This is a genomic window from Okeania sp. SIO1H4 (assembly GCF_010672695.1).
Classification (GTDB): Bacteria; Cyanobacteriota; Cyanobacteriia; order Cyanobacteriales; family Microcoleaceae; genus Okeania; species Okeania hirsuta.
In genome coordinates, this window is record NZ_JAAHGB010000006.1 from 609844 (window position 1) to 725186 (window position 115343).

The following is a 115343-nucleotide window of genomic DNA, read 5'->3' on the forward strand; positions in this document are numbered from 1 at the left end:
AGACATTATCAAACTGATAAGAACTAAACTTAACAATAACCACCAAATAGTATTTCTTTGAAGCCAAAATTTGACAGTTCCAAACCAACTAATATGATTAAAATTAGTAGGAGGTACAAGGGGTTCAGATTGGTTATGATAAAGAGTACAATTTTTAGCATAAGGACGTTGAGGAAAATTACAGGTATCATCAAAATGGTAGATACAGCTATTACACAAATATTCTTCTGTTTGACTGTGATAAATAGGAATTCCTGGATGACCAAAAGCTTTAAGAGAAAATCGACAATGCGGACAAACGATCGCCTGACTATCAATTGGTTGATGACAACGAGGACAATTTGACATTTTGATTATGCTAGATATATAAATTCAACAACTTTTTTCATCTACAGTTTAAATTTGTAGCTTAATTCTAAGTTTGTTGCTCCTTGATACCTAAAATATAGAAATAGGAAAAAAATATGAATAATACTGAAAATCTACTTAAACAACTTTTAATGATCGGCATTGGTACAACTTCCCTAGTGGCCGAAAAAATACAGGAAGTCACTAACCAATGGGTTAAAGATGGTACTATCAACCCAGACCAAGCTAAAACTTTTGTTGATGATATAATGCAGCAACTTAAGTCAGAGCAGGGAAACTGGGAAACTCAGATGCAGCGACAAATGCGGAATGTCATGCAGGATATAGGTGTTCCTCGTCAATCTGAATTGGACGAACTCCGGGGTCGTTTGGACCGTTTGGAGCGTCAGATCCGAGATTTAGAAAATCGCAATTGGCGATAGATTAAGTCAGAAGTCAGAAGTTAGATGCTTGCTGTGATTAAATTTGAGAGACGTGAGAATGTCCTAACTTCCCTGACGACTGCTATGTTATTTAACAATATCCGGAATCTTAGTTAAAGTTAAACTTTCATATTAATTTTTGGTTTTTGACTTAATTATATGGAAGATTGATTTTAGTATCAAATATTATAGTTATTAATTTTTCAGTAGTTACGTTCTGTTTTGTCTGTTTGATTTTTTTTCAAAAATACAAATCAGAGAAAATGGGAGGTTGTTTAGAGTGTTTATAAAGTCAGTTGCAAGATTGGAAAAATTACAACTGACCCTAGTGTAGCTGCAAAATATAGTAGTTATAATTTAAACTTCAACTGAGAGTTTTTGACTTTTAACTTAAATTAGGAGGATTAATTTTGCGAGGAATTATTATTAGTCTGGCAGTAGTAATATTCTGTGGTTTAGTTTTGATTGTTGCTCAAATCACGGGTTCGGAAAAAGGGGCAGTTGCTTCTCAAAATACACCAAGTACTATAAATTCTACTGAAGTTCAAGAACAAGTTGCAGAAAATATTATGACTGAAAATAACCAAGAAACTATTACTACTGAATCTGGTCTTAAGTATGTGGTCTTGAAAGAAGGAGATGGCGCTACTCCTCAAGCAGGTCAGACAGTTGTGGTTCACTATACTGGAACTTTACAGGATGGTTCTAAGTTTGATAGTTCTCGCGATCGCAATCAACCTTTCCAATTTCAAGTTGGGGTAGGTCGAGTTATTAAAGGTTGGGATGAAGGGGTAGCTAGTATGAAAGTTGGTGAACGTCGTAAGTTTACTATTCCACCAGAATTAGGGTATGGCGCTAGTGGTGCTGGTGGGGTTATACCTCCTAATGCTACTCTGATTTTTGATGTGGAATTATTGAGAATTGCGAATTAATTAGGAAGTAAGCTATCAGCTATCAGCTATCAGCAATTATAATTATTAAAAGGGGATAGAGACTTGTTCTCTGTTCCCTTTTATATATTCTTTAATTCCTAAAAATTATATGTCAAATCTCACAGTTAAAGATTTAGAAATATTGCAAGGTACTCTTAATCAAGCAGGTTTAGATTATCAATTAGAATTAGATGAAGGAAAGATATTAGTTATTAGTCCGTCGGATATTATTTCTAGTGAAGTTGGCGTTCAGTTAATTAGGTTATTACGCAATTGGGTTTACCCACGTCGTCTCGGACGTTTGTTTGATTCTAGTGGTGCTTTTATTCTTCCAGACACTAATTTAAAAGTTCCTGATGTTTCTTTTGTTCGTGCCCAACGTTTGAAAAAAAGTGTTCGTTATTTTGGGGAGTTGGTGCCAGATTTAGTGGTATAAATTAAGTCTCAAAGTGATAGGATTAAACCGTTAAAAAAGAAAATAAAGAAGTATTTAGAATTAGGAGCGGAAGTAGGAATATTGATAGATCCTGACAAAGAAATAGTTATTGTTTATCGTCCTAATGGTGAAGAAACTGAGTTAAAAAATGGAGATATTTTGACTATTCCTGAATTATTTGGTGAGTGGGAATTATCTATTGTTGAACTTTGGCCGCCTGTGTTTGATGAAGATGAATAAAGCATTCAGCTATCAGCAATTAGCTCTCAGCTTTTTTTATGAATTAAGCATTCAGCTATTAGCAATTAGCTCTCAGCTTTTTTTTACGAATTAAGTCAGAGTTTATTTAAAAAGACTTATATACTAATCCTAAATGGTTTGCGAGAAAAACTGTAGGGGTTTGGTCTCCCAACCCAAGCATGGAGACTAAACCTCTACGATAAAATATGAGAACTTATTTAGAATTGCTATATTAACTGAATAGCTACTTATTTATGCTAGAAATAATATCAAATTTATCAATAATAATTTCTTCTTTCAAGACAATACTTAGTAATTATAATCTAACTGATAAGACAGTTTTGACTCAGGAGGCAAACTAAAAGCTAATAGTTGAAGACTAATACTTATATTAAATCCAGATAATTATTACACCTAAGTCATTGCGACTTACACTCTGTGGAAGGAAGCAATCTCAGGGGTTTGAGAGATTGCTTCCTATCGTCGCAATGATGACTGTTCAACTGGATTTTATATTAGGAATTTTGCTACAAATTTTCTGTAATGATAATCGTTAAATCTATTGTCAAAATAATTGGGTATAAAATCTTGTATTTTAATCAGTTATCAGTTAAATATTTTTTCTAGTTTTATCAAAATAACAAAGTAAGAATTTAACTTCTGAATTCTGACTTAATAACTTCTGACTTGAACTTGATATGCCTAAATCTAATTTCTCTTACACTCAACTTTTTCGACACAAATTTAACCGACTGGTTTCCATTAATTTGTTTCTACTAACTTTAACTATTGTATTGTGTTGGAGTTGGATATTACCTAGTTATACTCAGACACCTACACCTAATCTTAAAAGTCGGGAAGTTATTATTCAAGAAATTAAAGATTATGCCGAACGTCATGTTGAAAATGATAAGGCGATGGATAGTAGGTTAATGATTGATTTATATGAGAAAAATTCTGTGGGTTTAACTACTCCAGAAATTACTAAAATTTATGAGGAAGAATATACAAGACTCAAAGAGGCAAAAGATAGTAATCTCTGGGAAAAAATCAAGGATGATTTCTTTTATGGTTTGCCTTGGTTTGCTGCAATAGGATTTTTTATTCTGTTTATTTTTAAGAAAGCTATACAAAATTGGGAAGCTCATCCAATTAATACTTTTGGCAATTGGTTAGGCAATCAAATTAGTGGTATTAGACGTTTGTTAAATTTATCTTTGAAACGTTATAAGAAACACCTCATTAAGTTGTTTTTGTTTATAATTTTACTTTTAGTTTTGATACCACCCTTTTCTGTGACGATTAACAGTGTAAACCTTGAAGCTATAACTCTAATTCAAGAAATTAAAGATTATGCCGAACGTCATGTTGAAAATGATAAGGCAATGGATAGTAGGTTAATAATTGATTTATATGATGAAAATCCTGTGGGTTTAACTAAACCAGAAATTACTAAAATTTACGAAGAAGAATACTCTAGACTAAAAAAGAAAAAAGACAGTGACATCTGGGAAAAAATAAACGATGATTTATTTTATGGCTTGGGATGGTTAGCTGCATTAGCACTTTTTATTCTGTTGATTTTTAAGGAAGTTATACAAGGTTGGGTAACTCGTTTCATTAATACTGTTGGCAACTGATTATATAATCAAATTGCTGGTTTTGAATGGTTTTGGAATTACTCTCTAAAACGCTATAAAAATGGTTTGATTAATAAACATCAAGAACTAAAAGTTTCTTTTCTTCCTAACCATCCTTTAAATCTGCAAAAAATTTATTTATCTTTGCAATTTTTGGAAAAAGCTAATAATGAACCAATTAATTTTTCTGAGATTAAAAAATATAATCGTTTGGCTATTAAGGGGCAACCTGGAGCTGGAAAAACACTTTTATTAAAATATCTTGTTCTTTCTTGGGCAAGGGAAAAATTAAAAACTTCCTCTAATGAATATGTGCCGATTTTATTAGAGTTATATCCCTTGAATGAAATAGAAATTTCTGCCCTCAACATAGAATTATTAAAACAGAAATTAGTAGAAGCTTTAGATAGGGATGATTTTCCTAAAGCTAATTCTTTTGTCGAGCGAAATCTGGAAAAAGGAAAATTATTTCTGTTATTTGATGGATTAGATGAAGTCAAAAGTTTGATTCGCCCTCAAGTTGTACAAGCTATTAATGACTTATTAGATAAATATGATAAATGTCGAGTAATTATTACTTGTCGGGCAGCAGTTTATCGGAATAATTTTGCTGAGTCCGTCGAGAAAACTTTAGATATTAAAGAATTTAGCGACAGACAAATGCGACTCTTTTTAGAAGCATGGAAATCTGAAATGCCTCCAGATAAATCTATCGATCAACTCATACAAACTTTGAGAGATAGACCCCTAATTATGGAGTTAGCTAGAAATCCTTTAATGCTGACTATTGTTGCTCATCTTTATACTCAACCTGCTTTTGTTTTGCCTCAGTCTCGGTCAGATTTTTATCAAGAATCTACTCATATTTTATTGAATCAATGGCAGAATAATTTTAATCAATATAAAGAGAGTGCTCATAAACGGAGAGTTTTACAACATCTGGCTTTATTTGCTCAAGATAATGCTAGTAAACAACAAAAGAATGACTTGAGTTTAGATTATGAAATTGTCGTAGAACAAATTCAAAAAGTTTTACCCGATTTGAATCTCAATCCTGAAACAGATACTCAACCAATATTAAAAGAAATTGTCGAACGTAGTGGATTATTATTGGAAATTGAAAGGGGAGATAAATATCAGTTTGCTCATTTAACTTTGCAAGAATATTTTGCGGCAACAGCTTTGAGAGATAGAGAAAATGAGTTAATAGAAAGGTTTAAAAATGACCCGGAACGTTGGCGAGAAACAGTTAAACTTTGGTGTGGTTTTGCCGGGAATAGTACAAATTTAATAGAGGTTATTTATCAGGAAGATTCTCTGACAGCTTTTGAATGTTTAGCAGATGCTCAAGAAGTTTCTCCTACTTTGGCAGAGAAAATTATTGAAGAGTTTAAGGAAAAATTGGCAGAAGCAAATTCTGATGAAAATTTAGCTAGAGCTTTTGGAGCAGTTGCTTCTGATGTTCGTGAAAGAGGTAGGGGAAAAGTTGTTTTTGAGTTTCTAGAAAATGCTTTGAATAATTCTGAATCTCTGGAAGTTCGTAGAGCGTCTGTTAAGGCATTATCTAAAACAAATTTGCCACAAGCGGCGAATATTTTGTTTAGGTATTATGAGGATATTGATTTAGTGGATGCTCGTTTAGCACTTATTAATATGGGAGATATTGCAGTTTCTTTATTGAAGGATTTAGCGGAGCAAGGTTCGGAAACGGCAATGAGAGATTTAGTCAAAATTGGTACTCCATATTCGAGAGAAATTTTAAATGGTTTACTTTATCATTCTGATGAAAATATTCAGAGGTTAGCTGCTTTAAATCTTGCAGAATTTACGAGTCTAAATAATTAGGTTTTCTAGGAGCAAGAAATATGGCAAAAGTTGATAAGGAATTTAACTTAAGAGATTGGGAATGGATAGCAGTTCATTTTCCACCATCGGAAAGAGAAGCTATGGCAAAAGTAGCTTGGTTCATTTGTTGTAAATGTACTCCTGAAGAAATTTCTCAGCGCAAGATCGATCCAAGAATAGTCATTCCTTTGTGTGCGATAGTATTGCTTGATAAAAAATGTTTTCTACAGTTAAAAAAGTTTGGTAAAAAAGAAAAAATACAGGGTGTTCTTAGAAAAAAAATATTAACAATATCGATGAAACTATCAAGACAATTAAAACTACTGCAACAGGAATATGTTAATGAGATAAAACCAGCTTTTATTGGAATTAATCTTGGTGAAAAATGGCAATCTCTATTTGAAACTTTGGATGTAGATTTACAATTTGCTTTACTACATAATCTCATTAAATACCGTCGTCCAACTCGTGATGACTGGCGTAATATTTTTCTAAATGTAGAATCTGACGATTTAAAAATAGGTTTTTTATCATTCAGACAATTTGCTATGCTCTTGATAATAAATTTTTTGATACTATCAACTTTAAGGGTAGTTGAAATCCCTACTTTTTTAAGATTTTTGCTTTTATTAGTTAGCATAGTTATAAGTATGTCTATAGTTATTAATCTTATTTATCAAATAAACATAGAACATAAAGCCACTAATCCCCTAAAGCATATTTTTAAATCTGATATTTCTCGGAATGACTGGCGTAATATTTTTCTAGATGTAGAATCTGACGATTTAAAAATAGGTTTTTTATCATTCAGACAATTTGCTATGCTCTTGATAATAAATTTTTTGATACTATCAACTTTAAGGGTAGTTGAAATCCCTACTTTTTTAAGATATTTGCTTTTATTAGTTAGCATAGTTATAAGTATGGCTATAGTTATTAATCTTATTTATCAAAGAAACATAGAACATAGAACATAGAACATAAAGCCACTAATCCCCTGAAACATATTTTTAAATCTGATATTTCTCTAAACTAGCAAACTTAGATAGATTTAGTAACTGAAGATTAGTAACTAAAAAATTATTATCAACCTGAAAAAGGAATAAATATTAAACTTAAAAAACTGAAATTACCCTGATGAAAATACTGCTTGATTTAACTGACTTTCTCAAAATATAGAATTAGCGATCGCTCTTTAAATCTCACCCTTTATTTATTCTTAAACTCTAACTTTCTTTGATATATAGAAATAGCGATCGCTCTCTAATATTTCATCATTAAAATATCAACAATTTAACTCGATAACTGATAACTGATAAGCCCTCGAAACTATACTATCTTTAGTTGAATAAAAAGTCATGTGTATAGGCGAACAACTCCTTATAGCTTTTATCATATCACAAAAATTCTGAGGATGGAACCGAAAATCCTTTGGCGCGCCGATTTTTTTCAGGAGCTTCAGAGAATGAATATGTTGGTAATTTTCCACTCAGGAGCTATGTATAGAAAGATTTGATAAGAGAAAAACAACCATTTATAGAAGCTTCACAAGATGAAATTATTTCTGGTATTGCTCCTGGGACAAAAATGGATTGAGCGATCGCTCTGTCATATTTCATCCTTTAAAGATTAATAATTTAGGTAGAAAGCTGATAACTGAAGAGGCGATCGCCATCAAAACTATACTATCTTTTGTTGAATAAAAAGTCATGCGTATAGGCGAACGACCGCTTATAGTATTTATAATATCACAAAAATTGTGGGGATGGAACCGAAAATCCTTTGACGCGACGATTTCTTTAGGAGCTTCATAGAATGAAAATATTGGTGGTTTTTCATCCTAGGAGAGATGGATGGAAAGATTTGATGAGGGAAAAACAATTATTTACAGGAGCTTCACAAAATGAAATTGTTCGTGATTTTCCACCCTAGGAGAGATGGGTGGAAAAGTTTGATGATGGGAGAAAATGTATTGAGCGATCGCTTTCTCATACTTGATCTTTTTTCCTATCGTAAAAAAGCTGACTGTTCATAGCTGAGTACCGAAAGATTACTATTAGAGCTTCATAGAATGAAAATGTTTGTGATTTTCCACACTAGGAGAGATAGATGGAAATATTTGATGAGGGAAAAACAATTATTTACGGAAGCTTCACAAGATGAAATTATTTCTGATATTGCTCCTGTGGGAAAATTCCTGAATATTTGATTGTCTCTGGGCATGGAAATATGTTGAATAAAAAGTCATGCTCGTAGGCGAACAACCCCTTATAGCTTTTATAATATCAGAATTTTTGTGAGGCAGCAACCAAAAATCCTTTGACGCGGCGATTTTTTTGTGAGCTTCAGAGAATGAAAATGTTTATACCTTTCCACGCTAGGAGGTATAGATAAAAAAGAGCGATCGCTTTCTAAGATTCATACTTTTTATTTGACGCGACGTTTCTTTTTTGAGCTTCAGAGAATGAAAATATTGGTGGTTTTTCACGCTAGGAGATATGGATGAAAAGATTTGATGGGGGAAAAACAATCATTTATTGGAGCTTCACAAGATGAAATTATTTCTGGTATTGCTCTTGGGAAAATTCCTAAATATTTGATCGTCTCTGAGCAAGAAAATTTAGTTGAATAAAAAATCATGCGTATAGGCGAACGACTCCTTATAGTTATTATGGTATCACAAAAATTGTGGGGAAGCAACGGAAAATCCTTCGACGCGACGATTTTTTAGAAGCTTAAGAGAATGATAATATTTCTGGTTTTCCACCCTAGTAGAGATGAATGGAAAGATTTAATCACAGAGAAACAACCTTTCTTAGAGCTTCACAAAATGAAAATATTTTTGGTATTGCTCCTGAAAAAACTCCTGAGACTGTTAACTGGTGACTGGAGAAGCGATCGCTCCATAACATTCATCTTGAAAATATCAGCAATTTGAGTTGAAGGCGGATAACTGATAACTAAGTTCCCTGTTCCCTGTTGCCTGTTCCCTGTTCCCTATTCCCTCTTTAGAATATTTATCTGTTCCCTGTTGCCTGTTCCCTGTTCCCTCTTATTGCCAAATTTCTAAACTTAGTAAACTGGGGGTCAAACAATAATTTAATCGTACCAGTCGGTCCATTCCGATGCTTAGTAATAATCACCTCAGCAATACCTTGGTCGGGAGTATCTGGGGAATAATACTCATCCCGATAAAGCATAATTACTAAATCGGCATCTTGTTCAATAGAGTTATGAACAACAATCTCATTTGCCACAAAATTATGGAGACCAGGCACAGTTAAGTCAAAAACTTCTGCCTCACCATCTGGTCTTATTTCCACAATTTCATCCCATTTAACATCAATTTGAGTAGGTTTTTCCCACTCCCGACACTTAACTACAGACCCTAAATTTCCACCATATTTTGGCCCAAAATCTACTTGATACAAAACTTGCCCACAATACAATATTGAATATTTAAGCATTTTTGGGTTCAAAATAGCAAGAGAATCCCCAATATTTAGAGTATTTAACTGTTTCCAACCCCCCATAGAAAAGAAAGGATGATTAGCCGTAGCCCTAATCAATTTTCCCGAAGAAGTTTGTAAAGAAAATATAGGTTTAACCCCAGTAGAAAAAACCCTACTAACAATAGCAGACTCAAATTTCCCAGTATTTTCATTCAACGCCAAAACAGAAAAATTAGACTTACCAACCAGACGAGAAATAGGAATTTTTTTACCATCAGCTAAACAAATTAAAGTATCCCCAGTCAAACAACCAGACTCTCTCAAATCAGACATCATCGGTCTTTTATTAGTTCGAGACTCCACACTTCTACTAAGTTGAGACAAAGCAATAATCGGCACCGAAAGTTCTCGTGCCAAACCCTTCAAACTCCGAGTAATTTTTGCTAATTCCTGGACTCGATTATCACTACTACTACTTTCCATTAACTGTAAATAATCTAATAAAATTAATCCTAACGCTCCACCTTGTTCGCTCTGTAATTGTCTGACTTTTGAACGAATTTCATTAACAGTAATATTAGCAGTATCATCAATAAAAATTGGCATTTCAGCAAGAGTACCAATAGCGGAAGTTAAAGGTTCCCATTCACTCTGACTAATTCGCCCGGAGCGCAATCTATTACTTTCAATTCTTGCCTCACTTGCTAATAGTCTTAATACCAATTGTTCCTTAGACATTTCTAGACTAAAAATTGCTACTGGTAATTTGAGATTAGCTGCAATACTATGACCAATATTTACAGCAAAGCTAGTATTGTGGAGGCAAATATCATTAGCTACAAAATTATGAGTTTCTGGTATGGTCAGATCGTATACTTGTTTTTCTCCGACTGGTTCTATTGAAACAATTTCATCCCAGTAAATATCGTCATTTTCTAATTGTTCGACTAATAAATTTCGGTCTTTGAGTAAATTTAATCTGCTGGAGGGGAAATCTAGATTTATAGATGGAAAATTTCTCATATCTGCCCCTAAATTTTTCCCACGGAAAGTCTCAGTAGTAGTGAAACTATCGAATTTTTGCTCGGTCTTTTCTTTTTCATTTCTACCTTCTACTGATAGACATCTATATTTGGCAAACTTTTCCATCACAACAAGAACTTTATCCCTGAAATTCTCTGTATTTTCTAATTCCTCATCCCAGAAATTCTCCTGTCTGAGTAAATTTAATCTGCTGGAGGAGAAATCTAGATTTATAGGTGGAAAATTTCTCATATCTGCCCCTAAATTTTTACTACAGAAAGTCTCAGTAGTAATTAAATTATCGAATTTTTCCTCGGTCTTGACTTTTAGATTTTTGCTCTGTGCCGAAAGAACAATAGATGCAGCAAATTTTTCCATCACATCAACAATTTCATTCCAGAAAATCTGAGTATTTTCTAGTTGCTCAACCCAGAAATTCTCTTGTCTGACTAAATTTAATCTGCTGGAGAGAAAATCTATGTTTATAGATGGAACATTTCTCATATCTGCCCCTAAATTTTTCCTACAGAAAGTCTCAGTAGTCGTTAAATTATCGAAATTTTCCTCGGTCTTGACTTTTCCATTTCTACCCTCTACCAAGAGACATCTATATTTGGCAAACTTTTCCATCACAACAAGAACTTTATCCCTGAAAAGCTCTGTATTTTTTAGTTGTTCAACCCAGAAATTTTTCTGTTTGACTAAATTTAATCTGTAGGAGGGGAAATCTAGATTTATAGATGGAAAATTTTTCATATCTGCCCCTAAATTTTTCCCAAAGAAAGTCTCAGTAGTAGTGAAATTATCGAAATTTTCCTCGGTCTTGACTTTTCCATTTCTACCCTTTGCTGATAGACATCTATATTTGGCAAACTTTTCTATCACAGCCAAAGTTTCATTCCAGAAAATCTGAGTATTTTCTAATTCCTCAACCCAGAAATTCTCTTGTTTGACTAAATTTAATCTGCTGGAGTGGAAATCTATATTTATAGATGGAAAATTTTTCTCATAGAAAGTATCAGTAGTAGTTAAATTATCGTAATTTTCCTCGGTCTTCCCTTTTCCATTTCTACCTTCTACTGATAGATATCTGGATTCAGCAAACTTTTCCATCACATCAACAATTTCATTCCACAAAATTTGAGTATTTTCTAATTCCTCAATCCAGGAATTCTCCTGTCTGACTAAATTTAATCTGCTAGAGGATAAATCTAGATTTATAGATGGAAAATTTTTCATACCTGCCCCTAAATTTTTCTCACTGTCGGAATTTTCCTCGGTCTTCCCTTTTCCATTTCTACCCTTTGCTGATAGACATCTATATTTGGCAAATTTTTCCATCATAGAAATAATTTCATTCCAGAAAATCTGAGTATTTTCTAATTCCTCAATCCAGGAATTCTCCTGTCTGACTAAATTTAATCTGCTATAGGATAAATCTAGATTTATAGATGGAAAATTTCTCATATCTGTCCCTAAATTTTTCCCACAGAAAGTATCAGTAGTAGTTAAATTATCGAAATTTTGCTCGGTCTTTCCTTTTCGATTTTTGCTCTGTGCCAAGAGACATCTAGATTCGGCAAACTTTTCCATCACAATCAGAACTTTATCCCAGAAAATATGAGTATTTTTTAGTTGCTCAATCCAGAAATTTTCTTGTCTGACTAAATTTAATCTGCTGGAGGATAAATCTAGATTTATAGATGGAAAATTTCTCATATCTGTCCCTAAATTTTTCTCACAGAAAGTATCAGTAGTAGTGAAATTATCGAATTTTTCCTCGGTCTTTACTTTTCGATTTTTGCTCTTTACCGAAAGAATGATAGATGCAGCAAATTTTTCCATCACAACAAGAACTTTATCCCAGAAAATCTGAGCATTTTTTAGTTGCTCAATCCAGAAATTTTCTTGTATGACTAAATTTAATCTGCTGGAGGATAAATCTAGATTTATAGATGGAAAATTTCTCATATCTGTCCCTAAATTTTTCTCACAGAAAGTATCAGTAGTAGTGAAATTATCGAATTTTTCCTCGGTCTTTACTTTTCCATTTCTACCCTCTGCTGATAGACATCTAGATTCGGTCAATTTTTCCATCACAACAAGAACTTTATCCCAGAAAATCTGAGCATTTTTTAGTTGCTCAACCCAGAAATTCTCTTGTTTGACTAAATTTAATCTGTAGGAGGGGAAATCTATATTTATAGATGGAAAATTTTTCATATCTGCCCCTAAATTTTTCTCACAGAAAGTATCAGTAGTAGTGAAATTATCGAATTTTTCCTCGGTCTTTACTTTTCGATTTTTGCTCTTTACCGAAAGAATGATAGATGCAGCAAATTTTTCCATCACAACAAGAACTTTATCCCAGAAAATCTGAGCATTTTTTAGTTGCTCAACCCAGAAATTCTCCTGTCTGACTAAATTTAATCTGTAGGAGGGAAAATCCAGATTTATAGATGGAAAATTTCTCATCTCTGCCCCTAAATTTTTACCGCAGAAAGTATCAGTAGTAGTGAAATTATCGAATTTTTCCTCTGTCTTGACTTTTGCATTTCTACCCTCTGCTGATAGATATCTAGATTCGGTCAACTTTTCCATCACAACAAGAACTTTATCCCAGAAAAACTCTGTATTTTCTAATTTCTCAATCCAGAAATTATCCTGTATGACTAAGTTTAATCTGCTAGAGGATAAATCTAAATTTATAGATGGAAAATTACCAATATCTACCACCAATTTTTTGACTGATACTTTATCTGTAATAGTTAAATGCCACAAATTTTTATTCGTCTTTCCTTTCCTACTTTTATCCTCTTCAACCTTTTCAATAGCACCAATAATTCCAAATCTGAGTAAAAGATGTTGTACTTGCCTAACAAACTTTTCATTCACCACAGAATAACCTAAACATACTGCCCCAGTTTCACATATTTTTACCCATCCATCCAGGGAAAATAAATATCTAATAAATAAGGCTAATTGTGATTTTTCTAATTTAAAGACAATAGGAGAAAGACAAAAATTATCAGAATCAATTAGAGAAGCAAACTGATTTTCTGGAATACTTTCATCACCAAAAACATCTAACCGACGCGGTACAGCTATTTTTTCTCCTACCTGTAATTTTGCCAAAGGTTTCCAACCATCAACTGTTAGAAAAGGATGAGTAATTGTCGTCTCTACAAATCTTCCTGATTTTGTCGTTACTCTAAATACAGGTTTAATTCCATCATCAATAAAAGCAGAAGGTTTAGTAATCTGAAACTTCCAATTTTTGCCTAAAGTTAATAACTCCGTTTCTTGCCTTTGATAAACTTCTGCCAAAGTAATTAAACTGCCATCTTTTTGCAAAACTAAAGTATCATAAGCAGCACATTTTCCCATTGAGGGACGACCAGCTACAATAATTAAATCCGAACGTTGAAAACCTCCAGTCATTGCATCCAGATCGTAAAAACCACAAGCAAGACCAGGTAAAGCAACTCCCTCATTTCTATCTTCAATATCCTGAAAAGTATTAATTAAAGTCTCAGAAATAGGAACTAAATCTTGTTGTGGTTTATCCTGAGTCAGAGCAAATATTTTTTGTTCAGCTTGGTCAAGAATAGTTTTTAATTCAGTAGCTGTTTGAAACCCTAAATCAAAAATTTCATTTCCTGCTTGAATTAATTTTCTGCGGATATATTTATCAATAACTAAAACAGCATATTGGTCAATATTAACCGCCGAAACAGTTCGTTCTAATAGTTGAACTATTTTTACTTGCCCGCCAATTTTTTCTAATTGATTATTGTCAGTAAGCCAACTGGTAACAGTCATTAAATCTGTAGGTTTGCCCTGATTATAAAGTTGCCACATTGCTTTATAAAGAATTTGATGAGCTTCAATGGCAAAAAACTCTGGGCGTAATAACTCTGTCACTCGATTAATAGCTTCTGGGTCGAGGAGAATACCACCTAAAATAGCTTCTTCCGCTTCAATATTTTGGGGAGGTAGGCGATCGCTAGACATCTGTGATTTACCTACAATTATTTAAAATTTATTTGAAAAGGGAATAGGTAGTAGGGAGTAGGGAGTAGAGTTTAAATTACTCTGGTAGAAAAATCCATACTCAATCCAATTGCTGAATATTAAAGTCGAGGAGAATGCCACCTAAAATAGCTTCTTCCGCTTCAATATTTTGGGGAGGTAGGCGATTGTTAGACATCTGTGATTTACCTACAATTATTTAAAATTTATTTGAAAAGGGAATAGGGAGTAGAGTTTAAATTACTCTGTTAGAAAAATCCATACTCAATCCAATTGCTGAATATTACAGTTGGACTAAAGTCAAAAGTCAAAGATTGTCTATCAAAGGATACTTACGCATTTTCGAGTCATAAAATCTAGATTTAGTGTGGCACTAGAGCATTTATTTACATAAACCCTAATTTCTTTTTAACTTTTGACTTTTGACTTTTGACTTTAATTAACTACCCACTACTTGAATCTCTACTTCAGCAGTTACCTCTGGATGAAGTTTAATTTGAGCTTTGTAGAATCCAACCTTGCTAATTTCTGGCAAAGTAACGCCACGTCTATCAATTTCTTGACCAGTATTTTCCTTAATTACATCCACCAATTCTCTATCAGTAACAGTACCAAAAATCGCATCATTTTCACCAACTTGTTTAGCAATTTTAAAGCGACCAACTGTTTCCAAAGCCGTCTTTTGAGCTTCTGCTGCTTGCTTCAATTCTATTTGTCTTTGTCGCTCTTGTTCTCTACGACGTTCTACCTGTTTAAGAATACCTGGAGTAGTACGAAAAGCAATTTTCTGAGGAATCAAATAGTTACGAGCATAACCAGGAGCTACTTCTACCACATCTCCTGATATTCCCAAATTTTTCACATCTTGATTCAGGACTACCTGTAATTTTTTGGCCATGATTTTAATTTTTAAATTTTCACTGCAAACTTTAATTATATCCTAAATTTAAAGAATCATAGAGATGATTAGTAAAGTAGATTTACAAAATTAACTGATTAATTTAAGCTAGGGTAATAGCTCAAACCGACTAAATATCTAGATAAGTACAGTTTAAATTTCATTTAAAATTATGTTCTCTAGACTGTAAATCTCCTACTCTATTATACAAGGAAAAAATTATCATCAAATAAATATTCAATAAATGTAAAATTTGCCAATCTAATAAAAATGAAACTTAAACAAAAATTCTTCAAAATTATTTTAGGAATAATCTTGACCAACTTATTAATAGTCTTTACTTCCTGTCAAACATCGCCAAATAATAAAAGTTTAACTATTCGGAGTGCTCATAGTAATTGGATAGAAGAATCATTTCAAACCGAAGTTGTAAATATAGGTTTAGAAAAATTAGGCTACAAGGTCGAAAAACCAAAAGAAATTGATTATCCGGCACTTTATATTTCTATAGGTAATGGAGACTTAGACTATAGCGTTGTTTATTACCAACCAGGACACAAAAAATACTTTGAAAATGCTGGTGGTGAAGAAAAATTAGAGGGAGTGGGAATTTTAACTCCTAATGGAATTCAAGGATATCAAATAGATAAAAAAACCGCCGATAAATATAAAATTACTAACCTTCAACAATTAAAAGACCCAGAAATTTCTCAAGTTTTTGACTCAGATAAAGATGGTAAGGCAAATTTAGTTGGTTGTAATCCTGGTTGGGGTTGTGAGTTAGCCATAGACCATCACCTTAAAGCTTATGGACTAGAAGATACTGTAGAACATAATCGAGGCCAATATACAATTTTATTAGCAGATGCTATTACTCGTTATCAAAAAGGTGAACCTATTCTTTATTATGCCTATAATCCTCACTGGATATCTGCAGTCTTAAAACCAGGAAAAGATGTAGTTTGGTTAGAAGTTCCTTTCACATCTTTACCAGAATCTATGGGAAATCTGGGTGAAAAAGATACATCAGTAGATGGTAAAAATCTTGGCCTTCCTAAAGGCGATCAGGGTATTGTTGCTAATAAAAAATTCCTAGAAGCTAACTCAGTTGCCAAAAAATGGTTTGAATTAGTCAAAATTCCAGTTGCAGATATGAATACTGAAAGTTTACGTATTAAAGAGGGAGAAGACCAACCAGAAGATATTCAGCGTCATGCTCAAGAGTGGGTAAAAAATCATCAACAAGAATATGATAATTGGTTGGAGGTAGCAAGAAAATAAGCAAGTTAAGTAGGAAAAATCTTCATAAGCTTTCTGTATCACGGGGTGACAAGCACCTCAAAGCTATTGTGGGATAAGGGTTTAAAGGATATAAGCAAGGGTGAAAAATTGACTGGTTTTGTGAGAATGATAATTATTATTAGTGAGAGTGTGGGTGAACTTCGCTCACCCATACCACCACACTGCGTTGATTTATTGTTCAAGTAAATTACTCTCAAAACATTTATGTAAGTCAATTAAAAAATTTTTAATAATCAGATGAATAGTCAGACGTTTCGGGTAAATAATTAAATATGATTTAACATTGACAGAGCTTTTAATCCCCTTTGGTCATCAGACTTTTTCTGAGAATTAAAATTCATCATATCTGTGACAATTTCAACTAAATATTCCCCAGCTATGACCCACAAATCACCATACATACCTACCCAAGAATTGCTATGTATTCTATCTTTTCGCCCTGGTTCTTTTAGTCTAAAAATATATCTTTGACCTCCTGACTTTTTGAGACAATTACCATGGTAACATTAAGCATTATAAGCAATTGCAACTAGTAAAATGAGATTGGTAATACGTTGTGTATTAGCTCTACTTCCTTCTAGATTATATCCCCCTGTTTTACAATCTTTAAACATAGCTTCAATACCCATTATCGACCGATAAAATTTGAGAACTTAATCTAAACTTTCAAGATTTGTCAACAAGTACCAAGGCTCCTTTTCCATCTTGTTTTTATATTTTCGTTTCCAATAAGCAACTAAATTAAAAGATCCCAATCCTTTGTTCTGAGTAATATTGATGTTACTTAAAAATATTTTGGTTCCTGGAGATACAGGTAAATTACTCAATGGATGGTATTTTTGACGGGGTTTTCTATAGTTAGTATCTTGTTTTTGTCCGAAGATGAAATGAATTTTTTGAGTTATAGCTCTAATTTTTAGCCAGTAAGATAATTCGACACCGTGAATTTCACTGTCTCCAATAACCACCAATTTATATTTTTTTAATAAACTTAAAACTGGTCTGATAAGTGCTTTTTGGTCGAGGAAATTAGTAGAGCCTTTTTAATTCAAAATTTGCCATTTGAATCAAAATATATTGCCTTTTGCCTATTCTCAAATTTCTATAAATCTTTAGTGCTGAGAGTAGTAAAATACTATTGATGAAAAAATTTTCCATCAAACCACAATGAAACAAAAATATCTCAAAACTATTCTAGGAACAATTCTCACCAGCTTATTAGTAATTTTTACTTCCTGCCAACAAGTTCCTGATTCTGAAACAGTTACTATTCGGAGTGCTAATAGTAGCTGGATACAAGAATTATTTCAAACCGAAGTAGTGAATATAGGTTTAGAAAAACTCGGCTATAAAATTGAAAGACCAAAACAAATTGAATATCCAGCAATTTATATTTCTCTTGCCAATGGAGATTTAGAATATAGCACTGTTTACTATGAACCACAACACAATGAATTCTTTGAAAATGCTGGTGGTGAAGAAAAGTTAGAGAAAGTTGGAAAATTAACTCCTGATGGAATACAAAGATATGAAATAGACAAAAAAACAGCCGATAAATATAACATTACTAACCTTCAACAATTAAAAAATCCAGAAATAGCCAAACTTTTTGATTCCGATGGAGATGGCAAAGCAAATTTAGTTGGTTGTAATCCTGGTTGGTCTTGTGAATTAATTATCAATCATCATCTTAAAGCTTATGAATTAGAAAATACTGTAGAACATAATCAAGGACAATATGAAATTCTCTTGGCAGATGCAATGACTCGTTATCAGGAAGGAAAACCAATTCTTTATTATGCTTACGAACCTCATTGGATATCGACAGTTTTAAAACCAAATGAAAATGTAGTTTCACTAGAAGTACCTTTCACTTCCTTACCGTCATCTATGGAAAATTTAAGCGAAAAAGATACATCTCTAGATGGAAAAAATCTTGGCTTTCCCCTGCTTCAACAGCGTATAGTAGCGAATCAAAAATTTTTAGAAGTCAACCCAGTTGCCAAAAGATGGTTTGAGTTAGTTGAAATTCCAATTGTGGATATGAATGTTGAAAGTTTACGTATCAAAGAGGGAGAGGACAAACCAGAAGATATTTTGCGCCATGGTCAAGAATGGATAAAAAATAATCAACAAAAATATGATAATTGGCTAGAAACAGCAAAGCAAGCAGCTAATTAAAGTATGGATAAATAATTTTTAATAGCCAATCAGGGGATATTTCATCACTACAAAATCTTAACTAAAAGGATTTTTCAGCGGTTTTCATTAATCTAGAATACAACGATTTATACAATTTTCACCTGCTTGGTGCATATCTATAATTTTTACTGTAGTCTATCTTTGTGAAAACCGCTATAAAAGTAAAAAAAAAGAGTGATTATAAACTAATATTGTTAATCTAGCTCTAGAAAAACTCGGCTATAAAGTAGAAAAGCCAAAGGAAATTGATTACCCAGCACTTTATATTTCTATGGGTAATGGAGACTTAGAATATAGTGTTATTTATTACTTACCAGGACACGAAAAATTCTTTTAAAATGCTGGTGGTGAAGAAAAATTAGAAGGAGTTGGAATTTTAACTCCTAACGGAAGAAGTGGATATCAAATTTATAAAAAAACAGCAATCTATAGGAAATTTGACTGAAAAAGATACATCTCTAGATGGAAAAAATCTAGGTTTTCCCTTACTGCAACAGCATATTGTGGCTAATAAAAAATTCCTAGAAGACAACCCAGTTGCTCAACGATGGTTTGAATTAGTACAAATTCCAGTAGCAGATATGAATGTTGAAAGTTTACTTATTAAAGAGGGTGAAGACAAACCAGAAGATATTCTCCGTCATGCTCAGGAGTGGATAAAAAATAATCAGCAAAAATATGATATTTGGTTAGAAAAAGCGAGAAAAGCTGCTAATTCAGCATAAAAAAATTGCTGATTTTTTAATAATAAAATTGGTTTTAAATTTTATAAAAAAGCTGATACTACTTTTCACATTTTTAGGTTTCAGCTAATTCATAAATAAGTATAAATCAGAGCAAAAAATCAGGAATTAAATTAATTTTAAAATCCTGAAAAAAGTAGGAAGCATATTAACAAGCTTATTAATAGTTTTCACTTCCTGTCAAAAAACTCCTCCTGGAATAGTTACTATTCGTAGTGCCAATAGTACCTGGATACAAGAATTATTTCAAACTGAAGTAGTGAATATAGGCTTAGAAAAACTCGGCTATAAAGTTGAAAAAAACAAAATAGACTTGTCGCTTTATAACTTCAAAAACCCCCAAAAACCTTGTTATATAAGGATTGTAGCTATTGGTGGCTAAAAAGGCCTTGAAATTATTGCTCTGTCTAGGTTGGAGCGATTTTTTCCCTCTATTTAGCGACAACTCTAATAAATTGATTATCCGTCAATCTATATTTCTCTTGCCAATGGAGATTTAGAATATAGCACTGTTTACTATCAACCACAACACAATGAATTCTTTAAAAATGCTGGTGGAAAAGAAAAATTAGAAGGAGTTGGAAATTTAACTCCCAATGACATCCAAGGATATCAAATTGATAAAAAAACAGCCGATAAATATAATATTACTAACATTGAACAATTACAAAATCCAGAAATAGCCAAACTTTTTGATTCTGATGGAGATGGTAAAGCAAATTTAGTAGGTTGTAATCCTGGTTGGTCTTGTGAATTAGTGATCGAGCATCATCTTCAAGCTTATGAATTAGAGGATACTGTAGAAAATAATCAAGGACAATATGAAATTCTCTTAGGAGATGCAATGACTCATTATAAGCAAGGAAAACCAATTATTTATTATGCTTACGAACCTCATTGGATATCTACAAAATTAAAACAAAATAAAGATGTAGTTTGGTTAGAAGTTCCTTTCACCTCCTTACCAAAATCTATGGGAAATTTGAGTGAAAAAGATACATCTCTAGATGGAAAAAATTTGGGCTTTCAGATAATGTAACAGCGTATAGTAGCTAATTAATAAAAAATTCTTAAAAAATAATCCAGTTGCTAAACGATGGTTTGAATTAGTAGAAATTCTAGTTGCCGATATGAGTGAGGAAAGTTTACTTATTAAAGAGGGTGAAGACAAACCAGAAGATATTCCGCTTCATGCTCAAGAATGGGTACAAAATAATCAATAAAAATATGATAATTGGTTAGCAAAAGCAAGACAAGAGACTGATTCATTAGACATCTCCAATAATAAAAAATAAAATTAATTACCCTACAGAAATTATTGATTATTTCTGCCTATTCCCTACTCCCTCTTTTTTGAAGATATCTATTGTAAATAGAATTTAAGCAAAACACTATCCGTAATATAATTAATATAATGGTATATAGTAGTCAAAAACTATAACGTTTTATATATGTAGCGTTAAAGTCGCAAAAATCCCTAAATGAATGATTAACTAAACTAGAATAGAGTCTTCCTCCTTTGCTGTGAATCAAAATTTAGAAAAAAACGCTAGATGTAGTAATCAAAAACTATAACGTTTTATATATGTAGCGTTAAAGTCGCAAAAATTCCTAAATTGATGATTAACTAAACTTAAGTTAAGTCTTCCTCTTCTCCTGTGAATCAGGATTGAGAAAAAAACACTAGATATAGTAATCAAAAACTATAACGTTTTATATATGTAGCGTTAAAGTCGCAAAAATCCCTAAATGGATGATTAACTAAACTAGAATAGAGTCTTCCTCCTTTGCTGTGAATCAAAATTTAGAACAAAACGCTAGATGTAGTAATCAAAAACTATAACATTTTATATATGTAGCGTTAAAGTCGCAAAAATTCCTAAATTGATGATTAACTAAACTAGAATAGAGTCTTCCTCTTTTCCTGTGCAAATATAAAAAAAACCAAGAATAAACAGCCAATGTCTAGGCCAGAATCTAATCCTTCCCCAGAACAACCAGAAAAAATCCATTTACCTCGCACCAGCGAGTCAGAAACCCTCAAAAAAATTCGCCATACCACATCCCATGTCATGGCCATGGCAGTACAAAAGCTGTTTCCCAAGGCACAAGTAACAATTGGTCCTTGGATCGAAAATGGCTTTTACTATGACTTTGATACCCCAGAACCATTTACAGAAGCAGATTTAAAAGCCATCAAAAAAGAGATGGTCAAAATCATTAAACGGGATTTACCCGTAATTAGAGAAGAAGTCAGTCGCGAAGAAGCCAAACGTCGAATTGAACAAATTAAAGAACCATATAAATTAGAAATCCTCCAAGACTTAGAAGACCCAATTACCATTTATCATCTTGGCGAACAATGGTGGGATTTATGTGCTGGCCCTCACATTGAAAGTACAAAGCAACTTAATCCCAAAGCAATTGATTTAGAAACTGTTGCTGGTGCTTATTGGCGCGGAGATGAAACCAAAGCCCAATTACAACGTATCTATGGTACTGCTTGGGAAACTCCAGAACAACTGGCCGAATATAAAAGACGTAAAGAAGAAGCTCTCAAAAGAAACCATCGTAAACTAGGTAAAGAATTAGGACTATTTATTTTTTCCGACCTTGTTGGACCGGGATTACCTCTTTGGACTCCGAAGGGTACAATGTTAAAGAATTCACTGAAAGACTTTCTCCAACAAGAACAACTCAAACGGGGTTATTTACCTGTAGATACTCCCCATATTGCCAGAGTAGATTTATTCAAAACTTCCGGACATTGGCAAAAGTATAAAGAGGATATGTTCCCGATGATGGCTGAGGATGAGGAATCAGAAGCTCAGGAACAGGGTTTTGTTTTAAAACCAATGAACTGTCCATTCCATATCCAAATTTATAAACAGGACTTACGTTCTTATCGGGAGTTACCAATACGACTTGCCGAGTTTGGCACTGTTTACCGCCATGAAAAGTCTGGGGAATTAGGTGGTTTAACCCGAGTCCGAGGTTTCACTCAAGATGATTCTCATTTGTTTGTGACACCCGAACAACTTGAAGCCGAGTTTCTTAGTGTGGTAGACTTAACTCTATTTGTGTTTAAAAATCTACAACTAAATAATTTTAAGGCTAGATTAAGTTTCCGTGACCCTGACTCAGATAAGTACATTGGTTCTGATGAGGCTTGGGAAAAAGCTGAAGGTGCAATCCGTGGAGCTGTGGAAAAAATGGGTATGGATCATTTTGAGGGTATTGGTGAAGCGGCATTCTATGGTCCAAAGTTAGATTTTATTTTCCAGGATGCTTTGGAGCGAGAATGGCAGTTAGGCACTGTACAGGTAGATTACAATTTGCCCGAAAGGTTTGATTTGGAATATGTGGCAGAAGATGGGACTAGAAAACGCCCAGTTATGATCCATCGCGCACCTTTTGGTTCCTTGGAAAGGTTAATTGGAATTTTAATTGAGGAATATGCTGGAGATTTTCCTTTGTGGTTAGCTCCTACCCAAACTAAACTTTTGCCTGTTAATTCTGAATTTTTGCCCTTTGCTCAAGAGGTTACTGCTCAGATGCGTAAAGTAGGTATTCGTGCTGAGGTGGATATTAGTAATGAACGTTTGGGTAAGTTGATTAGAAATGCTGAGAAGGCCAAAATTCCTGTAATGGCTGTAGTTGGAGCTAAGGAAGTCGAGTTAAATAGTTTGAGTATTAGGACTCGTGCTGCTGGGGAATTAGGTTCTATAACTGTGCCAGAGGTAATTGAGAAGATGACTGGGGCGATCGCTAACTATGAAAATTTCTAGACTTTGATCTCAACCTTGGTTGAAGACTCATGCTCTCCTGGCAAGGTAGCGTCACATGGGAAAACCGAACATTGATTGGTTTTTCCAAAGCCTGTGATATAGCACTTAAATTAAGGTTGCTGGGCTAGGAGAGTGTCGGATTGGTGACGTACTGTGGAGCAGCCGTAAGACCAAAAAGAGGTTCGGCCTCGGAGACAGGTGCTATGTTTCGCTTCGCGACATGTTTGCGGAGCATTCCGATAGGAAAAAGCGCAGCTCCTCTGTCAAGAGGCAGCAGAAAGTCCCTATCAGTGATGGAGTGGGAATTTCACGTTGTCGCGTAAGCGCAACATCGGGAGGATTTCAAGTATTGTTGAACCTTACATGACACAACTATCATCAATTCCAATTAGGTTACTACATAAAAAAACTGGAAGTAATTAAAAATCAAAAATATACTTCGACTAATCTCCACATAAGTATTTACACCTGCTTTCTGATAAATTGAGAGGGGGTTTATTTATTTGACTTGTTATTTGATAAGCTCTTGATAGTATTTAAAAGTTTTGAATTGAATAATTCCTGAAAGGCCATAAATCAATAATGATTAGTCCCAAATTATACCATTAAATTATGCCAAATTGCATTTGATAGGTCTATCTATAGAAAGTAAAACTTTTCTTTGAAGACGATTAAGAAGTCTATATCAAGTTATACTTTGCAGGGATCATAAACATAGATGATTGACCAATATGTTATTAGCTATAAGTAATTATACTGGTAGCTGATAGCTCAAAGTGATAGTATTCTCTTTCAAAAGTTAAATCAGATTGTTATATTATTGATAGGTATATTACCTTCCTTATATTTAGAGCCAAGGTCGGCGATAATCTGACATATTTTGTTTGCGAAAGGCGCTAGAACATGAAAGCATCTAATTTAAAGGAACTATATGAGACCAAAAGGTTTCAAAATAATAAAATTAGAGATAAAAATGATTAATATCTTAAAGGTTCTTCTAAGAGGGGATGTGTTTTTCGCTTTTTTCTGCTGGGAAAGCGCAAAAATGCAAAGCACCAGATGTCGCTGTCCAATGGCTCACGTACAGCTAGGAACAGTGACTTAATAATATGAACTTTATGAATACTGCTAAGAAAAAAGTAGAATCTCTATTAAGTAAATTGCCAGATAATTGCTCCCTTGAAGATGTTCAATATCATTTATATGTAATTGAAAAAGTTCTTCATGGTTTAGAAGTAGCTGATAAAGAAAGAAAAATTACACAAGAAGAAGCTGAAGGGCTTTTGAGTAAATGGGTTATAAAGTAGTTTGGTCTTCTAAAGCTATAGATGATGTGGACGCGATTGCTTCCTACATAGCACGTGACTCTGTTTCTTATACTGCAGCAGTAGTCCATAGGATAATTAATGTCACCAAAAATTTGATTCATAATCCTTTACAAGGAGAAGTAGTCAAAGAGTTTGGGGATGAAAGTTACCGACAAGATTATGCTTACAGTTATCGAGTCCTTTATCAAGTTAAAGGTAATATAGTAATTGTTGCTGCGGTTATTCATGGAAAAAGGTTATTAGATTTATAGCTGATAGCGGTCGTGCCCAATCAAATATTAGTTCAGAACCGAGTTTCATTAGAAGCTCGGTTTCCTATCTTGGAGGTACAAAATTCTGGGGCAGTAGGGAGTGAGGGAGTGGGGGAGTAGCACGATTTTTTGTATTTTATATAACTACAGCAGTTTTCTAGTCTTGGAGGTACAAAATTCTGGGGCAATAGGGAGTAGAGGTTCAATGACCCTGAATGATCGACTTTTATCAATTATGTAAACACTCTACAAAATCTAACGAATTGAAAACTCCTTAATTTAGTACTTTAATCAATCTATACTTCTCTTGATTTATCCTTACCGATAAAGGGTATAATATCCGACAGTCTACACGCTGTTGACAATTGCTTGGGGTTATAAGACAGGTAGTAGGTAGGTCGTTGACTACCCCCATGGAATTTTTCCAACAAGGTCAGTCCTAAATCCCTTCTTCCTGATTCCTTCTTCCTTCTTGAAGAGTCTTTAACTGTTACCAATCTTCCCATTTGACTCTACTTTCTGTATCCCAATCATTAATAGTATTATCCTGCTTTATCATCCCCGGAGGTCGATAATTTATTTCATCTTCCTCATCAGATTCTTTTTCCATTTCAACTTCTTCATTCTGGGAATAAATATTAGTCAAAGGTTCTACAACTTTAGCCAACGCATCTTGAATAAACAACTTAACAAATTCATCTTTTCTTGTTAATTGAAATTGTGTTTGTACTACCTCTGTAATGCCACCATCTCCCCAATCTTGATTATGACTAAAATATTCAATAAAACTCTTCCCAGCAATTCTAGTTAAATAAGCTGCACTTACTCCTTGAATTGCCTTCCCAATTAAAAAAGTTGCTATAGTTAATTGTAAAGCTGTAGAAATTAATTTAATCGCCCCTTCAACAATACCTAAACTAGCAAGTGTTTTAGCCAAAGACATTGCTAACTCTTGCCCTCTTTCAAAATTCAATTCACAACCATAAACTTTGCCAATTTCTATTACCATTTGAGCATTAACTGCTGCTGTGGCCAAAACATCTACTACAGGCAAAGGCGTAACAGCAATAACTCCTGCTCCTATCCACTGAAACCTTTCTACAACCTTCTCTGCTTGTCGTCGTCTTTGAGCATCAATTAAACATCTTGCTTCTTCCCCTAACCGTTGAGATTTGAGCAAAATATTATCAGCAATTAAATCTTCTCCCTCAGCCCGCAAAATAGCAGCCATACGTCCGATTAAAGCCATAATATCAGGTTCTGGCTGATATATTTCTCCCGTCTCAAGCTTAACAGAATGAGGATGAGCACCGATCGCCACAATATCCATTTTGCTAAACCCTACTAACCTTTCCCTGAGCTTAACAATAATTGCTTCTCGGTCCTCTTCAGTGTAGAGGTCTATTTTATTAAAGACCACAAGCGATCGCTTACCAATGTCCGCCAAAGCGTTAAAAGCAGCATATTCGGACTTCTGTAAATCATTATCAACCACAAATAATAGTAAATTAGCCTCTGTCGCCAAAACCCTTGCCAGTTGACCCCTTTCCGTACCTGCTACTCCCGCTTCTAAAATTCCTGGAGTATCAGTAATCAAAATTTCTTTTTCCAATCCTGGCATTTTTAAATGATAGGTTTCTCCTACTTTGGTTGACCCCATAGGTGCTTCTACCCTACCCACCATCTGACCCATTAGAGCATTAACAACAGAAGTCTTACCAGCAGAACCTGTACCAAAAACAACTACTTTTACATCACCTCGTGCTAGACTAGCTTCTATTTCTTGTGAACGTTCTAATAACGCTTGTCGAGCCACCTCATCTTGAATCAGTATAGCCTGTTGTCTCACAGCCTTGAGAGATTCAGAAGCTACCTCAGATTTCACAACCGGAATCTTAACTTTAGCTTTTGAACCTCGTCGCCGTTGATTTTTTTGAATGGTATATAGTCTCAAATAATATATGAAAGCAAAAATGACTATTCCAATGAGGAAAATTAATAGTAATAGTAATAGGTTGGCCACAAATGGGGGGGCGGACCATGAAACTTGACTATATAGCCATGATAAAGAACCAATCAGCCAAATTATGAGCAATAAAATTAGGCTTAGACCTAGAATCAATATTAACAGGCGGGAAGTTGGCATTTCTACTTACTTGAAATCAGAGGTTTGAGGTCAAATCAGTTATGAGTTATGAGTTATGAGTTATCAATACCTCCTGAAATAGGGAAACTTTGAATATGCAGAATTTTCCTTTTTATCCCCTTTAATATCAAATCCAGTTGAACACTTATTATATATTTGGGGGGAGTAGGGCAGTAGGGCAGTAGAGGAGTAGGAGAAGATTGAAGGCTTGAAGTATAGTTATAAACATATACTATATAAATAACCGGATTCTATATAATAGGCTATCCATTACCGAATAATTAGGGATAGTTTCACACTGGAGACTTGAGACCTGATTTTTTTGGTCATATAGCAGGCAATAGCTAGTAGTGGGAAAAAAAGTGGACTTTATTCGATTCATAATCAGTCTATGTTCTAAGCAATATGGTTGTTATATCTAATACCATTTTCAAAAAATAATGTTACAAATAATCAGGGCAATCAAAAGACTTTACAGGAAATGTCCCTTTGACTAAAAAGATAACTTACGAACTAATAAATGGTATTGAAGTTATTCATTCTGACTCCTGACTCCTAAGAAATAACCTAGCTATTTGTAGCAAAGATTTATAAAGTTGGTATAAAACATCTTTGCTTTACAAGGTAATGGTCGGGAGTTTTTTTGACTTTAGAAATTAAATTAATCAAGAAAAAAGAACATCAGCTTTAAAAATCCCTATTATTTATTGGTATCCAAAATGTTTGAGTTGAAACACTATCTAAAATCTAAGACTTGAAAGCTAAGACATAAAGCAATGATAGATATTTAATTAAATGATAGATAACTTCAATGAGAAATTTAAATATTAAAATTTTGTATGTATGAAGCTATTTAAAAAACCATCAGAAGAAACACAATCAACTCCAAAAACTGCTTCTGACAATACTAATGAAATAGGTTTAGGAACATTTGGTGGTGTCTATACTCCCTCAATTTTGACAATTTTGGGTGTAATTATGTACCTCCGTTTTGGGTGGGTAGTAGGTAATGTTGGTTTATTGGGGACTTTGCTTATTGTCACTTTGTCCACAGCAATTACCTTTCTAACTTCTTTGTCAGTCAGCGCGATCGCTACAGACAGAATAGTCAAAGGAGGAGGTGCCTACTATATGATTAGTCGGTCTTTAGGTATTGAAACAGGCGGTGCAGTGGGAATACCACTATACTTTGCCCAAGCTCTATCAGTAGCTCTTTATACTATTGGTTTTGCAGAAAGCCTAGTAGATGCCTTTGGTGGTCTTAACCAACTATATGTAGCTCTAGCTACAACTATAGCAGTGGCAGTCTTAGCCATAACTTCGGCAGAGATTGCTATTAAGGCCCAGTATTTTATTATGGTCGCGATAATTCTATCTCTACTTTCATTTGCATTCGGACATCCACTAGAAACAACAAACATAGAAATTTTGGGAGCTTCAGAGAGAGTATCAGAATCATTTTGGACAGTTTTTGCGGTCTTCTTTCCAGCCGTAACAGGTATTATGGCAGGGGTGAGTATGTCTGGAGACTTGCGAGAACCTAGCCGTTCAATTCCTGTAGGTACTTTGGCAGCTGTTGGTACAGGGTATTTAGTATATATGGTACTACCAATTATCCTGGCTATGCGGGCGGATGCTACTACTTTAATTGAACAACCTCTGGTGATGAAAGAAATGGCTCTTTGGGGGCCAGCAATTTTGTTAGGGGTTTGGGGGGCAACTCTTTCCAGCGCCATTGGTAGTATTCTGGGAGCACCAAGGGTTTTACAAGCTTTAGCAAGAGATGGAGTTTTACCTAGTTGGTTGTCTTTTCTCGGTAATGGCCATGGGCAAAATGATGAACCCAGGATTGGTACAGCGGTAACTTTATTTGTTGCTACTGCCACGGTTTGTATTGGTGACCTGAATATTATTGCCCCGGTGCTGACAATGTTTTTTTTGACAACCTATATGGTTTTAAATGTTTCAGCAGGTATAGAAGGCTTTTTGCAAAGCCCCTCTTTCCGTCCTACATTTAAAGTCCATTGGTCATTATCAATGTTGGGAGCATTTGGTTGTCTGGCAGTGATGTTTTTGATTAATGCTGTGGCTACAGTTATTGCTGCTTTGATTGTGCTGGCAATATTTATCTGGCTACAGCGACGGGAGTTAGAGACAACTTGGGGAGATGCCAGACGCGGAATATGGATGGCGTTGGTGCGTGAAGGAATTCTTCAAATAGGTGAAGAAGATACTAAAAATTGGCGGCCACATATTTTAGTCTTGTCTGGGATACCAAAAAAACGTTGGTTGTTGATTCAATTTGCAGATGACCTAACTCATAATCGAGGTATGATTACGGTCTGTAGTGTTTTGCCTAGTGCGTCTCGCGATGTCTCGCAGCAAAGTGATATGCAAGATACAATTCGTGAGTATTTGGACAAGCGAGGGGTACAAGCTCTGGTGCGAGTAGTCACTGCTACAGATTTTTTTGATGGTGCTAAACTCTTGGTGGAAACTTATGGCATTGGGCCACTTACGCCAAATACTGTTGTACTTGGAGATAGTCAGGAACCTTCAAGGCGCGATCGCTACTGTCAGTTGATTAGTCATATTCATAAGGCTAAGAAAAATGTAGTGATTTTTCAAGAAGACAGCGATCGTGGTTTTGGTCAACATCGTCGAATTGATGTGTGGTGGGGTGGTTTACAAAATAATGGTGGCTTAATGTTACTTCTAGCATATTTGCTGCGCACAGATATGGATTGGCGGAATGCGGAAATTTATTTGAAATTGGTAGTACCGGAGCAAGCAGCTATTCAACCGACTCAGGCAAATGTTGATCGTGTGATTCGAGATTTACGAATTAGCGCCAAATCTCAAATTTTGGTTTCTAATGGTCGTCCTTTCTATGATATTTTGCATGAGTCTTCTCAAAATGCTGACTTGATTTTTCTGGGAATTCGGACTCCTGGGGAGAATTTTACTAAGTATTATGAGGATTTACAGTCCAAAACGTCTAATCTTCCTAGTACAGTATTTGTTCTAGCAGCACCAGGTTTTTCTTATGGCGAAGTTCTCAGCGATCGCTAGTTCTCATTAGATAATATTTTAGGCATAGAAGTCAATAAATCAGGAGCGGTAATGTAGATAAATTAATATATCCCGCTCCAAAAGTGTAAAAATTGGAGCAGGATTCTGATCTTTTCTGATCTTTAAAGTTATATTCTAGAAAAGTTTGTGGTCATTTTTTAATAATTAATCAGGGGGTAATAATGACTTAATCTGACTGACAAATTCTTGATGATCCACTACTGGTTTAGAAATATAACTATCCGCACCACTTTGCTTCAAAAAAGATTCTCGATCACCTGCCATAGCATGAGCTGTCACTAATATGATTGGTATTTTATCCGTTTTAGGGTCAGCTTTAAGAATTTGAGTAATTTTAATCCCATCAACAGATTTACCCTGGTAAACACTACGAGCTAGAGAAACATCCATCAAAATCAAGTCTGCTTCTCCTGAGTTAGCCATTTTTACTACTTCTTCCACATCTTCTGTGTGCTTAACAGCTAAACCACCTCTTTTGGTCAAAATCTTGGAAAAAACTCTAGCATTAACTTGATCGTCTTCTACAATCAAAACAGTTTTCATATAGGCCTCCCACTAAATACTCGTAAATGTAAAAACCCCATTATAAAGTTTAGACTAAATTTTTTTATAGATAGGGAAAGCCAACTTAGTTTAACTAGTTTCAGTTTAATCAATTAAAAATTCCATAATCACTTACTAAACTAACTAAATAGCTATTGTTTTAAATTTTTCTAATGGTTATCTATGAGTTTTTGGACGTCTACCTAACCAGGAAGAAGCTTAATAGTCCAATCTTATTTGTATAAAGATTAAGAGCTTATTTTCTTCTGACTGCTATGATGATCACGAAAGTAATCTAGAAATACTACTTTTAGCAGCTCCAATGCAGGAATCTAAAACATCAATAATCATACATACTTATCGAGGTAAGATTTCAATTCCTTCAGCATAATAGAGGTTAACATACTTTACCCTCATGTAGTTGTACGACTACCTAAAGTGACATAGCAGATATTTTCGATCTGCATAGCTTTCAAAGTATTAGTTGGCTAAGTAGGTAATATTTTAAGCTTTAACCTAAGTTTGTGCTCAATCAAATATAAATAATTATTCCTATCATCAACTATGGTCAAAAGATTTGAGGTGTGTTAGCTACGATCTCCAAAAAATCTTGTGTACATTAAAAAAAATAGAGAAAAAAGTTACTACTGTCAGGATCTGTAAAAATATTAAATTTACTTTGCCTTAATTAGAACAAAACATTCTTCAATACACTCCAATTAGTAAACTGATGCGCATATTAAATTGGGTAACACTTGTTACTTTTGAGAAAATTTAGGTATTTCATGCTGAAAATCTTAAATTGTCATAATATTTGGACTTAGCCTCTCAATTGTGCTTTGTCATTTTTTATAAATAGTAATCTAAATAGCAACTCATGGCCAAACAATTAAATCTACTCTCCGGACAAGTCGTTACTGCAGCGCTGCACATCGAAATGCAGCAATCATATCTTGAATACGCCATGAGTGTGATTATTGGTAGAGCTTTGCCAGATGTCAGAGATGGACAAAAGCCAGTGCATCGTCGAATTCTATATGCTATGCATGAACTTGGTCTCGCCCCAGACAGACCATTTCGTAAATGTGCCAGGGTAGTCGGAGATGTTCTGGGAAAATATCATCCTCACGGCGACCAAGCTGTTTATGATGCCATGGTACGGATGATTCAAGACTTTTCCAGTCGTTATCCATTAATAGATGGACATGGTAACTTTGGCTCTATCGATAATGACCCTGCTGCTGCTATGCGCTATACAGAAAGTCGTTTGGCATCTATTAGTAATGAAGGTTTACTTACCCAAATTGGTGAAGCTATAGTTGACTATACCAACAACTTTGATGGTTCTCAGCAAGAACCTACTGTATTACCGGCACAATTACCTTTTTTATTACTTAATGGCTCTTCTGGTATTGCAGTGGGAATGGCGACTAATGTTCCGCCACATAATTTGGGAGAAGTAGTAGATGGCCTTATTGCTTTAATTGATAATCCTAATCTTTCTGATGAAAAGTTATTTCGATTGATTCCTGGGCCTGATTTTCCTACTGGTGGGGAAATTGTTAGTACTGACGGAATTATTGATGCTTATACTAAAGGTAGAGGTAGTATTCCTATCAGGGGAGTGGCCACTATTGAGGAAGTTCCTACAGCTCGTGGGCGTCGCACAAAAAGGGCTATTGTGGTGACAGAGTTGCCTTACCAGGTTAATAAGGCGGGTTGGATTGAAAAAACTGCAGATTTGGTTAATGCGGGTAAAATAGAGGGTATTTCTGATTTGCGAGATGAAAGCGATCGCTCTGGTATTAGGGTTGTAATTGAGCTAAAACGTGAAGCTGATCCTAGTGTTGTACTTCACCACCTCTATCAGCATACTGATTTACTTTCAAAGTTTGGTGCTATTATGTTGGCTTTGGTTGATGCGCAACCACGACAGTTATCTCTACGAGATTTTTTACAGGAGTTTATTAGTTTTAGGGAACAAACTTTAACTCGTCGCTACAGCAATGATTTGGAAATAGCTCAAGGTAGGTGTCATATAGTTGAGGGTTTGCTCAAAGCTTTAACAGATTTGGATACTACGATTGATATTCTCAGAAATGCTCCTGATGGTAGTAGTGCTAAGGTTAGTTTTCAAGAAAGTTTGGGTTTAAGCGAAAATCAAGCTGATGCTATTCTGGCAATGCCAATGCGCAGACTGACTGGTTTGGAAAGACAAAAATTGGAGGAGGAATATGAGCAACTTAGGGGGAAAATACAAGAGTTACAGGGTTTATTGAGCGATCGCCGTTTACTTCTAAGATCGCTGAAAAAAGAATTACGGACTCTAAAACGCAAGTATGGCGATCCTAGACGTACTAGAATTATTGTTCAAGCGGAATCAAATGCTTCTGTTTCTCAACAGAAAAGTAATGTAGAAATTGGTAGTCAAGAAACAAATAAGGAAGCTAAAGGTAGAGGTAGAAAATCAAAAGGTACAGCTGTTGAATCACAATTTTTGACTTTGGAAGCTGCTCCACCACCGACTGAAGAGGTTGTTATAGAATTTACTCACCGAGGATATGTAAGACGATTACTTGCTAAAGAATTTGAGAAGCATCAAATTGATAAAAAATCTAATATTATTATTGAAAATAATGATGATTTTACTATTAATATTATTGAGGCAACTACAGACCAAACTTTAGTGGTATTGACTCGTAGTGGTAAAGCTTATCCTCTGAAAGTAAATGATATTCCTTCTGGTTCTAATCGTTCGACAACACGACATGAATATAAGGGTGTACCTTTAGTAACATTATTATCACCGTCAGCAACTAAAGAAATGACGGATGCTCGTCAGGAGTTTATTATTGCTCAATTTGTTTTACAGGAAGCTGAAGAAAATAAGGATTTAATCATGTTGACTCAAAATGGTAAAATTAAGCGTTTACCTTTGTCTGATTTAAGTGATATTACAAATCGCGGTATAACAGTAATTAAACTAAAGGAAGAGGATGAATTACGTTATGCTAATTTAGCTCAGGTAGGGGAACAAGTAGTTTTGGCAACTTCTGGGGGGAGATTATTAAGATTAGAAATAGATGAGGAACAGTTACCTTTAATGGGACGTACTGCACAGGGGTCTCAAGCAACAAGATTAAGAAAGCAAGAGGAGTTGGTAGGTTGTGTGACTTTGGATGGAGAAAGCAATTTATTTTTAGTTTCTGAACAGGGTTATGGAAAGCGTATTGCTATTGGTTCGTTGCGAGTTGCTAATCGTGGTGGTATTGGTCAGAATGCTTTTCAGTTTACGAGACAAACTGATGTTTTGGCAGGAATTGTTGTTAGTAGGTCGGATGTAGTAGCTCAGATGTTAACAACTGAAGGAAAAGTATGTGGAATGATGGTGGATTCTGTTAAAGTTTATGGACAGGATGATAGGGGGAATCGGTTGGTGAAGTTGGGGGCAAAGGAGAGGATTATTAAGGTGGTTGGTTATTGATAGCAGAAGTAAGAAGGAAGAGGTTCAACAATGAATAATGAATAATGAATAATGAATAATGAATAATTACCTCTCCTTGAAAAGAAGAGGATTGACTAAAAGAATAATTTTTTCTTTTTTATCCTTTAAAGGAGAGGCTTTAAACCTTAATTATTCGGTAAATTTTAACATGAGGTTAGATATTTCCCTAGCTTTTACACAAATGATACTAACGGACATGATATTATTAGGTCTTAATTTACATTTTCAGTCCAAGGAAAATCTCCTGGACGTGTCTTTTAACTGTCCTTATTATTAATAATATTCTTTTTCCAAATTACTATTATAGAGAATCGGAAAAATTATAAATCTCTTTGATAAACTTTATAAACCAGGTTTGTTATAACTATATTTAGGGTTTGTGATCAAAAGTCTTTTAGTAGGGGTAGGAGACAGGAGACAGGAGACAGGAGGAATGGGAATTATAGAGGAGGTAGGAAGAAGAGTTGTCCGCAGATTGTTCTGCTTTTTTTGCCCTCAATACTAACTTTTTGAAGTTTTTATGCCAAAAACAAGCTCACTTTTTTCGCTCCAAAAAGGCTAAAACTAATACCATTCAATGCTTTGAAATTTAATCAGCAAGCCCTAGTTACTATTATTTAGAAGCAAAAGCTTCCCAACTAGATATCTGAACTTTAAACCCTACATCATGAAAACGACGAATAGTTGTCTCTTCATCTTCAACCCAAAATTGCCGACCAAACTGTACTAAATGTTGTTGTTTTCCATCAGATATTAATGCTCCTATTGCTACCTTTGCTTTTTCCAGATCACCAGAAGATTGTTCTTCAAGAATGGCTTTAATTTGTTCAAATAAAGAATCATTTTCAGGAATAATATTTACTGGTATTTGTAAGATAATTATTTGTCTTTGTTTCGCAGAACCATTTTCAGTTATTAATAATTCAGGGTCTTTTTTCGGAGGATTTTTTTGACTTTCTAATTGCTCTATTGGTTTTTCTACTTCTACAATAGGTTGGTTAATTTCTATCTCTTCATTTCTCGATTCATTTTGATAATTATCTAATTCTGTCACTGGTTTTTCATGTTGTTCTACTGCATCTGCCATTACCTTTTCTAATTTGTCTGCACCATCTACTAATAACTGATTTTCATCATCCTTCTTATCAACTTTTCCAGTCAAGACTAAAAGAGAACTTTCTATTAGTAAATTTTTAATTTCTTCATATATTTTCGGAAAAACTACTGCATCTACCTGCCCAGTCATATCTTCTACTTGCAGAAATGCCATGCGATCGCCTTTTTTTGTAATATGAGGTTTAATTCCAGCTAACATTACCAATAATTTTATAACTGACTTAGATTTTTTTTCCTTCATTTCAGCAATAGAAATAGCATCCGAAATTTTATTTTGCTCCTGTGCATATTTGAGAGGATGGTCGGATACATAAAATCCTATAATTTCTTTTTCATACTGCAATTTTTCTTTAGCTGGAAAATCTGAAACAGTGGAAGATTTAGGAGCAGAATCAAAAGCAGGCATTGTTTTTTCTGCCACATCAAATAAACTTAATTGCCCTATATCCCGGTCTTTATTTCTATCTTGCGCCCATTTCATTACACCTTCTAAATCTTTGATTAATTGGTGACGGTTTGATTGAATTTTATCGAAAGCTCCACATTTAATTAAAGATTCTAAAGTACGACTATTCAGAGCATTAAGATTAACTCTGTCACATAGATCGGCTAAAGACTTAAATTCTTCCCCTTCTTTTCTTGCTTCTAAAATTGCTTCTATTGCTCCTTCACCTACATTTTTTACTGCGGATAATCCAAATAAAATTTTATCTTTTGTTTCTCCTGTCGCTACTTTTGGCAAGGGAGTAAAATCTACTTCTGACTTATTAATATTCGGCGGTTCGACTTCGATATTAAATTTATGACAATTAGCAATATATTTTTGTACTTTATCTTGATCGCCACTATTAGCAGTTAGTAAAGCTGCCATATATTCGACTGGATAATTAGCTTTTAAATAAGCAGTTTGATAAGCTACATAAGCATAAGCTGTGGAATGAGATTTGTTAAAACAGTTAGAGGCAACTAACCCATTTGCTAAGACAAAATTATGGTCTTTAGCTACTCCAATATCATAAACATTTTCTGTTTTTGCCAGCTTGCGAGAAACAATTTTAACCACGACGATAACTCCTTAAAATCTGTTCTATTTTTGCTTTTTTGTAATCCCAGAGAAAATCTAGAATTTCTTGGCATTTCAGGGGGTAATGAAATGCCTAAATAATCTGTTGCTTCAATTGAGGTTTTAACTGACGATAGGAAATTCCCATTCTGCTAGACTCCTTAAACATTTCAAATCTAAATTACGCTCAAAAATTTCATCAATAGGCAGCATTTGACCATCTTCAGTCATAAACTTATGTTCTGGTGTTGCCCGAATTACTGTTCCATCTTCCAGACTATATTCATAAACTTCCTGCATACCTCGATTATGCCATTGAGCGATTGGTTGTGTATAAATATATCCATTTTTATCTACCGTATAGACAGTACATTCAATCTGTTCTTCTACAATTTTACCAATAGGAATAGCGCCATATTCTACAGTCATAATTTCTGTCTCATAAGCCAAACAATATTCAGCGAATTTAATCATTTGTTCAAACAAATCTTCTGCCACTGCAGAATGAACACCTCTTTGAGTCGCACCATCAATAAATATTTCTCGATGCTTTTCCATTTCTGAAACTTTCTTTTTACCCATGCAATTGTGAACTATAAAATCATTGGCAATAAAGTTATGAGTTTCGGAAATTGTCAAATCAAAAACTTCTTCTTTGCCAATATATTCTATAGAAGTAATCTCATCCCAAAAAACCTCAGAATTAGCAATGGATTTTAATTTTTCATCTGCAAAAGCTGTCGCAAATCTATTAACTTTATGACGGGATAAATTCCTAGTTGGAGTATTTTGAAAATTTAAACCTGACGACATAGTGCCACGACATACTCCGACAGCTTTATCTATTTCTGTCCAAGTCATTCCACTAGCTTTTTTAGCTTCTGCAATTAGGGTAATAATTTCTGGAGGTAGACAATGTTTAGATTGATTTTTTTCTCTTAGGGAGTAGGGAGTAGAGAGTAGGGAGTAGGAATTAGTAATTCTGGTTCCAGAAAATAGGAAAGAAGAAAAAGAACCACACCTTATAAGTCTGAGAAATTCTATATCTTGAATAACTAAATAACAACTTTCACAAAGTTGCTTTTTGTAACTACTTAAATATGGTTCTATCAATTCACAAAACTTGAGCATATCCTCACGTCCTGTAATTTGAACTCGATAAGAAAGATAAGGTTTACCTTGATATTTTATCTTCTTAATATTGAACAGAGAAACTATACCTAAACGTAGAAGTAAATGTTGGATTTGTCTGACTAAAACTTCTGAGGTAGAGTTATATTCTGTATACCCAATTGTTTTGTTTGTACGGATGTTGTATGCAACGTCCGTACCATCTGTTGACCATAAAATTCCTAAGAAAAGTTGTAACTGACTCTTAGACAAAGAAAATACCCAATCAGGAATTTCTTTATCCCGTGAATTAGCAAATTTGAGATGATTATCTACCCAATTATTAAAAGCTGAAAGAAAACCTATACGAACATAACTAACTGATTTTTTGCCTTGATGTAGTTGTTGATCGATAGGTGCTAAAGAACCAAATAATTCTTCTGCACAACAATTAAAATCAGCAATTAATTCCGGATCACTATTACAGAAATAACCACAAGACGGACTCTTAGTAGATAGATACCCGTCACGTATTAAATAAGCAGTAAATTTAATTTGAGCATCAGATATTTGACTGCCATGATTAATCGGAATTTTCTTTGGTAAACCTAAGCGATCGCCTACAGAAAAATCTTTTAAAGGTTTCCATCCTAAAACTGTATAAAAAAGGTGGTCGTTTGTAGCCTTAATTTTCCGGTTTGTACGAGTGGTAATTTCCCAAACATCTCGCACACCATTAGGATGAATTTCTGTTATTGGTTTTTGCACAATTTGTTGAGTTTTGGTGTCTAAAGAAAATACTTTTCGACTTAACCAATACTCAGGTTTAGCAGCTATTTCTTTGAGAGTAACTAAGTTGCCTGTTGCTGCATCTATTACTTTTGTTGAACCACTCAAACAACGACGTAATAAATCTGCTTCTCCCAAAGAATATCCTGCTAAATCTTGAGCCATTTTCATAATTTGTTCTTGGTAACAATTATGAACAACTACTCCTTCAGCTAGAAAATAAGGAGAAGCTTGGTCTTCCATTTCCAAATCAAAACATTCTGCTTTTCCTGCTTCTTCCACCGAGACAACATAAACAAGTCTGATATCCTGTAAATGATTTTTTTCGTATATCTTTATATCAGAGTTTTTCCGATTTTTTGGCTGAGGTTTATCTAAAAAATTTAAGGTAGGTTTTTCCTGAGCCAACTTCTGATTTTTCCGACTGAAAGTATCTGTCTGAGAAATAGAATTTTCTGAAAGAGTTGTCAAAGGAAAATAGGAAATCTGTAGATAGTTTTCTCTCAAATTTTCCCTAATTTCTAGTTTCTGTCTATCTAAGAAATTTGTCTGTCTAAATAAAGTAGCTTTTTCCTGAGCCAACTTCTGATTTTTCCGACTCAAAGTATCTGTCTGAGAAATAGAATCTTCTGAAAGAGTTGTCAAAGGAAAATAGGAAATCTGTAGATGTCTTTCTCCAGATTTTTCCCCATTTCCCCACTTCCCTCTATCTAAGAAATTTGTCTGTCTAAATAAAGTAGCTTTTTCCCGGGAAAACTTCTGATTTTTGCGACTGAAAGTATCTATCTGAGAAATAGAATCTTCTGAAGTAGTTGTCAAAGGAAAATAGAAAATCTGTAGATGGTTTTTTCTAAAATTTTCCTGATTTTCTTGCTGAGGCTTATCTAAGAAATTTGTCTGTTTAAATAAAGTAGCTTTTTCCCGGGAAGAATCCAGATTTTTACGACTCGAAGTATCTATCTGAGAAATAGAATCTTCTGAAGGAGTTGTCAAAGAGAAAGGGAAAATCTCTAGATAGTTTTCTCGGAAATTTTCCTCATTTCCCCAATTTTTTCTATCTAAGAAATTTGTCTGTCTAAATAAAGTACCTTTTTCGAGGAAAGACTCTAGATTTTTCCGACTCGAAGCATCTGTCTGATAAATGGAATTTTCTGAAGAAGTTGTCAAAGTAAAATAGGAAATCTGTAGATAGCTTTCTCTCAAATTTTCCCAATTTTTCAGCTTCCCTCTGTCTAATAAATTAGTCGGTTTAAATAAAGTATCTTTTTCCAGGTTCCTTATATCTGATAAATTTGTCTGTTTAAAGAAAATACCTTTTTCCAGAGAAAACTCCTGATTTTTCCGACTCGAAGTATTGGTGTGAGAAATATAATTTTCTGAAGGAGTTGCCAAAGGGAAATAGGAAATCTGTAGATAGTTTTCTCTCAAATTTTCCTCATTTTCTTCCTTGAGTCTATCTAAGAAATTTGTCTCTTTAAATAAAGTACATTTTTCCAGAGAAAACTCCTGATTTTTCCGACTCGAAGTATTGGTGTGAGAAATATAATTTTCTGAAGGAGTTGCCAAAGGGAAATAGGAAATCTGTAGATAGTTTTCTCTCAAATTTTCCTCATTTTCTGCCTTGAGTCTATCTAAGAAATTTGTCTCTTTAAATAAAGTACATTTTTCCAGAGAAAACTCCTGATTTTTCCGACTCGAAGTATTGGTGTGAGAAATATAATTTTCCGAAGAAGTTGTCAAAGATAAAGAGGAAATTTGTAGATGGCTTTCTCTAGATTTTTCCCCATTTTCTGGCTGAGGTATATTTGAACAATAAGCTTCATTTTTACCTAGTCTTTTGTTATTACTAGAAACCTGCCATTTTTCATAAACAGCAGAACCATAAATATTACCGTTTTTAACTCCTGATTCTAATTCCCAGGCAAACTTATCTCCTTCCGGCGTTAAAAAGCGATGGTTTTTTCCCGCATAAATTACCGTTCCGCTAGACAAAGTAATTTTCAATATTTCCCTAACACCACTCCGCCACTGTTTAGCAACTTTTGCCTGCCAAACTTTCCTACCATCCGAAGTTAAAATTATCTCCCCACTCTTAATATTTTCGATCGCCTCTCTCGAACCATCTGGTTGATCGATTAAAGTTCCCTTTGGCAGACACAAAACTCCATAAGTTTCTTGCAAAATTGGTTCTAACTTTGGATGTTGGTATTCAATTTTCTCCCGCCCATGTTTCCGGTCAATAAATTTAGGAATTAAACCCGCATCTAAAGGTCCGGGGCGATACAAAGCCAATATAGAAGAAATATCTTCAATAGAAGTAGGCTTCAATTTTTTCACCACATCCACCATGCCAGAAGATTCCAACTGAAATACTCCTTCCAAGTCTCCAGACTTTATCAATTCGTAGGTCTTTTTCACATCCTCTGGCATTTTCTTAATATTGCCTCTCGCCAAAATTTCCATTGCCTTTCTTTCATTAGCTGGTAACTCATCTGGAACTAAAGGAAGATGATGATTTTGCTCAATCAAATCGGCAGTATTCTGAATAATAGTTAAATTTTTCAATCCCAAAAAATCCATTTTCAACAAACCAAGGGATTCTATATCTTCCATGTGATACTGAGTAATCACAGCTCCATCATTATTCCTTTGTAAAGGCACAATTTCATCTAGGCGTTCCTTAGAAATTACTACCCCTGCTGCGTGTACTCCAAAAGTCTTATTAGTACCCTCAATTCTGATTGCCATATCTATCCATTGACGAACAGAAATTTTACTAACTTTTCCGGCTTGATTATCTTCTATTTGAATTTCATTATTTTCATAAGCTTCCTTAAATTCAGGAGAAGAAGTCTCATCAGAAATCATCACTTTTAACTTAGCTGGTTTACCCCGTGCAACAGGAATTAACTTTGCCATTTTATTCGCTTCCCCAAACGAAACTCCCAACACTCTCCCCACATCTTTTAATACTGCCTTAGATGTCATCCGGTTAAAAGTAATAATTTGGGCAACTCTCTCTTCTCCATACCGTTCAGTCACATAATCAATCATTGCATCTCGGTTTTCAATACAAAAATCTGTATCAATATCTGGCATTGATTTCCGTTCGGGATTCAAAAATCTTTCAAATAATAAGCCATGATGTACCGGATCTATATTAGTAATCCGCAGAGAATAAGCAACTAATGAACCAGCAGCACTTCCCCTACCAGGTCCGACAGGAATATTTTCATCTCTGGCATATTTTATGTAATCCCAAACCACCAAAAAATATGTAGAGAAACCTTTATCCTGAAGAACTTTCAATTCAGTTTCCATCCGCTCTTTATATACTGCGGAAATTTCACTTCTTTGTTTAAGTTTCAGCCTTTCCAATAATCCTTCCCAAGCAAGTTCTTCCAGATAAGTATCGGCATTATGTTCTGGCGGAATGGGATAATCAGGAATTCTTGGTTCTCCTAAAATTCCTTGATATTTTTCAACTTTATCTGCCACTTCTAATGTATTGGCGATCGCTTCTTCTATAATTTCATTTTCTAGGTGGTCTTTAAATAGTTGCTTCATCTCTTCAGCAGACTTTAAATATTCGGTACCGCTATACCGCATCCGTTTTACTTCAGAGATTAATTTTTGAGTATTAATACACAACAAAGCATCGTGTGCTTCTACGTCTCGACAAGAAATAAAATGAGAATCGTTTGTGGCTACTATTTTTATCTTTAATTTATTGGCAATTTTGACAATTCCAGTATTTACTACTCTATCTTCTGGGAAACCATGGTCTTGTATTTCTAAATAGTAATCTTCTCCAAATAAATCTTTGTACCACTTAGCTACTGTCTTCGCTTCATCTAATTTTCCCTGCATAATATTTTGCGGTACTTCTCCTGCCAAACACCCGCTAGTTACTATCAGACCTTCGTGATATTTTTCTAGTAATTCTTTATTAATACAAGGTCGAGCAAATATGCCTTTTCCTTGAAAACCATGTAGATGAGAAAGAGTTGTTAGTTTGACTAAATTTTTATAGCCTTGAGTATTTTTTGCTAATACGACTTGGTGAAATTTTTTGCCTCTTTGTTGTTTCTCAATTTCTCCATTTATCACATACATTTCATTGCCAATTATGGGTTTAATTCCTTTATTTCTACACAGTTTAATTAATTGAATCGCCCCATACATTACTCCATGGTCTGTCAGAGCAATGGCTGGCATTCCTAGTTCTACTGCTCTATCTATTAATTGTGGTAATTGGGATGCCCCGTCTAATAGGCTATAATCGCTATGAATATGTAGGCCAACAAATGACATTTTTTTTAGATTTTAGAATAAATATTTTAGATAGCTTTATTTTATAAGGAAGAAGTCAGAAGGAAGAAAGAAGAAGGTTGATATTTAATTTTTGCTGGTATTGGTTTGACTGAAAGTCTTTACCTGTAAAGTTTTTAGGGTTTAATGAAAGGTAGATATAAATTAAGCTTATAAATTATTGCTAAGTATATTTGGAATTTAAACTGAATTTGGCAAAAAAAGTTCAAATGAGCTATTTAGGAGGAAAAATGGGGGGAATTTGGGTGCGATCGCGTTCTCGTATGCCATTTGTTATAAGTATTGATATGTAAGAGATGTAGGGTGGTTGCTTGTCAAGAAATTTTCGTGTATTTTGGAGATAAGTTATTTGCTCTGCATAGGTGCTTATTAAAATGAAATAGGCTTTTAGTTAGTGGGAGTGCGATCGCGCTCCCGTCAATATTATGTAAGTCAAACTACAATTAATTAGGGTTTGCTGAATAAAGTCTTTTTGCTGGGGTAGGAGACAGGAGACAGGAGAAATGGGAATGAGCGAGGAGGTAGGAGTAAGAATTGTCTCTCAATTTTTCTGCCATAATCATCCCAAAATACTAGCATGCATGATCTTTTTCCACCGAAAAGCTGCTACTTTTTTCAACTATAAAACGCTAAAACCAATATCAGTCAATACTTTTAGAATTAATCAGCAAGCCCTAATTATGTTTATATCAAATCACTATTATGGCGACTAAAAACGTCGATCTAACTTTGAAATGGCTACTTCAATCTGAATCGCGAGAGAAATTTATTCCTAGTTTAGGTAGAGAGCCATGGATAACTGTTTATTTTGATAAAGTTACTGAAAACGAGAATCTTGGTATATTTTCAGCCTTGATTCCAAATGCTGATGTTGAAACTTCTCTAAGCAAGATTTCTTGGGATTTCCATCTTGAAGATGGGCATCTATGTTTCAATAAAAATCTTAACTATTTGCGGTTTGGAAACTTAGATGATGTAGAACCGTTTATAATTCATCGGGATTTTCATGGCATTCGTGACTCATATAACGAAATGATTGAAGAGTTTCGACACTTTCATCGTTTGTACCACGATTTTGAAAAAAATCAACTTATCAAATTTGATGATAGAGGAGATGAAACTGTAGTAGCAAAACTTGAAATGGATAAAGTTGAAGTTCGTCTCAAAGAAGTGCGTCAATTTCTTGCTGTAAAAGAGATGTACTTAGCAATTTATTTTGACTTTAAACGATATTCTGAATTAATACTTGATGAATTTCCACAGGAATTAGAGCATAAAAATAAACAGGATTTAACTTACTATAGACTTTGCGCAAGTTCGGCAGAAAATTTTCATATAGCCAACTACAAATCCTTCTCATACTTGTGTGGAAAAAAACTGATTCCTCCATTTCCACTCAATCGCTGTGGAATGTGGCCATTCAATGATAAGGACAAGGAAAACTACATTGATTTCATTATTGGAGTGGATGAAAATGGAGATTCAGTCAAATATTCTTGTAATCCAGATGAGCTTGCAAACTACTTTGGTGCTAATCCAGATGCTCCTAACTATCTCACACCTGTTTTCTTTCGGCGCGAAGTTCTTACAAAATATTATGCTCATCCAGAACAATACTCGGTTGAGGATGGATTTCTAAGATGTCAAGGATTATGGGGATTGAAACTTGATAATAATCATCCTGAATACATAACTGTCTTCCTTGGAGACTTAGCATCTTTGCCATCAGATGAACAAATATATTGGCGTAGTTACAATATTCTACCTGAAGGAAAGATTAGTAAAGTTAATTTTGATCGTAGCTTTCAACTAACACCTGCTCCTCCAGAACAAATTGACCTTATGTTTAAGGATCGTTTTGTTAGGTTTTCTAAGAATTGGAAAGAATCTATGGGATGGAGTCTTTTTCGGGAATTAGCTGAATCAGACCAGTATCTTTTTGAAACTTTGCGCATTCCCCTGACAAATAGTCAGGCAGAATTTGATTCACAGGTTCTTGCTCTGACAAAGATTTTGATTGATTCTCTAAATGAGAGGGAAATTGTTAAGGCAACACCAGTAGGTAATACCGAAATAAAGGGAATATCTAAATTCCAGCAGTTCCTCAAAGCTCATCAATATCCAAACTATGAGCAGCAGATAAAATTCTTGAGAAATTTGCAAGAACTTCGTTCAGCTAGCGTGACTCATCGTAAGGGCGACAATTACAAAAAGATTGCCAAAGCTTTCGGATTGAAAGACAGTAACCGTTCTCATGTGCTGAAGAACATTCTTGTTGAAGTTAGAGACTTTCTTGTATCACTTGAGAGACACTTTTGTGAATAAAGCAACAAGTAGGGAAAGACCATGATATTCCTCCCAAAAAGATGGTAAGGTAACAGACTTCATAACTTATCATAGTCAATTGTTTGCCCTTTTCCTTCAGCAATTTACTGTTTCGCCTGTCTCGCTGCTACTACTAACTTGCTTTGGGTTTTTTCAAAAGATTTATCCTACTTTAATACCAATTTGAAAATCTGCAATATATTCTCGTAAATGCTCAAAAATTCTTTCCTGCTGCTCATCAGAAAGAGACTCTAAAATTTTTACAACAGTTGCTATATTTTCTCTTGACATTGTTTTTATAAGTAGTAGGATTTAATGCAAATAAATAATCACATCATCAGTAAATTATAATTTATGCAATATTGTTTGAAGTGCAGTATTTTTATCATAAAGTCAAATTAATTGGCGTTTCCTTGATTACTATATTTTAATCTCTACTCAGCAAAGGAGAAGTCTAATGAGTTTGTCTGTCATTGATGAGGTAGTCGAACAATTAAAAGTTATGCCACAGTACAAAGTTATGCCACAGTACTTAGTATTGCAAGTGCTTGAATTGGCTCGGAAATTGCTAAAAACTCAAGTTAGAGGTATTTCAGGAACACAATTATTACCTTTTGCTGGCTCAATTTCTCCTGAAGACCTTCAAACTATGGACGAAGCAATTAAACAAGGTTGTGAACAAAATGAGTGGTAAATACCTTCTAGATACAAACATTATTACTGCGCTCTTTGCCAACGAAGCAGGACAGTAATTTCATTTGCCCAGAGGTCAAGTCCGGCTACGTCCTGAGCAAATAGGACTCCTTTTGTTATGTTCGGTTTGCAATTGTGCTAATTGTTGTTGGTAAGTGGTGAAATCTTGGATTTGAGTGGTGGAAAAGGCGAGGTGGATTATTTGTTCGCCCAAGTCGCGGAGTTTGTGGAAGTCTTCGGTAAGATGGGGGTAGCGATCGCTATGGATTTAATCAGATATTCTTCGGCTTCAGAATAGCAACTTAAATCTTTATAAATTAATCCCAAATTGTTGGAAATATTTGCTACTAATATATTTTATTTGTAAGCAGAAGAGATTAACACCTTTGGAAAAAGAATGTGTTTGAATAATCAGGGCAGTTAAAAGACATATACAGGCAATGTCCCTTAGACTAAAAAGATAAATTATGACCTAACAAATAGTATCAAAGCTATTCATTCTGACCCCTGACTCCTGACTTCTAAGAAATAACCTAGTTATTTGTAGCAAATATTTATCAAATTGGTATTAACTCTAAAATGGGAGTAGTTTATATAGGCGATCGCGCCGTCGGGAAAACTCACTTAGCATTAGAATTGGCCAATCCCCAAGGAAATTATGTCCAGGTTTCTTTGGTCAATCAAAATTATCAAAATCTCCAGGCAAATTTACTTAATTTAGATGGCACTTCTAAACCTACTCAAAGTATTGAAAAGCGTTCTTTGGATGTGAAAGTTAGACTTTCTACTGGTATAAGCAAAATTTCTGTAGATTGGATAGATTCTCCTGGGGAATTATTTCGTAGGTCATGGCAATCTGAGCATATTAATGAATGGCAAGATTTTAAAGAAACAATGGGTAAAAGTGAAGGAATTTTTTTAATTGTTCCTCCCTATAGAGAAATTTTACAGCCTCATATTAACCAGGAAAATTATATTACTCAGCAACAATGGTGTAATAGATTTAATCGTTGGACAGACTTTTTTATTTATGATTGTCCTCAAGCTCGACGTATTGTAATATGCATGAATAAAGCTGATTTAATTGATTGTAATCTTGAGCAAGAAATTTCTAAATTGGCTTATTTACCTCATGGTTATACTATGAATTGGCTGCAACGGCATAATTATGTAGTTAATAGTTATTTTTTACCACTAAAACAACAGTTAGAACAAATAAATAGCAGTCGTTATGGTTTATCTGTTCGGTGTTTTATTACCAGTATTTATCACCGTAGTTTATTAGAATTACCTTGGATTTATTTAGCTAGTTATTTAGTTTAAAAGAAGCAATAAGGAAGAAGGAAGAGGGAAGAGGGAAGAAGGCAACAAGGGTAGTTGTGAATTATAATGGTATAGCTAGTGGGAGCATCTTACTCCCGTTCTAAAAATAAGGAAGAAGGAAAAAGCAAGAAGGTAAGAGTGAAAGTTTTGTCATTGAGTTAGATATTTCCTTTTGTCAAACAAGCAAGTTAAATTAATCAATAGTAAAGTAAGTATTTCCTGCGGAATGCTGCGCAAACAGCCATCAGCTATTAGCTATTGATGAGAGGAGGAATTCAACAATTAATAATTAATAGAGTTGTCGCTAAATAAAGGGAAAAAATCACTCTAACCTAGACAGAGCAATAATTCTAAGCATTTTTGCCTTTCAATAGCTACAATTCTTACAGAACAAGGTTTTTGGTTTTTTTTAAGTTATAAAGCGACAAGTCTAATAATTAATAATTAACAATTACCTCTCTTTGGAAAGAAGAGGATTGACTAATCATGAAAAATTTTTCTTGTTTCTCCTTTAAAGGAGAGGCTTTAGACCACAATTTATCGGTAAAAGCAATTGAAAAATTGAGAGAGAATTAAAAGTTATATCAAGTTGCACTGATTAACCACAATATAAAAAGATGGCATACTCCTCAAGAGTCATCTTAAGATGACTTAAACTATTAGCCAAGGATTGAAATCCTTGGCGAGGTTAGCGAGCCATGTTATCCGCCAAGAAATAAATTTCTAGGATCAAAGCAGAAGTCATCTAAAGATGACTAAAGATAGCTAATTTATTATGGCTAATTAATGAGACTTGATATTACTGCCAAGGTACGCTCCTTCAACCTTAGAAGGAATTATTCATTATTTGCTGTTTGCGTAGCATCCCGTAGGGAAGTGCTGACTACTGAGAGCTGTTTGCGCAGCATTCCGCAGGAAATGCTTACATAGTAAACACAGATTTAATCAAAAAAATGGGGAATATTTGTATTATTGGACCTACGGGTGCGGGAAAGACTACTTATCTAGCAGGATTAGCTTATTGGCCGGAAAAAACTCACCCAAATTTTCAAATTACAGCCATTACTAATGATGCTCAAAATTTAGCTAATAAAGCTGAAACAATTATTCTCAATGGTGCTTCTTTAGAACCCACTATTATTGATGGAATAAAAATCAAAAGTTTCTATGATTTACCTTTGTATTCTTTTCACATAGAAATCAAGCGTTGGTGGCAACAAAAACCAGAAGAAATTAATCTAGTAGTACGAGATTATCCAGGAGAAATTTTTAATGAATTACAAACAGGTATTTTTAATCCTTTACATCAAGAATTTCTCGATGAATGTCTAATCAAAGATAATGTCGGTTGTCTAATTTTACTCCATAAATGGGAGCCAGGAAGCGACATATTTTATAGTAATGTGATGGAGAAATTTATTAATTTAATTGATGAGCGCGACCGCTCCCAAGATTTACGTCTAGCTATAGCAATGAGTAAATGTGAAAGAGGAGAAATTTGGCCTGGTCGTCTTGACCCAGAATTAGACATATTTAAAGTGCATTTACCAAGAACAACCAGTATTTTACAAAAACGTATTCCTCAACAAAATTTACGGTTTTATGCTATATCTACTTTTGGCGTTCTACAACGAAATGACCCCCGCCCAAATCGTACTGATGAATTAGGAAGTCCCCACTCAATTTTACGGGAACCTTTGAAATGGAAACCTTATGGCATAGTTTCACCCCTGTATTGGTTAAGTCAAGTTCAACAATGAATAATGAATAATGAATAATGAATAATTACCTCTCCTTGAAAAGAACAGGATTGACTAATAATGAAAATTTTTCTTTATTATCCCCTTAAAAGGGGAGGCTTTAAACCACAACTTTTCGGTAAGAGGATTTCAACAATTAATAATGAATAATTACCTCTTCTTGAAAATAAGAGGATTGACTGATAATGAAAATTTTTATTTATTATCCCCTTTTATGGGGGATTGAAACCCCTATTATACACCTTGAGAAGCTGATAGCTGACCGCTGAGGTGCTGACTGCTATTTCAAACCACAATTTTTCGGTAAAAATAATGTTTAAGTCCCTATTAAAGAACAGAATTAATGAGAATTTAAAAGAGGAAAATTGTTCTGGCATTTTACGAGTAATAGGCGATCGTGCTGCTGGTAAAACAACTTATATGGCAGCTTTAGCTAGGTGGCCAAATGCTGATTTTTCTAGTCCTGTTGAGTTAGTTACTCCAGCAAATAAAGATGGAGAATATTTGATTCAGCAGGCACAAAATTTGATAGAGTCAGGGTTACAAATTGAACAAACTCGTCTAGCTAATGATGTGCTAGAAATTAAGGATTATAGTTTAAGAATTACTCTCAAAGCAGAAGATAATTTGAGGCGATCAAATACTGTTTTGAATCTAGATATTAGTTGCAAAGATTATTCTGGAGAATTTTTCAGCGATGTACTTCAGCAAACAGATTCTCAATTACTTCGAGACTACTTAAATGATTGTTTTCCAGCTACGGGAATTATGTTAATGATTGACGGTACAACTCATCGTAAAGACCTAGAATATGCCAGGGGAGTCGATCAACTTTTAGTAGCATTAGCAGGTCGAGATTTGTTTAATGAAAAACGGCGTATTGCTTTGGTTTTAACTAAGTGTGAATTAGCTGATTTATGGGTAAATAGAAATAGACCGAAGTTTTTAGCAGAGGCGCGGTTTCCTACTATTTTTAAAAGATTAGAATCTTGGCAAAATTTGGGAATGGGTAATGTGGAATATTTTACAACTTCTGCTTTTGGGGTGACAGGAAATAAGTATTATAAGCCAAATTCTCAGCAAATTTATCGGGGTCGTGGTGGGGTAGCATCAGTATTAGAAGACTCGAAAAAATGGCGACCTTTTGGCTTAGTTTCTCCTATATATTGGATTTGTACGGGTAAACGTAATTCACAATTAGATTAGGAAGATAGGGAATAGTTCAAGAATTAAGAATTTAGAATTAAGAATTGAGAATTACCTCTCCTTTAAAAGAAGAGGATTAACTTAAAGAAAAATTTTTCTTTTTATCCTTTTAAAAGAGGAGGCTTTCAACCACAATTTTTCGGTAAAAGGAGAAAGTTTTTTTTCACTAATTATCCGGACATCATATAAAACCTTCCTATTAAAACCTAAAATCTTCCTATTAACACCTTCCTAAAATCAGCAAATGGAAACTATTGAAATTCACGAGTTCAGCACAGGTATAATTCCCGAAATATTACCAGATGGTAAATGGATTTCTCGGGGATTTAAAGTAGGGGAATATATGAACTTAACCTTGCCCCAAGTTCCCCATTCTGTAGGAAGAGCCATTGCTAATAAAGGCTTTGAAGTTAGCAAAGATCGTCATAGTAAAGAACCTACTTTTGTTGGGCGAGTTGTGCTGAGTATGAATGATGAAGAACCAGATTATTCAGTAGTTGCTGTAGTCACTACTGGACAAGATGAGTATGGACGTTCGACTTCTTTTTATCGTTATTTTCTCTGCACTGGTAAAGATAATATTTGGCAAATATTAGACTGGATAAGTACTCAACAACAACAAGGTGTTAATCCGGTATTTAATCCATCTGAAACTAAAGAAGTTGGTAAACCAAATCAACATACAGTTACTACAAAATCAGAAATAAATTTACCCACAGAATGGCAAAATTGGCTGAGTAGTCAAGTTATACCTGTAATAATTCCTACTGAATTATCTGACTTACAAATTATTAATAAAATGGCTGAAATTAAAGCCAACAATCTACCTATATCATGGGCTTATAATGTTGAAGCAATTGAACGACCAGAACAATTTATTATTATTCATCCTGCTAATACTGAAGTAGAAGCAAATCTGTTACAAATACAGACAAAGATGATGAAAAATCCCAGGAAAAATATCTCAACAAATATAGATGAAGCAGCTATAGAAACAGCAATTAAAGGATTAATTAGTGGTTCTCAAATAAAACAAGAATGGGTAGAAAATTTAATTTTAAAATTACAGAATGGTCAAGTTACATCAAAATATTTAAACAACCTGTTTGATAATCTGGGGGCGAGTAATGCTGTAAAACAAGAAAATGCAAATGCTCAAATGGTTAGGTTATTAACTTTAAGAGCAATTTTTATTCCCGAAACTTTACCAGAATATCTGAATTGGTTAAATATTACTGGAGATGAAAAAAAAGAAGATGAGAAACAAAAAATATCTCTAAAATTACAATCTCAACTGAAAAATTATCAAAAATCATTAGATCCATTAATTGTACTAGGAATGAATTACGCCTTCTATCAAATATTAGGAGGAAAAATATCTGTTCCTGCTTTCTGTTGGCTATTAAAAACTAAAAATAGTTTATGGTCAACCTATTCTACTATAATCAAACAACAAGTTCGCCACGATTTAGAATATTTAGAATCTTTGGGGAACAATTTATTAAACACAAATATTGACCAAGAAATAGAGCAACTAATTTATGGAAATACTATTTGGAAAAAACTCATTTCCCACTTAAAATATCGTCGCGATCGCTGCAATTATTATCAACCTTTTGCCGAGTTATTCTCTCAACTACCTGATTATGAGTTAGCAGCTTATTTTCATCAACTCAGTAATGGAAAAGTCCCAAAATTAATATTTACATCAGCATTTCCGAGGTTAAAGTCAATTTATGAAATTAGAGTTTTTGGGTTAAATGTTCGGCAAGAATTAACTGTTTCTGACCGAATAATTATTTCTATCAAAAAGTATGGCGTACAAGTAGCAGTAACATTTTTATTACTGCTTTCTCATGCTCTATCTTTTGTTTTAGGATATCAGGCAAGTAAGTTTAATAATGGTACTATTGCTGAACCGAAAAAAAATGAACCTTCTACTTTTTCAGAAGAACAATTAACTGATAGTTCAACAAAAAATGTTAGTGCAATTTCCTCAGTAAAAATGGAAAAAGCACTAGAAAAATTTCCCACTACTAGCAGTGTAATTCGAGAAATAGTCCAGGAACTAGAGACAGAAATATTATCTCAAAACTCAACAGTATTTATAGCAGAAGATGCACGCTTAAAAATTATTCAAGCAATTAAGCAAATTCTAGAAATGGATATAAAACTTCAGTATGCAGGGGCAATAGAAGATGAACTTTTAGGAGAACCAGAGAAATATTTAGAAGCACAAAAACAATGGATAGAAGCAATTTATTCTTATCAGCAAAAGTTTTTTAGTAGTGGTTTTGGCTATATAGAACCAGATAAACAAACAGCAGGTAGATTAAAGTGTGATGTGGCTGATTTATTGGATATTCAATTACAACAGAGACCTCAATATTGTGAGGAGTAGTAGGGGCGTTAACGATAGTTATGCGAAGCTAACGGCGTTTGCCCTTAGAGGAAGGAAGAGAATTTAGAAAGATTTGGAAATGACGCTCAGATGAAACATTTTTTTCTACTGAATTAAACTGAATTAAGCGGAATTCCATAAATTCTAAAAATTCAACTTTTTTTCTGTTTTTTATGATCTGGAATTATATCATGTCCAGACAATTAACGATCAAAAAAACTTTCTCCTTTCCCACCTCTTCCTTCTTGCTTCTTTCTTCCCTCCTGACTCCTGACTCCTAAGAAATACTCTAGCTCATCAATGGACTACCATGATGATGAATCAGATACCAATTTCCACCCATCCGCTCAAAAATATTTGTTGCTATACACTGAGCTTTACTTTTCCTACCTCCAATCACTTGCATCAAATTTTCAATCAAAATAACATAACCAATATCTCCATTAATTTCTATTGTCACAATATCAAGATCTATTTCCATATAATTAGTATTTTTAAATATTAAATCCCAGGAATTCCGAATATTTTCAAAACCACGAATGGCATTACGACCTGGATGAATACAAACTGTGTCAATACCCTTGGACAAAATAGAACTGATAGTTTCGATGTCCCGTTTTTCAAAAGCTCGATAAAAGGCTTGATTTGCTGTTAATATTGCTTGCTTTTCGTCAGTCATAAAATTTTTAGTTTAGATATAGAATAATTGTTATTATCTAACGATAGAATCATATTAACCAGTTCAATCAAATTATTCTCCGATAGACCATGGAAACAACAGAAAAAAAATCTCCTAATATATTTTTGAAAATGTTATACATTACCCTCTTTTTGTTAGTAACAGTTGCCATTGTTGTCGGAGTTAATGCCACCTCTGACAAACTAAATTTATTTGCTGGCACCAGACCCAATAATCTAGGCGTATATTCTGGACGACTAGCACCTTGTCCCAATAGTCCAAACTGTGTCAGTAGTTACAGTCAAGATGCAGAACATGGTATAGTCTCTCTTAGCTATGACTCTAATAATCCAGAAACAGCGATCGCTAACCTCAAACAAATAATTGCATCTATGTCTCGGACAAATATTGTTAAGGAGGATAAAAATTACTTGTATGCTGAGTTTACAAGTAAGATAATGGGATTTGTAGATGATGTAGAATTTTATGTAGATGAAGAAGCTAATGCTATTCAACTACGTTCAGCTTCCCGTCTAGGAGAATCAGATTTAGGTGTTAACCGCGAACGAGTCGAAACTATTCGGACAAAATGGAACCAACTAAAAACAAGTAATACCATGTCCAGTTGAATAGTTATAAATAATAAGTCAGGAGTCAGGAGTCAGGAGTCAGGAGTCAGGAGTCAGGAGTCAGGAGTCAGGAGTCAGGAGAAAGAAAGAGTAGTAGAAGGAGAAAGTTTTTTGTTCGCGCTCTTACCCGGACACGATATCATAGCTCAAATCACCAACGCCAAATACTCCCCCACTCCCTTCCGTATCCGTGTATCCGTGCCATAATCAGTGTGATCCACTCCCTCACTCCCTGTTCCCTTTCACCAAAGGAATATTCACCATGACAACAACCTCAAGCTATACAAACACGATCAACCCAACTGAAACAACTTTCCCCCAGTTAGGTGCATTTTTACAAGCACATAATGAAATCGAATACATTCTACCACCCTTAGTTGGAATCATAATTACCAATAGATTTAAACTACGGGGTGCTACTGCACTTATAGTCAACCTTACAGTTGCAGGTTTTGTGCGCCAAATAATTGAACAACTAAAAGAACAAACAGTAACTATACCTGTAATTGATACTGAGCAAACAACTATTCCTCAACCAGTGACAACCGTTGCTAGTGATGATTCACAAACATACACCATCGTGCATTCAGTACCCGGTCGCATCCGACTGCGAATACCAAAAGTAGCATCTGACCCAAATTATGTCAGACGTTTAGAACAACTTTTAACAGCAGACTCCCATGTATTAGGAGTGCGGATAAATACAGCAGCAGCTTCAGTTGCCATCCAGTATCAAGCTGATGGAATGTCAGAATGGGAACTAGGAATGCTATTGATGAATATCATTCAAGAAGCTGAACCTGATGAAGAGGAAATACCCCAACCAGAAGCAAATTCAGAGTCCCCAGAAACGCCATAAGAAACTGATTAAGTACATTTAAGGTTTTGGAAAAAGACAATTTGACACTGACTTCCAACTTCGACCTTGATGTCATCCCCCCTCTAATTCCCCAGTAGGTTAAATCTTTAAAATCATAGGTTGATACTTAGCGGTACTTTGATATTTTTTACAATGAAAATGCCTTCAAAGCTATTAGGGATAAGGGAAATACATCAATAGGCTAAAAATGGCTTAAACCTAGATATATCAGGAAAAAGGTTGATAAAATGTAAAATATAGACTATATAAGGGTTTGATGCTGTTCTGAACATATTTTTTGCCAAAGTATCGTTAGCTGGAACAACTCTTATAGCAGTCGAAGCAAAGGGTGCAAACATATCACTAAGACAACGCCAGATTTTTCCAACTTAAGTTTTTCCTTCTTCCTTCAGCTATACCAATAATATTACCGAATAATTAATAATTAAATAATTCTGGTAAAAATACTCCCCTTTTAAGGGGAAAAAAAAGAAAATATTCCTTATATTCAATTCCGTAGCGGTTTTAACCAGAGGTAATTATCAATTATCCATTATCAATGATCAATTAATGAAGCCACATTCTCACCCGGAACCAAGAGAAATCAACTAAAACCATGCAAACTATCAAATCACAACAATCAGGGTCAAAATCAACAGTAACAGTCAAAACTCCCACAATATCATTAGTTCATGGCATTCCCGGAAGAGTCAGACTTCGCGTCATGCGCTTGAGTCTAGACAAAAACTATACTGACAATGTACAAACATTATTAGAATCAGATATCCACGTCAAACAAACTCGCATTAACCAAGCAGCAAGTTCGATCGCCATTAATTATCAGACCAAAGGCAAATCAGAAGCAGAAATACTAGACCATCTTATATCTCTAATAGAAAACGTCAATCGCTCTACCGTAACAGTTGTCAAAAAAAAAGTTAACTCCCAAACACCACCAGAAACAGAAGACGAAAATGAAGGAGAATGGTCAAGTTTAGTAATACCAGGTCTAGCAACCCTCTTAGCTTTCCTCGGCGGACCATTAAAATTACCAATTTCCCCACAACTGAGTTTTAGCGCCTTGGCCATTGCCGCCTTCCCAGTTGTCAAACGAGCGTTCCAGAGCTTATTAATCGAACATTGCCTGAATATAGACTGTCTCGACTTCCTCTCCCTAACCCTCGGTGCCATCCAAGGCAAAGTATTAACCCCCGCATTAGTATTAACTCTCCACGAATTGGGGGATGTGATACGCGAACAAACAGCCAGATCCACCGAACACCAAACTTCAGACCTATTAGACACCATCGGACGTTTTGCCTGGGTAGAAAGAGATGGAGAAGAACAACAAATACCAAGCGACCAAGTCAAACGAGGCGATACAGTCATAGTTTACCCAGGAGAACAAATACCAGTAGATGGAGAAGTCTTGCAAGGTGAAGCAGTCATTGACCAACAGCAACTCACCGGGGAGTCAATGCCAGTAGTAGGAAAATCAGGTATATTAGTCTATGCTTCGACTTTAGTACGTTCCGGTCAAATTTATATTCGAGCAGAAAGAGTCGGCAAACAAACTCGCGCTGCTGCTAGTATCGAACTATTACAAAAAGCTCCAGTACATGACACCAGAATGGCAAACTATGCCTCTCAAATGGCAGACAAATTAATTTTGCCGTCGTTGATATTAGCTGGCATTTTCTTAGCCACAACTCGCGACCCCAGTAGAGCTGCATCTATTCTCACCCTAGACTTTGTCACAGGAATTCGAGTATCAGTCCCCACCGCATTTTTGGGAGCGCTAAACCATACTACCAGACACGGTATTTTGGTTAGGAGTGGTCGTACTCTGGAAATGTTAGCGGAAATTGATACTATTGTTTTTGACAAAACTGGTACTTTGACTCAAGGTAATATTGCTGTGGTGGGAGTAGAAACAGTATCAGGACGAATGAGTGCTACAGAAGTTTTGGCTTTAGCAGCTTCTGCGGAACAACGTATTACTCATCCAGTGGCAGAGGCGATCGCCCGTTACGCTCAGGAACAAGGTGTGAATATTTATCCACGGGGTGAGTGGGACTATAAAGTAGGACTGGGTATTCAGGTAGATATTAATGGTCAGGATGTTTTGGTCGGCAGTGCTAAATTTTTGACTCAAGCAGGAGTAGATTTGGACTGCTTCTATGAAAATCATCCTTGTTTTCAGGAAAGTTGCGCCCATCCCGACCAAGAATGCCCAGTTTCTGAGTGGTTATCTTTGATTTATGTGGCCTGCAATGGCGAGTTTCAGGGGGCAATTCAATATAAAGACCCAGTGCGTCCGGAAAGTATGCCTCTGATTATGAGATTGCAACAAGAGTATGGTATGGAAGTACATTTACTGACTGGGGACAACGAAGTTAGGGCGAAGATGGTGGCCACAGAGTTGAAAATCCCAGAGTCTCAAGTTCATGCTGAGGCTTTTCCTGACCAAAAAGCTGCTATTGTTCGAGAATTGCGTCGCACCGGAAAAACTGTGGCTTTTGTGGGAGATGGGTTAAATGATTCTGTGGCTTTAGCTTATGCAGATGTGTCTGTTTCTTTTGAAAATGGTTCGGATGTAGCGAGGGAAACAGCAGATGTGGTGTTGATGAATAATAATTTATCTAGTTTGTTGGAGGCGATCGCTATTGCCAAGCAGACTAAGCATCTCATCGAACAAAATACTGTTATGGTAGTAGGGCCAAATTTGGTGGCTTTAGGGTTGGCCTCGACAGTGGGACTACATCCTCTCATTGCTACGGTTGTCCACAATGGCAGTGCGATCGCTGCTGGTTTAAATAGTTTGCGTCCCCTGGTGCAGCATCAGTTAGAAAGTGGTACATATTGACACTCTCACCGTTAAATCTGGTGATTATAACGGGAGATTCTTGTCTCGCAGATTCTTAACTAGGCAACAAATCAAATAAACTGAGTTGTACCCCCGTCAGACCATCTCCACAAGCTTTTTCTTTAACCGCGTGCCCCACGGCGATTAAACCTCTATTTCTGATTACTTTTGCAGCAGCTATATCACGATTTATTTCATAACCACAGTTGCTGCAATTATGTTTTCTATCAGAGAGTTTTTTCTTTTCAATCTGCCCACATTTAGGGCATTCTTGAGAAGTATAATTCTTGTCAACTTTTCCATAATATTTGCCTCTTTTCCAGCAGATATAAGGAAGTATTTCATTGATAAATTGACCGATGCCACTGTCATTAGATTGTTTTCTGACAATACCTCTAGACCAAGAATTAAAGTTAATATCTTCAACGAAAATATTGTCTGTATTATCACAAAGTTCATGAGCTAATTTGAAATGCCAGTCCCGTCTAGTATTGGCTATTTTCTCATGTATTTTAGCTATCTTTTTCTGAAGTTTTAACCAATTATTTGACCCCTTCTTTTTTTTATTAAGTCTTCTTTGCAGCAATTTAAGCTCGCGTAGTTGGCTGAATAAAAACTTAGGAGATTTGATTAATTTTCCAGTTGAAGTAGCTACAAAACTTTCTATACCTGCATCTATTCCTAATGACTTTTTACCTACTGGATTATCTGGCAATAACTCAGATGAAGTAAAAATAATCATCAAATAATAGCCACTAGCTTTTTTGACTATCCTAGCTTGTTTAGCTTGAAAACCATCTGGATATGGTCTACTTTGTCTGATTTTAATCCAACCTAGTTGAGGTAGTTTAACTCTATTATTGCCTAAGCAATTTTTCAGCATTGCAGGAAAAACAAAACTTCTCAGTTTTTTCTTAAACCTTGGATAACCTTTTCCTTGAGATTTCATGTCAGAAAAAGCTCTATCCAAAATTTTTAAAGTTTGTTGTAAAACTTGAGCATTAACTGACTTTAATTTAGGATGAATTTTTTTAGCTATTGTGAGATTTTTGGCTTGATGATTGTAATTAGGATAAGGCGCATCAGCAGGAATAATATATTCGGAAACAATTGAACAGCTATTAATTGGTGATTTTCTCGCACTTGACCAGTCTTTTCGCTCTCTCAAAGCATAATTGTACACACTCTTACAAACATCAAGAATATGATTAATCTCTATTTCTTGTTGCTGAGTTTGGTTGAGCTTGTACTGGTAAGTTAAAGTAATCAAAGGTTGAAAAATAAAATGTTAATAACTATATTATAACTGATACTGGATTGATTCGCGCTTCGCTCAATTAATAGATTTGTTGAAATTCATTTCACCGCTAAATTAGAAATTATAGCGGGAGTCCTCTTTCAAGATTCTCTGATAGAATGGTAGGGAAATAGTTTTTGTAGATATTTGTATATATATTTTGGTTAATTCCAAGACTTTATTTACTAAATCAGCCCCTACAAAAAACCCATCTTATCTTGTTCCTTATATTAATTATGTCACTTGTTCACTTAAAAAAATCTGTAGTCACTCTTCACCTCCGAGAAATGGTTGAAGATGGTCAAACAAACGATCGCCTTGCATTATTAGGACTAGGTGCGTTTTTGATTGGTCCATTAGTTGCTCCTACTGTCACAAAAGTTGCAAGAAAAGTAGTTAAGGGTGCAATTAAAAGTGGTCTTTCTATGTATGAACAGAGTCAGGAGACTTTTGCCGGAATTAGTGAAGAGTTTGCCGATAATTTGGCAGAATCTCAAACTAATCGTTGAGATTAAAATTATTAAGTTAGGGGTGAGTTGATTAACCAAGTCAGAAGTTATTTTTGTAACGGGTATTTGAGCTTCGAGCCAAAAATATTTCGCTTTAAAAGACGGGGTTACACGACCCTTATGATTTTGATAATTAGTCAAATTCACCTCTATAGAATCCAACTTTCTTATATAAAAGTCTACCCTCAACTCAGAAATAGAGAAAATTATTATTTTAGTTCAAATCATCATTCTGTGAAGCTCAAAAAAATCGCCAAAGCCAAATTTTTCTGCCTTGCATTCCCAAAATAAGTGTGGTACAATTCTATTATTAGGAGTGGTTTGCACCTATTCATGACTTTTTATTCAACTTAAAACCAAATTATCTCCCAACTATTATGTTTGACTAATTTGACTAAACTATCCACTTTGACAAAAATACCAAACAGCTTTTATAACAGTTAAAAAAGAAAGCGTTAAATTAATTATGTTTAAATGTATTACAGTTAAAAATTTTAGATGTTTTGAAGAAATTAGTATTGATAATATCGAACGAGTTAATTTAATTGGAGGTATCAATAATGTTGGCAAAACAGCTCTGCTAGAAGCAATTTTCTTGTTAAAAAGTTTAAATGCTCTAGAAATTCCGTTTCAATTAAACTTTAATAGAGGAGTAGTCCAGCAACAAACTTTTGATGTAGAAGAAATTTGTGAATGGTTATTCTACAAAAAACAAGTCAGTAAAGCCATTAAAATTAAAATAGTAAACGAAAATGGTGAAGAGAACGAACTAAAATTGAGTTTAGATAAAGCATCAAGCCCAAGATTGTTCCCTTTAAATTTAAGGTCAAATAGTAGAAAAACTCTCAAGGATTTAAAACTAGGATTTAAAAAAAATGGTCAACAAATCTTTGGTTTTACAATATTTTTAACACCAGATCGAGAAGAACAAACAGAAATAAAGATAGCAATTCAGCAAGACGAAGAACAAGAAGCTAAAGAAATAGAAGTTTTTCCTCCTAGCGCTTTTCTCAGTAGTCGTTTAAGAGTATCGCCAACAAATGATGCAGAAATATTCAGTCAATTTGAAGCTATAAATAAACAAAATGAAATTATAGAAATCTTAAAAATAATAGAACCAAGATTAAAACGTTTAGCAGTTTTGGTAACCGGAGGAATTCCGATGATTCATGGAGATATTGGAGCAGATTATTTAATTCCTGTTTCATTAATGGGAGAAGGAATGGGAAGATTATTATCTATTATTTTATCGATTATGAATGCAAAAGAAGGAACAGTATTAATTGATGAAATTGAAAATGGTATACATCACTCAGTTATGGAAAAAGTTTGGCAGTCTATAGCTGTAGCAACTAGAAAATCTAACACTCAACTTTTTGCTACTACTCATAGTTATGAATGTATTAATGCTGCTCATCAAGCATTTTCCAACTCCGAATTATATGACTTTCGTTATTTCAGACTAGAGAGAGAAAAAGAGACTAATGTTATCAAGAGTTTAACTTATGACAAAGATAATATTGAGACTTCTTTAGAGCTTAACTTGGAGATGCGTTAATGAGTCAAATTCAAAAAACAATCAAAAAGTCAAAGTTGATTATTGGTGAAGGAAAAGAGGATGAAATGTTTTTCTCTAAATTAATTGAATATTTAGAAATTAATGATATCCAAGTTGATTCTTATGGAGGGAAAGATAACCTTAATAATTACTTAAAAACTTTGCATTTAATACCAGGATTTTCTAATTTGCGTTCTTTAGGAATTACTAGAGATGCTGATGATTCATTCGATTATGCCTCTAAAAGTATTGAAGATTCTCTCATAAAATATAAATTAAAAGAAATAGAGAACTTAAAAATAGAAAAGTTTATCCTTCCAAACAACAGTTCTGAAGGAATGCTAGAAGACTTATGTTTAGAATCAATAGATACTGATGAAATTAGCTGTATTGAAAGTTTCTTTCAGTGCATGGAGAAAAGTACAGGAAGAAAATCTAATAAAATTTCTAAAGCTAAAATATACGCCTGGTTATCTACTCAAGAACATCCCGATAAACGTCTAGGTGCAGCGGTTCAAGCAGGTTATATTAACTGGGATAACGAAGCCTTTAAAGAACTGACAAATTTTATCAAAAATCTTTAAATAGGGTTTGCTGAAAAAGTATTTTGGTAAGGGTAGGAGTTCAGGAGTCAGGAGAAATAGGAGTTATGGAGGAGTTAGTAGGAAGAATAGTCCCTTAATTTTTCTGCCCTAGTGAGCCTTTAATGCTAATCGCCCTCCTATCCCTATGCAATTGATTCTGTCTCCTGTCTTCTGTCTCCTGACTCCTTCTTCAAGGAGTTGCTGACTTATTTGCATTCAATTCTTGTTGAGAATATATACCTGCTTTTAAGTTAGATTTATGTTGTGCTTCTGCCGCTACTTCTGCCTTAGCTTCCGCCACAATATCCCCGAATATTTCTACTGTTTCTGCTAGAGCACCTTTAGTTTTTTCCAAGAAAGAAACACCAGTTTTAATAGTTGCTTTAGCTACAGGTTTTAACAAAGGTAAAAGAATCGGAGTTAATACAATAGCACCCACACCTACTGCAATCGGAACTCGATTTTGAATAACAGTTTGTTTAACTTGTTGAGGTAAATTTTGAGTTGCTTGTTGCCAGGTTTGATTAGCTACCACAGGCAAATTTTGAACCACTGATTCTGGTATATTTTGATTAGTTTGTTCTACCATATTAATGATCTCCTGATATTAGTATTATTAATCTTATAAAATAACTATAACAAAAAAACACAAACGAGGGTAATTAATTTTTTATTAAATTTTTTTTGCTATTTATTTTCAACAATAAAATATAGCAGAATAAAGAGGGAAAAAGGAAGAGGGAAGAGGGAAGAGGGAAGAGGGAAGAGGGAAGAAGGAAAAATGTAAGCATTCAGCTATTAGCAGTCAGCTCTCAGCAATAATAACCTGTGCTTAAGGACGAGTTTTAAATGAATATAGACTTTAGAGCTGACTGTTATAGTAAGATTTTTCGTTTCTTAGTCAATAAAGCTTTTATCACTCATTAAAAGCAATAGCTGATAGCTGATAGCTGATAGCTGACGGCTGAATGCTTACGGAAAAATATTGCTTTGTCTTAGCTTTAAGCTCTCGATCTGTCTGCGACCTTTCCTTCCACTGCTATATCAACCACAAATTTATAGATTACTTAATAACCCAGAGTAAACTACAAAAATTAAGATGAAACTTATACCCCATATATTTTAAAAATACTAAAATTTTAGACCGAGTTCACTTAAATATTTAATAAATAATTTTAAGACTGAAGAATGTGGCAAGTAAGCATTCAGCGGTCAGCATTCAGCAATCAGCTATTAATTCACTGCCTTTATAGCAGGAATTAGTATTGAGAAGTTTAAGGAGAATTCAAAGTATTGAAAAAACAACTAACCTTGACCTGAGCAGTGTATATCCATTATTTATGAAACAGCTAAAAGCTGAATGCGAGCTAGCTGAATACTTACTGTGGCAAAGTAGATGAATTTTTGCTATAAAACCTTTATTATATAAACTTGATATTAAATGAATTTAACCGGAGCTTTTCTCCAAACCCTAGTTTAAGAACTTAAAAATATCCTCAATAAACCTGATTTATTTTATGACAAATAAAATTTTAGCCCTTGATTTTGGTGGTACAAAGTTAGCAGCAGCAGTATTAAATGCTGGCGAAAGAAACTGGCAAGACTATCAAAAAACTTTTTCCCCTCCCCATGCTTCTGCTCAAACAGATATTGAAATGATGCAAACTATTTCTCACAACCTTCTCAAAGGCGAAAAACCTGCTGCTATAGGAGTCAGTTTTGGCGGTCCCGTAGATGCAACCACAGGTACAGTTCGTCTATCCCATCATGTAAAAGGTTGGGAAAATATTCCCCTCAAGCAAATCTTAGAAACCGAATTTAACTCACTCGCAATAGTTGATAATGATGCCAACGTAGCAGCATTAGGAGAACATCGTTTTGGCGCTGGTCAAGGATATGACAACTTACTTTATATTACTGTAAGCACAGGTGTAGGTGGAGGTTGGATTCTCAATGGCAAACCATGGCGCGGTGTCCAGAGTATGGCAGGAGAAATAGGTCATGTCACAGTCGATCCAGAAGGTCCAATTTGTCTTTGTGGTAAACGTGGTTGTGTAGAAAGATTAGCATCAGGTCCCTATATTGCCCAACAGGTAAGAGAACAGTTGCAATATCAACCTCAAGAAGGGCAAATTTTGCGGAGTTTGGTAAATAATGATTTAGAAGCAATAACTGCCCAGGAAGTTAGTCAAGCAGCTATGCAAGGAGACAAAATTGCTATTAAGGCGATCGAATTAGCAGGTTGGGGTTTGGGAGTAGGTATTGGGAATGTAGCTAATTTAGTTAACCCCGAACGGTTTATTTTAGGGGGTGGGGTGATGAAAGCAGGTGAATTATTGTGGGAAACCTTACAACGAGTAGCAAGAGAAACTGCTTTACCAGAAGTCAATTTTGAGATTTTACCAGCAGCATTGGGTGATGAAGCACCTTTGTGGGGGGCAGTGGCATTAGCTGAGGATTTGTTGTTGAGTAACCAATAATATCATATTCGGTTGAAAAGTTTAAAGAATTTTTAGAGATGGAGAAAGGAGGGAGAGCAGGGGTTCTATATATAGATATAGCAGAGAAAAGGCAACAGACAACAGTGGAAAAAACATTGCCTAGTCTAAGATTCATCATCAGCATAAGTCCTAACCGCTCTGGTTATTGCCATACCTACCACCTAACGCAACACTCCCCGATCGCGTACCTGCTTTAGCAATTCCACTGCCTCTTGATGACCTTCTGAACTTGCCCAGACCAAAGCAGTCCATTTATTATTATCTTTAGCCTTGATATCTGCGCCCCGGTCTAGCAAAATTTGAATGGCGTTAATATGGCCACTACCAGCAGCTGTCATCAAGGGAGTCAAGCCAAAATTAGTAGCAGCATTGACATCAGCACCAGCATCCAATAAAATTTGCAAAATTTTCCGATCGCCACTACCAGCAGCACCCATCAAAGGCACCCAACCATCATTATCATTGTTATTGACATCAGCGCCAGCAGCCAATAATTTTTTAACTATTTCTATATGGCCAGCTTCCACAGCAGCAATTAAGGGAGTCGAACCCTCCGAGTCTTTAGCATCGATCTCTGTACCTTCACTCAGCAAAGTTTCGACTTGAGAAATATCTCCAGTTTTAACCACATCAATTAATTCTGTCATCTTAATTTTCTCCTATAATTTGGTTGACTTTAGTAAGTATATTAGCTTCTTAGGGAATAGACAGCAAGCAGGGAATAAATATACAAGTTTACCTAATAATTAAGCTTGAAAGCCTCTTCTTTAAAAAAGGAGAAATAAATAAAATCCTGTTCGCCCATCCTATCCGTTTTCAAGAGGGGTAATTTCAGTTATCAGTTATCAGTACCTCTGCAATAGACATCTCCATAAAAGATGCAACAGGCAACATATCCGGAAAGCAACAGGGAGAAATAATTGATAATTTATGGATAAGAATTTATTTTATTTTTGATTTTTACCAGATGTCTAATAAAGAGACTTAACATCAGGAATATTATCTTTTTTTATCCCCTTAAAAGGGGAGAGTTTAGACCATTATTTTTCGGTAATTATTAATTGTTAATTATTAATTGTTAATTGTTGAACTAATACCTATACAATTCACTTGGGTTGAAAACCTACCGCTACCTGCGGGTTTGCCAGAATGTTATGGGATCGCCTACCACCTACGACCTAAAACCTACCACCTACGACCTATCACCTCTCTATGAAAATTGATATTGTCATCCTCTCAAATGGCCCGGGAGAATTAGTTACTTGGGTGCGACCTGTTGTGCAACAGTTACGACAACAGGCAAATATTGATATGAGAATTTCTGTCATACTTTCACCTTGTCCCCATGCTACCGGAAAAGAAGCAGCGATCGCTCTTTCCTATGCAGAAATAGACCGAGTACAACCCGCAGAATATTTTTGGCGGTTTTTGCTGTGGGGAAAAACGGCGGAAAACTGGCATTGGTATCCCCAGGGAATAGTTTTATTTTTGGGAGGCGACCAATTTTTTACTGTTGCGGTGGGAAAACGCCTTGGTTATCGTACTGTTATTTATGCTGAATGGGATGCTAGATGGTGGCGCTGGATAGATAAATTTGGCGTAATGAAGCCAGAAGTTGCTGCTGAAGTACCATCAAAATATGCCGATAAGTTTACAGTAGTGGGAGATTTGATGGCGGAGGTAACCAGTAATATAGATTTACCAACAACAGAGGAAAATATTGTTGAGTATATTGGGTTATTGCCTGGGTCGAAACCTACCAAGTTATCTTTGGGCGTACCTTTAACTTTAGCGATCGCTCAACATCTTCACAAAATACGCCCGCAAACGAGATTTATTATTCCAGTTGCTCCTACTCTGGAATTATCTACTTTAGCCAGTTTTGCCGACTCTCGAAAAAATCCGGCAGTTCAAAAAATGGGTGGTGTTAAGGCAAAATTATTAATTCCTCCAAACTCTGAGACAGAAAATCCTAAATTGGTGACACCTACAGGTCTAGAGGTGGAATTAATAACGCGCACTCCTGCTTACGATCTACTTTCCCAATGCCGTCTTTGCTTGACCACAGTTGGTGCTAATACTGCTGAGTTGGGTTCGTTGGCAATACCGATGATTGTATTATTACCCACCCAACAACTTGATATTATGAGAGCTTGGGATGGTTTGCCTGGGTTGTTAGCAAATTTACCGGGGGTAGGAGCTGCTTTTGCTGCCGGAATTAATTGGTTAGTGTTGCGCAAGGGACAACTGTTTGCTTGGCCGAATATTTGGGCAAAACAAGAAATTGTGCCGGAGTTAGTAGGGAAACTGACACCAGAAACAGTAGCAGAATTGGTATTAGATTTTTTGAGTCATCCAGAAAAATTAGCAGAAATGCGCGATCGCCTTAGAAGTGTTAGAGGTCAACCGGGAGCAGCACAAAAGTTGGCTGAAATTGTGTTATCGTTGCTATAGCACTACGCGCTAGGGAATAGGGAACAGGGAACAGGGAATAGCAAATTGTAAAAAGGTTTTAGGATTGACAAATGTCCTAACAAATTCTTGTAGTGCTATATAGCAGGGAAGAGGGAAGAAAGAAATTTTGACATAATTACTAAATCTTCTCGGAGATTAGCTATACTTTTTCACCATCTACGTCATATTGCTTTTGAAGACTATCGTTTTTTGGTAGTGGTACATTGTAATGGTATAGACAGTGGGAGCATCTTGCTCCCTTTCTAAGTTTTGCTTGTCTCCACTTAATAATTACAGCACTTTTGAGAAAGCATGAGGTACAGTTTAATACTATTCCCTATTCCCTAAACTCGTAAAACTTTGTACCTCATCAACTCAAAAACTGCTGTCATATAAAATCCGGACAGTAATCACAAAATTACTTTATCTTAATACAGGTGTTTTATTGAATACGAATTTAAAAATTAATGCTATTCAAATCCTTTCTTTCTCCTGACTCCTGACTCAGTCCTCCTGACTCCTCAGCAATTTGTTTTGGTTGCCGAAATTTATAAACGTCCTGAATAACCTGCACCCAACCATCCGTAAAAGCCTCAATAAGGCGATCGCCTTTTTCTTTCGTTGCCACTTTGGCATCACCCAACACCCCACTACAACTTAACTCCTGCGTTAACCAAGCAAAAGGCAACTGCCCCTCCATACTTAACATACTGTCTTCTGGCAAATCTTGAGGATATTCTGTTACTGCCTTATCCATTTTTACCATATCCGGCAAGATTGACAACATCATACTGGTTTCCCCATCTCCTGCATGAATTCCCAATTCCATTTCCTTTGGCGTAAACAATTCTTTGCTAGGGTGAGGTATGCGCCAAGCAAAAAGCGGAAATAGCAAAAAATCCTCATATTTCTGGTGCAAGTCTCGCGCCACAATTTCGATAACTTGTGGTTGTCCGCCATGAGCATTCAAAAATACCAATTTACGGAACCCAGAGCGATAGATACTTTCAGCCATTTCTGTTAATACTGCCATCAAAGTCTGGGCGGTGAGAGTAATAGTACCCGGAAAATGCCAATGTTCGTTAGATTTACCGTAATATTGAGTAGGCAAGGCGTATGCAGGAATATTGGAGTCGAGTTTAGCAAGAGCTTTACCTGTAATAAAAGTAGCGATCGCCGAATCAACAATTATAGGTAAATGGAAGCCATGTTGTTCAATAGAACCCACTGGTTGAATAATTACTACATTTTCTTTATTTGGCATTGTTTCAATATCTTGCCAGGTGAGATAGGGAAAAAATCTTTCTGGTGGAATAAAATTGTGCATCATCATTAATAGTTAAATAAATTATCATTAATAATTTAAGTGAACTTGTTCAAGAAACTTTTGTCAATCTTATCGCGCTACGCGTAAGGCAACAGGCAACAGGCAACACAGGAATACAAAAGGGTTTCAGTTTCTATTCATGTCAAACACCTTAATGTATAGCGATATATAGTTTAGTGCCCAAAACTAAGGGTAGTCCTGCTCGCGTAATGGTAGATGGGGATGAACAACGGCGCTTCATGGGAGCATCTTGCTCCCACTGTTTTTGTCCTTGACCAAAATAATGACAATAGACCACAATTACAATCCACCACCACCAAACCAAGTTCTAAATATTCAAACACTGGTATAGCAATGTGCGCTGGGATATTTACAAATTACAGGAACTGTCCAATAGCTAAAAGTCTTATATTATTGGTTTTTTATTCCCCTTGTTGCCTGTTGCCAGATGAGCTGTTGCCTGCGCACAGCGCTATATATGTTATAAATATGCTATAAATAGTACTTAATTTGAAACTACTCATGGCTTACGAACACGAAAAACAAATAGCAATTGAAGCTGCTCTAGCAGCAGCTAAACTCTGCGAACAGGTTCGTGGAAATATTCCACCTGCAATGGAAAAAGGTGATAAAAGTCCGGTAACTGTTGCTGACTATGGCGCTCAAGCGTTGATTTGCAAAGCCTTGGGTGAGACCTTTCCAGACGATCCAGTGGTAGGAGAAGAAGACGCCACTGAATTACAAACTCCAGAGATGGCAGAAAATTTGACAAAAGTGACAAATTATGTAAAAGAACAGATAGCAGATGCTACTCCAGAACAGATAGTACAATGGATTAACCAAGGTAACGGTAAAGTCGGACCTCGTTATTGGACTTTAGACCCCATTGATGGCACAAAAGGGTTTTTACGTCAAGACCAATATGCAGTAGCGTTGGCATTGGTGGAAGCAGGAGAAGTTAAGGTAGGGGTGTTAGCTTGCCCAGCGATGCCAGTAGAAAATAATCAACCAGGGATGTTGTATGTAGCGGTTCGGGGTGAAGGAGCAGCAATGATGCCAATAGCAGGAGGTGAATTTACTCCTATTCATGTTGTGAAAGCGGGTGATACTACTAATCTCCGGTTTGTGGAAAGTGTGGAAACTTCTCACGGCGACCAAGACCGTCAGAATGCAGTAGCGAAAGCTGCGGGTATTACTGCGCCTTCTGTACGGGTAGACTCTCAAGCAAAGTATGGTATTGTGGCATCTGGGCAAGCTGCTTTATATTTGCGTTTGCCTTCACCGAAGTCTCCTAACTACCGGGAGAATATTTGGGATCATGCTGCCGGAGCGATCGTTGTGGAAGAAGCTGGAGGACGTGTTTCCGATCTTTATGGTAAACCGTTAAATTTTGCTGATGGAGCGAAGATGGTTGATAACCGTGGTGTAGTTGTTAGTAATGGGATAATTCACGATCGAGTTTTAGCTGCTTTGCAAGAATAGATATTTATAGCAGAAGGAAGAAGGAAGAAGGAAGAAGGAAAATCTGGCGTTGTCTGAGTTTTAAGCTTTTGATATGTCGGCCTCCTTTCCTTCGACTGCTGTAACTAAAGCTAGGCAACGAAAAATCAGGGTGGTTATACCGTTTCACAGAAGTCAGAAGTTATATCAAGTCTCATTAATTAGGGCTTGCTGAAAAAGTCTTATGGATGAGGGTAGGAGACAGGAGACAGGAGACAGGAGACAGGAGAAATGGGAATTGTAGAAGAGGTAGTCGGAAAATTGTCCCTTGATTTTTCTACCATAATCATCCCAAAATACTAGCTTTTTGCAGCTCTTGCCACTGAAAAGATGACACTTTTTGAGACAAAAAAATGCTACAACCAATATAAGTCAATGCTTTGGTATTTAATCAGCAAACCCTAATTAGCCATAATAAATTAGCTATCTTTAAGTCATCTTTAGATGACTTCTGCTATGCAGCCCAGAAAGAAATTTCTGGGCGGATGCCATGGCCTGCTATACTTCGGCGTTTCTCATTCCCTGTTCCCTATTCCCTATTCCCTATTCCCTCAAATCTGTCAATTTACTAACCTCTGAACTTCTACTATCTTTTAACAAAGTTTCAATATTTTTTGCCATCCGAGTTTGCTGCTCTAACTGCTTTGTTGAAGAGAATAAATCACCTAATCCATTAATAATTTGTTTAAGACTTTTCCTAAATCTATCATCCCCAGTTAAATCATCTAAATCTGATGTCATTTTCTGCACATTCTGAAATGTTGCTCTAGCTGAATCTAATGTTTGTTGCAACATAATTATATTTGTAGAACTATTTAAGTCAGTAGAAATATCTCGTAGATTAGCAGAAGTTTCTACTGCATTTGCTGATAATATTTCTAAATTACCAATCAATTCTCCTCTTTCTATATCGCTAACTATCGGACTTAAACTTTCCATTAACACTGCTAACTCTTCCGTCGTTTTTTCAATATTATCTAAAGTTGCTATAAGAGTAGAACGATTTGTATTAACAATTGAATTAACCTGCTCTGCTGTTAAACTAACTTTCTTCGCTACTTCCTCTACAGAATTTGCTGAAGCTATCGCTGCCTCGGAAACTTTTGCTGTAGATTCTTCCATGGCTTTAGTCACATTTGCTATTCCATTGGAAATTTCATTTACTTCTCTTTCTACAGTTTTAGTCAGGCTATCCAAATCTCTCTCTACAGTATTAGTCAAACCACCTATTTCCCCTTCCAAAGTATTAGTCAAACCACCTATTTCTCCCTCTAAGGTTTGAGTCAAACCACCCACTTCTGCTCTAAGAATCCCTGTTATTTCATCTACATCTTCTCTTAAATATTGACTTATACCTTGCATTTCTCCTCTAATAGTTTCTGATAAATCAGCCAGTTGTTTTGCTAACTTAGAAGCCTCTTCAGAAGCATTAGCTGTATTTTCAGCAATTATTTTAACATTACTAAATAACTCTGGGTCACTGTATAGATCGATTAAACGTATTCCTGCTCTTAATAATTGCTGTATTTCTACTCCTGCTTGCCCCTGTAAACGATCATTATTACAGATAATTATTTCCGAACAATTAGAGGATAAAGGACCAGCAGAAATTTCTGATTCTGGTATTCTACCTCTAGGAGTAATATCTATCACTGCAGTACCAATAAATGAAGATGTATTTGCTTGAATAAACACATCACGAGGAATAATTAAATCTTCAGGTTTAATTTCTAGACTAATATCTACTCCATTTGGCCCTGGTTTAATTCCTACTACCTGTCCTACATTAATACCTCGATATCTAACTGATGTGCCTAATTCCATACCAGATGCACTTTCAAATTCTACTATGACCTTATAACTACGTTGGCCTAAGTTTACTCCCTTCAACCAAAGCACCAATACACCAAATAAACCTAATCCTAGCAAAGTTAATAAACCAACTGAACCTTCTCTAGCTGTTCGCGATCGCATAGTTTCCCCAAAATTATCAATAAGCTGTGACGATTTAAAGATTTTAGCTATTAACCAATAGTGATATAATCTAATCCATTACTTTTTCAGACATTAATCTTCTACTTGTAGCTTTTGCCTCTTAGTCAAACCTCTATCCAAGACCTGAATTGGCCCATCTACACTACCTGTAAAAAATTGTTGTACCAAAGGATTGTCCACCACATCAATTTCATTTACAGTACCAATCCACTGCACCTTACCCTGATAAAGAAATACAATTCTGTCTGCTGTGCGACGAATGGTACTATGTTGATGAGTAACCATTACATAGGTGCTACAACCACCATCTACAGATTGTAAGTGACGTACCAAATCTTCAATTACAGTAGAAGCGATGGGGTCCAAACCTGCAGTTGGTTCATCATACAATAATATTTCTGGGTCATCATGAGGATTTTCTGGATTAGTCATAATTGCCCTAGCAAAACTCACTCGTTTACGCATTCCACCAGATAACTCTGCCGGATAGCGATCGCCAATATTACCCAACCCCACCATTTCCAATTTCTGCTGCACCAACTCCTGAATCTGGGAATGTGGTAACTTACTCTGTTGATACAAAAGAAAACCCACATTTTCTTCTACTGTCAGGGAGTCAAACAGAGCAGCATTTTGAAAGACCATACCAATAGTAATTGGATCTTTCAAATCATCCATCCATCTAACTCGTCGCTGTCCCTGGACATAAACTTCTCCAGCATCAGGAGTCAATAAACCAGCAATAATTCTCAGAACTGTGGATTTACCAGTTCCAGATGGACCAATGATTGCCAATGCTTCCCCGCGATAAATTGTTAAGTCTGTTTGATCTAAAACAACATTAGACCCGAATGATTTACTAACTCCTTTCAGTTCGATTATAGGTTCGTGGTTCATCGTTTATACTTAACAGTCCACAATAAAGTATTGGTCTTAAAAAAGCAGCAAGTATAGCGCTACGCGCAAGGCAACAGGCAACAGGCAATAGGCAACAGAGAAATACAAAAGGGTTTCAGCTTCTATTTATGTCCTAAACTTAATGCGTAGCGCCATAACAGATTTTGTTGGCAGTATAGCAAGGGGGCATAATAAAAGTCTCAAACTTTGAGATTTAGTCAGCTTTTCTCTTCTAAACTTTGCCTTCTGTTATACCATTTTCAAAAAATAATGTTACAAATACTGTAAGTCAAGAAAAAGCAAGAAGGTTTTAGTTATCTAGGTGATTAGTTATCTAGAGCAGAGGGAATAAGAAATAAGTAAGAAAAAATTAACAATTAATGATATATTTTCTCTCTCTAATAAAAATCAGTTTTGACAAAAATAGAGTAATTCTATACCAAGATGCTCTATTATTTGTAGCAAATATTTATCGTGGCTGCTGTTATAGCAAGGAACGAGCTGGTGTTTGACTTATGCTGATAATGAACAGTAAGACAGAGAAATACTTTTTCCACTATTGCCTGTTGCCTGTTCTATATATATACTGATTTGATTAAATCTCCTTAGTTTATCTTCCTTAACAAAATCATTGGGTCGCGTAACCCCGCCTTTTAAGGCGAAATGTTTTTGGAGGGTTGCTCAAATCCCCGTTACAAAAACAACTTCTGTACGGGCGTTAGCTGACGCATAGCTCCGCTAACGCCCCTACTGACTTCTGACTTCTTTAAGGCATTTCATCTCAACACAATTTAGTTCTGAAGCGCCATAATACTGCCAGAATCTTCTTTATTGTAGATAGTATTTTTGTACAAATTTGTCCTTAATCAAGCTAAGGCTAATATTGCTATGTCAACTAGTTTAGTAAAGAAAACCCTACGCATCTTTCTCAAAAGTAATTTTTTTATTGCAAAATCTGATCAGACTAACTCTCAGGTAATTGGCCAATGGTTTAAGTGGCTAGCTCCAGGATTATTTATCAAGCGGTGGTTACTCTTGAGTGCTGCTGGCGTACTACTGACTAGCTTAGGTCTATCAATATGGACGGGAATGACTCCAATTTTTTACACCCTACGGCTACTTAAAGAATTTTTGGGGTGGGTGACGACTATAGTTCCTAGTTATATTTCCGGGCCAATAATTATCTTTGCTGGATTACTTTTTATCTTCTGGGGTCAAAATCGTAGTATTAATTCCATTACTCAGGTGTTAATACCAGAGGGAGAGGAAAAACTGGTGGATCGCTTACTTGCCCATCGACGATTAAATCGAGGTCCAAAGATAGTTGCTATTGGTGGGGGTACAGGTCTTTCTACTTTGTTAAGGGGTATCAAAGATTACAGTGCTAATATTACTGCTGTTGTGACGGTGGCAGATGATGGTGGGTCTTCTGGTAGGTTGCGCCGAGAGATAGGGGTACTACCACCAGGGGATATTCGTAATTGTTTGGCAGCTTTGGCTAATGAGGAAAAGTTATTAACTGAGTTGTTTCAGTATCGGTTTCGTGCTGGTGATGGTTTGGTGGGACATAGTTTTGGCAATCTTTTTCTTACGGCAATGAGTGAAGTGACTGGTGATTTGGAGCAGGCCGTAGCTGCTAGTTCTCAAGTTTTGGCTATCAGGGGTCAGGTTTTACCTGCTACTCTTACTGATGTTAATTTGTGGGCAGAATTAGCTGATGGGCGACGTATTGAAGGCGAGTCTAATATTACTGAGGCCAGGGGAAAAATTGTCAAAATTGGCTGTACTCCTGAACATCCTCTGGCTTTGCCCAAAGTGTTACAGGCAATAGAAGAAGCTGACTATATTATTATTGGCCCTGGTAGTTTATATACTAGCGTGATTCCTAATTTATTAGTGTCTGAAATTGCTGAGGCGATAATGCTCCGCACCTCTAACGCGAACGCTTCTAGAAATATTCCTAGTATTTATGTTTGTAATATTATGACTCAGCCTGGAGAAACTACTGGATATACTGTGGCTGACCATATTCGTGCTATTGATGTTGCTGCTGGTAAACGATTATTTGATACTGTTTTAGTGCAGGGAAAAAGTCCTTCAGCACAAGCATTAGTTCGTTATGCTCAAGAAGATTCTCATCCTGTTTTTCTTGACCGTGAAGCTGTTAGAAATTTAGGAAGGAAAATTCTTTTGACTAATGTGATGTATGAGGATGAAGAAACTGGTTTTGTTCGTCACGATTCGATGATGTTAGCGCAGGTATTATTAGAGTGGTATGAGCGTATTGAATTTAATAAATAGTTATGAATAAAGAAGTTTTTTTTTCACTACAAAATACTGTCGCAACTCACAATATTGGTAAAAGTTTAGGGAAAATTTTGCCTGCTGGTAGTGTGATTTTATTGGAGGGAAATTTAGGTAGTGGTAAGACGACTTTTGTTCAAGGTCTTGGTGCTGGTTTGGGAATCAAAGAAACAATTGATAGCCCTACTTTTACTTTGATTAATGAGTATTTTTCTGGCAGAATACCTCTTTATCATTTTGATTTATATCGTTTAGAAAGTTCTGAGATTGAAGCTTTAAATTTGGAGATTTATTGGGAGGGTTTGGAAGTACCTTTGGGTATTGTCGCCATTGAATGGGCTGAGAAGTTGGTTTATTATCCTCCTAATTTTTTGCGAGTTTATTTAAGTTTTTCTAATGTAGGAGATATTTGTGAACAAACGCCCTGCGCACGCCATGCTAAATTGATTTCTATTGGTAAGTTTGATTTGGATTTGGATAAAATTTAGGTTCTAAAACTTACTAAGATAATTCTACATATGATTATATACTAAATTACTGTTTTAGCTGGTAGGTACTTTTATCAGAATTAGATAGTTTAGAGAAAAAATACATTGAGGAAATTAAGCCACTACAAAATGATACTAAAGTTAAGGAATATCTGCCAAAAAAAAGCCCGAAACTTTCTGAGTTGCAGGGACTCTTAAAATTAGCTAATACTCCTTTATAAAGGTTTGGGATTAAGAATATAGTTTGGATGACAGATAGATAGATATTAACGTCTTCAAAAATTAATGAGCTAGTTATGGTTTGCTGAAAAAGTCTTTTTAAGGAGTGGGGGAGCGGGGGAATAGGGGAGTGGGGGAGTAATTTTTTTGCCCTTCAAGTCAACTAAAAGTCAAGCAAAACTTCAAAAAAAGTCGTTATGAAAATTAATTAGGTAGCTACAGAAAATGTTATAGCTTTACCCCGAACATTAGAATTAAATTCACCACGATTAAACACAATTTCTCCCCCAACAATAGTAACAACAGGCCAACCAGTTAAACTCCATCCTTCAAACGGACTCCACCCACATTTTGTCATTAATTCATCTCTTAAAACAGGGCGATAATTATCCAAATCAACTAATACTAAATCCGCATCAAAACCAGGAGCGATCGCTCCCTTTTTCGGAATGCCATAACCTTTAGCAACGGCAGTAGACATCCAATTAGAAACTTGAGCAACAGAACATTTTCCCTGAATAGCTTGAGTTAACATTAAAGGTAAAGAAGTTTCCACCCCAGGCATTCCTGAAGGAGTATTTGGATAACCTTTTGCTTTTTCTTCCAAAGTATGAGGTGCATGATCTGTGGCAATAAAATCAATTACCCCATCTAACAAAGCTTGCCATAAAATATCATTATCCCAAGCAGATTTTAAAGGAGGATTCATCTGAGCTAAAGTACCAATCTTTTCATAAGCACTTGTATTTAATAATAAATGTTGAGGCGTAACTTCAGCAGTCACCCAACTCGGTTTATCCTGACGCAATAATTCAGCTTCATCTCCAGTCGAAGTATGCAAAATATGTAACCTCCGCTGATATTTTTTCGACAACTTCAAAGCCATCTTAGTTGCCAATAAAGCAGTCTCATTATCCTGAATTTGTGAATGAATAGCAGGGTCAGAAATACCAGCAAACTCTTTTTTCCTTTCATCAATTCGAGCTTGATTTTCTGCATGAACAGCTATTAACCTTTTTCCCCTCGCAAAAATTGGCTCTAACTTTTCCTCCGTATCTACTAATAAAGGTCCGTGCATAGAACCCATAAAAATTTTAATCCCAGGAGTAGGATTAGCAGTTAATAAATCGGGTAAATTTTCTGCCGTTGCCCCAATAAAAAAACCGAAATTAACCAAACATTTTTGAGCTGCCCGTTGTAACTTATCATCCAATGCGGTTTGAGTCGTAGTCAAAGGTTTAGTATTAGGCATTTCCAGAAAAGAAGTAACACCACCTTTCACACAAGCTCGACTAGCAGTAAATAAATCTTCCTTATGTTCCAATCCTGGTTCCCGAAAATGTACCTGGGGGTCGATGACTCCAGGTAATAGGGTTAAGCCTTCAGCATCTATGATTTTTTCTGAAGCTTCATAAAATGAGATTTCTGGAGCGACTTGAATAATTTCTTGGCCTTGAGTTTGCACATCACCAATCAAAAATTCCCCATTGGGTAAAAGGATGCGGGCGCGACGAATCAACAAAGAAGAGATAGTAGACATGATTAAAGATTGGGTTTTGTATTTATATTGTTTTAGGGAGTAAGGGGTAGTTACATACAACGTCCGTACAGAGTAGTAATTATGGAAACAGGAAATAGAGCAGAAAGGCTATAATGTTACTTTGATTCTAATATATTACAGTTTGATAGGATAGCTATAATAATGACTATAAACTCAAAAACCTAAAAATGTAGTCTTATAATTGTGAACTTAGATGATTTACACTCTAGAATCTTTTTAATATTTATGTAAGATAGTCTAGTCAAAAAAACTTAATTACCTAGTTGTAAAACCCATAAACAAAACCAGTATTTTAAAATTAATTATTCGATGGATATAAATGATGAATCAAGAAGAAAAATCAAAACATAAAGAAAATTCCAATGAAGAAAATCCTTTGATTGAGTCAATCAAAACTATTGGACTTAGCGTGATTTTAGCTATAGGAATTCGTCAATTTGTTGCTGAAGCACGTTATATTCCTTCTGGTTCGATGCTACCAACTTTACAAATTAATGACCGTTTGATTATAGATAAATTGGGTTATCAATTTAAAGATCCAGAAAGAGGAGATATTGTGGTTTTTAATCCAACAAATGAACTTAAAACTCAGTACAAAGATGCTTTTATTAAACGGATAGTTGGATTGCCTGGAGATCGAGTAGAATTGAAGGATGGAAGAGTATATTTGAATGATCAGGTAGTAGAAGAAACTTATGTTGCTTCAGATTTGAATCCAGCAGAACTTGAGGCAAGAAAAATTAATCATCAACAAACTAGAATAGATGTTTGTCCTCCTGATAAAAGGTTTCTTTCTCAACCTGTGACAGTGCCTCCAAATTCTTATTTAGTTATGGGGGATAATCGTAATCATAGTTATGATGGACGATGTTGGGGTTTTGTTCCTTATGAAAATATTATTGGTCGAGCTATATTTCGCTTTTGGCCCCTCGATAGTCTTGGTACAATAGATGAATTACCATTGTACAAATGAAAGTTATTTTACTTATTAGTGCTGACCATTCAAGCCTTATTGTTGAAATACTGAAGTTGATTTTTTCATCATCTTAAAAAAGGAGAGTTGAGAGCTGATTTTTTGGTAAAAATTTTTAGAATTTAAAATTAACATTTAATTGCCGTCGGAGGAGTTAAGTTATTAAATTTCAATAGCTCTAGACCTGACAAACTCCTCATTTTTACAAAATTATTTCATAGTCAGGGTAATGCTATTTTTACTTCTGTAATTATGAATGCTTCAGAAAAAGTCATATCTAGGAAAACTCAAAACTAATTCAGACTCTAGGACTATAGTTATTCAGTCGAAGCAAATTAATAGAGTTATTTCCATCAATACAATAGACATTCTTGGACTGACTCAAATCGACTCTCATCAATATATACAAGCCTTTCTATCCCATATTTTTTTATCAATTCTCCCTCGTAATTTATAGTATTTTATTCTTTCAAGTCTATTTATTTCTCGATACCTTAATTCTTTTTTTTGTGTGATTTTCATTTGATGCAGCGCATAACCAATTGAACTAATAGACTTGTCGCGAAATAAAACCTTAAAGTGAAATGGGAAAATTCTGGTTTTCACTGATTAAATTATCCTGCCATTAAGTAGAAATTCCAGAGTCCAGCCACAGTGAACATGAAGCGATCGTCGCGCCAGAGAAAGAGAAGATATTGCCAGACAAAACTACTCATAAATTAGTTAAAGAAAATGACTTAATTGCCGTTGAAAACTTCAAGATTAAAGGAATAGCAAGAAACACGAAACTCTCAAAATCAATTAGACTTGTCGCTTTATAACTTAAAAATCACCCAAAAACCTTGTTCTGTAAGGATTGTAGCTATTGGATAGCAAAAATGCTTGGAATTATTGCTCTGTCTAGGTTAGAGTTATTTTTTCCCTTTATTTAGCGACAACTCTATTGATGATGTAGCTTGGGGTATGGATTGAAAAATTGAATGCAGTGGCGGTAAAATGCGGTGTTCATGTAATTAAAGTCAACCCGAATCATACCTTTCACTCATTGTAGTAATTGTGGTCAGAAAGTACCATTAACTTGATCAGTTAGAATTAATTCTTGTCCATTATGTAAAATAGTTTTAGATAGTCCATTATGTAAAATAGTTTTAGATAGAGATGAGAATGCTGCAATTAACATATTGCAATAAAACATTAAACGAGGTGGGTATCATCTTGCCTGCTTGTGGAGGCGTAAGACGTTAATCAACCTGTGTTCGTGCAGCGTTGCGCCAGCAGGAGCAAGAAACTTCTTTGTTTGAGAAGCTCCCGTTATTATCTCCGATTTTAACGAGAGATAACTTCACCATACTTTAGAATATGACTAATTAACCTATGCTAAGAGCTATTCTGGTAATAAGGTATAAATTAAATTAAAAGTCAAAAATACTATATATCTACCATCCCCAAAAATGATAGTGAATAATCAACAAGGGGTCAACAGTGAAAGTCCCCAATCCCAAGGACAAGGAAATTTTCCATTACCAAAAAATGTCTCTAATCCCTTTCGCAATAGCTCGGGACTTTATGGAGAACAAAATTATGACCCCAAAGCCACCCCAAAGGAAGAATCTAGGAGTGATGATATTGTGCCAAGTAATACAGCAAAAATTAAAGTAATAGGTGTTGGAGGGGGTGGCGGCAATGCTGTTAACCGAATGATTGCTAGTGAGGTTTCTGGTATAGAATTCTGGACAGTTAATACAGATGCCCAAGCTCTAACCCTGTCCAATGCTCCTAAACGCTTACAACTTGGACAAAAACTCACAAGAGGTTTGGGGGCAGGGGGTAATCCGGCTATTGGCCAAAAAGCGGCTGAAGAATCTAGGGATGAAATAGCTAATGCTTTAGACCACCCCGATTTAGTATTTATTACTGCTGGAATGGGAGGTGGCACTGGTACTGGTGCAGCACCCGTTATAGCTGAAATTGCTAAAGAAGCAGGATCTCTGACAGTGGGTATTGTGACGCGTCCCTTCACTTTCGAGGGAAGACGTCGAATTACTCAAGCTGATGAAGGAGTTGCTGCTTTACAAAGTAGAGTTGATACTTTAATCGTAATTCCCAATAATCGTTTGCTATCTGTAATTAATGAACAAACTCCCGTACAGGAAGCTTTTAGAATTGCAGATGATATATTACGTCAAGGTATACAGGGAATTTCAGATATTATTACTGTGCCTGGGTTGGTGAACGTTGACTTTGCCGATGTACGAGCAGTGATGGCAGATGCAGGTTCGGCGTTGATGGGAATTGGTATGGGGTCTGGGAAGTCTAGGGCAAGAGAAGCAGCAAATATGGCCATTTCTTCTCCTTTACTGGAATCTTCTGTGGAAGGAGCTAGAGGGGTAGTATTTAATATTACTGGCGGAACTGATTTAACGTTACATGAAGTTAATACTGCTGCTGAGACTATCTATGAAGTTGTCGATCCTAATGCCAATATTATTTTTGGGGCTGTAATTGATGAGAAATTGCAGGGAGAAATCAAAATTACTGTTATAGCAACTGGTTTTAGTGGAGAAGCACAAATAAATCCTACCCAGGAAATATCACAGCCAAGAAGGTCGATACCAACTCCAACTCCAACTCCAACTCAAAGCACTGAGAAGCAGAAAAAATTACCAGGATTGGATATTCCTGATTTTCTGCAAAGGCGACGGACTCCACCTACTAATAGATAGATGGTTAAAGCAAGGGAATTTTCTTGATATTGACATCCAGGTCAATTCTATTAATTGTTATATCAAATTTGTTGGCCTTGCACGGCAGTGCAATTTAAAGAAGTTGATTAAGTTAATAGTAGTTTAGTTAGAGGTAAATTTAGGCATTCTTTAGTGGTTAACACGTTTATATAGTGTGGCACTATAGGTTTAACTATAGTTTATAAATGTTATGCAGTATTTGTGCATAAGTTCTATTTATTTAAAAGTAACTACAGACTATTGACTACTGACTACTAAATTTGATAATATGAATAATTTAAAGGCATCAAGTATTCCTGTTGCTTTGACTATTGCTGGATCTGATAGTGGTGGTGGAGCGGGTATTCAGGCAGACCTGCGTACTTTTGCTTTTCATTGTGTTCATGGTACGAGTGCTTTGACTTGTATTACTGCTCAAAATACTTTGGGAGTAAATAGGGTTGACGCTTTGTCCCCAGAAGCGGTAAAAGCACAAATTCAAGTTGTTGTTACGGATATAGGCGTACAAGCAACTAAGACCGGAATGTTATTGAGTCAGGAAATTATCTTGGCCGTAGCTGAAGAGATAGAAGCTTTAAATTTAAATAAATTAGTAATAGACCCAGTGATGGTCTCCCGTGCAGGTGTTCAGTTGATTGATGATTTGGCTGTGGAAGCTATACAGAATGTTTTGCTGCCTAAGGCGACTATTGTTACTCCTAACATTTATGAGGCAGAGATTTTTACGGGTTTAGAGATTAATAACCTAGATGATATGCAGATGGCTGCTCAGGAAATTCACAGGCTAGGAGCAAAAACAGTTTTAGTCAAGGGGGGAGCCATGAAGAATGAGTTACTAGGAGTAGATGTTTGGTTTGATGGAGCGCAGTTTGAAATTTTAAGGACTGCTACGGTGGAGACTAATAATACTCATGGCACTGGTTGTACTCTCTCGGCAGCTATCGCTGCTAATTTAGCTCAAGGGAAAGATTTATTTTCTGCAGTTAAATTGGCGAAGGATTATGTCACAAATGCTTTGGAGTATGCTTTAGAAATTGGTCTTGGTCAAGGGCCAGTAGGACATTTTTTCCCTTTATTATAGCAGAAGTAAGAATGTTTTAGCTATCTATCTCGATCTTGCGAGAAAAATTTAAGAAAAAAATTGGCTAAATGGCTAATGGTTAAGTTGGTAATAGCCATTTCACAATATACTTAGGGCTTGCTGATTAAAAATCAAAGCATTGACAGATATAAGGTTGTAGCATTTTTTTGTCTAAAAAAGTATAAGCTTTTCGGTGGAAAGAGCTGCATAAAGCTAGTATTTTAGGACGATTATGGCAGAAAAATCAAGGGACAATTTTTCCGACGACCCCCTCTATAATTCCCATTTCTCCTGACTTCTGAGGAGGTCTTCCTGACTCCTACCTCTACCAAAAGACTTTCCATACGCAAACCCTACTTATCTTCTAGAACTCCCTAAGTGATAGTACTGACTATGCTTCCAATTATAATTTTTACTGCTTTCTTTATTTTCTGCCGTAGATCCTCCTGCTTTTGTTACTAAGGAGGATACTTTTTTGGTTTCCTCTGTAAATAGAGGAGTTGAGCTTTTCAACAAGTCTCTTTGTACTGCTGCAAAAGCATGACGTACGACCACCACAATCTCCTTTCTATAATCTTCTTGTGCTTTTTTTGTTTGAAACTTCCAGCCTTCCTGACTAGAAGCATATAAGGGTGGGAGACGATTCAGCGCATAAGTTTCTACATCAACTCGCTTAATATATTTCGCTAACTTTTGAGGTAATAAGGTAATTTGGCGATTTACTTCCTGTGCTACCATATCTTCCATGACATTTAGATATTTCTTTTTAGAGTTAGCATGAATCATTGCATATCTCCTTTTTATTGTTCCAATATTTAACCTACCTAGCTGTTGTACCTCCAACTTTAGGATAAGAATGCTTCTATACTATTAACTTAGTTTATTACTTGTATTGACTCAACTTCTTCTATTATTTATTTACAATTTGATGTAACAATTTAGTTACATAAATTATATTTACTCTACATAACAAGAGATACCTAAACATTAAATGTTTAGAGTTAAAATTTAGTCGAGAGAAGGAATCACAGTTGCAATTAAGTCTTCTATCCTTTTGATATTTGGGTTACCAGCTAAATATCCAATACCTCGATGCAAGTGTAGACGAAACTGAGTGGCCAAAGTTTCTCTTTCTATGCCTATTCGATCATTATAACAACGTTGCTTTAGAGCTAATAAAAAGATGTCAGAAAATTCTCCACCGAAAATTCTCCATGTTAATTCTAAATTACTATCAGCAGGGGTTGGTACTAGAGAGGGAATGCTTGATTCTGCTAAAGAGCAACAAAATGCCCAACGACAAAGAATATTCCATTGGTCTATTTTGGTATTACGTTTCAGCTTAGTTAACTGATCTTTAGCTGTTTGAGAAAGTCGTATTCTTTCAATTGGTGGTTCCATTAAAGGTCTTAAAGTTGCTTATTAAGTAAATGTTATGAGTCTGATGATATCACAATAAATTTTGATGATAGACCTGGCGTTGGCCATACAGTATGGTGTAGAAAATTACATATAACTTAATGGAGTTATCGTTAGTTATAATCAACATATTTTTTACTAGATTTTTGTCATCAACAAATTAGATAGTGCTAAACAAGTAATTATTTTTCTTGTATATCTTCGTCATGGGACTTACACCCTCGTAGAGTGATAAAATAGTCTCAAATATATACAGATAGAGAGCTTCACGTCAAAAAGGTATAATTCTTTGACTACCAAGGGTTCCAGGCATTTTTAGGGCATTGACGTAATTCCCTTATGCAGACAGATTCTTCCTGCGGAATGCTACGCAAATAGGCATTTTTTGACCATAAAATGTGTAAGTACCACTAATAATTCAAGGAATTTAGCGACTAATATTATTACATATTTAGAACTGCAAAAAAATAAATTGATTGCATTTTTAGTTCTATTTTTAAATTGAAATTATACAGTTTTTTTGCTTTTAAAAATATTAAATTAATCATAATAAAATTTATAATATATTTCAATATGTCAATCTTTTTTGAATAGATTCAACCATTTTAATTTACCAATTAAAATCAGATAACCCTGTTTTTTTTAAAGCTTTATAAAGCAATTGATGCGGTATTAATATAGCATTTTAACCTGTTTAAAGTATGGTTTTTGTATTTTTATTTCAGCTAATATTTCCGGGATAATGTTCTCTGAAAACCAGAATACTGTAACTTACCAGTATGATAATTTTTATAGTGGTAATTATACAAAATCGAGTTGTAAAATAGTCTCAAGCATATACAGAAAGAGGCTTTGATGTCAAAAAGGCATAAATCCTTAATTACCGAATAATTAATAATTAATAATTAATAATTAATAATTAAATAATTCTGGTTTAAAGCTTCCCATTTTAAAGGAAAAAAAAGTGGTCGTTAGCGGAGCTTCCCGTAGGGTGGGATGGCGTTTGCTACCGCAAAGCTTTCCATTCCGGAATGCTACCGCAAACGCTAACAGCGGAGCGAGTCTGCAAGAACGGGTCTCCTCGCCATATCCAATCGAACAAGAGAAAAAATAATATTTCCTGATATTCAATCCTCTCGGTTTTAACCAAAGGTAATTATCAATTATCCATTAATGAACAAGGGTTCTAGGAATTTTTATGGCATTGACGTAATTCCCTTATCTAGACTGACTATCAGCCATTTTTTGATCATAAAATGTTTAAGTCCCAATAGTATAAAAAATTATTTTAAATATCTGTTAAAATCTGCCTATTCAATCAATTCTTGATTATATGTTAATGACAAATATACATAAATTTTTAACTACCCCTATCGTAGATGAAAAATCTTGTAAAGGGGTGATATTTTGGTTTAGCCTTAGCATGACTTTTGCTACAATTTATGCTTTTATGACACTTAAAAAAGCTTTTGCTAGTAGTCTGAGTATTCAAGATGATGCTAGACAACATATTTTTTGGATGCAGCGTTTTTTTTATCCAGATTTATTCCCCAATGATTTAATTGCTAATTATTTTCAGTCAGTAGCTCCAGCAGGATATACTTTACTTTATAAAAGTGCAGCAATTATAGGAATTAACCCGTTTATCTTTGCCAAAATTATCCCTTTTATTTTGGGTTTAATTTGTACTTACTATATTTTTCAAATCTGTTTAGAGATATTACCAGTACCAATGGCAGGATTTATTGCTGCTTTGGTAATGAATCAAGCTATTTGGATGAAAGATGATGTTGCTTCTGCTACACCTAGAGCATTTGTTTATCCATTTTTTCTGGCTTTTTTATATTATTTACTCCAAGGTTCATTGGTCAGAATGGGAATAGCGATTGCTCTGGTCGGATTATTTTATCCTCAATATGTATTTATTGCTTCTGGCATTCTAATTTTCCAACTAATTTACTGGAAAAATGGGAGGTTTCAGTTATCATCAGAAAAACGGACTTTTCTATTTTGTGGAGTTGGTTTAAGCACGGCATTTTTTGTTTTATTACCCTACGCTTTAAGTTCTTCAGAATTCGGACCTGCTATTAGTCGAGAAGCAGCAATGGAATTAAGAGAATTTTATCCAAATGGGAGGAGTACTTTTTTTCACGTTCATCCAAAAGATTTTTGGTTAACTGGCAAACGTAGTGGAATGTTTCCCAAGTCTTTATTTACTCCAGCTACTCAATGTGCGGGGTTAGTATTGCCGTTTTTATTGGCTTTTAAATCTGCTTTTCCTTTAATCAGAAATATTACTAATAGAATTTGGTTGTTAGTACATCTATTACTGTCATCTTTGGCAATGTTTTTCATTGCTCATGCCTTACTTTTTCGGTTACATCTTCCGAGTAGATATACAGGATTAAGTTTCCGCATAATTATTGCTTTGGCAACGGCGATCGCTTTAACTTTAATTATTGATGCTTTGTTTAATTGGGCAGAAAATACACAAAAATCTCCTGTAAAAATTCAGGGTATTATTTCCTTAATTTTAACAAGTTTAATTATGGCATCTCTGGTGTTATATCCTGCTTTTGTTAAAGGTTTTCCTCTGGTGAAATATAAAGTGGGTAGAGCTACAGATTTATATGAATTTTTTCAAGAACAACCTGAAGATATTCTGATTGCTTCTTTGGAGGAGGAGGCAAATTTGTTACCTACATTTGCTCAACGTTCTATTTTGTTGGGTAGGGAATATGCTATTCCTTATCAAGTTGGTTATTACAGTCAATTTCGGCAACGAACTATAGATTTAATTGTTGCTCAATATAGTTCAGATTTAGCAGATGTGAAAAATTTTATTCAAAAGTATGGAATTGATTTTTGGATGTTACATCGTGGTAGTTTTACGCCAGAATATATTGAGGATAATAGTTGGTTAATGCAATATGAACCTGCACAGGATGCGGTTACTTTTTTGCAGTTGGGATATATTCCTGCTTTGGCAACAACTATATCTACTTGTACTGTTTTTGAGAATGATAGTTTATTGGTTTTGGATGCTAATTGTATTTTGGGGAAGGGAGTAGGGAGTAGGGAGTAGGGAGTAGGGGTTTGGTCTCCAAACCTAAGAGTTTAGTAGTGAACTGTTTTATCTAAAATTATGCAATGGCAAATTTTTAAGGTACAACTTTCTCTTGCCACAATGGAAATTCATTTTATGAAGCACCCAGGCAGAGGTGGTGGGTAGTGAAATTTTCTTTCTATTGCGTATAGAGCAATAGTTAATTCATTTTATGAAGCACACCGGCAGAGGTGATGGGTAGTGAAATTTTCCTTCTATTGCGTATAGAGCAATAATAAATTCATTTTATGAAGCACCCAGGCAGAGGTGGTGGGTAGTGAAATTTTCCTAACCAAAGCGTAACGCACTAACCAAAATATTTGGAATAGAAATATTTGACAGAGGTGGTGCGTTACATTTCACTTTCATGTCAGGCAGTGTTTCATGTTGGCTATTACGTCGAAAACGCACCCTACTAAATATTCTCTACTTTTAGATGAAACAGTCCACTACTATGGAGCGTATTAGTGAGTAGTTTCCTATTCCCAGAAAAAAAGGATATTCTTCTTTAGAAAATCTTGCTGTAAATATTCCAACCGCTAGATATTACCTTTTCATTACCATTGTTGTTAAAGTTATTCAGGTTTGGCGAGCCACTATAGCTATAGTATGATAATTCTCCATTAGGTTTCTGAGCAAATAGAATACCAGAACCTCCTGAAAAAATCTTGCTGTAAATATTCCAACCGCTAGATATTACCTTTTCATTACCATTGTTGTTAAAGTTATTCAGGTTTGGCGAGCCACTATAACTATAGTATGATAATTCTCCATTGGGTTTCTGAGCAAATAGAATACCAGAACCTCCTGAAAAAATCTTGCTGTAAATATTCCAACCGCTAGATATTACCTTTTCATTACCATTGTTGTTAAAGTTATTCAGGTTTGGCGAGCCACTATAACTATAGTATGATAATTCTCCATTGGGTTTCTGAGCAAATAGAATACCAGAGGTACCTTGGGAATTCACAACAGATGTAAAAATTGTTAAGAGAGCGATAATACTTGCAAGTAAAACCTTTGCTATGCGACTTTGTATAATTTTCATTTCTAGCCCTTCCTTTACTGTGGTTAAACGTAAATGTGATAAGAATTAAAAATTTTTGATTAAATATCCTAATTACACCAGGCTTTCATTACTGAAATATTTTATATTTATTTAAGGATTTAGTTTTATGAGGGATGAATTTAAGAAAATCTAGGGATTAAGCATTCAAGAATTTTCTTGATATTCTCGAAACGGTTCCAAAATAATTCCTAAAATTTTATCAACTTCCTTGACATAATATTCCACTGCATCGATACGCACAATTTTTTCTTCAAGTGTTAAAAATTTCCAATTTGTTCCGGTTGTAATTGCACCATAAATAACTTTAACTGGATTATCAGCTTGCTGATTAAATAATTGCGCTCCGACCATACTAGCAACACATTGTCCTAAGCCACGAATAATATTTTCATTTTTAGCTTCAACAATGGTAATAACTGGAGCAGTAATGAAATATTGTTCAGAAGAAAAACAGAGCAAAAAATCACAATATCCCTGTAATCCTAAATCTGCTTCTACATTAAATTCTGTTCCTGAAAAAAGACTAATTCGATAATTTAATTGCCGTCTCACATCAGCTAAAATTTGAGAAATTAATAGTTCAGAACGAGCTTTTTCTGTATTAATAGCTGTTGCTAATGGAATATATTCTCGTAAGATAGTTGTGAGAATTTCAGAAGGTTTAACTGGTTTAATTTGGGCGAATAAATCTTGATTTTCTTCTAAGGTTAATTCAAAATTTGTCTTGGCTATTTCCAATGTGAATTTACTGTAAGAAAGATTGCTCATATAGGACAAGTCAAAAGTCAAAAGTCAGAGTTCAGTAGGTTGGGTTTCACTGCCGTTCAACCCAACAAAACCTTACTAATGTTGGGTTTATCCTAACGGATAATCTCTGCTAACGGGATGTCGCGATTTTTTCTGAGGAGCTTCCGAGAATGAAAAAAAAATTGGTGATTTTCCACTCAATCGTCATAGATGGAAAGATTTGATGAGGGAAAAATCAGTATTCTTCAGGTAGCTTCAGAGAATGAAAATCTTGGTGGTATTGCTTCTGGGAAAAAATTCCTAAATAGTTCACCGCCTCTAAGCAAGGAAATTTGGTTGAATAAAAAGTCATGCGTATAGGCAAGCAACTCCATTCAAATTTGATGATATCAGAATTTTTGTGAGGATGCAACCGGAAATTCCTTTGAGTCGCGATTTTTTTCGGAGCTTCAGAGAATGAAAATCTTGGTGGTATTGCTTCTGGGAAAAAAATCCTGAATAGTTCATCGCCTTTGAGTAAGGAAAATTAATTGAATAAAAAGTCATGCGTATAGGCAAGCAACTCCATTTAAGCCTGCTAAATTTAGGAGAAGAAAGAATTAGAAAGTGGTGAGTGGATATCAAGATTTAGATGCACTTTTTGAGGATCTGGATAATAGTTAATTTACTATTATTGAATGACTGTATAATTTGCATAAATTATCTTTTCTTTTACGGGTTTAATCACCCACAGTCAAAGGGGGTGCTGAAAATTGTTTGGGGTTATTAAGATATTAAGGTGATCGGTCATTGACTATCCATAAGCAATTTTCCTTTCTGCCTTTCGGTCCGAATGCTGCACAAACACACTTCTGATTTCTGACAATTTGAATTCTTCTGCTGTAGCGATCGCTCCAACTAATTAGAGTATGACAAAGTAATCAGAAAATTATCATTACCTTCTATTCTACTTTCTTCAAGGGAGCGCAAAATTAATTTCAAAAACAAAACTAAATTGCGACCCTTTTGTATAATTTATACTAATTAAATTTATTTTTAATATTATTTATATTAATCAAAAACCCCTCATTTTTCGCTAATTATTACAAAATATTTCACGAACTTGCGTTATTTCAGCGATTTGTATCATACTCTGTACATTAAGATATAATGCCAATGTTATATTTAAATCTAAAAAAAGACCTTTTCAAGAGAGCTACAACCTTGTATTTACGTTAATTGCATCTCAAATCTGGTAATTTTCAGCAGAGTCAGATAACTTCAAAAAAACAAATTTTGAACAAGTATAAATGCTTAAGTAATTCTAGCTATTGACAAATAGTAGATAATTAACACGTAAATTCCAGACACTCAATATCGGCAGTCCTGCAACCGTAATGGTATTGATTGAACTTAAGACAAATTACCTAATGATGTTAGCTGTGATTACCTCAACCGTACGAAAAAAGCTGTAGAAAATCGATCTGAGCTTTTATCTTGATATTGGATTAACCAATATTGGCTGTACGGCACAGCTCACTATTCCCTCGGCAGTAAATGCCCCTGGGAATTTCTTATCTTATATCTGAAGACTACCATTAACGTCGGCATTAATTACTTTACCTGTTGCACTTCTGAATAAACCACGTTTGACTCGCTTGCCTACATAGTTTTCATGGCATATTGGTTTTTCTAGATCGATAGCAGATGTTTTACTGGTGTAACTTTCTTCCGTTTCAACAACTTTGATACCAACCAGTTGACATTTATAAGTTATCTGTTGAATTAGCTTAGAGTGTGGTATTTGGGTAAAGTTTTGATTGTTTTTTTTACCGATGTTTGCACCTTGTTTCCAGTTATTATTTTGGCCTATGACTACAGTACCAATATTATTTACGGAGATTACATAATTCATACCTTCAACAGCAACGCCAACAAAAGAAAAATATAGACTACCCTAGAATCATCCAAAGTAGCCATATATTAATAATTTAACGCCAAATTTTTCCTTCTGCCTTCTACCTTCTACCTTCTACCTTCTGCTATAACCCTAAATCAAAGCCGCCATCTTCACATCATTAGTTGCCAACAACTCCTGTAACTCATCAGAGTCTACAGTCTCCTTATCAACCAACATCTCGGCTAACTTATCCAAAATATGACGGTTACTTACTAATACTTCCTTCGCCCGACGATAAGCTTGTTCTACCAAATTGCGCACCTCATCATCAATAGCAGCAGCAGTTTCCTCAGAAAAATCACGCTCCGCCATAATATCCCTACCTAAGAACATATTACCATTCTGGCGACCAAGAGCAACTGGACCAAGGCGATCGCTCATGCCAAAGCGAGTCACCATTTGCCTTGCCACATTAGCAACCTGCTGTAAATCGTTAGAAGCACCAGTAGTCACCTCTTCATCACCAAAAATAATCTCCTCAGCCAGACGACCACCCAAAGCTACAGCCATCTGATTTTGTAGATAAGCACGAGAATACAAACCAGAGTCCATCCGGTCTTCGCTAGGAGTAAACCAAGTCAAACCACCAGCACGACCGCGAGGAATAATACTAATTTTCTGTACTGGGTCATAATCAGGCATCAACGCTCCGACCAAAGCATGACCAGCTTCGTGATATGCTACTAACTCCTTGCGCTTCTCGCTCATTACTCGGTCTTTCTTTTCTGGACCTGCTAATACCCGGTCAATAGCATCATTAACTTCATCCATAGAGATTTCAGTTAAGTTACGACGAGCTGCCAGAATAGCTCCTTCATTTAATAGATTAGACAAATCTGCTCCAGTAAATCCAGGAGTTCGACGAGCAATTTTTTCTAGGTCTACATCTTTAGAGAGACTCTTACCACGAGCATGAACATTGAGAATTTCGAGACGACCTGCATAGTCAGGACGGTCTACTACTACTTGACGGTCAAAACGACCTGGTCGGAGTAGGGCAGCATCTAGAACATCCGGACGGTTGGTAGCCGCAATAATAATGATACCTGTATTACCTTCAAAGCCATCCATTTCGGTGAGTAGTTGGTTGAGAGTTTGTTCTCTTTCATCATTACCACCACCTAAACCAGCACCCCGTTGACGACCCACCGCATCAATTTCATCTATAAATACGATACAGGGAGCGTTAGATTTTGCCTGTTCAAATAGGTCGCGGACGCGGGAAGCACCTACACCTACAAACATTTCTACAAATTCAGAACCGGAGATGGAGAAGAATGGTACTCCTGCTTCTCCAGCTACAGCTTTTGCTAATAGGGTTTTACCTGTTCCTGGAGGACCTACTAATAATACTCCTTTGGGAATTTTTGCGCCTACTGCTGTGAAGCGATCAGCATTTTTGAGGAAGTCTACTACTTCTGTTAGTTCTAGTTTGGCTTGTTCGATACCTGCTACATCGCCGAATGTGACTTGGGTTTGGGGTTCCATTTGGACTCTTGCTTTGGATTTACCAAAGTTCATAGCTTGGCTACCAGGTCCACTTTGGGCACGACGTAGTAGGAAAAATAGTCCCACTAATAATAGGACGGGGAAGAATAAACTACTTAATGCTCTAACCCAGAAACCTTCTTCGCTTTGGGGGAGTACGGAAATGTCTACGTTGTTTTTGGTGAGGATGTTTATTAGGTCTGGGTCGTTGGGTAGGTTAACGCGGACTATACTACCGTCGGCGACTTTGACTCGTGCTGCTGTACGGTCGGCGCTGATGCTTACTCTGTCTACGTTTTTGGTTTCTACCTGCTGAATAAATTGACTATATTTCCAGGTTTCGCTGGTTTGGGGTTGTTGATCGAAGAATGCTGTTGCTAAGGCGATGACTACTATTGCTAATAGGGCATATAGGCCAGCATTTCTCCACCTTTTATTATTCACTGGGGTTGCTCCTTCTTATCTTTTTATACTATTGGGACTATTTTTTGATCCAGGTATATTAACTTATGTTAACTGATTTCTAATATAATATCACAGTAGATTAAAGTCAAAAGTCAAAAATCAAAAGTCAAAAGTAAGAAATAAGAAGTAAATTATGGTGGTCAATAGAAGTCAATGATTCAATAAGTATTTATGCTTTATATTTAACTGATAATTTGACTCCTGATAAATGAAGGTGGCTTCTATAGTATAAATACCTAAGCAAGCTACGGATTTTATACTAATTTTCATGTTACAAATTGAAGTGCGGAATGTGGGTTATAAGGAAGGAAAGCTTGTGGGGAGCAGGGGAAAAGGGGGAAAGAGTATAGATTTTTGGCAATATTACTTAACTTAAGTTCTCAAAAGAATGTACTTTTCAATATGAGAACTCTAGATGATTGAGGAAAAAGCCTCTGGAACACTTACACATAACTTGTCTATTTTGTCAAGTTTAATGTTAATAAAGCTTTTATCTTAAATTAAAAGCGATAGCTGATAGCTGACGGCTGAATGCGTAGCATTCCGTAGAAAATGCTTACCGCAATTATGCAATGTCCGATTATCATCATATCAAATACTAATGCTCAAATAATATGACTAATTTGAACTATCTAGAAACTTCAGGATGGCTCAATTCATTAAAAGAAGGAAAATCTATAGATTATAATTATCATCCTCTTCCTTGGTATTCTTATCCTGCTATTGAATTTATTGAGGATAAGTTAAAGAGTGATTTTCGAGTATTTGAATATGGGAGCGGACAGTCAACTTTTTGGTACGCTGACCGAGTTAAGCAGGTGGTTTCTGTAGAACATAATCCTGATTATTTTGTCAATGTTTCAACTTATATTCCTCAAAATGTGAAGCTAGTTTTGAGGGAAGATAGGCAAAGATATGTTGAGGAAATTCAGAATTATGAGAATGGTGATTTTGATGTGATTATTATTGATGGAATTGAGCGAGTTAAATGTGCTGAAATATGTGGTGAAAAATTATCTAAAAATGGCTGGATAGTATTTGATAATTCGGATAGAGAGGAAAATGATAGGGGAGTAATTTTGCTTCATCATCAAGGATTTAAACGTATTGATTTTTATGGTTTAGTACCTAGTCAAAGATATAAAAGCTGTACTTCTATTTTTTTTCAAAGTGATGATTTTTTATCGGATTTAAAATTACCTAGTCAAAAGCAGTCTTGCTTGGGTATTTCTTTGGGTCAAGGTGAAGCAAGAGCTAAAAGAAAAAATAAAAATCTAGACAGTCAAAATCATCAGATTTTGGCTTATTACGAAGCTATTAAAAATCAACCTTATGCTGCTGAAGCTTATCAGGGATTAGGGGATTTTTATTATTCTAAAGGTCAAATTGAAAAATCTATTCGTTCTTATAACAAAGCAATAAAATTACAACCAAACTTGGCAATAGTTTATGCAAAACTAGGCAAAATTTATTCCCAAAAAGGTCAGCTATAACAGGCGATCGCTTACTATCAAGAAGTTATTACACTTGAACCAAAATCGGCAGGTATATATTGGAGTATTGGTGATATTTTACAGCAACAAGGTAGATTATTTGAGGCTAAGATTTATCAGCAAAAGGCATTAGAAATAAAACCAGATTTAATGAGAAAATCTTATGCTTTGAATCAGCTAGATCTTAAACTTGCTTCTTACTTAACTTGGGAAAATGGATTTTTTATTGAAGCTGGGGCGAATGATGGGATAAGTCAAAGTAATACTTTATATTTTGAGAAGTACAAAAATTGGCAAGGTGTTTTGATAGAAGCAATACCAGAGTTAGCAGAAAAATGTAGAATTAATCGCTCTAAGTCAGCGGTAGAAAATTATGCTTTGGTTCCTTTTAATTATGGTCAGGATTATATAAAAATGTACTATTGTAATCTTATGTCTTTTGTTGATGGAGCTATGAAGTCAGAGGAAGAAAAAAAGGTTCATTTAAAAGCGGGTTGTCAAGTTCAAAATATTAATCATAGTTATGAAATTAATGTACGAGTAAGGACACTAACTGCAATTCTTGATAAGTATGGAGTTGAAAATATAGATTTGTTTTCGTTGGATGTTGAAGGTTTTGAATTAGATGTGTTGCAAGGTATTGATTTTGATAAATACCAACCAAAGTTTATGTTGATAGAAGTACGTTATGGAGATAGAAAAGCAATTGATTCTTTTTTAAGACCATTATATGAACCTGTTACAGTATTATCTAATTCTATAAATCAGACTTTACCGGAAAGGTCTCATCAAGATATTTTATATAAAGCGACTTCATTAATGGATAATGGATAATGGATAATGGATAATGAATTTAATTTTTAAACCTTCTAGATCAACTATTTCTTTTAGATAATAAAAATATAAAAGTTTTCACTTTTTGTACAAAGATTCCCAAGCAAAATAATTATCAATTATCCATTGGTTAAGCATTCAGCGGTGAGGATTCAGCTTTATTACCTTTAAAGGAGGAAAAAGTAATTGAGATATTTCCCAGAATTAAAAGTTTCTCAGCATTCAGTACTCAGCACTCAGCTATCAGCTTTCTTACCTGATAAGCATTTAGCACTCAGCATTCAGCTATCAGTTTTTATTACTTTGAAAGGAGAAAAAAATCATGGAAATATTTTCCAGAATTAAAAGTTTCTCAGGATTCAGCACTCAGGTATCAGCTATCAACTTTTATTACTTTAGTAAGCATTTAGCACTCAGCAGTCAGCTATCAGCTTTTATTACTTTGAAAGGAGAAAAAATCATGGAAATATTTTCCAGAATTAAAAGTTTCTCAGGATTCAGCACTCAGGTATCAGCTATCAACTTTATTACCGAAAAATCTTGGTCTAAAGCCTCCTCTTTTAAGGAAAAAAAAAGAGAATTTCGTATTTAAAGCCTCCTGATTACAGAGGTACTGATAACTGATAACTGAAATGACTTTCTCCTTCTTAAACAAATCTTTAGTTTAAATTTATTTATCTGTAGACTTATCTACTTTCTTCCTTCTTCCTTCTTCCTTCTTGCCTCTTCCTTCTTCCTTCTTGCCTCTTTCCTATTAAACTAAAAATGACTCAATTTAAATTAACAACTCCTGTAGTCTTAATTATATTTAATCGACCAGATACAACGGCAAAAGTATTTGAGGCAATTCGTAAAGTAAAGCCTCTTCAATTATTTGTAATAGCTGATGCTCCTCGCCTCGATAGATATGGAGAAGTTGAGAGGTGTATGGCAGCAAGAAAGATAATCGATCAGGTTGATTGGAATTGTGAAGTTTTGACTAATTATTCTGAGAAAAATTTAGGTTGTAGAGAGCGTATTTATAATGGATTAAATTGGGTTTTTAGTTTGGTAGAATCAGCAATTATTTTGGAGGATGACTGTGTACCTCATTTAACTTTTTTTAGGTTTTGTGAAGAGTTATTAGAAAGATATCGAAATGATGAGAGGATTATGGCTATATCTGGAGATAATTTTCAGTTTGGTAATAATCCAATAGAGTCTAGTTATTATTTCTCTCGCTATCCCCATTGTTGGGGTTGGGCAACTTGGCGAAGAGCATGGAAAAATTATGATAATCAAATGCAATTATGGTCGAAGCTTAGAGGTAGTAAGTGGTTAGAAAATATTCTACAAAATAGTAGGGCAGTTCAATATTGGTCGGAGATTTTTCAGAAGAATTATCAAGGGTTTAATTCTTGGGCTTATGCTTGGACATTTGCCTGTTGGAATTATCATGGTTTAACTATTTTACCCAAGGTTAATTTAGTTTCTAATATTGGTTTTGGTCAAGGTGCTACTCACACTTCAAGTATTAATAAGTTTGCCAATATGTCTGTGGAGGAAATGATTTTTCCTCTGACTCATCCTCCCTCTATTATTCGTAATATTCCAGCAGACAATTTTACAGAAAAAACAATGTTTAGTGGTGGTTTACAAATTCAAAATGTTCATTGCAAAGTTTGTGGTTCAATATCTCACAAATTTGATAATGCTAAGGTTTTAAATAAATATAATGTTGACTATTTTCAATGTTCTAATTGTGGTTTTGTACAAACGGAAAATCCTTACTGGTTAGGGGAAGCTTATACAGAGGCAATTGCTAGTAGTGATGTGGGTTTGGTTTCTAGAAATCAAAATTTTTCTTTGATTACAGAAAATTTAATTCTCAACTTCTTTAATGCCAATGATAAATTCCTAGATTATGGGTGTGGGTATGGTTTATTTGTCCGGATGATGCGTGACTTAGGATTAGATTTTTATGGATATGATAAATATTGCCAAAATATTTTTTATCAAGGATGGGAAGGAGAAATAAATAGGGAACAAAAATATGAAATAGTCACAGCTTTTGAAGTATTTGAACATTTCATAAATCCTCTGGCAGAAATTGAGAAGATACTGCAACAAACTAGAAATATTTTATTTAGTACAAAGCTATTGCCACCTGATAATCCTCGTCCTAATGATTGGTGGTATTATGCTCTGGAAGAAGGTCAACACATTTCTATATTTAACAAAAAAGCATTATCTGTAATTGCTCAAAAGTTTAAACTTAATTTATGTTCGGATGGAGAATCTCTGCACTTATTAACAGAGAAAAGTTTATCAAATTCCGAGTTTCACAGCATATTTAGGATAGGTAGATATAAACCTGAGAAAAGGAAAGAATCTTTAACTGAGGTAGACTATGAAAAAGTGACAGAAAAGAAACTAAAAAATCAGCAGCAGTTAACTGAGTTAGACTCTGAAAATATTGCCGAAAGAAAATCGAAAAATTGGCAGCTATTAGATTTCAAGGTTCTTATTGATGGTGTATTTTTCCAAATAAATAATACAGGTATTGCCCGTGTCTGGAAGTCTTTGTTGGAAGTATGGTCAAAAGATAGTTTTGCTAAAAATATTTTAGTGCTTGACAGAGCAAAAACTGCACCTAAAATTCCCGGCATAAAATATCGTGTTATCCCTGGATATAATTACGGCAGAATAGATGCAGACCGTCAAATTTTGCAGCAAATATGTGATGAAGAAAATGCTGATATTTTCATTTCTACTTATTACACAACACCTATCTTAACGCCATCTATATTTATGGCTTATGATATGATTCCAGAAGTTTTAGCTAAAAATCTTGATAACCCTTCATGGCAAGAAAAACATCGTAGTATTAAACAGGCAATTTCTTATATTTCAATTTCAGAAAATACAGCTCGTGATTTAGTAAAATATTTTCCTCAAATATCTGCCAATTCTGTCAAGGTTGCTCATTGTGGAATTGAACCTAAATTTTCTAGAGCTACTCCTCAAAAAGTTGCTAATTTTAAACAAAAATATCAGATTAATCGACCATACTTTTTGATAGTAGGTGAGAGAATAGGTTGGCTAGGTTATAAAAATACTATGTTATTCTTTCAAGCTTTTGCTAAATTCAAAAAATCCGCAGAATTTGAGATTGTTTGTATAGGGGGAAATAGAAAAGTAGAGCCAGAATTAAGCAAATATATTTCCGGTAGTAAAATTAATTTATTACAACTGAGTGACCAAGAATTAAAATCGGCTTACTCTGGAGCGATCGCTTTAGTTTATCCATCAAAATATGAAGGTTTTGGACTGCCTATTTTAGAAGCAATGGCTTGTGGTTGTCCAGTTATTACTTGTAAAAATGCTTCAATTCCAGAAGTGGCAGGAAGATCAGCTTTATATATTAATGATAATGATGTTAATGGATTGGTAAATGCTTTGGGTGAAGTGCAAAAATCAGAAGTTCGGCAACAATTAATAACTGCTGGTTTAGCACAAGCTCAAAAGTTTTCTTGGTCTCAAATGGCTAAGATTATGACTGATGTATTTATCCAGACTTTTAATCAGATTAAAGTCAATAAATTATCTACTATAGAAGAGCAGAAAAATTTAGACAAAACTCAATTTCAAATAAATCACGGGCAGTTAGAAATACAACGCTATTTTAGGAAGGTTAATTCTTTAGATGAAGCTATGTTTGAGCGAGTGTTAGCTTACAAAGGAACAGATACAGTTTCCCCAGAAGAAAAAAAGCAAGTTAGGAAAGAGTTAATGGAAATTTGGGTGCCACAAATTCTGGAAGGTATCCCTGTTAAACCAGAGTGGAAAGTATTAGAAATCGGTTGTGGTGTTGGTCATCTTATTAAGTATTTGCGAGAAAAATTTGCACGGGTAGATGGTGTAGATATTTCGGAAAATATGATTCAGTTTGCCCGACAATATTTAGCTGATGGGAAACAAAATGGAGAGCTATATATTAATAATGGCGATGATTTGCAACAGTTAGCTGATGAAAATTACGACTTTGTTTTTTCGACGATAGTTTTTCAGCACATCCGTTCTATTTCTATTGTCAAAAGTTATTTCCGAGAAATATTTCGGGTTTTGAAACCGGGAGGATATTTGAGAATTAAAGTACATGACCACAGCGCTGAAAGTTTAGGAAATTTTGATGAGGAAGGGGCAAAAGATCAACAATATTATTTTTCTGGCAATGCTTATACTGAAGAAAAATTAAAAGATTTATTAATGGCAGCGGGGTTTAATTTAGTTTCTTTAAAATCTGCTAAACCTTGGATTTGGGCAACGGTAAGGCGAGAACAAAAAGCAGAAGTTGGTGTAGAAAAAATTCCTCAAATAGCTACTCTCAAAAATAATCAAATGGGTATTGAATATCCAGAAATTAATCCATTGCCAGATAATAACCATCGACCGTTTTGGTCTGTGATGATTCCTACTTATAAAAAGGTCAAATATTTAGAGCAAACTCTCAAAAGTGTATTGCAACAAGCTCCTGCTCTAGAAGAAATGCAGATAGAAGTCGTAAATGATTGTCCAGACCATAAAATTCAAGCTGAAATAGAAGCAATTGTCCGAAAGGTAGGGGGAGAAAGAGTTAATTTTTATCGACATTTTCCACAAGATATTGGTCAAGCTCCGATTTTTAATATTTGTCTACAAAGAGCAAAAGGATATTGGATTCATCTACTCCATGATGATGATTTTGTCTTGCCTGGTTTTTATGAAAAATTACGTCGTGGAATTGAACAAAATACAACAGTAGGAGCAGCATTTTGTCGCCACTATTATATAGATGAAAATGACCAGAAAAAGTATTTGTCTGTGTTGGAAAGAAAAACTCCAGGTATTATAGAAAATTTCTTAGAAAAAATTACTATTGAACAACGAATTCAGGTAGTGGGGATGGTAGTAAAACGTAAGGTTTATGAAAATTTAGGAGGTTTTTGTTCCCAGGCAGATTCGGCGGCTGATTGGGAAATTTGGAAGCGAATAACTGCTTTTTATCCTATTTGGTTTGAACCGGAAATTTTGGCTTGTTTCCGTTTACATTCCTCTTCGGAAACTTCCCGCTTAATGCAGTCTGGCGGTAATATAGAAAATGCTCGGAAAGCTATAGAAATTACTCAAACTTATTTACCAATAAAAATGGCTGAAAATTTATCTAATCAAGCTAGGGAACATTATGCAATTGAAGCAATAAAAATGGCTGCTTCTATGTTGAAAGGAGGAAATACTAATGGAGCGATCGCTCAGATTCGTGAAGGTCTTAAATGTAGTCAATCTCCTTCTGTAGTTAATTTACTTATCTCTGTTTTGGTCAGTGGGGAAACAGATTTAATTAAGACACCAAATCAGTCAGTCAATTCTCCAAAACTTCAGTCAATAGAACAACAAAAAGTTGTTCCTACTGTTGAAACTAATTTATTACCATCTCTGACAGAAATAAATCAAAATATTCAGCTTTATCAGCAAAACCAGTTGGATGAATCAGTATTAGTTAGATTGCAAGAAATCAGAAAAAAAATTGCAGAATTATGGCTGAATATTCAAACTTCGGAAGAACTCAAAAATGTTTACTTGGGAGAATTTGGTCAAGCACATAAAGCATTATTAGCAAGTGGTATTAAAGACGAAACTTTAACTGAAATAGAACAAATATTTGTAGACAAAATAAAAGCTAATATTGCCAAAGGATTTAACCAACCTTTAGCCATTCAATATTTATTGGCAGGAATGCTTTATCAAAGAGCAGATCGACTAGGAATTAAATACGAAAAAGCTCCCATTCCTAGCTGGTTTGCTACAGACTATTTAAAATTTATGTTTGCCTCTCCTCAAGTTTTTCAAGAAATAGGAGAAACGGATAATTATCATCATTTTCTAGTAGGATGGTTGAATTATGTACATAATAATATATCCACTAATCCAGACTCAGAATTATGGCAAGCGATCGCCTGGTTTTTTGTGCAAAATTCTAATTGGATTCCTCTATATTTTACTACTACGCCCAATTTAAAAAATCTCTACATCAAGCGTGCAGAAATTATCGAATTTGCTCTAAAAAATCGTGGGTTAGAGTTAGATTATAAGATGAACGACCGCCCATTTAACCGCAAAAAAATTCGCTTGGGAATTCTCAAAGATCATTACTCTCCCCAAACAGAAACATATTCCTTACTACCAGTATTCGAGTATTTAGACCGGAGTAAATTCGAGGTATTTCTTTATGCAGTAAAATCTAACGCACATCCCTTAGAAAAATATTGCCAAACTCACGCAGATAAATTTCTACAACTACCAGAAGAATTGAAAAATCAAGCACAAATTATTCGCAACGACGACCTTGATATTCTATTTATTGGCTCTAATATTACTGCTACTATCAAAAATTCTACCTTGCTGGCAATACACAAACTGGCCAGAATACAAATTACATCCATCAATTCTCCCACTACCACCGGGATGCACTCCATAGACTACTATATCTCCGGTAAAATTACTGCACCAACAGATACAACCCAAGAACATTACACAGAAAAACTGGCCAACCTAGAAGGTTCCGGACTATGTTTCCGATACGCGATCGCCGACCCTCCCTCAGGAGTAAAACCAATTCGCTCTAGTTGGGGGGCAACCGACCAAACCACCATATTTATTTCTGGGGCTAATTTCTACAAAATTATACCGGAGATGCGGGATACTTGGGCCAAAATCCTAGCAAAAGTGCCCAATTCCATTTTAGTCTTGTATCCTTTTAATCCTAACTGGACTAATTCTTATCGATTTGCCCCTTTTATCAAACAGATGCGGTCTGTTTTGAAACGTCATGGTATCGACAGTAAGCGCTTGGTCGTAATTAAAGCATTACCAAGTCAAGCAGATATCAAAGAATGTTTGAAATTAGCGGATATTTATTTAGACTCTTTCCCTTACGGTGGTGCAACCTCTCTGGTCGATCCACTCATGGTCGGAGTTCCACCAGTAGTTGTTGAAGGAAATGCTTTAAGGTTTCGACAAGCATCAGCATTACTGAGAGAGATAAAGATGGACGATCTTATTGCTGATGGGGAAGAGAGTTATATTAATTTAGTAGTGAAACTAGCAACTAATCCTCAGTTACGTCAACAAAAGCGGCAAGAAATTCTGGAAAAAATTGAGCAAAACCCTTCATTTTTAGACAGTCTTAGTTACTCTACACAGATAGGTAAATTATTTCAAGAATTATTCCAAGAATGGCAAAATATTCACGCGCCAAAAACTATAGAATCTACAGATAAAAATTCTTTAACTTCTGAATTTATCAATCGTTTGATTGGTTGTGTGAATCTCTACGAAATCGATCCTACTGACCAATCTTTAATAGAAGAATTACGTCAAATTCGTAAACAAATAGCTGATTTTTGGTTAGCTGTAGCTCCCAAAGAATTAGAAACTACTTATCAAGGCAAAATTAGACAAGCATATCAAGCTTTATTAAAAAGTGGAATTCAAAACGAACCCCAGACTGAAGACGAACAAAAATTTCTCAAAGAATTAGCTGAGACAAGTATGGGTTTAACTAATCCAAAAGCTGTTAATACACTTTTAGGAGCAATGTTATATTTTCCTCCAAGCAAGATGTTAGTCAGAGATGCTAAAAATCGTTTACCTCAGTGGTTGATAGAAGATTATAAACAGATATTTGAAAGTCGAGAAGTTGCACAGAAGTTGGAAAAAGCTTTTAAATCTAAATCGCCTCATCTACCAGAAAATTCTTCAGTCACAACTGCTGAAGTTAGACCAGAAAAAAATGTAGTTTTAACAGCAAATCAAACAAATAATTTAGACATTTCACAGCAAAAATTTATCAATCAATTATTGGGAAGTGTGAATCTTTACTATATCGATCCATCTGATAAATCTGTAGTTCAAGAGTTGCGTCAAATCAGAAAACAAATGGCTGATTTTTGGATAAATTTAGAAGTGCAAAAACTAGAAACTTTTTACTTGGGTGAAATGGGTAAAGGTTATCAAGCATTACTCAATAGCAAAATTCAAAATGAATCTTTAATAGAAAGCGAACAAGAATTTTTACGACAGTTAGCTGCTCAACTTTCTCAAGGAATAGAAGCGCCGAAAGCTATAAATTATTTATTAGCAGCAATGTTATATTGTCGTTCTGAACAATTACGAATCGAAGATATAACTAAATTGCCTCATTGGTTACTAGAAGATTATCAAAAATTTGCAGGAAATTGATGATTTTTTTCAATCAAATTATTGTGCTAAGTAGATGGATAAAATTATTTGTGCATTTACTAATCAACGATATTCTTTTGACCGAAAAATCCTGGTCTAAAGCCTCCCCTTTTAAGCTATCCCTTATAAGGAACTCCTGAAAACCTTGTGGAGAGCAGGGGAGAAGGGAGAAAGAATCATAATAGATAGGAAAAGCTACTTAAGTTATCAAAACAAATATACCTTTGAATACACTTTTTCTCTGAAAAAAACCTTTTAAAGGCTTGAATATAACTTGTCTATTTTGTCAAGTTTTATGTTAAGTAAATATGTTGATAAAGCATAGCCTTTTAAGGGGATAAAAAGTGAAACAGATAATCAAATAATTGTATCCAAATTAAGTCTGATACAAATTCCCTGTTAAGTTGCATCAAATTGAGAAAAGAAATAGCTGATTTATTGATACGGATTTTTCAATCAAATCATCATGGTTATAGTTACTAAAATTCAAATTATTTATTAGGGACTGCACTTGACTCCTGCAAAATTAACTATGAGTCAATATATTAATATCACCGATTATTACGATAGTTTTACTGATTATTATGATCTTTTGATGACCCAAGGCTATTATGATTATCAAGGAATGGCTAATGCAGTCTATTCTTTGATGAAAGATGGTCATAAAAAAATACTTGAATTAGGTGTAGGAACAGGATTATTTGCTGAAAAATTATTGCCACTTGCTCCCGAAGCTGAATTTACAGGAGTAGATATTACCTTATCAATGCTCGAAATTGCCAGAAAGAGATTAGGAGGATGGGGAAAGTTGCTAGAGGCAGATATCTATGATATGAACCTCCAAGAAACTTTTGATATCGCTGTTTCTAGTAGAGGAGTTTGGGTAATAAGTCAACGAGGTGATCGGACTGACTTAAGAAATCATACTAAGGATATTGATGAGGATATTAAGGGATTAATTAATGTTGCTAAACACCTGTGTCAAGAAGGGTTATTACTGTTGAGTATTCAGGGAGAACATAAAAATTATCAAAAAAATCTCCCCACAGGAATTGTTTATTCTCAGGAGATAGAAAAAATTGGGGAAAATGATGAAATTGAATCCATTGAGAAAAGTTATTTCTTTAAGAAAGATGGGGAAATATTAGCTCAACAAAAACTTAATTTGAATTACATTAAGCAATGGAAAAAAGAAGAAATTATGGAACAAGCTGGATTTAGTTTTGTTAGTATCCATGAAAGCCAAAAGTTTCATGTTTATTGTAAAAAATGAAACAGATAATCATTAAATTTTAGGCAGTAGGAAATAGGGAGTAGGGAATAGGGATAAAACTCATAAGGTATGGAACTATTAGAGTAGCTCTTGAGATTACAGAACTGCCAAAAAAAATCCTTAACTGAACTGTATTGATTTATACCTAAGCGGTCTAAATTTTCAATTTGGATGTCCAAAATATGCTATTGTAATTTTTGGCATTATGAAATACCTGAATCATATCAACACTATAGTCATTTAACTTTAGATTGAGACAAAGCTTTCTTGCTATGAGGGAGTTTCAGACGAAAAAACGTCTCATTTTTAAGTTAAACTACTATAATTTCAGAACGTAGATAAACAACCAAAAGTTGGAAGTAAAACTTCTGAGTTTATTGAGGATGAATTAGCTAAAAATCAGGTTGCAAATAATCATCATTAGAGAGGATATGACATGGAAATTTATATGACATCTAACTACTTCATTCAACACAATTGGAGCAAAACCTTCTCTCGAACCTACTGGTGATTTAGTAACAAAAGCAATCGAATCTATCCAAGACTATTCACAGGTAAGACTTGCAGATTACGGCATTATAGATGGATCGTCTAATTCCCAATAATGTCATCCTTTTATTTCAACCTCCTTACACTCCTTATTTCAACCTCCTTACACTCCACAAGTCAATCCCATTGAAAGATTGTGGAAAGAAATTCAAAAAAAATTCAAGTGGGAACTGTTTGAAAATCTCGATATTTTCAGAAAGCGATTATCTAAAATCTTACTAGAATTAACCCCAAAAACTATTATATCTGTGACCGGATGGGACTTGATTTTAGAAGCTTTATCTGATGCTTTATTTGTAGCATAATTTTTCGTATTTCATATTAATTATACTTTAGGTATAGTGGAATGCCAAATTATATCAAGTCCGGTTAAACAGTTATAGAATGGTTAACTCAGGAGGAGTCAGGAGTCAGGAGTCAGGAGTCAGGAGGAAAGAGAATTACAAAGATAAGCGTAGTTATGACGATTGGAGAATTTTTTTATGTGCAATTAACCGGATTTGATATTATCTGCAAAAACTATATAAATGTAGCGATCCACAGTAACGGACTACACATTATTTACACGTTTAATGTCGCGGAGCGAAAGGCAAATTGACAATCTACAGCAGGTAAGGACTGCTACAAATGCCTAGTTACTTCTCAATCCCGTGAGTCCATATAAACAGCAATAATCTCACGAACCTCTACTTCCATTGCTAACCAGACCTACTGCTTATTACCTTATTTAACCACTCTATTAAATAATTATAAAAAATTTCTAAAACCAATCTTCTTGGTCGTTATTGTGTTTTTTATAAACCTGACCTTTGCGATGAATTTCACGAGTTTTTTCATAGAGCTTTTCTTCAGTTAGTTCCCACTTTACTAATACTTTCTCTAAGTCTTCCTGAATATCTTTTGCCCCAGGAAAACCTCGATAACGAATTTTTAGTCTTGCTAATTCTGCTAAGTTATAGGCAGTATCTTTTTCTGCTAATAGGGTGTTAACTATTAGTCTATCTTTATGATATTGGGGATGCTGTTGTTCTTCTGATTTCATAAAAATAAGGAAGAAGTAAGAAGGAAAAAGGAAATAAGGAACTAAGAGTTAAAGTAATTTCGCAAAACTACTTTTTTCTGACTAAGGAAGGAAGAAGGAAGAAAGAAAAAAGGTTGAAGCAAATGAGAAATTGAGATATAGTAATTCTAAATAGGTTGTAAAATTTCATCATTTTCTTTGTGGGTTTAATACCCCACCGTCTACACGGTGTTCAAAATTACTTGGGGTTAGAATCCCCATGTGATTTTCCTCCTGTCTCCTGTCTCCTGTCTCCTGTCTCCTTCTTCAACAGTTTTTTTTGACGAATCATTTCATATTGCTATAGATAAAAAATTACTGCCGAACTACCCTATCTTAAGCCTAGCAGTAATTTTTAATTATTAATTGCTGATAACTGATAACTGATTTAACTCTCTATATTATTCCACTTTTGAAAATGACTATCTTGATGATTATTTTGAGTATTATTAACTAAACTAGGCTGAAGTTCTAAAGCTTTTTCTTGAAAAAAAAATGCTTCGTAAAATCTGCCCTCTTGCTCCAAAACTTTGCCTAAATTCCAATAAGCTTCTGCTAGATCGGGTTTCATTTTAATTGCTTTTCTATAATTAATCATTGCTGCATCAATTTGCCCTTTTTTATAAAACATACTCGCCAAATTGACAATCGCTTCAATAAAATTTGGATTGATTTTTATTGCCAATGAATAAGCACGAAGAGCAGCATCTATTTTATTTTGTGCTTGTAGGATGTTTCCCAAAGTTTTGTAGACTGGAGCAAAATTTGCTTGTTCTTTTAATACTTTCTGACAAACAGCGATCGCTTCAGTAAAATTTCCCTGATTATAATAAATCTCAGCTAACTTATTAATAGTATCAACATCATCTTGTTCATATTTCCATAACTCTGAATAATCATTTTTTACTTGACTTAATTCAGTATAATTTTGAGATTTATTATTTTGTTGAAAAGTTTTTTTATCTTGTAAATTTTGATTCATCTTCTAAAAGCTACTGATCTCAACTAATTTTTCCCCTTTATTTCTTCCTCCTTCCTCCTTCCTTCCTTCTTCCTTCTCCCTTCCTGATAAGAAAGAAACATGAGCACTCACAACTCGCCAACCAACAGAAGTACACATCCAAGTTTGACTTTGCCTACCCATTTTTCCAGTTTTTTGACGCTGAAATTCAGTATTTGCTGTGGCAAAATCTTGACCATAAGTTGTAATAACAGTATTCATTAATACTCACTCTAAATTAACTTTTCCACGCGCTTTTCTAAAAGCTGATACTGCCTCATATCCATAGAGATTTTCATTTACTCCATAACGCATAGTCTGGGGAATATGCCAAAATAATTCATCTAAAACTCGCATTCCGCACGTCAAATTGTAACATTAAAAGTAGTATAAAAATCGGAGGATCGATCAGTATTTATACTATATAGATCCTATTCATTGACCTTTCTCAAAGTCAAATTCTCAGGAAAATATTAAGTATAAATACTTAATTATTTACTCCTATTAACCACTATTTTTTTCTCCTGACTCGGTCTTCCTGACTCGGTCTTCCTGATTTTTATACTACATGTTGAAGTACGGAATGTGGGCTAAAACATTCACATTATTACTAATCAAAGCAACTTCATATTGCTCAAATCCTCCTGTTACCTCTGCCACGACATCTGGAATATTAATCTCCATTTTAATTATTCTCCTAATCACAGTATTCTAAAAAATTTTCTGGAACTATTTTCAATTCTCCAGACTTAAATCTATCTATCGAAACCCAAAGTGCCGTTTTTTTTCGTTCCTTCTCCCAAAAAGTTAACTCCTCTATTTGATAAAACTTTGGGTCAGCAAAATCACATTTATATAATTGAATTAACTCATGTCTTTCCTCTCCATTAAACATAAAAATATTTTCCATACATCCCAAATATTTAATATTAGTCAACTCAGCTTCAATCTCCTCTTGAAACTCTCTCTGTAAAGCATCACGACTATACTCTCCAAAATCAACGCCCCCACCCATAACTCGATAGAAACTTTCCTGTTTTATAGAGTCATAACCTTGAGAAATAAACAAGTGATCGTCATCTCTAATTAAACCCAAAGCTAAGACCCTTATTTGATTCTTCTTACTCATAATTTTCTCACATAAATATCAAAGTTAATTGGGAAATACAAGTCAATTCAGTTATCAGTTAGCCGTTAACATTTAACAGTACCTCCTACTTCATTAGGGGGCTTGAAATACTGAATTTTCTTTCTCTTGGTCGATTGGATATGGCGAGGAAACCCGCTCTTGACAGAGCCGCTCCGTAACGCCATCCAGCTCCGAATATCGACCGCTTTTTATCCCCTTAAAAGGGGAAGGTTGAAACCTAATTTTTTTGTCAGTAAAAAAAGCTTAATCAGGTTTAATTTTTACAATATAGAAAAAAAATAAATTAAGTAGGTAGGCACAAAAAAAATTAAGTATGTAACAAAAAGTAAAGTAGTTTATAAGCCTTTTCCCTTCTGCCTGCTGCCTTCCTCTAGCGATAAATTTTAACGCCTACCTACTGACAATCAATTATCATCAGAAAAACCCATTTCATAGTTATTTTCTGGCACAGGCCAATCCTCATTTTGCCCCCCAATAATAAGTTTTTCTATTTTGACAAACTCCTCACTTAATCGTTGAAAACTGTTAGTCAAAATATCTATTGCTAAAGCATCGCTAGTTCCCAAATCAAACCAACAACGACCCCAAAATCCTTGATATTCTACTTCTCCCATATTGTGCATAACAGCCATCATACTTTGACCTGCAACTTCCTGACTATATTCCATATAACTAACCTCTATTCCTGCATCTTGAACCTGTAGATTTTCTGCATTAAAGCCACCCAGTTTTCCTAATAAAAACCAGGAATCAAATAGTTCCTCTATGTAATGCTTTTCTGCCGTTGAAGGAACAGTGCTAAACTCTAACCAAATCCACACATCAAAAGGATTAAATTCGCGAAATTGTATTTCCATAAATGTTTGTCATACCTGATTTTATTTAGAGTAATTATAACGATTTATCAATATAGTAATCTGGGTATAAATAATCAAAAATTACCAGGATAAAAAAACTATGAATCCTTACATCTGTTCTCTCATTCCCAGATATTTTATCCACCACTACCCCAAGAATTGTTATAGAAAAAAATATAATTTAGTTGAAAATTTATACTTTTGAATTAACAATTTAACTAGCTTTTAGCGTTTCCGTACCGGAATGCTCCACTACTGCTGAGTGCTGATTACTAATTGCTAAATGCTACTTTAAAGCAGTGGTAATTCTGTTGGTCCCCATGTACCTAAACCATCCCTAATAGCATCTCGCATTGGGTCACAAGGTCGTTTACCATCATCTATATTATTAATATTTTTACACTGTTCAAAAAATACTTGTGCTACCAAACGTCTTGGCATTTTATCTGAATTTTCCAAAGCCATATCAAAGTTTTCCCTAGCTTTTTTTCTCATTGATAAATCATTATCTTTATCTCTAGCTTGAGCAACTAGAATTTGTGCTTTTAGATAATGTACTTCAGGATTATCTGGAACTTCTAACAAAACTTTATCCACATATTCCAAAGCTTTTTCAAGCTTGTCTAAATCTCGATAAGCTACTGCCACTCCTCGATAAGCTAAATGATGAGGATAAGCTTTATCTTGCAATGTTTTTATTGCCTTTTCCGGGTCAGAAAATGGTAAATTAACAGCCAACATTAAATCCATATATCCTTTGAGCAAATTTAACTCTGGATCTGATGAATTTATTCTCTCTGCTGTTTCAAAATGACTCAAGGCTTTCCGAAGTTTCTCCAGAGCTTTTGGAGCGCCTTTTAATGTACCTTCAGTAGATATAATATAAGCACCTTCTAAAAATTGACCAGTTGCAGCATAAATATTACCGCGAACTGGATTAATTGTAATTAAATTTTCTGCTACTTCAGTAGTTTTCTGGGCATACAATTTTAACGATTCCCAATTTTCATCTAAGTAATGTAAGGAAGATATCATTGCATAAACAAGTGGCTCACTTATCTCTTCTGATTCAGCTATTTTAAGATAATCTTTTGCTTGTTTATAATCTCCTTCCTCAAACATCGCTTTAAAAGCTGCTTCAGTTTTTTCTCCTATTTCAATAGGATTTTTTTTGCGAAATGGGTCTCCAATTGCTGGATTTACTAATAGATTTAAACCGATGAAAGTTGCGCTATAAAAAACTGAAATTTGTTTCAATACTGATTTTTTTTGACACCAATTAAATAATATTTTTAGCATAAATTATTTTGAGACTAAAATTTTTTTGTAGACTTTGTAATTTTTTGTGTTAGACCTTAACTTATATTATAAGTAAGTAGAAGTTAAATTAAAATTTTTGGTCATATTTTAACCTTTTAATTATGATATGGGTTTAATGTTGACCTTTTCAGCAAAATCAAGGATAATAAATAGATTAAGCATAATCATCTGAAACTTTTTTAAACTTAAAATATTATAGAATAGATAAAAACAATGCTAGAAAAACTCATCAAGTATTTTGTTTATGAAACAAAAGGACATATTACAAAAACACAGCTAGTTAAGTTCTTATATCTTGCGGATCTTTACTCCGTAAAGTGGACAGGAAAACAACTAACTAAATTAGATTGGTATTTTTATAACCACGGCCCGTGGCACGAAGATATAGATATGGCTCTAGAGCGCATGAATAGTAAAGAGATTTGTCAAGAATCAGAAGGACAGGTAAAATTTATTAAACCTGGTGCTGAAGCAGGAAAAACAGAGGATTTAAAGTTACCTAAAAGTCTAATGTTAATACTAGATAATATTAGGAGAGAATGGGCAGGTTCAGATAAACTCGATCAATTACTAAAATATGTTTATGAAACTGCTCCAATGGTAGCGGTGAAAGGTACTCATAAACCCGAAGAAAAAGTTAAACTTAACTTGCAAAAAGAAAGAGAAAAGCTAAATGAGGAGTTAGGGGTTTAGAGTGGTTGAACAAAAAAACCAAAAACCTAGAAAAGGTTGGATTTATTTTATTAATCCCCAAAAAGTTTATTTGACTTGCAAATCAAACCATGCTTATTTATATAATATAGAACCTCTAGATTATGTTGAATGCCAGCACTCATCTTGCACACAGAAAGTTAATCCTAGCAGAGTTTTAAGAGGTGAACATCCCTATATTGTTTTGACAAGTAACAAATTTTCAGATGAGTCTGGGTATATAGAAACTTTTAATGCTATTCCTTTAACTTCTCAAGAGACATATAAAGGTCTACCAACAACTTATCCAATTAACCCAACCACTAAAAATTGTCTAGACAAACAATCTTTTGCTCTTGTTCATCAGATATGTACTATTGATGCTAATCACTTTAAGAACTCAGAAGGAAAATGGAAAGAGCGAATTGGACAACTAGACAAATCAGATAGAGAAGCCATTGGAAAACGTCTAAAATACCTTTTTGATTTAGAACCAGATGATTGGTTTACTAAAAATGCTTCTCTTGAACGTTTGAGAGAAATAATGTACAAAATACCAGAAGATGAAAGAGACTCGATTTTAGGGGAATTGATAGATGAATTTAGTTCCTAATTACCGTTAAAATATATAAATGCTATATCTCAAAAACCTACACTATCATCCAGCAGCTAGTACCACCCCTATTCTCAAAAATATAAATCTGGAGCTAGCACCTCAACAAATGGGACTAATTATCGGTCGTAGCGGTTCCGGCAAAACTACATTACTAGAAATATTAGCTGGTTTAGCTGAATGTTCCAAAGGAGAAATTTGCTGGCGAGACCAAAAATTAACCTCCGAACACCTACAACAACTCGGTGGTTTAGTATTTCAATTTCCAGAGAGACATTTTTGCGGTGCTACTATTCTCGAAGAATTACGATTAGGCCATCCAGAGATACGGCCAGAACAAATATCTTCTGCTCTGGAAGAAGTAGGACTTCAGGACCTATTATTAAGTACATCACCTCATGCTTTAAGTGGAGGTCAGCAACGTCGCCTCGCTTTAGCAGTACAACTAATTAGGCAACCTCATCTATTAATGTTAGACGAACCAACTGCAGGATTAGATTGGTCAATGCGAAAACAACTTGTAAATTTATTGGCTAAATTGAAAAATCATTGGAGTTTATTGGTTGTCACCCATGATGCTAGTGACCTTTTACCCATAGCAGATAAATGTTGGACTTTAAATAAGGGAAACTTGGAATGTAGAATTTAGAATTCAGAATTTAGAATTGGGAATTGAGAATTCAGAATTTAGAATTGGGAATTGAGAATTTATAAGTTAATTGAGCTGGTTTTTTATTATATAGATGTCTCCTGAAATTTAGATAAAAGCGATAAAGAGGCGATCGCTACAATAATTTAGAATTTAGAATTCATAATTTAGAATTCAGAAGTTAATGGAGCTAGTCTTTTTTTATTTATAGATATCTACTGAAACTTAGAGAAAATTTAAAAGTGATAAAGAGGCGATCGCTCACTCAAAACAGTCAAAAATCACTCCTATATAATAGTATTTATTATTACTTTTCCTCAGTTTCCATGCCTTGAATTAAATCTGATTCTTTAATAATATAAGATTTAAGTTTTCCTCTCTCAGAAGCGCTTTTTTCATGTGGATAAATATCAATTGTCAAAAAGAAGATTGTCTTGTTATTGTGAACTACACAAGGTACTAATTGATTATTTTGAGCCACCTCAAACTTTAAATCTCCTTCACATATTTTGAATATTATCAAATAGCCAAAAGGTTGATGATTGTAATCAAGAGTATATTGATAAATTTGTCTGAAACCTTTCAACAAATAAGATATATTTCTGCTATCTCCATCAAATATTTTCGCATCAGCTATTAAAGGATGATCGGAACTTTGAGCTAATACTAAGTCAGCTTTTCCAGAAATTGACCAGGGTTCTATTGAAAACTCTATTCCTTGCTCAAATAAATATTCGTACAAATTTAAACAAAGATTTTTCTCTCCTTTTTTAGTGTCTTCTTTATAGAGGTTCTCTAAGTTTTTTCTTTGGAAACATTCAGAACGATGTTTATAACGAACTAGAAAATATGAAATTACTATGTTTTCTTCTAAAGATTCATCAATATATTCGTATACTGGTCTAACAACATTTGAGATAAAAGCATTAATCACAGATGTATTATCTGAGGGCTTGGAAAGCTCATATTTGTAGTAAATTTCGCCAATATAAAGAGTCCTTCTATCATCCTCAAATTCAACACATTTTTTAATTAGAAAATAAGTTAAACTATAATGCTGCTTATACGTTTGACTCCAGGATTTACTCACTGATAACTCATTCTTAATAAGACTTTTAGCTTTTGTTTCTTGTTCAGGATATAAATAAGCTAAATATTCAAGAATACTTTTAAATGGTGGGGATTGGATAAAATCCCAAAACATAATTAGATAGTTATGGAAACTATGGTGTTTAGAATTGCTAAGTTGCTCAAACCTTCTTTGAAGTTTATCCCGTAAAAATTGAAGGTATACTTGATTCAATTTGCCTCTCTTTTAATTTTTTTATCTAGAAAAACTCTACTTATTACTGTTACTGCTATATCATAAATTTTAGTTCTTCAACAGTCAACTAATACAGATTTTTAACTTTTTTATTCCGGTAATAAATCAACCTCATAAACCACCTTTCCCTCAATATTTATCAACTTCACAGTCATAACCTCCGTACTTCCATCAATTTTCACCGTGCCAAAAAATTGTAAACCCTGACTCGGAGGAAAATTTACCACCTTATCCTCAACCTTGACACTTTGATACTTCGCCACAGGACCAAAAGTATTATCTAATTTATTCGGACCAAAAGTTCCCGCATTTAACGGTCCACTCACAAATTCCCAGAATGGCTTAAAATCTTGAAATTGAGCCAAATTCGGATCGTAATAATGAGCTGCAGCATAATGAACATCCGCCGTCAACCACACCACATTCTTAATATTCTTTCCTTTGATAAACCGCAATAATTCCGCCATCTCCAACTCTTTCCCCAATGGCACCCCATCCCCATTAGCCAAATTTTCTGCAGCAGTATCCCCATCCGGTACAACCAAACCAACTGGCATATCACTACCAATAACTTTCCAAGTTGCCTTAGACTTAAGTAACTGCTGTTTCAACCATTCTATTTGCTGACTACCCAGAAATTCCGTTTCCTCACTCCGACTTGTCTGGAGATTTTCCGTATTTGGTCCCCGATAACTCCGCATATCCAGCATCATAATATCCAACAATGGCCCGTAATTGAACGAGCGAATAGGGAATAGCAAACTGTAAAAGGATTTTAGGATTGAAAAATGTCCTAACCAATTCTTGTAGTGCCATATAAAGTATAGATTTACTCCCGTGGAAATTTCTGGAAAATTTTTCCCTTCCAGAGTATTATTAATTGCTAATATTTTCATTTTTTTGAAACTTTATATTAACTAACTATTTCAGGCAGGGGAATAATTTAATATGGAATGGCACATCACAGACGCCGAAAGCTTAAAAATTATTGACAGAGAAATTGGCCCTCACGCATTCTCTCCTGCGGAGTACGAAATTGTGAGACGGGTAATATATGCTACGGCAGATTTTGAATATAAGTCTCTAATTAGTTTCTCTGACCATGCTTTACAGTCTGGAGCTGCTGCTTTAGCCGCTCGTACAACTATTGTCGTAGATGTGCCAATGGTTCAGGTGGGTATTACACCAGTAATTCAAAGTACCTTTGTTAATCCTGTTTATTGTTCAATTGATGCTATAACTAGACCCCAGAAGGAAAAAACTACGGCAGCTTGGGGAATTGAAACTTTAGCTCGACGTTATCCAGAGGGCATTTTCGTTATAGGTGAAGCTCAAACTGCCCTCTGTGCAATTGTTGACTTAATTGAAGCTGAGGAAATTAGACCTGCTTTGGTTATTGGTACTCCTTCTGGTTTTGTGGGGGTGGATGTAGCTAAGTCACGTTTATACGATTCGATGATTCCTCATATTAGAATTGATGGTCGTAAGGGTAGTGCTGTGGTAGCAGTGGCTGTTATTAATGGTTTAGTGGACTTAGCTTGGCAAGCTTATGGTCAACAAGGTCAAGGTAAGTGAACTACTGAATTTGATTATAAATTATTATAACAAGTCAAAAGCCAAAAGTCAAAAGTCAAAAGTCAAAAATCAGAAATAACAAGTAAGAAGAAAATTATAGTGGTCAATAGGAGTTAAGGATTCAGTAAGTATTTATGCGCTTAATATTTAACTGAGAATTTGACTTCCGATTAAGGTAAATGAAGATAATTTATATAGTATAAATACCTAAGCAAGCTACGGATTTTATACTAATTTTCATGTTACAAATTGAAGTGTGGAATGTGGGATTAAAAATAAAAATATAGATCATAAATTACCGAATAATTAAGGTTTAAAGCCTCCCCTTTAAAGGAGAAACAAGAAAAAATTTTTCCTACCACGTCAATCTTCTCCTTGAAAAGAAGAGGTAATTGTTAATTATTAATGGTTGAATAACCTTTATAATACCGACTATCAGATAAATTTTATGATTCTAGAAATATGTATTGACAAAAACATTAAGGCCAAATTATAAATTTTTACTGTATAAACTAAGTAATATTTATTTATTGAATATTTCGTGAAATTGTACTATTTATAAATAAGCCAGATCGAAGTTTTGTTAGGAAAATAACCTAATTTTAATCAGCTATAAGAATATCAAGTTAAATATGTTTATAGTCTAAATTGTAGAATTTTAACTAAACCTCATATCACTTGATTGACCTTGCTTACTTTTTCTACGAGATGAGCGTACCTGATTAATTGCTTCAATAAAAGCATCTCTTCTAAGATATGGATAATCACTAACCCAGAGATTTACAGTAGGAAGATAAACATCTGAACTTTTCACAATTTTTCCTAAATCTTCTTGATAAGACATTACTAACATTACAGCTACCTGACCTCTAGAAACCCCTTGATGATGGCGACGCAGTGGAGCCTGAATTTCAGTTACAAATCCTGTTTTATCACCTACTTCTAAATTGATTCGTTGCTCTAAATTTTCTACGATCATTAGTTCCCCTTTCTTATTAACTGTTTCTTCTTCACCAACAACTTCTTCTGTAATATATACATCTAAAACTCGTCCTTGCCATAGACCACTGTATGGGTATCGTCTACATTCCATATTGCGAAGACTAGCTAATAAAACAGGTCCCCAAAACC

General features: G+C 34.9%; 82 protein-coding genes and 4 pseudogenes (2 of these 86 only partly in view). 50 read left to right on the plus strand and 36 right to left on the minus strand.

Features of this window, described 5'->3' with window-relative positions:
- Nucleotides 1–348: the 5' portion of a zinc ribbon domain-containing protein gene (locus tag F6K06_RS06925; RefSeq protein ID WP_124145027.1), read on the minus strand. It extends 6 nt beyond the left edge of the window; 348 of the gene's 354 nt are visible here — the first part of the coding sequence; its start codon is at nt 346–348; its stop codon lies beyond the left edge, outside the window.
- A gap of 116 nt (nt 349–464) precedes the next feature.
- On the opposite strand from F6K06_RS06925, the gene F6K06_RS06930 reads away from it, so the two are divergent.
- From F6K06_RS06930 to F6K06_RS06960, 7 genes and pseudogenes are all read left to right on the plus strand, one after another.
- A complete protein-coding gene (locus F6K06_RS06930) occupies nt 465–791 on the plus strand; it encodes a phasin family protein (protein WP_124145028.1) in 327 nt (108 codons plus the stop codon).
- Between the two features lie 410 nt (nt 792–1201).
- Nucleotides 1202–1723, plus strand: a complete 522-nt coding sequence (locus tag F6K06_RS06935; RefSeq protein WP_124145029.1) for an FKBP-type peptidyl-prolyl cis-trans isomerase — start codon at nt 1202–1204, stop codon at nt 1721–1723.
- 109 nt (nt 1724–1832) lie between these two features.
- Nucleotides 1833–2399, plus strand: a pseudogene (locus tag F6K06_RS06940) (Uma2 family endonuclease).
- A gap of 698 nt (nt 2400–3097) precedes the next feature.
- Entirely contained in the window at nt 3098–4039 is a 942-nt protein-coding gene (locus F6K06_RS06945; RefSeq protein ID WP_287238763.1) for a hypothetical protein, read from the plus strand.
- A 66-nt stretch (nt 4040–4105) separates the two neighbouring features.
- Nucleotides 4106–5884: an NACHT domain-containing NTPase gene (locus F6K06_RS06950; protein ID WP_287238766.1), complete on the plus strand. Its 1779-nt coding sequence runs from the start codon at nt 4106–4108 to the stop codon at nt 5882–5884.
- 20 nt (nt 5885–5904) lie between these two features.
- Nucleotides 5905–6861, plus strand: coding sequence for a hypothetical protein (locus F6K06_RS06955; protein WP_287238768.1), 957 nt, complete (start codon nt 5905–5907; stop codon nt 6859–6861).
- A 1094-nt stretch (nt 6862–7955) separates the two neighbouring features.
- Nucleotides 7956–8093, plus strand: a complete 138-nt coding sequence (locus tag F6K06_RS06960) for a hypothetical protein (RefSeq protein WP_287238770.1) — start codon at nt 7956–7958, stop codon at nt 8091–8093.
- Nucleotides 8094–8901: 808 nt separating this feature from the next.
- On the opposite strand, the gene dnaB is transcribed toward F6K06_RS06960, so the two are convergent.
- Complete coding sequence (gene dnaB, locus F6K06_RS06965) at nt 8902–14373, minus strand: replicative DNA helicase (protein ID WP_287323199.1); 5472 nt, start codon at nt 14371–14373, stop codon at nt 8902–8904.
- A gap of 457 nt (nt 14374–14830) precedes the next feature.
- Nucleotides 14831–15289, minus strand: coding sequence for a 50S ribosomal protein L9 (gene rplI, locus F6K06_RS06970; protein WP_124145033.1), 459 nt, complete (start codon nt 15287–15289; stop codon nt 14831–14833).
- Nucleotides 15290–15559: 270 nt separating this feature from the next.
- On the opposite strand from rplI, the gene proX (F6K06_RS06975) reads away from it, so the two are divergent.
- The gene (proX, locus tag F6K06_RS06975) at nt 15560–16570 is read left to right on the plus strand and encodes a glycine betaine/L-proline ABC transporter substrate-binding protein ProX (protein ID WP_287308807.1); all 1011 of its coding nucleotides are present in this window, start codon (nt 15560–15562) and stop codon (nt 16568–16570) included.
- Between the two features lie 287 nt (nt 16571–16857).
- Here proX (F6K06_RS06975) and F6K06_RS06980 read toward each other — a convergent pair whose 3' ends face one another.
- Complete coding sequence (locus tag F6K06_RS06980; RefSeq protein WP_275670375.1) at nt 16858–16992, minus strand: hypothetical protein; 135 nt, start codon at nt 16990–16992, stop codon at nt 16858–16860.
- A 252-nt stretch (nt 16993–17244) separates the two neighbouring features.
- Nucleotides 17245–17559: a hypothetical protein gene (locus F6K06_RS06985; RefSeq protein WP_124145035.1), complete on the minus strand. Its 315-nt coding sequence runs from the start codon at nt 17557–17559 to the stop codon at nt 17245–17247.
- 199 nt (nt 17560–17758) lie between these two features.
- Between F6K06_RS06985 and proX (F6K06_RS06990) the strand changes: the two genes are divergently transcribed.
- The 6 genes from proX (F6K06_RS06990) (at nt 17759) to F6K06_RS07015 (ending at nt 24903) form a co-directional block, all read left to right on the plus strand.
- The gene (gene proX, locus F6K06_RS06990; RefSeq protein ID WP_124145036.1) at nt 17759–18772 is read left to right on the plus strand and encodes a glycine betaine/L-proline ABC transporter substrate-binding protein ProX; all 1014 of its coding nucleotides are present in this window, start codon (nt 17759–17761) and stop codon (nt 18770–18772) included.
- A 458-nt stretch (nt 18773–19230) separates the two neighbouring features.
- Nucleotides 19231–19518, plus strand: a complete 288-nt coding sequence (locus F6K06_RS06995) for a glycine betaine ABC transporter substrate-binding protein (protein ID WP_240038955.1) — start codon at nt 19231–19233, stop codon at nt 19516–19518.
- A 493-nt stretch (nt 19519–20011) separates the two neighbouring features.
- Nucleotides 20012–20575: a glycine betaine/L-proline ABC transporter substrate-binding protein ProX gene (proX, locus tag F6K06_RS07000; protein WP_240038956.1), complete on the plus strand. Its 564-nt coding sequence runs from the start codon at nt 20012–20014 to the stop codon at nt 20573–20575.
- Between the two features lie 922 nt (nt 20576–21497).
- A complete protein-coding gene (gene thrS / locus F6K06_RS07005; RefSeq protein ID WP_287238789.1) occupies nt 21498–23324 on the plus strand; it encodes a threonine--tRNA ligase in 1827 nt (608 codons plus the stop codon).
- Nucleotides 23325–24442: 1118 nt separating this feature from the next.
- Nucleotides 24443–24631, plus strand: a complete 189-nt coding sequence (locus F6K06_RS07010) for a hypothetical protein (RefSeq protein ID WP_044136527.1) — start codon at nt 24443–24445, stop codon at nt 24629–24631.
- On the plus strand, nt 24616–24903 hold the full coding sequence (locus F6K06_RS07015; RefSeq protein WP_124145038.1) for a type II toxin-antitoxin system RelE/ParE family toxin: 288 nt from the start codon (nt 24616–24618) through the stop codon (nt 24901–24903). The genes F6K06_RS07010 and F6K06_RS07015 overlap by 16 nt, the downstream gene beginning before the upstream one ends.
- A 490-nt stretch (nt 24904–25393) precedes the next feature.
- Here F6K06_RS07015 and F6K06_RS07020 read toward each other — a convergent pair whose 3' ends face one another.
- Nucleotides 25394–27049 carry a YcjF family protein gene (locus tag F6K06_RS07020; protein ID WP_287238793.1) on the minus strand — a complete coding sequence of 552 codons (1656 nt, stop codon included), beginning with the start codon at nt 27047–27049 and terminating at the stop codon, nt 25394–25396.
- 843 nt (nt 27050–27892) lie between these two features.
- On the opposite strand from F6K06_RS07020, the gene F6K06_RS07025 reads away from it, so the two are divergent.
- Entirely contained in the window at nt 27893–30121 is a 2229-nt protein-coding gene (locus tag F6K06_RS07025; RefSeq protein ID WP_287238795.1) for an amino acid permease, read from the plus strand.
- 165 nt (nt 30122–30286) lie between these two features.
- On the opposite strand, the gene F6K06_RS07030 is transcribed toward F6K06_RS07025, so the two are convergent.
- Nucleotides 30287–30685: a response regulator gene (locus F6K06_RS07030; RefSeq protein WP_124145042.1), complete on the minus strand. Its 399-nt coding sequence runs from the start codon at nt 30683–30685 to the stop codon at nt 30287–30289.
- A gap of 877 nt (nt 30686–31562) precedes the next feature.
- Here F6K06_RS07030 and F6K06_RS07035 point away from each other — a divergent pair.
- Both F6K06_RS07035 and F6K06_RS07040 read left to right on the plus strand, forming a co-directional pair.
- Nucleotides 31563–34169, plus strand: a complete 2607-nt coding sequence (locus F6K06_RS07035) for a DNA topoisomerase (ATP-hydrolyzing) subunit A (protein ID WP_287238799.1) — start codon at nt 31563–31565, stop codon at nt 34167–34169.
- 400 nt (nt 34170–34569) lie between these two features.
- On the plus strand, nt 34570–34695 hold the full coding sequence (locus tag F6K06_RS07040) for a hypothetical protein (protein WP_275670377.1): 126 nt from the start codon (nt 34570–34572) through the stop codon (nt 34693–34695).
- 108 nt (nt 34696–34803) lie between these two features.
- On the opposite strand, the gene F6K06_RS07045 is transcribed toward F6K06_RS07040, so the two are convergent.
- Both F6K06_RS07045 and dnaE read right to left on the minus strand, forming a co-directional pair.
- Nucleotides 34804–36369: an OB-fold nucleic acid binding domain-containing protein gene (locus F6K06_RS07045; protein WP_124145044.1), complete on the minus strand. Its 1566-nt coding sequence runs from the start codon at nt 36367–36369 to the stop codon at nt 34804–34806.
- A 123-nt stretch (nt 36370–36492) separates the two neighbouring features.
- On the minus strand, nt 36493–42582 hold the full coding sequence (dnaE, locus tag F6K06_RS07050) for a DNA polymerase III subunit alpha (protein ID WP_287238803.1): 6090 nt from the start codon (nt 42580–42582) through the stop codon (nt 36493–36495).
- Between the two features lie 720 nt (nt 42583–43302).
- Here dnaE and F6K06_RS07055 point away from each other — a divergent pair.
- Complete coding sequence (locus tag F6K06_RS07055) at nt 43303–44925, plus strand: hypothetical protein (protein WP_124143187.1); 1623 nt, start codon at nt 43303–43305, stop codon at nt 44923–44925.
- 162 nt (nt 44926–45087) lie between these two features.
- Here the strand turns inward: F6K06_RS07055 and F6K06_RS07060 are convergent, their stop codons facing one another.
- Nucleotides 45088–45216, minus strand: a complete 129-nt coding sequence (locus F6K06_RS07060; RefSeq protein WP_275670271.1) for a hypothetical protein — start codon at nt 45214–45216, stop codon at nt 45088–45090.
- Nucleotides 45217–45382: 166 nt separating this feature from the next.
- Here F6K06_RS07060 and F6K06_RS07065 point away from each other — a divergent pair, with 166 nt between their 5' ends.
- From F6K06_RS07065 to F6K06_RS07090, 6 genes are all read left to right on the plus strand, one after another.
- Nucleotides 45383–45619 carry a hypothetical protein gene (locus F6K06_RS07065; protein WP_124143188.1) on the plus strand — a complete coding sequence of 79 codons (237 nt, stop codon included), beginning with the start codon at nt 45383–45385 and terminating at the stop codon, nt 45617–45619.
- Nucleotides 45620–45766: 147 nt separating this feature from the next.
- Nucleotides 45767–45916, plus strand: coding sequence for a hypothetical protein (locus F6K06_RS07070; RefSeq protein ID WP_161564320.1), 150 nt, complete (start codon nt 45767–45769; stop codon nt 45914–45916).
- A 281-nt stretch (nt 45917–46197) separates the two neighbouring features.
- Nucleotides 46198–46941, plus strand: coding sequence for a hypothetical protein (locus F6K06_RS07075; RefSeq protein ID WP_124143189.1), 744 nt, complete (start codon nt 46198–46200; stop codon nt 46939–46941).
- 953 nt (nt 46942–47894) lie between these two features.
- Complete coding sequence (locus F6K06_RS07080) at nt 47895–48701, plus strand: hypothetical protein (RefSeq protein ID WP_124143190.1); 807 nt, start codon at nt 47895–47897, stop codon at nt 48699–48701.
- A gap of 312 nt (nt 48702–49013) precedes the next feature.
- Entirely contained in the window at nt 49014–49907 is an 894-nt protein-coding gene (locus F6K06_RS07085) for a hypothetical protein (protein ID WP_124143191.1), read from the plus strand.
- A gap of 244 nt (nt 49908–50151) precedes the next feature.
- Entirely contained in the window at nt 50152–52308 is a 2157-nt protein-coding gene (locus F6K06_RS07090; protein WP_124143192.1) for a hypothetical protein, read from the plus strand.
- A 289-nt stretch (nt 52309–52597) separates the two neighbouring features.
- Here the strand turns inward: F6K06_RS07090 and F6K06_RS07095 are convergent, their stop codons facing one another.
- The gene (locus tag F6K06_RS07095) at nt 52598–52987 is read right to left on the minus strand and encodes a nuclear transport factor 2 family protein (protein WP_124143193.1); all 390 of its coding nucleotides are present in this window, start codon (nt 52985–52987) and stop codon (nt 52598–52600) included.
- 89 nt (nt 52988–53076) lie between these two features.
- On the opposite strand from F6K06_RS07095, the gene F6K06_RS07100 reads away from it, so the two are divergent.
- The 3 genes from F6K06_RS07100 to F6K06_RS07110 all read left to right on the plus strand — a co-directional run bounded on the left by F6K06_RS07100 (nt 53077) and on the right by F6K06_RS07110 (nt 57341).
- Nucleotides 53077–53616 carry a DUF1499 domain-containing protein gene (locus tag F6K06_RS07100; protein ID WP_124143194.1) on the plus strand — a complete coding sequence of 180 codons (540 nt, stop codon included), beginning with the start codon at nt 53077–53079 and terminating at the stop codon, nt 53614–53616.
- Between the two features lie 262 nt (nt 53617–53878).
- Nucleotides 53879–54475 carry an HMA2 domain-containing protein gene (locus F6K06_RS07105; RefSeq protein WP_124143195.1) on the plus strand — a complete coding sequence of 199 codons (597 nt, stop codon included), beginning with the start codon at nt 53879–53881 and terminating at the stop codon, nt 54473–54475.
- 616 nt (nt 54476–55091) lie between these two features.
- Nucleotides 55092–57341 carry a heavy metal translocating P-type ATPase gene (locus F6K06_RS07110; protein ID WP_353734841.1) on the plus strand — a complete coding sequence of 750 codons (2250 nt, stop codon included), beginning with the start codon at nt 55092–55094 and terminating at the stop codon, nt 57339–57341.
- A gap of 55 nt (nt 57342–57396) precedes the next feature.
- Here the strand turns inward: F6K06_RS07110 and F6K06_RS07115 are convergent, their stop codons facing one another.
- Complete coding sequence (locus F6K06_RS07115; RefSeq protein ID WP_124143197.1) at nt 57397–58611, minus strand: RNA-guided endonuclease TnpB family protein; 1215 nt, start codon at nt 58609–58611, stop codon at nt 57397–57399.
- Nucleotides 58612–58874: 263 nt separating this feature from the next.
- Between F6K06_RS07115 and F6K06_RS07120 the strand changes: the two genes are divergently transcribed.
- The 3 genes from F6K06_RS07120 to F6K06_RS07130 all read left to right on the plus strand — a co-directional run bounded on the left by F6K06_RS07120 (nt 58875) and on the right by F6K06_RS07130 (nt 61289).
- The gene (locus F6K06_RS07120; protein WP_192901036.1) at nt 58875–59147 is read left to right on the plus strand and encodes a hypothetical protein; all 273 of its coding nucleotides are present in this window, start codon (nt 58875–58877) and stop codon (nt 59145–59147) included.
- Between the two features lie 466 nt (nt 59148–59613).
- A complete protein-coding gene (locus F6K06_RS07125; protein ID WP_124143198.1) occupies nt 59614–60705 on the plus strand; it encodes an ATP/GTP-binding protein in 1092 nt (363 codons plus the stop codon).
- Nucleotides 60705–61289, plus strand: coding sequence for a DUF3226 domain-containing protein (locus F6K06_RS07130; protein WP_287238816.1), 585 nt, complete (start codon nt 60705–60707; stop codon nt 61287–61289). The genes F6K06_RS07125 and F6K06_RS07130 overlap by 1 nt, the downstream gene beginning before the upstream one ends.
- A gap of 190 nt (nt 61290–61479) precedes the next feature.
- On the opposite strand, the gene F6K06_RS07135 is transcribed toward F6K06_RS07130, so the two are convergent.
- Nucleotides 61480–61878: a DUF5132 domain-containing protein gene (locus F6K06_RS07135; RefSeq protein WP_287238818.1), complete on the minus strand. Its 399-nt coding sequence runs from the start codon at nt 61876–61878 to the stop codon at nt 61480–61482.
- A 928-nt stretch (nt 61879–62806) separates the two neighbouring features.
- Here F6K06_RS07135 and F6K06_RS07140 point away from each other — a divergent pair.
- On the plus strand, nt 62807–63769 hold the full coding sequence (locus F6K06_RS07140; RefSeq protein WP_124143201.1) for an ROK family protein: 963 nt from the start codon (nt 62807–62809) through the stop codon (nt 63767–63769).
- Nucleotides 63770–63951: 182 nt separating this feature from the next.
- Here F6K06_RS07140 and F6K06_RS07145 read toward each other — a convergent pair whose 3' ends face one another.
- Nucleotides 63952–64437 (minus strand): ankyrin repeat domain-containing protein, encoded by a 486-nt coding sequence (locus F6K06_RS07145; protein ID WP_287238820.1) that lies wholly within the window; start codon nt 64435–64437, stop codon nt 63952–63954.
- Between the two features lie 565 nt (nt 64438–65002).
- Between F6K06_RS07145 and F6K06_RS07150 the strand changes: the two genes are divergently transcribed.
- Entirely contained in the window at nt 65003–66244 is a 1242-nt protein-coding gene (locus tag F6K06_RS07150) for a lipid-A-disaccharide synthase (protein ID WP_287238821.1), read from the plus strand.
- A 457-nt stretch (nt 66245–66701) separates the two neighbouring features.
- Here the strand turns inward: F6K06_RS07150 and F6K06_RS07155 are convergent, their stop codons facing one another.
- On the minus strand, nt 66702–67571 hold the full coding sequence (locus F6K06_RS07155; protein ID WP_205127222.1) for a creatininase family protein: 870 nt from the start codon (nt 67569–67571) through the stop codon (nt 66702–66704).
- A 151-nt stretch (nt 67572–67722) separates the two neighbouring features.
- Nucleotides 67723–67869, minus strand: coding sequence for a hypothetical protein (locus F6K06_RS07160; protein WP_161564322.1), 147 nt, complete (start codon nt 67867–67869; stop codon nt 67723–67725).
- 224 nt (nt 67870–68093) lie between these two features.
- Between F6K06_RS07160 and F6K06_RS07165 the strand changes: the two genes are divergently transcribed.
- Nucleotides 68094–69053: a 3'(2'),5'-bisphosphate nucleotidase gene (locus F6K06_RS07165; protein ID WP_124143205.1), complete on the plus strand. Its 960-nt coding sequence runs from the start codon at nt 68094–68096 to the stop codon at nt 69051–69053.
- A 561-nt stretch (nt 69054–69614) separates the two neighbouring features.
- On the opposite strand, the gene F6K06_RS07170 is transcribed toward F6K06_RS07165, so the two are convergent.
- A complete protein-coding gene (locus tag F6K06_RS07170) occupies nt 69615–71045 on the minus strand; it encodes an MlaD family protein (protein WP_124143206.1) in 1431 nt (476 codons plus the stop codon).
- Between the two features lie 93 nt (nt 71046–71138).
- On the minus strand, nt 71139–71963 hold the full coding sequence (locus tag F6K06_RS07175) for an ABC transporter ATP-binding protein (protein ID WP_124143207.1): 825 nt from the start codon (nt 71961–71963) through the stop codon (nt 71139–71141).
- 888 nt (nt 71964–72851) lie between these two features.
- Here F6K06_RS07175 and yvcK point away from each other — a divergent pair.
- Both yvcK and tsaE read left to right on the plus strand, forming a co-directional pair.
- Entirely contained in the window at nt 72852–74264 is a 1413-nt protein-coding gene (gene yvcK, locus F6K06_RS07180) for a uridine diphosphate-N-acetylglucosamine-binding protein YvcK (RefSeq protein ID WP_287238945.1), read from the plus strand.
- A 2-nt stretch (nt 74265–74266) separates the two neighbouring features.
- Entirely contained in the window at nt 74267–74755 is a 489-nt protein-coding gene (gene tsaE, locus F6K06_RS07185) for a tRNA (adenosine(37)-N6)-threonylcarbamoyltransferase complex ATPase subunit type 1 TsaE (RefSeq protein WP_287238826.1), read from the plus strand.
- A gap of 427 nt (nt 74756–75182) precedes the next feature.
- On the opposite strand, the gene F6K06_RS07190 is transcribed toward tsaE, so the two are convergent.
- Entirely contained in the window at nt 75183–76514 is a 1332-nt protein-coding gene (locus F6K06_RS07190) for a dihydroorotase (RefSeq protein ID WP_287238827.1), read from the minus strand.
- 343 nt (nt 76515–76857) lie between these two features.
- Between F6K06_RS07190 and lepB the strand changes: the two genes are divergently transcribed.
- Nucleotides 76858–77508, plus strand: coding sequence for a signal peptidase I (lepB, locus tag F6K06_RS07195; protein WP_124143228.1), 651 nt, complete (start codon nt 76858–76860; stop codon nt 77506–77508).
- 365 nt (nt 77509–77873) lie between these two features.
- Here the strand turns inward: lepB and F6K06_RS07200 are convergent.
- A pseudogene (locus F6K06_RS07200) lies at nt 77874–78057 on the minus strand (IS630 family transposase); the annotation flags it as partial.
- A 902-nt stretch (nt 78058–78959) separates the two neighbouring features.
- On the opposite strand from F6K06_RS07200, the gene ftsZ reads away from it, so the two are divergent.
- Nucleotides 78960–80231 carry a cell division protein FtsZ gene (gene ftsZ / locus F6K06_RS07205; RefSeq protein ID WP_287238830.1) on the plus strand — a complete coding sequence of 424 codons (1272 nt, stop codon included), beginning with the start codon at nt 78960–78962 and terminating at the stop codon, nt 80229–80231.
- A gap of 289 nt (nt 80232–80520) precedes the next feature.
- Nucleotides 80521–81333, plus strand: coding sequence for a bifunctional hydroxymethylpyrimidine kinase/phosphomethylpyrimidine kinase (gene thiD / locus F6K06_RS07210; protein ID WP_124144938.1), 813 nt, complete (start codon nt 80521–80523; stop codon nt 81331–81333).
- Between the two features lie 357 nt (nt 81334–81690).
- Here thiD and F6K06_RS07215 read toward each other — a convergent pair whose 3' ends face one another.
- Entirely contained in the window at nt 81691–82119 is a 429-nt protein-coding gene (locus F6K06_RS07215) for a late competence development ComFB family protein (RefSeq protein ID WP_124144937.1), read from the minus strand.
- A 222-nt stretch (nt 82120–82341) separates the two neighbouring features.
- The gene (gene dndE / locus F6K06_RS07220; RefSeq protein ID WP_287238834.1) at nt 82342–82734 is read right to left on the minus strand and encodes a DNA sulfur modification protein DndE; all 393 of its coding nucleotides are present in this window, start codon (nt 82732–82734) and stop codon (nt 82342–82344) included.
- A gap of 1351 nt (nt 82735–84085) precedes the next feature.
- On the opposite strand from dndE, the gene F6K06_RS07225 reads away from it, so the two are divergent.
- Nucleotides 84086–85837 (plus strand): hypothetical protein, encoded by a 1752-nt coding sequence (locus F6K06_RS07225; protein ID WP_287238836.1) that lies wholly within the window; start codon nt 84086–84088, stop codon nt 85835–85837.
- Between the two features lie 529 nt (nt 85838–86366).
- On the opposite strand, the gene F6K06_RS07230 is transcribed toward F6K06_RS07225, so the two are convergent.
- The 4 genes from F6K06_RS07230 to ftsH3 all read right to left on the minus strand — a co-directional run bounded on the left by F6K06_RS07230 (nt 86367) and on the right by ftsH3 (nt 91545).
- A complete protein-coding gene (locus F6K06_RS07230) occupies nt 86367–86906 on the minus strand; it encodes a tachylectin-related carbohydrate-binding protein (protein WP_287238838.1) in 540 nt (179 codons plus the stop codon).
- 165 nt (nt 86907–87071) lie between these two features.
- Nucleotides 87072–87665 carry a hypothetical protein gene (locus F6K06_RS07235; RefSeq protein WP_353734846.1) on the minus strand — a complete coding sequence of 198 codons (594 nt, stop codon included), beginning with the start codon at nt 87663–87665 and terminating at the stop codon, nt 87072–87074.
- Nucleotides 87666–89232: 1567 nt separating this feature from the next.
- Nucleotides 89233–89568: an IS200/IS605 family accessory protein TnpB-related protein gene (locus tag F6K06_RS07240; protein WP_205127361.1), complete on the minus strand. Its 336-nt coding sequence runs from the start codon at nt 89566–89568 to the stop codon at nt 89233–89235.
- Between the two features lie 135 nt (nt 89569–89703).
- Nucleotides 89704–91545 (minus strand): ATP-dependent zinc metalloprotease FtsH3, encoded by a 1842-nt coding sequence (gene ftsH3 / locus F6K06_RS07245; RefSeq protein WP_124144933.1) that lies wholly within the window; start codon nt 91543–91545, stop codon nt 89704–89706.
- A 635-nt stretch (nt 91546–92180) separates the two neighbouring features.
- On the opposite strand from ftsH3, the gene F6K06_RS07250 reads away from it, so the two are divergent.
- From F6K06_RS07250 to F6K06_RS07275, 7 genes and pseudogenes are all read left to right on the plus strand, one after another.
- Complete coding sequence (locus F6K06_RS07250; protein ID WP_124144932.1) at nt 92181–93059, plus strand: tetratricopeptide repeat protein; 879 nt, start codon at nt 92181–92183, stop codon at nt 93057–93059.
- 54 nt (nt 93060–93113) lie between these two features.
- Nucleotides 93114–93194, plus strand: a pseudogene (locus F6K06_RS33800) (hypothetical protein); the annotation flags it as partial.
- 15 nt (nt 93195–93209) lie between these two features.
- Nucleotides 93210–93893, plus strand: coding sequence for an FkbM family methyltransferase (locus F6K06_RS07255; protein ID WP_124144931.1), 684 nt, complete (start codon nt 93210–93212; stop codon nt 93891–93893).
- 322 nt (nt 93894–94215) lie between these two features.
- Nucleotides 94216–94485: a hypothetical protein gene (locus tag F6K06_RS07260; RefSeq protein WP_124144930.1), complete on the plus strand. Its 270-nt coding sequence runs from the start codon at nt 94216–94218 to the stop codon at nt 94483–94485.
- Nucleotides 94486–94658: 173 nt separating this feature from the next.
- On the plus strand, nt 94659–102152 hold the full coding sequence (locus tag F6K06_RS07265; RefSeq protein ID WP_287238846.1) for a methyltransferase domain-containing protein: 7494 nt from the start codon (nt 94659–94661) through the stop codon (nt 102150–102152).
- A 532-nt stretch (nt 102153–102684) separates the two neighbouring features.
- Nucleotides 102685–103425: a class I SAM-dependent methyltransferase gene (locus F6K06_RS07270; protein WP_287238847.1), complete on the plus strand. Its 741-nt coding sequence runs from the start codon at nt 102685–102687 to the stop codon at nt 103423–103425.
- A 683-nt stretch (nt 103426–104108) separates the two neighbouring features.
- A complete protein-coding gene (locus tag F6K06_RS07275; protein ID WP_161564517.1) occupies nt 104109–104279 on the plus strand; it encodes a hypothetical protein in 171 nt (56 codons plus the stop codon).
- A gap of 455 nt (nt 104280–104734) precedes the next feature.
- On the opposite strand, the gene F6K06_RS07280 is transcribed toward F6K06_RS07275, so the two are convergent.
- The 7 genes and pseudogenes from F6K06_RS07280 to F6K06_RS07310 all read right to left on the minus strand — a co-directional run bounded on the left by F6K06_RS07280 (nt 104735) and on the right by F6K06_RS07310 (nt 109298).
- A complete protein-coding gene (locus tag F6K06_RS07280; protein WP_287238851.1) occupies nt 104735–105016 on the minus strand; it encodes a DUF3288 family protein in 282 nt (93 codons plus the stop codon).
- Nucleotides 105017–105422: 406 nt separating this feature from the next.
- A complete protein-coding gene (locus F6K06_RS07285; RefSeq protein WP_124144925.1) occupies nt 105423–106016 on the minus strand; it encodes a tetratricopeptide repeat protein in 594 nt (197 codons plus the stop codon).
- A 3-nt stretch (nt 106017–106019) separates the two neighbouring features.
- A pseudogene (hpxZ, locus tag F6K06_RS07290) lies at nt 106020–106391 on the minus strand (oxalurate catabolism protein HpxZ).
- Between the two features lie 207 nt (nt 106392–106598).
- A complete protein-coding gene (locus F6K06_RS07295) occupies nt 106599–106739 on the minus strand; it encodes an AtzH-like domain-containing protein (protein ID WP_205127358.1) in 141 nt (46 codons plus the stop codon).
- On the minus strand, nt 106732–107163 hold the full coding sequence (locus F6K06_RS07300) for an NUDIX hydrolase (RefSeq protein ID WP_124144924.1): 432 nt from the start codon (nt 107161–107163) through the stop codon (nt 106732–106734). The genes F6K06_RS07295 and F6K06_RS07300 overlap by 8 nt, the downstream gene beginning before the upstream one ends.
- Before the next feature lie 425 nt (nt 107164–107588).
- Complete coding sequence (locus F6K06_RS07305) at nt 107589–108041, minus strand: DUF3531 family protein (RefSeq protein WP_124144923.1); 453 nt, start codon at nt 108039–108041, stop codon at nt 107589–107591.
- A 291-nt stretch (nt 108042–108332) separates the two neighbouring features.
- Entirely contained in the window at nt 108333–109298 is a 966-nt protein-coding gene (locus F6K06_RS07310; protein WP_240038948.1) for a Sll0314/Alr1548 family TPR repeat-containing protein, read from the minus strand.
- A gap of 276 nt (nt 109299–109574) precedes the next feature.
- Here F6K06_RS07310 and F6K06_RS07315 point away from each other — a divergent pair, with 276 nt between their 5' ends.
- The 3 genes from F6K06_RS07315 to F6K06_RS07325 are packed head-to-tail and all read left to right on the plus strand — an operon-like array spanning nt 109575 to nt 111313.
- Nucleotides 109575–110054 (plus strand): type II toxin-antitoxin system antitoxin SocA domain-containing protein, encoded by a 480-nt coding sequence (locus tag F6K06_RS07315; RefSeq protein ID WP_124144921.1) that lies wholly within the window; start codon nt 109575–109577, stop codon nt 110052–110054.
- Nucleotide 110055: 1 nt separating this feature from the next.
- Nucleotides 110056–110664 (plus strand): type II toxin-antitoxin system PemK/MazF family toxin, encoded by a 609-nt coding sequence (locus F6K06_RS07320; protein ID WP_124144920.1) that lies wholly within the window; start codon nt 110056–110058, stop codon nt 110662–110664.
- Between the two features lie 19 nt (nt 110665–110683).
- On the plus strand, nt 110684–111313 hold the full coding sequence (locus F6K06_RS07325; protein WP_124144919.1) for an ABC transporter ATP-binding protein: 630 nt from the start codon (nt 110684–110686) through the stop codon (nt 111311–111313).
- Between the two features lie 307 nt (nt 111314–111620).
- On the opposite strand, the gene F6K06_RS07330 is transcribed toward F6K06_RS07325, so the two are convergent.
- A complete protein-coding gene (locus tag F6K06_RS07330) occupies nt 111621–112616 on the minus strand; it encodes a hypothetical protein (protein ID WP_124144918.1) in 996 nt (331 codons plus the stop codon).
- A 110-nt stretch (nt 112617–112726) separates the two neighbouring features.
- A complete protein-coding gene (locus F6K06_RS07335; RefSeq protein ID WP_124144917.1) occupies nt 112727–113533 on the minus strand; it encodes an alkaline phosphatase in 807 nt (268 codons plus the stop codon).
- A 52-nt stretch (nt 113534–113585) separates the two neighbouring features.
- On the opposite strand from F6K06_RS07335, the gene F6K06_RS07340 reads away from it, so the two are divergent.
- Entirely contained in the window at nt 113586–114212 is a 627-nt protein-coding gene (locus F6K06_RS07340) for a precorrin-8X methylmutase (protein WP_124144916.1), read from the plus strand.
- Nucleotides 114213–114870: 658 nt separating this feature from the next.
- Here the strand turns inward: F6K06_RS07340 and F6K06_RS07345 are convergent.
- On the minus strand, nt 114871–115343 hold the 3' portion of the coding sequence (locus tag F6K06_RS07345; RefSeq protein ID WP_124144915.1) for a phosphate ABC transporter permease. The gene runs 217 nt beyond the window's last position; the window shows 473 of its 690 coding nt (coding positions 218–690); its start codon lies beyond the right edge, outside the window — the gene reads right to left on this strand; it ends in the stop codon at nt 114871–114873.

Bases quoted from the DNA above. Each gene is read 5' to 3' on its own strand.
- dndE (WP_287238834.1), bottom strand. From the start codon at position 82,734: ATGGAACCACCAATTGAAAGAATACGACTTTCTCAAACAGCTAAAGAT.
- F6K06_RS07300 (WP_124144924.1), bottom strand. From the start codon at position 107,163: ATGAGTAAGAAGAATCAAATAAGGGTCTTAGCTTTGGGTTTAATTAGA.
- F6K06_RS07280 (WP_287238851.1), bottom strand. From the start codon at position 105,016: ATGAAATCAGAAGAACAACAGCATCCCCAATATCATAAAGATAGACTA.
- ftsZ (WP_287238830.1), top strand. From the start codon at position 78,960: ATGATAGTGAATAATCAACAAGGGGTCAACAGTGAAAGTCCCCAATCC.
- F6K06_RS07170 (WP_124143206.1), bottom strand. From the start codon at position 71,045: ATGCGATCGCGAACAGCTAGAGAAGGTTCAGTTGGTTTATTAACTTTG.
- F6K06_RS06960 (WP_287238770.1), top strand. From the start codon at position 7,956: ATGAAAATGTTTGTGATTTTCCACACTAGGAGAGATAGATGGAAATAT.
- F6K06_RS07075 (WP_124143189.1), top strand. From the start codon at position 46,198: ATGGGAGTAGTTTATATAGGCGATCGCGCCGTCGGGAAAACTCACTTA.
- lepB (WP_124143228.1), top strand. From the start codon at position 76,858: ATGAATCAAGAAGAAAAATCAAAACATAAAGAAAATTCCAATGAAGAA.
- F6K06_RS07055 (WP_124143187.1), top strand. From the start codon at position 43,303: ATGGCGACTAAAAACGTCGATCTAACTTTGAAATGGCTACTTCAATCT.
- F6K06_RS07260 (WP_124144930.1), top strand. From the start codon at position 94,216: ATGGAAATATTTTCCAGAATTAAAAGTTTCTCAGGATTCAGCACTCAG.
- F6K06_RS07315 (WP_124144921.1), top strand. From the start codon at position 109,575: ATGCTAGAAAAACTCATCAAGTATTTTGTTTATGAAACAAAAGGACAT.
- F6K06_RS07025 (WP_287238795.1), top strand. From the start codon at position 27,893: ATGAAGCTATTTAAAAAACCATCAGAAGAAACACAATCAACTCCAAAA.
- rplI (WP_124145033.1), bottom strand. From the start codon at position 15,289: ATGGCCAAAAAATTACAGGTAGTCCTGAATCAAGATGTGAAAAATTTG.
- tsaE (WP_287238826.1), top strand. From the start codon at position 74,267: ATGAATAAAGAAGTTTTTTTTTCACTACAAAATACTGTCGCAACTCAC.
- F6K06_RS07015 (WP_124145038.1), top strand. From the start codon at position 24,616: ATGGGTTATAAAGTAGTTTGGTCTTCTAAAGCTATAGATGATGTGGAC.
- F6K06_RS07030 (WP_124145042.1), bottom strand. From the start codon at position 30,685: ATGAAAACTGTTTTGATTGTAGAAGACGATCAAGTTAATGCTAGAGTT.
- F6K06_RS07175 (WP_124143207.1), bottom strand. From the start codon at position 71,963: ATGAACCACGAACCTATAATCGAACTGAAAGGAGTTAGTAAATCATTC.
- F6K06_RS07105 (WP_124143195.1), top strand. From the start codon at position 53,879: ATGACAACAACCTCAAGCTATACAAACACGATCAACCCAACTGAAACA.
- F6K06_RS07085 (WP_124143191.1), top strand. From the start codon at position 49,014: ATGTTTAAGTCCCTATTAAAGAACAGAATTAATGAGAATTTAAAAGAG.
- F6K06_RS07165 (WP_124143205.1), top strand. From the start codon at position 68,094: ATGGCTTACGAACACGAAAAACAAATAGCAATTGAAGCTGCTCTAGCA.
- F6K06_RS07095 (WP_124143193.1), bottom strand. From the start codon at position 52,987: ATGACTGACGAAAAGCAAGCAATATTAACAGCAAATCAAGCCTTTTAT.
- F6K06_RS07215 (WP_124144937.1), bottom strand. From the start codon at position 82,119: ATGATTCATGCTAACTCTAAAAAGAAATATCTAAATGTCATGGAAGAT.
- F6K06_RS07285 (WP_124144925.1), bottom strand. From the start codon at position 106,016: ATGAATCAAAATTTACAAGATAAAAAAACTTTTCAACAAAATAATAAA.
- F6K06_RS07190 (WP_287238827.1), bottom strand. From the start codon at position 76,514: ATGTCTACTATCTCTTCTTTGTTGATTCGTCGCGCCCGCATCCTTTTA.
- dnaE (WP_287238803.1), bottom strand. From the start codon at position 42,582: ATGTCATTTGTTGGCCTACATATTCATAGCGATTATAGCCTATTAGAC.
- dnaB (WP_287323199.1), bottom strand. From the start codon at position 14,373: ATGTCTAGCGATCGCCTACCTCCCCAAAATATTGAAGCGGAAGAAGCT.
- F6K06_RS07035 (WP_287238799.1), top strand. From the start codon at position 31,563: ATGGCCAAACAATTAAATCTACTCTCCGGACAAGTCGTTACTGCAGCG.
- F6K06_RS07305 (WP_124144923.1), bottom strand. From the start codon at position 108,041: ATGGAAATACAATTTCGCGAATTTAATCCTTTTGATGTGTGGATTTGG.
- F6K06_RS06955 (WP_287238768.1), top strand. From the start codon at position 5,905: ATGGCAAAAGTTGATAAGGAATTTAACTTAAGAGATTGGGAATGGATA.
- F6K06_RS07110 (WP_353734841.1), top strand. From the start codon at position 55,092: ATGCAAACTATCAAATCACAACAATCAGGGTCAAAATCAACAGTAACA.
- proX (WP_287308807.1), top strand. From the start codon at position 15,560: ATGAAACTTAAACAAAAATTCTTCAAAATTATTTTAGGAATAATCTTG.
- F6K06_RS07250 (WP_124144932.1), top strand. From the start codon at position 92,181: ATGACTAATTTGAACTATCTAGAAACTTCAGGATGGCTCAATTCATTA.
- yvcK (WP_287238945.1), top strand. From the start codon at position 72,852: ATGTCAACTAGTTTAGTAAAGAAAACCCTACGCATCTTTCTCAAAAGT.
- F6K06_RS07090 (WP_124143192.1), top strand. From the start codon at position 50,152: ATGGAAACTATTGAAATTCACGAGTTCAGCACAGGTATAATTCCCGAA.
- F6K06_RS06945 (WP_287238763.1), top strand. From the start codon at position 3,098: ATGCCTAAATCTAATTTCTCTTACACTCAACTTTTTCGACACAAATTT.
- F6K06_RS07155 (WP_205127222.1), bottom strand. From the start codon at position 67,571: ATGCACAATTTTATTCCACCAGAAAGATTTTTTCCCTATCTCACCTGG.
- F6K06_RS06930 (WP_124145028.1), top strand. From the start codon at position 465: ATGAATAATACTGAAAATCTACTTAAACAACTTTTAATGATCGGCATT.
- F6K06_RS07325 (WP_124144919.1), top strand. From the start codon at position 110,684: ATGCTATATCTCAAAAACCTACACTATCATCCAGCAGCTAGTACCACC.
- F6K06_RS07130 (WP_287238816.1), top strand. From the start codon at position 60,705: ATGAGTCAAATTCAAAAAACAATCAAAAAGTCAAAGTTGATTATTGGT.
- F6K06_RS07335 (WP_124144917.1), bottom strand. From the start codon at position 113,533: ATGAAAATATTAGCAATTAATAATACTCTGGAAGGGAAAAATTTTCCA.
- thiD (WP_124144938.1), top strand. From the start codon at position 80,521: ATGAATAATTTAAAGGCATCAAGTATTCCTGTTGCTTTGACTATTGCT.
- F6K06_RS07230 (WP_287238838.1), bottom strand. From the start codon at position 86,906: ATGAAAATTATACAAAGTCGCATAGCAAAGGTTTTACTTGCAAGTATT.
- F6K06_RS07265 (WP_287238846.1), top strand. From the start codon at position 94,659: ATGACTCAATTTAAATTAACAACTCCTGTAGTCTTAATTATATTTAAT.
- F6K06_RS07060 (WP_275670271.1), bottom strand. From the start codon at position 45,216: ATGTCAAGAGAAAATATAGCAACTGTTGTAAAAATTTTAGAGTCTCTT.
- F6K06_RS07225 (WP_287238836.1), top strand. From the start codon at position 84,086: ATGTTAATGACAAATATACATAAATTTTTAACTACCCCTATCGTAGAT.
- thrS (WP_287238789.1), top strand. From the start codon at position 21,498: ATGTCTAGGCCAGAATCTAATCCTTCCCCAGAACAACCAGAAAAAATC.
- F6K06_RS07145 (WP_287238820.1), bottom strand. From the start codon at position 64,437: ATGACAGAATTAATTGATGTGGTTAAAACTGGAGATATTTCTCAAGTC.
- F6K06_RS07150 (WP_287238821.1), top strand. From the start codon at position 65,003: ATGAAAATTGATATTGTCATCCTCTCAAATGGCCCGGGAGAATTAGTT.
- F6K06_RS07080 (WP_124143190.1), top strand. From the start codon at position 47,895: ATGGGGAATATTTGTATTATTGGACCTACGGGTGCGGGAAAGACTACT.
- F6K06_RS07010 (WP_044136527.1), top strand. From the start codon at position 24,443: ATGAATACTGCTAAGAAAAAAGTAGAATCTCTATTAAGTAAATTGCCA.
- F6K06_RS07125 (WP_124143198.1), top strand. From the start codon at position 59,614: ATGTTTAAATGTATTACAGTTAAAAATTTTAGATGTTTTGAAGAAATT.
- F6K06_RS07270 (WP_287238847.1), top strand. From the start codon at position 102,685: ATGAGTCAATATATTAATATCACCGATTATTACGATAGTTTTACTGAT.
- F6K06_RS07100 (WP_124143194.1), top strand. From the start codon at position 53,077: ATGGAAACAACAGAAAAAAAATCTCCTAATATATTTTTGAAAATGTTA.
- F6K06_RS07120 (WP_192901036.1), top strand. From the start codon at position 58,875: ATGTCACTTGTTCACTTAAAAAAATCTGTAGTCACTCTTCACCTCCGA.
- F6K06_RS06980 (WP_275670375.1), bottom strand. From the start codon at position 16,992: ATGTATGGTGATTTGTGGGTCATAGCTGGGGAATATTTAGTTGAAATT.
- F6K06_RS07065 (WP_124143188.1), top strand. From the start codon at position 45,383: ATGAGTTTGTCTGTCATTGATGAGGTAGTCGAACAATTAAAAGTTATG.
- F6K06_RS07140 (WP_124143201.1), top strand. From the start codon at position 62,807: ATGACAAATAAAATTTTAGCCCTTGATTTTGGTGGTACAAAGTTAGCA.
- F6K06_RS07020 (WP_287238793.1), bottom strand. From the start codon at position 27,049: ATGCCAACTTCCCGCCTGTTAATATTGATTCTAGGTCTAAGCCTAATT.
- F6K06_RS07240 (WP_205127361.1), bottom strand. From the start codon at position 89,568: ATGAATTATGTAATCTCCGTAAATAATATTGGTACTGTAGTCATAGGC.
- proX (WP_124145036.1), top strand. From the start codon at position 17,759: ATGAAACAAAAATATCTCAAAACTATTCTAGGAACAATTCTCACCAGC.
- F6K06_RS07135 (WP_287238818.1), bottom strand. From the start codon at position 61,878: ATGGTAGAACAAACTAATCAAAATATACCAGAATCAGTGGTTCAAAAT.
- F6K06_RS07255 (WP_124144931.1), top strand. From the start codon at position 93,210: ATGAGAAAATCTTATGCTTTGAATCAGCTAGATCTTAAACTTGCTTCT.
- F6K06_RS07340 (WP_124144916.1), top strand. From the start codon at position 113,586: ATGGAATGGCACATCACAGACGCCGAAAGCTTAAAAATTATTGACAGA.